Source organism: Collinsella aerofaciens (assembly GCF_032584215.1).
Lineage (GTDB): Bacteria > Actinomycetota > Coriobacteriia > Coriobacteriales > Coriobacteriaceae > Collinsella.
Map to the genome: position 1 here is coordinate 1 of NZ_JAWHPN010000007.1, position 82,504 is coordinate 82,504.

Annotated in this window: 81 protein-coding genes and 1 tRNA gene; 65 read left to right on the top strand and 17 right to left on the bottom strand. The window is 61.2% G+C overall.

Features of this window, described 5'->3' with window-relative positions; all coding sequences use genetic code 11:
- The first annotated feature begins 200 nt into the window (after nt 1-200).
- The 10 genes from RX395_RS03080 (at nt 201) to hisE (ending at nt 9,369) form a co-directional block, all read left to right on the top strand.
- Complete coding sequence (locus RX395_RS03080) at nt 201-1,037, top strand: sugar phosphate isomerase/epimerase family protein (RefSeq protein ID WP_316365372.1); 837 nt, start codon at nt 201-203, stop codon at nt 1,035-1,037.
- 169 nt (nt 1,038-1,206) lie between these two features.
- Entirely contained in the window at nt 1,207-2,922 is a 1,716-nt protein-coding gene (hisG, locus tag RX395_RS03085; RefSeq protein WP_316365374.1) for an ATP phosphoribosyltransferase, read from the top strand.
- A gap of 105 nt (nt 2,923-3,027) precedes the next feature.
- Nucleotides 3,028-4,464: a histidinol dehydrogenase gene (gene hisD / locus RX395_RS03090; protein ID WP_316365375.1), complete on the top strand. Its 1,437-nt coding sequence runs from the start codon at nt 3,028-3,030 to the stop codon at nt 4,462-4,464.
- A gap of 1 nt (nt 4,465) precedes the next feature.
- A complete protein-coding gene (gene hisC / locus RX395_RS03095; protein WP_316365377.1) occupies nt 4,466-5,581 on the top strand; it encodes a histidinol-phosphate transaminase in 1,116 nt (371 codons plus the stop codon).
- Nucleotides 5,582-6,169 (top strand): imidazoleglycerol-phosphate dehydratase HisB, encoded by a 588-nt coding sequence (gene hisB, locus RX395_RS03100; RefSeq protein ID WP_316365379.1) that lies wholly within the window; start codon nt 5,582-5,584, stop codon nt 6,167-6,169. It begins immediately after the preceding gene.
- 137 nt (nt 6,170-6,306) lie between these two features.
- A complete protein-coding gene (locus RX395_RS03105; RefSeq protein ID WP_316365380.1) occupies nt 6,307-7,008 on the top strand; it encodes an imidazole glycerol phosphate synthase subunit HisH in 702 nt (233 codons plus the stop codon).
- Entirely contained in the window at nt 7,005-7,748 is a 744-nt protein-coding gene (locus tag RX395_RS03110) for a 1-(5-phosphoribosyl)-5-[(5-phosphoribosylamino)methylideneamino]imidazole-4-carboxamide isomerase (protein WP_316365382.1), read from the top strand. Before RX395_RS03105 ends, RX395_RS03110 begins: the two co-directional genes overlap by 4 nt.
- 3 nt (nt 7,749-7,751) lie before the next feature.
- Nucleotides 7,752-8,534 (top strand): imidazole glycerol phosphate synthase subunit HisF, encoded by a 783-nt coding sequence (gene hisF, locus RX395_RS03115; RefSeq protein WP_316365384.1) that lies wholly within the window; start codon nt 7,752-7,754, stop codon nt 8,532-8,534.
- Between the two features lie 142 nt (nt 8,535-8,676).
- Complete coding sequence (gene hisI, locus RX395_RS03120) at nt 8,677-9,006, top strand: phosphoribosyl-AMP cyclohydrolase (protein ID WP_316365386.1); 330 nt, start codon at nt 8,677-8,679, stop codon at nt 9,004-9,006.
- Between the two features lie 45 nt (nt 9,007-9,051).
- Nucleotides 9,052-9,369: a phosphoribosyl-ATP diphosphatase gene (gene hisE / locus RX395_RS03125; protein ID WP_006235893.1), complete on the top strand. Its 318-nt coding sequence runs from the start codon at nt 9,052-9,054 to the stop codon at nt 9,367-9,369.
- 120 nt (nt 9,370-9,489) lie between these two features.
- On the opposite strand, the gene RX395_RS03130 is transcribed toward hisE, so the two are convergent.
- Nucleotides 9,490-10,401, bottom strand: a complete 912-nt coding sequence (locus tag RX395_RS03130; protein WP_316365389.1) for a PHP domain-containing protein — start codon at nt 10,399-10,401, stop codon at nt 9,490-9,492.
- 296 nt (nt 10,402-10,697) lie between these two features.
- Between RX395_RS03130 and larC2 the strand changes: the two genes are divergently transcribed.
- The 6 genes from larC2 to RX395_RS03160 all read left to right on the top strand — a co-directional run bounded on the left by larC2 (nt 10,698) and on the right by RX395_RS03160 (nt 16,102).
- Nucleotides 10,698-11,183 carry a nickel pincer cofactor biosynthesis protein LarC2 gene (gene larC2 / locus RX395_RS03135; protein WP_316365391.1) on the top strand — a complete coding sequence of 162 codons (486 nt, stop codon included), beginning with the start codon at nt 10,698-10,700 and terminating at the stop codon, nt 11,181-11,183.
- A gap of 55 nt (nt 11,184-11,238) precedes the next feature.
- Nucleotides 11,239-11,787, top strand: coding sequence for a phosphodiesterase (yfcE, locus tag RX395_RS03140; protein ID WP_316365392.1), 549 nt, complete (start codon nt 11,239-11,241; stop codon nt 11,785-11,787).
- A 2-nt stretch (nt 11,788-11,789) separates the two neighbouring features.
- A complete protein-coding gene (gene mazG / locus RX395_RS03145) occupies nt 11,790-12,650 on the top strand; it encodes a nucleoside triphosphate pyrophosphohydrolase (RefSeq protein ID WP_316365394.1) in 861 nt (286 codons plus the stop codon).
- A gap of 189 nt (nt 12,651-12,839) precedes the next feature.
- On the top strand, nt 12,840-14,129 hold the full coding sequence (gene eno, locus RX395_RS03150) for a phosphopyruvate hydratase (RefSeq protein WP_316365396.1): 1,290 nt from the start codon (nt 12,840-12,842) through the stop codon (nt 14,127-14,129).
- Between the two features lie 186 nt (nt 14,130-14,315).
- Nucleotides 14,316-15,080, top strand: coding sequence for a hypothetical protein (locus RX395_RS03155; protein ID WP_316365397.1), 765 nt, complete (start codon nt 14,316-14,318; stop codon nt 15,078-15,080).
- Nucleotides 15,081-15,100: 20 nt separating this feature from the next.
- On the top strand, nt 15,101-16,102 hold the full coding sequence (locus RX395_RS03160) for a Ppx/GppA phosphatase family protein (RefSeq protein WP_316365398.1): 1,002 nt from the start codon (nt 15,101-15,103) through the stop codon (nt 16,100-16,102).
- A gap of 145 nt (nt 16,103-16,247) precedes the next feature.
- Here the strand turns inward: RX395_RS03160 and RX395_RS03165 are convergent, their stop codons facing one another.
- From RX395_RS03165 to RX395_RS03175, 3 genes are all read right to left on the bottom strand, one after another.
- Entirely contained in the window at nt 16,248-17,549 is a 1,302-nt protein-coding gene (locus RX395_RS03165; protein ID WP_316365399.1) for an ATP-binding protein, read from the bottom strand.
- Nucleotides 17,550-18,023: 474 nt separating this feature from the next.
- Nucleotides 18,024-18,108: transfer RNA gene (locus RX395_RS03170), tRNA-Leu, on the bottom strand.
- Between the two features lie 31 nt (nt 18,109-18,139).
- Nucleotides 18,140-18,763 carry a hypothetical protein gene (locus RX395_RS03175; protein WP_316365401.1) on the bottom strand — a complete coding sequence of 208 codons (624 nt, stop codon included), beginning with the start codon at nt 18,761-18,763 and terminating at the stop codon, nt 18,140-18,142.
- Nucleotides 18,764-18,926: 163 nt separating this feature from the next.
- Here RX395_RS03175 and RX395_RS03180 point away from each other — a divergent pair, with 163 nt between their 5' ends.
- Both RX395_RS03180 and RX395_RS03185 read left to right on the top strand, forming a co-directional pair.
- Entirely contained in the window at nt 18,927-19,214 is a 288-nt protein-coding gene (locus RX395_RS03180) for a PTS sugar transporter subunit IIB (protein ID WP_006235903.1), read from the top strand.
- A gap of 11 nt (nt 19,215-19,225) precedes the next feature.
- Nucleotides 19,226-19,600: a VOC family protein gene (locus tag RX395_RS03185; RefSeq protein WP_055310391.1), complete on the top strand. Its 375-nt coding sequence runs from the start codon at nt 19,226-19,228 to the stop codon at nt 19,598-19,600.
- Nucleotides 19,601-19,676: 76 nt separating this feature from the next.
- Here the strand turns inward: RX395_RS03185 and RX395_RS03190 are convergent, their stop codons facing one another.
- Genes RX395_RS03190 through RX395_RS03200 form a run of 3 tightly spaced genes read right to left on the bottom strand, consistent with a single transcriptional unit; the run spans nt 19,677 to nt 22,300 of the window.
- The gene (locus RX395_RS03190) at nt 19,677-20,972 is read right to left on the bottom strand and encodes a sensor histidine kinase (protein WP_316365404.1); all 1,296 of its coding nucleotides are present in this window, start codon (nt 20,970-20,972) and stop codon (nt 19,677-19,679) included.
- On the bottom strand, nt 20,956-21,735 hold the full coding sequence (locus tag RX395_RS03195; protein ID WP_316365405.1) for a response regulator transcription factor: 780 nt from the start codon (nt 21,733-21,735) through the stop codon (nt 20,956-20,958). Before RX395_RS03195 ends, RX395_RS03190 begins: the two co-directional genes overlap by 17 nt.
- 22 nt (nt 21,736-21,757) lie before the next feature.
- Nucleotides 21,758-22,300 carry a UBA domain-containing protein gene (locus RX395_RS03200; RefSeq protein WP_117847868.1) on the bottom strand — a complete coding sequence of 181 codons (543 nt, stop codon included), beginning with the start codon at nt 22,298-22,300 and terminating at the stop codon, nt 21,758-21,760.
- 334 nt (nt 22,301-22,634) lie between these two features.
- Here RX395_RS03200 and RX395_RS03205 point away from each other — a divergent pair, with 334 nt between their 5' ends.
- Nucleotides 22,635-22,874, top strand: coding sequence for a hypothetical protein (locus tag RX395_RS03205; protein ID WP_196033640.1), 240 nt, complete (start codon nt 22,635-22,637; stop codon nt 22,872-22,874).
- A gap of 85 nt (nt 22,875-22,959) precedes the next feature.
- A complete protein-coding gene (locus RX395_RS03210; protein WP_055310396.1) occupies nt 22,960-23,685 on the top strand; it encodes a metallophosphoesterase family protein in 726 nt (241 codons plus the stop codon).
- A gap of 15 nt (nt 23,686-23,700) precedes the next feature.
- Here the strand turns inward: RX395_RS03210 and gluQRS are convergent, their stop codons facing one another.
- Nucleotides 23,701-24,702: a tRNA glutamyl-Q(34) synthetase GluQRS gene (gene gluQRS / locus RX395_RS03215; protein ID WP_316365409.1), complete on the bottom strand. Its 1,002-nt coding sequence runs from the start codon at nt 24,700-24,702 to the stop codon at nt 23,701-23,703.
- 515 nt (nt 24,703-25,217) lie between these two features.
- On the opposite strand from gluQRS, the gene RX395_RS03220 reads away from it, so the two are divergent.
- A complete protein-coding gene (locus tag RX395_RS03220) occupies nt 25,218-27,161 on the top strand; it encodes a DUF2207 domain-containing protein (RefSeq protein WP_316365411.1) in 1,944 nt (647 codons plus the stop codon).
- A gap of 138 nt (nt 27,162-27,299) precedes the next feature.
- Here RX395_RS03220 and RX395_RS03225 read toward each other — a convergent pair whose 3' ends face one another.
- The gene (locus RX395_RS03225; RefSeq protein ID WP_055310399.1) at nt 27,300-27,941 is read right to left on the bottom strand and encodes a GNAT family N-acetyltransferase; all 642 of its coding nucleotides are present in this window, start codon (nt 27,939-27,941) and stop codon (nt 27,300-27,302) included.
- Nucleotides 27,942-28,218: 277 nt separating this feature from the next.
- On the opposite strand from RX395_RS03225, the gene purH reads away from it, so the two are divergent.
- From purH to RX395_RS03245, 4 genes are all read left to right on the top strand, one after another.
- The gene (gene purH, locus RX395_RS03230) at nt 28,219-29,826 is read left to right on the top strand and encodes a bifunctional phosphoribosylaminoimidazolecarboxamide formyltransferase/IMP cyclohydrolase (RefSeq protein WP_316365413.1); all 1,608 of its coding nucleotides are present in this window, start codon (nt 28,219-28,221) and stop codon (nt 29,824-29,826) included.
- 105 nt (nt 29,827-29,931) lie between these two features.
- Nucleotides 29,932-30,639 (top strand): hypothetical protein, encoded by a 708-nt coding sequence (locus RX395_RS03235; protein WP_316365415.1) that lies wholly within the window; start codon nt 29,932-29,934, stop codon nt 30,637-30,639.
- Between the two features lie 173 nt (nt 30,640-30,812).
- Entirely contained in the window at nt 30,813-31,484 is a 672-nt protein-coding gene (locus RX395_RS03240) for a response regulator transcription factor (protein WP_316365416.1), read from the top strand.
- Between the two features lie 9 nt (nt 31,485-31,493).
- Nucleotides 31,494-32,537, top strand: a complete 1,044-nt coding sequence (locus RX395_RS03245; protein ID WP_148332664.1) for a sensor histidine kinase — start codon at nt 31,494-31,496, stop codon at nt 32,535-32,537.
- Nucleotides 32,538-32,737: 200 nt separating this feature from the next.
- Here the strand turns inward: RX395_RS03245 and RX395_RS03250 are convergent, their stop codons facing one another.
- Nucleotides 32,738-33,175, bottom strand: coding sequence for a universal stress protein (locus RX395_RS03250; RefSeq protein WP_006235921.1), 438 nt, complete (start codon nt 33,173-33,175; stop codon nt 32,738-32,740).
- Nucleotides 33,176-33,422: 247 nt separating this feature from the next.
- On the opposite strand from RX395_RS03250, the gene RX395_RS03255 reads away from it, so the two are divergent.
- Both RX395_RS03255 and RX395_RS03260 read left to right on the top strand, forming a co-directional pair.
- Nucleotides 33,423-34,403: an undecaprenyl-diphosphate phosphatase gene (locus RX395_RS03255; RefSeq protein ID WP_316365420.1), complete on the top strand. Its 981-nt coding sequence runs from the start codon at nt 33,423-33,425 to the stop codon at nt 34,401-34,403.
- Between the two features lie 335 nt (nt 34,404-34,738).
- Nucleotides 34,739-37,639 (top strand): ATP-dependent helicase, encoded by a 2,901-nt coding sequence (locus tag RX395_RS03260; protein ID WP_316365421.1) that lies wholly within the window; start codon nt 34,739-34,741, stop codon nt 37,637-37,639.
- 285 nt (nt 37,640-37,924) lie between these two features.
- Here the strand turns inward: RX395_RS03260 and RX395_RS03265 are convergent, their stop codons facing one another.
- Together RX395_RS03265 and RX395_RS03270 are read right to left on the bottom strand one after the other, a co-directional pair.
- Nucleotides 37,925-38,863 (bottom strand): type I phosphomannose isomerase catalytic subunit, encoded by a 939-nt coding sequence (locus RX395_RS03265; RefSeq protein WP_316365423.1) that lies wholly within the window; start codon nt 38,861-38,863, stop codon nt 37,925-37,927.
- Nucleotides 38,864-38,931: 68 nt separating this feature from the next.
- On the bottom strand, nt 38,932-39,651 hold the full coding sequence (locus RX395_RS03270) for a GntR family transcriptional regulator (RefSeq protein WP_316365425.1): 720 nt from the start codon (nt 39,649-39,651) through the stop codon (nt 38,932-38,934).
- A 303-nt stretch (nt 39,652-39,954) separates the two neighbouring features.
- Between RX395_RS03270 and RX395_RS03275 the strand changes: the two genes are divergently transcribed.
- The 7 genes from RX395_RS03275 to nhaA all read left to right on the top strand — a co-directional run bounded on the left by RX395_RS03275 (nt 39,955) and on the right by nhaA (nt 47,535).
- Nucleotides 39,955-41,355 (top strand): glycoside hydrolase family 1 protein, encoded by a 1,401-nt coding sequence (locus RX395_RS03275; RefSeq protein ID WP_316365427.1) that lies wholly within the window; start codon nt 39,955-39,957, stop codon nt 41,353-41,355.
- A 120-nt stretch (nt 41,356-41,475) separates the two neighbouring features.
- The gene (locus tag RX395_RS03280; RefSeq protein WP_118226878.1) at nt 41,476-42,819 is read left to right on the top strand and encodes a PTS sugar transporter subunit IIC; all 1,344 of its coding nucleotides are present in this window, start codon (nt 41,476-41,478) and stop codon (nt 42,817-42,819) included.
- Between the two features lie 161 nt (nt 42,820-42,980).
- Nucleotides 42,981-43,283, top strand: a complete 303-nt coding sequence (locus RX395_RS03285) for a PTS sugar transporter subunit IIB (protein ID WP_035137700.1) — start codon at nt 42,981-42,983, stop codon at nt 43,281-43,283.
- Between the two features lie 9 nt (nt 43,284-43,292).
- Nucleotides 43,293-43,625, top strand: coding sequence for a PTS lactose/cellobiose transporter subunit IIA (locus RX395_RS03290; RefSeq protein WP_199576444.1), 333 nt, complete (start codon nt 43,293-43,295; stop codon nt 43,623-43,625).
- Nucleotides 43,626-43,866: 241 nt separating this feature from the next.
- Nucleotides 43,867-44,820 (top strand): ROK family protein, encoded by a 954-nt coding sequence (locus tag RX395_RS03295; protein ID WP_316365432.1) that lies wholly within the window; start codon nt 43,867-43,869, stop codon nt 44,818-44,820.
- A 166-nt stretch (nt 44,821-44,986) separates the two neighbouring features.
- The gene (locus RX395_RS03300; protein ID WP_316365434.1) at nt 44,987-45,910 is read left to right on the top strand and encodes a manganese-dependent inorganic pyrophosphatase; all 924 of its coding nucleotides are present in this window, start codon (nt 44,987-44,989) and stop codon (nt 45,908-45,910) included.
- Between the two features lie 266 nt (nt 45,911-46,176).
- Nucleotides 46,177-47,535: a Na+/H+ antiporter NhaA gene (nhaA, locus tag RX395_RS03305; protein WP_316365435.1), complete on the top strand. Its 1,359-nt coding sequence runs from the start codon at nt 46,177-46,179 to the stop codon at nt 47,533-47,535.
- 332 nt (nt 47,536-47,867) lie between these two features.
- Here nhaA and RX395_RS03310 read toward each other — a convergent pair whose 3' ends face one another.
- Nucleotides 47,868-48,122: a hypothetical protein gene (locus RX395_RS03310; protein WP_055285533.1), complete on the bottom strand. Its 255-nt coding sequence runs from the start codon at nt 48,120-48,122 to the stop codon at nt 47,868-47,870.
- Nucleotides 48,123-48,271: 149 nt separating this feature from the next.
- On the opposite strand from RX395_RS03310, the gene RX395_RS03315 reads away from it, so the two are divergent.
- From RX395_RS03315 to RX395_RS03345, 7 genes are all read left to right on the top strand, one after another.
- A complete protein-coding gene (locus RX395_RS03315) occupies nt 48,272-49,576 on the top strand; it encodes an aminotransferase class I/II-fold pyridoxal phosphate-dependent enzyme (protein WP_022093863.1) in 1,305 nt (434 codons plus the stop codon).
- 66 nt (nt 49,577-49,642) lie between these two features.
- Nucleotides 49,643-49,957 carry an STAS domain-containing protein gene (locus tag RX395_RS03320; RefSeq protein WP_117769921.1) on the top strand — a complete coding sequence of 105 codons (315 nt, stop codon included), beginning with the start codon at nt 49,643-49,645 and terminating at the stop codon, nt 49,955-49,957.
- Nucleotides 49,958-50,110: 153 nt separating this feature from the next.
- Nucleotides 50,111-50,698 carry a twin-arginine translocase TatA/TatE family subunit gene (locus tag RX395_RS03325; RefSeq protein WP_316365439.1) on the top strand — a complete coding sequence of 196 codons (588 nt, stop codon included), beginning with the start codon at nt 50,111-50,113 and terminating at the stop codon, nt 50,696-50,698.
- Nucleotides 50,698-51,489 carry a twin-arginine translocase subunit TatC gene (gene tatC, locus RX395_RS03330; RefSeq protein WP_055285525.1) on the top strand — a complete coding sequence of 264 codons (792 nt, stop codon included), beginning with the start codon at nt 50,698-50,700 and terminating at the stop codon, nt 51,487-51,489. Before RX395_RS03325 ends, tatC begins: the two co-directional genes overlap by 1 nt.
- A 6-nt stretch (nt 51,490-51,495) precedes the next feature.
- On the top strand, nt 51,496-51,852 hold the full coding sequence (hypA, locus tag RX395_RS03335) for a hydrogenase maturation nickel metallochaperone HypA (protein WP_117565013.1): 357 nt from the start codon (nt 51,496-51,498) through the stop codon (nt 51,850-51,852).
- A 55-nt stretch (nt 51,853-51,907) separates the two neighbouring features.
- On the top strand, nt 51,908-52,591 hold the full coding sequence (hypB, locus tag RX395_RS03340; RefSeq protein WP_117802800.1) for a hydrogenase nickel incorporation protein HypB: 684 nt from the start codon (nt 51,908-51,910) through the stop codon (nt 52,589-52,591).
- 54 nt (nt 52,592-52,645) lie between these two features.
- Complete coding sequence (locus tag RX395_RS03345) at nt 52,646-55,240, top strand: DNA topoisomerase I (RefSeq protein WP_316365445.1); 2,595 nt, start codon at nt 52,646-52,648, stop codon at nt 55,238-55,240.
- 143 nt (nt 55,241-55,383) lie between these two features.
- Here RX395_RS03345 and RX395_RS03350 read toward each other — a convergent pair whose 3' ends face one another.
- Nucleotides 55,384-56,367 (bottom strand): zinc ribbon domain-containing protein, encoded by a 984-nt coding sequence (locus RX395_RS03350; protein WP_316365448.1) that lies wholly within the window; start codon nt 56,365-56,367, stop codon nt 55,384-55,386.
- Between the two features lie 310 nt (nt 56,368-56,677).
- On the opposite strand from RX395_RS03350, the gene tmk reads away from it, so the two are divergent.
- The 13 genes from tmk (at nt 56,678) to RX395_RS03415 (ending at nt 70,552) form a co-directional block, all read left to right on the top strand.
- Entirely contained in the window at nt 56,678-57,361 is a 684-nt protein-coding gene (gene tmk, locus RX395_RS03355; protein ID WP_215693301.1) for a dTMP kinase, read from the top strand.
- 1 nt (nt 57,362) lies between these two features.
- Nucleotides 57,363-58,490 (top strand): DNA polymerase III subunit, encoded by a 1,128-nt coding sequence (locus RX395_RS03360; RefSeq protein WP_195240967.1) that lies wholly within the window; start codon nt 57,363-57,365, stop codon nt 58,488-58,490.
- Entirely contained in the window at nt 58,481-60,181 is a 1,701-nt protein-coding gene (locus RX395_RS03365; RefSeq protein WP_316365454.1) for a PSP1 domain-containing protein, read from the top strand. Before RX395_RS03360 ends, RX395_RS03365 begins: the two co-directional genes overlap by 10 nt.
- Before the next feature lie 102 nt (nt 60,182-60,283).
- Nucleotides 60,284-61,090 (top strand): ComF family protein, encoded by an 807-nt coding sequence (locus RX395_RS03370; protein WP_316365456.1) that lies wholly within the window; start codon nt 60,284-60,286, stop codon nt 61,088-61,090.
- Nucleotides 61,091-61,101: 11 nt separating this feature from the next.
- A complete protein-coding gene (locus tag RX395_RS03375; protein WP_316365458.1) occupies nt 61,102-62,211 on the top strand; it encodes a hypothetical protein in 1,110 nt (369 codons plus the stop codon).
- A gap of 750 nt (nt 62,212-62,961) precedes the next feature.
- The gene (locus RX395_RS03380) at nt 62,962-63,969 is read left to right on the top strand and encodes a substrate-binding periplasmic protein (RefSeq protein ID WP_316365459.1); all 1,008 of its coding nucleotides are present in this window, start codon (nt 62,962-62,964) and stop codon (nt 63,967-63,969) included.
- 317 nt (nt 63,970-64,286) lie between these two features.
- A complete protein-coding gene (gene hpf, locus RX395_RS03385) occupies nt 64,287-64,871 on the top strand; it encodes a ribosome hibernation-promoting factor, HPF/YfiA family (RefSeq protein WP_035137685.1) in 585 nt (194 codons plus the stop codon).
- A 79-nt stretch (nt 64,872-64,950) separates the two neighbouring features.
- The gene (locus RX395_RS03390; RefSeq protein ID WP_271744024.1) at nt 64,951-65,904 is read left to right on the top strand and encodes a DegV family protein; all 954 of its coding nucleotides are present in this window, start codon (nt 64,951-64,953) and stop codon (nt 65,902-65,904) included.
- Nucleotides 65,905-66,002: 98 nt separating this feature from the next.
- Nucleotides 66,003-67,082 (top strand): NAD(P)-dependent oxidoreductase, encoded by a 1,080-nt coding sequence (locus RX395_RS03395; RefSeq protein ID WP_316365463.1) that lies wholly within the window; start codon nt 66,003-66,005, stop codon nt 67,080-67,082.
- A 5-nt stretch (nt 67,083-67,087) separates the two neighbouring features.
- Nucleotides 67,088-67,516: a hypothetical protein gene (locus RX395_RS03400; RefSeq protein WP_117817241.1), complete on the top strand. Its 429-nt coding sequence runs from the start codon at nt 67,088-67,090 to the stop codon at nt 67,514-67,516.
- A 15-nt stretch (nt 67,517-67,531) separates the two neighbouring features.
- On the top strand, nt 67,532-68,230 hold the full coding sequence (locus tag RX395_RS03405) for a hypothetical protein (RefSeq protein WP_022094616.1): 699 nt from the start codon (nt 67,532-67,534) through the stop codon (nt 68,228-68,230).
- A gap of 6 nt (nt 68,231-68,236) precedes the next feature.
- A complete protein-coding gene (locus tag RX395_RS03410) occupies nt 68,237-69,322 on the top strand; it encodes an isocitrate/isopropylmalate dehydrogenase family protein (protein WP_316365466.1) in 1,086 nt (361 codons plus the stop codon).
- Nucleotides 69,323-69,448: 126 nt separating this feature from the next.
- Nucleotides 69,449-70,552 (top strand): hypothetical protein, encoded by a 1,104-nt coding sequence (locus RX395_RS03415; protein ID WP_316365468.1) that lies wholly within the window; start codon nt 69,449-69,451, stop codon nt 70,550-70,552.
- A 113-nt stretch (nt 70,553-70,665) separates the two neighbouring features.
- Here the strand turns inward: RX395_RS03415 and RX395_RS03420 are convergent, their stop codons facing one another.
- Both RX395_RS03420 and RX395_RS03425 read right to left on the bottom strand, forming a co-directional pair.
- Nucleotides 70,666-70,902, bottom strand: coding sequence for a helix-turn-helix domain-containing protein (locus tag RX395_RS03420; protein ID WP_316365469.1), 237 nt, complete (start codon nt 70,900-70,902; stop codon nt 70,666-70,668).
- Between the two features lie 9 nt (nt 70,903-70,911).
- A complete protein-coding gene (locus RX395_RS03425; protein ID WP_316365471.1) occupies nt 70,912-71,550 on the bottom strand; it encodes a DUF2975 domain-containing protein in 639 nt (212 codons plus the stop codon).
- 633 nt (nt 71,551-72,183) lie between these two features.
- On the opposite strand from RX395_RS03425, the gene RX395_RS03430 reads away from it, so the two are divergent.
- The 8 genes from RX395_RS03430 (at nt 72,184) to nagA (ending at nt 78,875) form a co-directional block, all read left to right on the top strand.
- On the top strand, nt 72,184-72,627 hold the full coding sequence (locus tag RX395_RS03430; protein WP_195621885.1) for a PTS sugar transporter subunit IIA: 444 nt from the start codon (nt 72,184-72,186) through the stop codon (nt 72,625-72,627).
- Nucleotides 72,627-72,908: a preprotein translocase subunit YajC gene (gene yajC / locus RX395_RS03435; protein ID WP_022094612.1), complete on the top strand. Its 282-nt coding sequence runs from the start codon at nt 72,627-72,629 to the stop codon at nt 72,906-72,908. The genes RX395_RS03430 and yajC overlap by 1 nt, the downstream gene beginning before the upstream one ends.
- Nucleotides 72,909-72,944: 36 nt before the next feature.
- Nucleotides 72,945-73,427 (top strand): PTS N-acetylgalactosamine transporter subunit IIB, encoded by a 483-nt coding sequence (gene agaV, locus RX395_RS03440; RefSeq protein ID WP_022094611.1) that lies wholly within the window; start codon nt 72,945-72,947, stop codon nt 73,425-73,427.
- Nucleotides 73,428-73,517: 90 nt separating this feature from the next.
- Nucleotides 73,518-74,318, top strand: coding sequence for a PTS mannose/fructose/sorbose/N-acetylgalactosamine transporter subunit IIC (locus RX395_RS03445; protein ID WP_022094610.1), 801 nt, complete (start codon nt 73,518-73,520; stop codon nt 74,316-74,318).
- Nucleotides 74,308-75,390, top strand: coding sequence for a PTS system mannose/fructose/sorbose family transporter subunit IID (locus RX395_RS03450; RefSeq protein ID WP_138374505.1), 1,083 nt, complete (start codon nt 74,308-74,310; stop codon nt 75,388-75,390). The genes RX395_RS03445 and RX395_RS03450 overlap by 11 nt, the downstream gene beginning before the upstream one ends.
- 185 nt (nt 75,391-75,575) lie before the next feature.
- Nucleotides 75,576-76,307 (top strand): GntR family transcriptional regulator, encoded by a 732-nt coding sequence (locus tag RX395_RS03455; protein ID WP_117806791.1) that lies wholly within the window; start codon nt 75,576-75,578, stop codon nt 76,305-76,307.
- A 114-nt stretch (nt 76,308-76,421) separates the two neighbouring features.
- Nucleotides 76,422-77,588 (top strand): SIS domain-containing protein, encoded by a 1,167-nt coding sequence (gene agaS / locus RX395_RS03460; RefSeq protein WP_316365479.1) that lies wholly within the window; start codon nt 76,422-76,424, stop codon nt 77,586-77,588.
- A 117-nt stretch (nt 77,589-77,705) separates the two neighbouring features.
- Nucleotides 77,706-78,875 (top strand): N-acetylglucosamine-6-phosphate deacetylase, encoded by a 1,170-nt coding sequence (gene nagA, locus RX395_RS03465; protein WP_022094606.1) that lies wholly within the window; start codon nt 77,706-77,708, stop codon nt 78,873-78,875.
- 75 nt (nt 78,876-78,950) lie between these two features.
- On the opposite strand, the gene RX395_RS03470 is transcribed toward nagA, so the two are convergent.
- Nucleotides 78,951-79,535, bottom strand: coding sequence for an NADPH-dependent FMN reductase family protein (locus RX395_RS03470; RefSeq protein WP_316365481.1), 585 nt, complete (start codon nt 79,533-79,535; stop codon nt 78,951-78,953).
- A gap of 157 nt (nt 79,536-79,692) precedes the next feature.
- On the opposite strand from RX395_RS03470, the gene RX395_RS03475 reads away from it, so the two are divergent.
- From RX395_RS03475 to RX395_RS03485, 3 genes are all read left to right on the top strand, one after another.
- Nucleotides 79,693-80,574: an aldose 1-epimerase family protein gene (locus RX395_RS03475; protein WP_316365483.1), complete on the top strand. Its 882-nt coding sequence runs from the start codon at nt 79,693-79,695 to the stop codon at nt 80,572-80,574.
- 59 nt (nt 80,575-80,633) lie between these two features.
- The gene (locus tag RX395_RS03480) at nt 80,634-81,569 is read left to right on the top strand and encodes a hexose kinase (protein WP_117564754.1); all 936 of its coding nucleotides are present in this window, start codon (nt 80,634-80,636) and stop codon (nt 81,567-81,569) included.
- 197 nt (nt 81,570-81,766) lie between these two features.
- Nucleotides 81,767-82,240, top strand: coding sequence for a YhcH/YjgK/YiaL family protein (locus RX395_RS03485; RefSeq protein WP_195919821.1), 474 nt, complete (start codon nt 81,767-81,769; stop codon nt 82,238-82,240).
- Nucleotides 82,241-82,504: the final 264 nt, after the last annotated feature.

Genomic DNA, 82,504 nt, shown 5'->3' on the forward strand with positions numbered 1-82,504 from the left:
GTTCCGCGTCATCGTCTCCCCGTGGATTCTGACGGTGCTCGTGACCGACCGCCTGGCTCGCTACTACGAGACGGTCACCAAGCACAACCTCAAGTATCGTCGCTACTATCACCAGTTCGACTACTAAGAGCAAATAACGTTTGTGTAATTGGGCCCCGCTCCTATATGGAACGGGGCCTCGTTTAGGTTGGAGAGTAATTATGAGCTACCCCCTGCTTGCCGTCATGAATATCAGCCATCGTTATTTTGACCTTGAGGAATTCTTTTCTTCGGCAGCGGCCTCGGGCTATACGTGTTGCGAGCTTTGGACCGGGGCGATGCATCTGTATGTCGATTGCCATGGATACGATTCGCTCGAGCAGGTGCGGGAGCTGTCACAGCGGTATGGGATTCGGATTGTGGGGCTTTGTCCCGAACAGAACAACCCCAAGCCGTGGAATATCGCGGCGCGCGGGAATGAGGCGCGTGCCCGCACACTCGCGTACTTTAAGAACGTTGTAGATATTGCGGAGGAACTTGGAGCCGAGCAGGTCATGGTTTCGAGCGGCTGGGCATTTTTGAACGAGCCGATCGAGGACGCGTGGGGTCGCAGCTCCTCGATGCTGCGTGCGATTGCCGAGCATGCGGGAGAGCGCGGCGTGCGGCTGGTGCTCGAGGCCCTACAGCCGGTTGAGTCGATAATCGTGAACTCGGCGACCGACACGAAGCGCATGATCGAGGCAGTTGATCATCCGGCACTTAAGGCGTGTCTGGATATGGGCGCTATGGCGGTGGCGGGGGATACCATCGACGATTATTTCGATCTACTTGGCGATGATGTCGCCCATGTGCATTTTGTCGATGTTGCGGCAGATGGCACGACGCATCTTGCCTGGGGTGACGGCGACCGCGATATGCGCGCCGACCTAGATAGGCTGGTGGCGCGCGGCTATCGCGGAGTTGTTTCGGCCGAGACCTATGACTGGCGCTATTTCGCCGACCCCGCAGCTGCCGATGCGCAGGTAATGGCAGAGTATCGTCGTGCGATTGGCGCCTAGGTGGGGTTGGGCTGCGGCAATCTGCCCTATGTTTCCAAATGAATACGGTGTGAGCGGCTGCGACGGATTTTCCCCGCAAACACTCTAGTATGCTAAAGTACCCAGAAGACCGGCGGAGCTATGCCGGTCTTCTGTTCTATATGAAACACAGCATGAGGAGGCTCACCAGATGACGGCCACACCGTGGGGATTCCGGGACATATTGCCCGAGGAGGCTCAGGCGCGCGAGGAGATTGCACTGACGGTGAAGGGCTGCTTCAGGGAGCATCATTACCTGCCGGTCGAGACGCCGCTGCTCGAGGACAAGGGGTCGCTTGAGGAGGGCGGTCGCATTGCGGACACGCCGTTTAAGCTCTTTGATGACGACGGTCGCCTGCTGGTGGTCCGTCCCGACAACACGCTGCCGATCGTTCGTCTGGTTTCGACTCGCATGCGCGCGGCCGATCTGCCGCTGCGCCTGCGCTATGAGGCGCCGGTGGTTCGCGAGTGTCAGCGCAATGCCGGTGGCTCGCGTCAGTTTACGCAACTGGGTTTTGAGCTCATCGGCGCGGGCGACACCGCGGGCGATGTCGAGATTGTCTCACTGGTCGCCGAGGCCGTGCGCAAGCTGGCACTTCCCGGTGCGCGCATTATCGCGGGCAGTGTGCGTCCGTTTAAGGAACTGCTTGCGGCGTGTGAAGATCGCGAGCTGGCTGCCGAGGTATTGCGTTGTGTGCACGCCAACGACTTCGTGGGCCTCGATGCCCGCGTGGCGAAAAGCACCGAGCCCGAGGCCGTCAAGGCCGCCATTAGCGAGCTGCCGCGCCTGCACGGTGGTGCCGAGGTGCTCGACCGCGTCGACGCGCTGCTGGCGGCGGCGGGCATTGTTGCGCCGCTCACGCGCGAGCTGCGTGCCCTGGTCGAGGGCCTGGCTCCCGAGGACGCCCAGGTGCTGTCCTTCGACTTCTCCATCATGAACTCTTTCGATTACTACACGGGTCTGGTCTTTAAGGCCTATGCCGGCGGCCTGCCCGATCCGGTGGGCTCGGGCGGTCGCTACGACTCCATCTTTACCGGCGCGTTCGGCGACGGCGTCGAGGTGCCGGCGGCGGGCTTCGCCTTTTCGCTCGAGCGCCTGGAGGCCGCGCGCACCTCGGCCGAGGATGCCGCTTCCGATGGTGACCATGCCGTGGGCCGTGGCGCCGAGGGTCCGCTGTGCATTGCCGTGCCCAAGGGCTCGCTTAAGGCCGACACGCTCGACGTGCTCGAGGCCGCGGGCCTGGACGTCTCCGAGCTGCGCGACCCCGGTCGTCACCTGATTGTGCGCGGCCGCGACACGCGTGCCGGCGAGGGCGCGGTTGGAGATATCGAGTTTGTCATTGTGCGCCCCAGCGACGCGCCTGCCTTTGTGGGCTGCGGCGGCGCCGACTGCGGCATCTGCGGCTGGGACTCGCTTATCGAGGCAGACCTCAACCTACTGCAGCTGGTCGATCTGGGCTACGGCCTGTGCACTTTCATTGAGGCGGAGCCCGCATGGCGCGCCGGTCAGGCCGAGCGCAACTACGTCCGTCGCGGGTCGCTTCGCGTGGCCACCAAATACCCGCGCATCGCGAGCGCCTGGTATGCCGAGCGCGGCGTGAATGCCGACATCGTTTCGCTGCACGGCAATATTGAGCTGGGCCCCATCGTCGGCATGACCGACCGCATCGTGGACATTACCGCCACGGGTGCCACGTTGCGCGACAACGACCTGGTCATCACCGGCCGCATTATGGACTGCACGGCCCGCTTCTTCGTCAACCCAGGTGCCGCGCGCTTGGATCCGCGCGTTCGCAACTTGGCCGATCGCTTGGCAGCTGCTGTTAAGGACAAGCATTTTGAGCCCGTCGCGGGCTCGGCACAATAGCGCGAGCACGCACGGGCACCCCCATATCCGGGCTGCGGACCGATTGGCGCCGCTGCCCGGCACCTCGTTTTTCAAACGCAACCTCGACCGATAGGGGATACCGATATGAAGACCATCAAGCTTGCTCCCGGTGAGCGTCTCGTTGCCAACCAGCTCAGCCGCAAGGGCGTGCTGCCGCAAAACATCGTCGACGCTGCCCGCGATATCGTGGCCAACGTGCGCGCCAACGGCGATGCCGCGGTGCGCGATTACTGTCAGCGTTTTGACGGTGTTGAGCTGCAGAGTTTTCGCCTACCGCAGGAGCAGATCGATGCCGCGCTCGAAGGCCTCGATCCGGCCTTTGTCGCGGCGCTCGAAAAGGCTGCACGCCAGATTCGCGAATTCCACCAGCGTGAGGTCGAGCAGAGCTGGTTTACCACGCGCCCGGACGGCACGATGCTCGGCGTTAAGGTGACCCCGCTTGCCGCCGCCGGCATCTACGTGCCGGGCGGCCGTGCGCAGTATCCCTCCACCGTGCTCATGAATGCCATTCCCGCCAAGGTCGCCGGCGTTGAGCGCGTGGTCATGGTGACCCCGCCGCAAAAAGATGGCCTAATCAGCCCCTATACGCTCGCGGCTGCCAAGCTCGGCGGCGTGGACGAGGTCTATATGGTGGGTGGCGCCCAGGCCGTGGCCGCGCTGGCGTACGGTACCGAGACCATTCCGCGTGTCGACAAGATTACCGGCCCGGGTAACGCCTTTGTCGCCGCTGCCAAGCAGATTGTCTCGGGTGACGTGGGTATCGATATGGTTGCTGGTCCCTCCGAGGTCTGCGTGCTGGCCGACGCCACGGCCAAGCCCATGGTGGTCGCGGCCGACCTGATGGCCCAGGCCGAGCACGATCCGCTGGCGGCCTGCTATCTGGTGACCTGCGACGAGCAGTTTGCGTGTGAGGTCGAGGCGGGTATCGACATCCTGGTGGCGCAGTCCCCGCGTGCCGAGATTACGCGCGCTTCGCTCGACAATGAGGGCACCATCGTGGTGGCCGCCGACATGGCCGCCGCCGTCGAGGCCGTGAACACGGTGGCGCCTGAGCACCTTGAGCTGCACTGCAAGGACGCGATGGGCCTGCTCGGCGGCATTCGCAACGCCGGCGCTATCTTTGTGGGCGCTTGGAGCTCGGAGCCGCTCGGCGATTACGTTGCCGGCCCCAATCACACGCTACCGACCGGCGGCACGGCCATGTTCTCCAACCCGCTTTCGGTGGAGGAGTTCGTCAAGCGCTCGAGTGTCATTTGCTATACACCCGAGGGCCTGCTCTCCGATGCTCCTGCCACGCAGCGCCTCGCCGAGGCCGAGGGTCTGTGGGCACACGCGCTTTCCGCCGCGCTGCGCCGCCGCGTGTTGGAGCAGGGCGAGGATGCCGTGAGCGCCGAGTCGCTCGCCGCGGCCGACCTGACCAAGGTTGCCTGGCCGGGCGACGCCGTGGCGACGGTTGCCGAGGGCGTGGACCTGGCGGCTGCAGGCGCGGATGGCGCTGGCGCGACCGGCGAGGAGGCCTAATATGGCCGAACTCACGCCGCGCATGAAGGAGCTCGTCCAGCCCTACTTGGCCGGTATTGAGCCCTACGATCCTAACTTTACGCCCACGCGCATCAACCTTTCGGCCAACGAGAACACCTATCCCGTGCCCGCCGGCGTGCGCGAGGCGGTCGACGCCGCCCTGGCTGCCACGCCGCTCAACCGCTATCCCGATCCCATGTCCAACGACCTGCGCGACGAGCTTGCTGCCTGGCATGGCGTGACGCGCGAGAACATCTGCGTGGGAAACGGCGGCGACGAGCTGCTCTATAACTATCTGCTGGCGTTTGGCGGCGCGGGGAGGACTTTGCTCAACTGCCCACCGTGCTTTAGCGAGTACGCGTTCTTTGCGTCGCTCTGTCAGACCGAGGTGCGCGACGTGTGGCGCGATCCGGCGACCTTTGAGCTCGACCAGGCAGCCGTGCTCGCCGCGGCGCCCGAGTGCAGCCTGGCCATCGTGACCTCACCCAACAATCCCACGGGCGATGTGGCGCCGCTCGACTTTGTCGCGGCCCTGTGCGATGCATGCCCCGGCATGGTCATGGTCGACGAGGCTTACGTTGAGTTTGCCGACGATTCGTTTGGCGCGGCCACCACGGCGCAGGGACTTATCGCCGAGCATCCCAACCTGGTGATTTTGCATACGCTGTCCAAGGCGTTTGGCGCCGCTGGCACGCGCCTGGGCTACGTGATCGCGGCGCCCGAGGTCATCGAGGTGTTCGCGGCGATTCGCCAGATCTATTCGGTCAACGTGCTGAGCCAGGCCGCCGCGCTTGCCTGCGTGCGTGCCCGTGATGCCTACGCGCCCGTGGTGGCACAGGTCGCATCCGAGCGCGAGCGCGAGCTGGCCGCTCTGCGCGCGATGGCTGCCGAGGGCTTGCCCGTGGAGGCATGGCCGAGTGCGGCGAACTTTGTGCTCGTACGCACGCCGCATGCCACGCGCGTGCGCGAGCGTCTGCGCGATGAGTGTTCGATTTTGGTGCGCGATTTTAGCTATGCGCCGGGCCTTGTGGACTGTCTGCGCATCACCGTGGGTACCCCGCAGGAAAATGATGAGGTGCTGGCTGCGTTTGCCGCGCTGGTGAAGGAGGAGATGTAGATGGGCCGCTATGCCGAGGTAACCCGTAAGACGGGGGAGACCGATATTGTCGTCAAGCTCGACCTGGATGGAACCGGTACGTGTGATATCTCGACCGGCGTGCCGTTTTTCGACCACATGCTCAACGCCTTTGGCCGCCATGGTTTGTTCGATCTGACGGTGCACGCGGTGGGCGACGTGGAAGTCGACGCGCACCATACCGTCGAGGATACGGGCATCGTGCTGGGCGAGGCGTTTTGTCAGGCGCTGGGCGACAAGGCGGGCATTACGCGCTTTGCCGACGCGGCGATCGCCATGGACGAGACGCTTGTGATGGCTGCCGTTGACATCTCGGGTCGCGGGCAGGCCTACTGCGAGCTGCCTGTGCCGACCGAGCGCGTGGGCAGCTTCGATACCGAGCTGGCCGTCGAGTTCTTCTACGCCTTTGCGCGCGACGCCAAGCTCACGCTGCACGTGCGCGAGCTGGCGGGCGGCAACTCGCACCACATTATCGAGGCCGCCTTTAAGGCTGTGGGCCGCACGATGCGCCGCGCCTGCGAGCTCGATCCCCGCGTGCAAGGCATCCCCAGCACCAAGGGCTCGCTGTAACCTGCCAAAAAGGGACAGGTTTATTTTGGCAGGTTTTATCTGCGGAAATGCTGTCTCATGTGGTGGGTGAACGTTTAACCGACCAAAATAAACCTGTCCCTTTTTGGCAGGTTTTGAATGGGAAAAGGGAGGGTCGCGTGGGCGAACCGAAGATCGTGGTGGTCGACTACCACAAGGGCAACTTGTCGAGCGTCGTGCGCGGGCTTGCGCGCGCTGGTGCCGCTGCCTGCACGTCGGACGATCCGGAGCAGATCCGCAACGCCGACGGCCTGGTCATCCCGGGCGTGGGCGCGTTCTATGACGCGATCGCCTTTATGCGCCAGAGCGGCGAGGCGGACGCGGCGCTCGACGCCGTTGCCGCCGGAGCTCCGCTGCTCGGCATCTGCCTGGGCCTTCAGCTGTTTTTTGAGCGCGGCAACGAGGGCGTGCCAGCGGACGAGGGTGCGGACGCGGACGACAGCGCTTCCGAGCAGGCTGGTGGTCCCTGGGTCGATGGCCTGGGCATTATGCGCGGCTCGTGCACGCGCTTGGAGTCGAGCCGCCTGAAGGTGCCGCACGTGGGCTGGGACCAGGTGCACATGACGCCCGCCGGTGCGGCCGATCCGCTGCTTGCCGGTTTTGCCGAGGGCGCCAACATGTATTTCACCCACAGCTACGCGGTGGCCGACGACGCCGATGCCGCCGATGTGCTGGCGCGCACGCACTATACGCGGAGCTTCCCGTGCATCGTGCGCCATGGCAACGTGTGGGGCTGCCAGTTCCATCCCGAGAAATCCTCCGCGCTGGGCCAGCGCATCCTTAAGAACTTCGTTAACATCGTCGAGGAGGGTGGCCGATGATCCTATTTCCCGCAATCGATCTGATCGGCGGCAAGGTCGTGCGCCTGGAGCGCGGCGACCGCAGCCGCTGCAAGGTATATTCCGACGACCCCGTGGCCGTCGCCCGCTCGTTTGCCGAGCAGGGCGCGAGCTGGGTGCACGTCGTCGACCTGTCCGCTGCCTTTGGCGAGGACGAGAACACATGCGCTGCCAACTCGGCGGCGATTAAGGCCATCTGCGGCGTCGACGGTCTGTCCGTGGACGTGGGCGGCGGCGTCCGCTCGCTCGCGCGCATCGACGAGCTGGCCGGCTACGGTGCGCGCCGCATCGCGCTGGGCACCGTGCTGGTGACCGAGCCGGGATTTGCCGAGGTGGCGGCCCAAGGCTTTGGCGAGCTGCTGGTGGCTGACATTGCCGCGCGCGACGGCCAGGTCAGGGTGAACGGCTGGCGCGACGGCGCGGGCGTGGCGCTCGACGATGCCGTGGCGCAGCTTTCCGAGCTGGGCTTTAAGCATCTGGTGTATACCGACATCGCGCGCGATGGCATGCAGACGGGCATCGATGTGGCGGCGTATCGCCATGTGGCCGAGGTCGCGGGCTTTCCCGTCGTGGCTTCGGGCGGCATCTCGACGCTCGACGACATCCGTGCGCTTGCCGCGGTGGGCGAGGGCGCGATTGAAGGTGCCATTACTGGTCGCGCGCTCTACGAGGGCAACTTTACGCTGGCCCAGCCGCTGGCCGCCGCCCGAGGGGAGGAGTAGCCCATGCTTACCAAACGCGTGATTCCCTGCCTGGACGTCAAGGACGGCCGTGTGGTCAAGGGCGTCAACTTTGTGAGTCTGCGCGATGCGGGCGATCCGGTGGAGCTGGCGCGCGCCTACGACCGCGAGGGTGCGGACGAGGTCGTCTTCCTGGACATTACCGCCACGAGCGACAACCGTGCGACGACTATCGAGATGGCGGCGCATGCGGCCGAGGAGCTGGCCATTCCCTATACCGTGGGCGGCGGCTTTCGCGACCTGGCGGGCATGCGGACCATGGTTGCCGCCGGCGCCGACAAGGTGTCGCTTAACTCTGCCGCCGTGCGCGATCCGTCGCTGATTAGCCAGGCCGCCGCGGCGTTTGGCAGCCAGGCCGTGGTCGTGGCAATCGATGCCAAGCGCGTTGGCCTGCCTGGGCAGCCGGGTGCCGACAAGTGGGAGGTTTTTACCGCGGGAGGTCGCAACGCCACGGGTATCGATGCAGTGGCGTGGGCCGAGGAGGCGGCTCGTCGCGGCGCCGGCGAGATCTTGCTGACCAGTATGGACCGCGACGGCACCAAGGCTGGCTTCGACCTGGCGCTCACCCGTGCCGTGGCGCGCGCGGTGCCGATCCCGGTGATTGCGAGCGGCGGCGTGGGTACGCTCGAGCATTTTGCCGAGGGTGTGATTGAGGGCGAGGCCGATGCCGTGCTGGCAGCCAGCGTCTTTCACTTTGGGACGTTCAGCATTCGCCAGGTGAAGGAGTATATGGCCTCTCAAGGTATTCCTGTGAGGCTGGACTTCTAATGCTGCGGCTTGCCCAGGCACCCGACCTTCCGGCTCCAACCCTCCTCGCGTACTTAAGTACGCGTCGTCGGGCTTGTCGCTCGGAATCTCGGGCACCTGGACAACCCTCGCCGACCGGCGATGTTTAAATTGGGGAATTGAAATGAGAGAAATTACTACTCCAGTGGATCTTAAATACGACGCCAAAGGATTGATTCCTTGTGTGGTTCAGCAATATGACACTGGTGAGGTGCTTATGGTTGCTTGGATGAACGAGGAATCGGTGGGGCTGACGCTCAAGACCGGCACCACGTGGTTTTGGAGCCGCAGCCGTCAGGAGCTCTGGAACAAGGGTGCGACGAGCGGCAACATGCAAGAGGTCAAGGAACTCTGGGCCGACTGCGATAGCGATACGCTGTTGGTCAAGGTTGACTCGCCGGGTCCGGCCTGCCATACCGGCAACCGTACCTGCTTCTTTAAGAAACTCGCGTAGGGCGGGCGCTCGATTAGACGCTCGGCCACCAGAAAGGATTGAACCATGGGTGTGCGCACCGCAAACGTTCAGGATGGAAATATCGGTGAGACGCTGACAGGTCTGGCCGAGGTGATTCACGGTCGTCGTGATGCATCGCCGCAGGAGAGCTATACCGCGCGTCTGCTGACCGACGTCGAGGACGAGCTGCTCAAGAAGCTTGCCGAGGAGGCAAGCGAGGTGATCATGGCCTGCAAGGATAACGATCACGATCATATCCGCTACGAGGCCGGCGACCTGGTCTACCACCTGCTCGTGACGCTCGAGCGCTACGGTATCACCCTCGACGAGTTGGCCGGCGAACTCAACGCCCGCCGCCACTAGTCGTTTGGGACAGTCTTTGTTGGTGTAACGGGGTCATGGAAGTTGCGGTGAAATAGGGACTGTTTAAGCGCTTCATCAGGCAAAACAATTCCTATTCCACCGCAACTTATGAAGGGATGGCTAGTCGAGGGGTGTGGGTTCCCATTCGCCGTTGGGGTGGGGGATGTCGAAGGTTCGGTAGCCGCAGTCGTAAGCGTGGGCCTGGGCCTCGCGGATGTTCCAGCAGATGTCGCAGGCGCGGTGTGCGTCCGAGCCAAAGGTGATGGGTACCTCGGCGTGGGCGAAGCAACGCAATAGCCCGGTCGCGGGATAGTAATCGTCGAGCCCCTTGCGCGGCGCGGCGGTCGAGACCTCAACGCGGCGGCCCGTGTCGTGAGCGCACTCGGCCATCTGCCCCCAGAACGGCGTCGGGTCAAAGTCGGGCGCAAAGCCTTCCTTCGAAAAGCGCATGACCAGGTCGGGATGGGCCATTACGTCAAAGTTGAGTGAGCTTTCGCAGGCGCGGCACCAGTCGTCGACGTAGCGCTCCCACACGCCGTGTACCCCCAGGTTTTCCCAAACATGCAGGTTGGTGTCATCATCGATCCAGCCGCAGCGCGAATCGGGTGTATCGGGGCGAGCGACGTTTTCCGTTCCCGCCGTACCCGCGGCGCCGGCCATGATATCGCCTGGGTTGCCAATCCAATGCACGCTGCCCAGGCGCACGACGGCGCCCCGGGACCAGCGCTCAACCAAAGGCTCGCAGCCCTCGTACCAATCGCATTCAAAGCCATAGATAAGCTCGAGCTCCGACGCGATCTGCGCGGCAAGCTTGCGGGCATCCTCAAAAGCCAGACGATGTGCCGGCAGGTCGCCCTCGACAACCTGCACCTCGCAGTTGGCATCCATGCTGGCGGGTAAGGTGAGGTGGTCGGTCGAGACCATGACGCGGCAGCCGGCGGCCGCGGCAGCGCGGACGTTTTCCTCAAACGAGGCATGTCCGTCCGAAAACGAGGTGTGGGTGTGGCAATCGACCAGCGGGCAAGCAGACATGGCGACTCCTTTTCATTTGGCGAAACCGCTCCATTGTAATGGCGCGGCCCCCCGATGCGACGAGCGCACCGGGGGGCCGAAATCGACTGGAAAGGGTGCGCGGTGCGGCCTCGCTTGCGCTCTCAAAACATGTACATCAGCCTCCAAAAGCTGCAGAAAATGACATGTTTGGAGGCTGATGTACATGTTTGGATAGGAGCGAGGGCGGCGACGGACGAAAGTCACGCCTGTGCCACGTCCGATGTGCTAGCGTTTGGATGAACAAAACGAGCCCGCGCGGAAAGGATCCGGACCGTATGCAATGCGATAGCACATCCCCGCTGTCCCGCGAGACCGATGCGCCCGAGACCATCGTCAAGCTGGAATGCGACATCGACGACGCGTCGCCCGAGGTGCTCGCCTACGCTGCCGACCGCCTGCGCGAGGCGGGTGCGCGCGAGGTGCATTGGCTGCCCCTCTATTGCAAGAAAGGCCGTCCCAGTTGGCAGCTACAGGTAATCTGTGCTCACGAGGATATCGAGCGCCTGCAGACGATTATCTTTTTGGAAACCACGACCAACGGCATTCGTCGCCAGGTCATGGAGCGCGTTTGCCTGCCACGCCGCTTTGAGCGCGTAACGACGCCATGGGGCGAGGTATCCGTCAAGGTGGCCACCCTACCCGACGGCAGTGAGCGCGCGGCGCCCGAGTACGAGGACTGCGCCCGCCTTGCCCGCGAGCACAATGTGCCGCTCCAACGCGTGATGCAGGCGGCCCAGAGCGCGGCACTGCGATTTGAGTAACGCGGCCGGCGGCACGCCACGCCCAGCTCCATCAACCCCACCCGAAAGGACCACCATGAAATACCTCATCGCTTCTGACATCCACGGCTCGGCATACTGGACCGAGCGCCTCTGCGCCGCCATTGAGTCCGAGCAGCCCGATCGCATTGTGCTGCTGGGCGACCTGCTCTACCACGGCCCGCGTAACGACCTGCCGCGCGACTACGCTCCCAAGCGCGTGATTCCGCTGCTCAACGCCCTGGCCGACCGCATCATCGCGGTGCGCGGCAACTGCGACGCCGAGGTCGACCAGATGGTGCTCGACTTTCCCATCATGGCCGACTATGCCACGTTATTCGACGAGAACGGCCGCGAGCTGTTCCTGACGCACGGCCACGTTTTTGGCGCCGGTATGCACAACAGCGTCGACCACGCGCCCGCGCTGCCCGAGGGCTCCGCGCTCGTCTACGGTCACACGCACATCAAGGTCAACGAAGCGAGCGAGGAGCATCCTGGTCTGTGGCTCTTCAACCCCGGCAGCGTGAGCATCCCCAAGGACGGTACGCACAGCTACGGCATCTACGAGGGCGGCGCGTTCCGCCACGTGATCATGGAGGAGGACTAGCCATGGCCGAGCATATGGCTCAGCAAAATGCCGAGGGTTCGCGTGACCTGTCCACGCTGGTAGATGCATCGGCCGAGCTGCAGCATCTGGTGCAGACCATCTGGCGTCTGCGTCAGCCCGACGGCTGCCCGTGGGACCGCGAGCAGACGCACCGCAGCATTGGCAAGAACATGATCGAGGAGGCCTACGAGGCGCTTGACTGCATCGAGGCCGACGACGCGGCGCACCTGCGCGAGGAGCTGGGCGACGTGCTCATGCAGGTAGTGTTGCATGCGCAGATCGCGGCGGACGCCGGCGAGTTTACGCTGGCCGACGTGGCGCACGATATCGACGCCAAGCTCATTCGCCGTCATCCGCACGTGTTTGGCGATGCGGATGCCGACAGCTCCGACGAGGTACTCAAGATTTGGGACGAGGTCAAGCTTGCCGAGAAAGCCGCCAAGGACAAGGCCGTGGCGGCGGGCGAGGCCGCGCCCGAGGGTCTGCTCGATGGCGTGCCCACGCATCTGCCGGCGTTGATGCAGGCTCAGAAGGTGTCGCGCAAGGCGGCTGCCGTGGGCTTTGAGTGGGAGACGGTCCAGGACGTGTGGGACGAGGTCGCCGAGGAACGTGCCGAGTTTGAGGCCGAGGCCCCTGGCTCGCCCGAGCGCGAGATGGAGTTTGGCGACCTGCTCTTTGCCCTGGTCAACGTCGCGCGCAAGGAGGGGATTGACGCCGAGAGCGCCCTGCGTGCCAGCACAGCAAAGTTCCGCCGCCGCTGGGCCGCGATGGAGCAGATGGCGGCCGATGCTCACGTGGATCTTGCCGAGCTTTCGACCCACGGCCTCAACGACCTGTGGGACGCAGCAAAGGCAGGGGAGTAAGACTGCGGGAACGACGGGCTGACACGCCTCATCGTTCCCGCTAATTTTTTCGAAAATCAAGTGTATCCCTCGGCTAACTTAGGGCATAATGCAAAAAGTGCGACATGGCTAACTTACGGAGGCGCACCGACGGTGCACGGTCAGCCGGTCGCTTGCATCCACTACGTTTCCAAGTGAGAGGGAGACAACATGAGTGACATTTTGGACGTCTACGGTCGTGAGGTGCTCGACAGCCGCGGCAACCCCACCGTCGAGGTGGAGGTCGTGCTCGAGGATGGCAGCTTCGGTCGCGCGATGGTGCCTTCGGGCGCTTCGACCGGCGCCTTTGAGGCATGTGAACTGCGCGACGGCGACAAGGGTCGCTACCTGGGCAAGGGCGTTTCGCAGGCCGTCGAGCACGTCAACAACGAGTGCGCCAACGCCGTCGTGGGCCTCGATGCCTTCGATCAGCGTGCCATTGACGCCGCACTGATTGCCGCCGACGGTACGCCCAACAAGACCAAGCTCGGTGCCAACGCCATTCTGGGCGTGTCGCTGGCCGTCGCCCGCGCCGCTGCCGAGTCGGCGGGCCTGTCGCTGTACCAGTACCTGGGCGGCGTCAACGCCCGCCTGTTGCCCACGCCCATGATGAACATTCTCAACGGCGGCGTGCATGCCGACAACAACGTTGACTTCCAGGAGTTCATGATCATGCCGGTGGGCGCTCCGAGCTTTGCAGAGGGCCTGCGTTGGTGCGCCGAGGTCTACCACACCCTCAAGGGCGTGCTGCACGAGGCCGGCCTGGGCGGCGGCGTGGGCGACGAGGGCGGCTTTGCCCCCAACCTTAAGACCAATGCCGAGCCGTTCGAGTACATCACCAAGGCCGTGGAGAAGGCCGGCTTTAAGCCCGGCGTCGACTTCATGTACGCCATGGACCCGGCCTCGACCGAGTTCTACAACGCTGAGACCGGTATGTACGAGCTCAAGGGCGAGGGTGTTGAGTACACGAGTGCCCAGATGGTCGATTACTGGGAGAAGCTCGTCGACACCTATCCCATCATCTCCATCGAGGACGGCATGGCCGAGGAGGACTGGGACGGCTGGGTTGAGCTCACCCGTCGCATTGGCAACAAGGTGCAGCTGGTGGGCGACGACCTGTTCGTCACCAACACCGAGCGCCTTAAGAAGGGCATCGAGCTGGGCGCCGCCAACGCGATCCTGGTCAAGGTCAACCAGATCGGCACGCTCACCGAGTCGTTGGAGGCTATCGAAACCGCCAAGGAGGCCGGCTACGCTTGCATCGTGAGCCACCGTTCCGGCGAGACCGAGGACTCCACGATCGCCGACCTGGTCGTGGGCGTTAACGCCGGCCAGATCAAGTCGGGCGCCCCGTGCCGCAGCGACCGTATCGCCAAGTACAACCAGCTCATCCGCATCGAGGACGAGCTCGAGGGCAGCGCGCGCTACGCCGGCAAGGCCGCGTTCTACAACATTCGCTAAACAAGTGGCGTACGCGGGGGCGGGGTTGACTCGGCTCCGTTCCACTTCTGATGGCCGCCATTGGGCGCTGGGCCATATGGCTCAGCGCCTTTTTTATGTCGAGCAAAGGCTGGCGAAGGCGGTGCGCACGCTCGTGCTATAACTAGAATACTTAGCGCAAACAAACCTCAACCGCACAAGGCGCACATGGATCAGATTTACGACAACAGGTACTATTCCGCCGGTTCGCGTGAGCCGTCGCCTCGCCGTGCGCGCACGGTGCAGCTCGGTGGGTCCGCCTACGCCGGCGCCGACCGCTCCATGCAACGCCCGACAAGTACCTCGCGCCCCAATGCTCAAGTGAATACTTCGACAGATGGACCAGTGCGCCCGGCACGTTCGTCGCATGCTCAGCGCTCGTCGGCTCAAACGCACGATAGGTCGAGCAGGCCCTCGAACCGTTTTTCGGGCTCGGACTTTATGCACTACGCCAACGACAACGCGGTGGTCAAGGCAATCTACGACTTTACCCACGGTCCTCAGCGAGGGCTGTTTGTTGGCATTGTCGTTGCCCTGGCGCTCGTGAGCCTGTATTTCCCCGTGCGCGACCTGTATGCGGCAAAACGCTCGAGCGACATCTTGGCCAAGCAGGTTGAGATTCGCGAGCAATATAACGACGACCTGCAAAAAAGCGTCGACAAGCTGCTCTCGGAGGAGGGTATCAAGGATGCGGCATCCGAGGACTTGGGCCTGGTGATGCCAGGCGAGAAGAGGATTGAAGTGCAGGGCTTGGACGGCGATTCGGACTCGTCGTCGGCTGAAAAGAAGTCGTCGAACGCCAAGAAGGCCAGCGAGGTGGCCAAGGAGATCGAAGAAGTCGGCAAGGACGCGCCATGGTACATCCGGACGCTTGACATGCTGTTTGGATTTAACGGCGTCGAGGGCCAGACGGTCGTGTCCAACGGCAAATAGCGCCCGGAGGGGAGCCCGCAATGACAAATTGCAAACGATATAAGGTGGCCGCGATCGACCTGGGAACGGTGTCGTCGCGACTAGTGCTAGCGCAGGTCGAGGGCGGGGCGATCGTGGAATCGTCCAAGCATACCGAGATTACCGATCTGGGCGAGGGCGTGGACGCGACGGGCCGCTTTTGCGAGGCGGCGGTCGAGCGCGTGCTCGCCGCATGCCGCATGTTTGTGGACGAGGCGCGTGCCTTTGGGGCCGCGTGCGTCTGCGCCACGTGCACGAGTGCCGCGCGCGATGCGTCCAACGCCGCGCTGCTGCTGGACGGTCTGCGCGATCTGGGGCTCGAACCGCAGGTGATTCCGGGCGAGGTCGAGGCGCGCCTGACGTTTTTTGGCGTGGCACATGACTTTGCTGGCGAGCGCATTATTGTCGCGGATTCGGGCGGCGGGTCCACGGAACTCGCGACGGGTGTCTACGCGCCGGAGCGCGGGGTCTTTGCGCTGGAGGGAACGCGCTCGCTGGACATTGGCTGCCGCCGCGTGACCGAGCGGTTTTTCTCTGCGCTGCCGCCGTCGACGAACGAGCTTGCGGCTGCCGCCGCGTGGGCAGGCGAGCAGTTTGCGGGCTACTTTAAGAGCTTGCCTGTCGATTTTGAGCGTGCCGAGCGCCTGGTCGCGGTGGGTGGCACGGTGACTACGCTGGTGGCTCTGGTCCACGAGCTGGAACCGTACGATTCGAGTTTTGTTCACCTACGCGAGCTTTCGATGGAGCAGATCTCGGCCGCCATCGATCGTATGTCTACGCTGGATGTGGAGGGTATCGCTGCGCTGCCGGGCGTGCAGCCCAAGCGCGCGGGCGTGATTCTGGCCGGCGCCGTGGTGATTCGCGAGCTCATGCGTGCCGGCGGCTACGATGCGCTCACCGTAAGCGAGAACAGCCTCCTTGCCGGCATGGCCGCCACCATCAACGAGGTTCTCGACGGCGCGACTCCCACCATCGCCTGGACCCCGAGCCTCAGCGCCCTCTAAATAAGTTGCGGTGAAATACGGACTAAAATCGCCCTTTCGGGCACCAAACAGTCCCTATTCCACCGCAACTCAACAGCCGGCACCTGGGGACGTTCCTTTTCTGCCGGCACCTGGGGACAGTCCCTGCGGGGCGTCCCCACGGCGCCTATGCCAGCTTGTCGATTTGCCCAATCTCCCAAAGCGGAATATTGACGAGCATGCCTTCGTCTCTATATGCCGCCAGGGAGCTCCTCACGCAACGCTCGAGCTTGAATTTTTCGCAGGCTATTTTCAGGCTCTTCGCTTTAAGGTTCTCTGCCGCCTTGACCTCAAGCGGAAGCACGGTTCCCGCATGGTCGATGGCAAAGTCGGTTTCGGCATTGCCGGAGGTAGAGGACCAATACGCGGGAGTTTTGTCCTGGAGCAAAAGCTCCTGCGCGACGTATTGTTCGGTCAGCGAACCTTTGAACTCGGTAAAAACAGCGGATCCGTTAAGAACGATGACCGGAGAGAGACCGGAGAGCGCTCCGAGGATGCCGGTGTCGATGCAGAACAGTTTGAAGCCCGAGAGGTCTTCGTAGCTCGAGAGCGGCGCCTTTAGAGCGGAAACACGTGGCACCTTATGAACGATTCCGTAGTCCGTGAGCCACTGGAGGCTTTCCTCGAAATCGCGTGCGCGCGCTCCGGGACGAAGGGTGCCATAGACAAACTTCTTGTTCTCCTTTGCAAGCTGGCCGGGAAGGGATTTCCAAACCAACCTCATGCGCTCGACGATGCGGGCGGGTGCATGTTTGCCAAAATCGGATTCGTAAGCCTCGATGATTTGCTGTTGAAGCCTTCGGGCTTCGATGAAGTCGCGTGTCTCGGCGAAAGTGGAGACAACTTCGGGCATACCGCCGACAACAAGGTATTCCTTGAGCAAGTGCTCGAGCTTTTCGGTAACGTTTGCCAGAAGGTTCATGTCTGCGGCAAGGATGGCGTCGGCGAGCGGGTTGCCGTCGACGGCACGAACGAACTCAGCAAACCCCATGGGACGCATGGTGAGCTGGTCGATTTTGCCGACGGGAAATGACTCGTTTTCGCGTCGGAGCGCGAGGCCCATATAGGAACCGGCTGCTACGATGTGGTATTCGGGTGCAAGCTCGTTGAAGTACTTGAGCGAGGTGATCCCGCGTGGCGCCTCTTGGATCTCGTCGAAGATGATGAGCGTGTCTTCCGGCGTTACGGTTTGGCCACGTAGGAGTTCTATCTGGGAGATGATGCGCTTGGGGTCGAGGTTCCCATCGAACAGCGAGCGCGTGCTCGGCTCGAGCATAAAGTCAAAACGAATGACGTTTCGATACTGCTGGCTTGCGAATTCGTTAAGAAGCCAAGTCTTTCCTGTCTGGCGGGCTCCCTTAAGCAAGAGAGGTTTGCGATTCGCCCTTGATTTCCAAGCGATAAGTTCACTCATAAGCTGTCGCTGCATATTGCCTCCCAACCCTCTCGGCTAGTATAAGGCCATTTGGGAGTTTCCATCGGAAAATGTGGGAGACAACCACGTTTTTCCATCGGAAAATGTGGGAGACAACCACGTTTTTCCATCGGAAAATGTGGGAACACCAACCTAAGTCGCGGTGGAATAATTCCTAAATGGGCTGGTAAACTGCCAAAACAGGAACTATTTCACCGCAACTTAGAGCCCCGCCGGCGTGTAAAAGAAACGAGCCCGCATCCCTTGGGGACACGGGCTCGAAAGCTCCATATGGTAGGGGCGGTGGGACATCCGCGCATTTGCTGCGCAAATACGCACCGGCTTCGGCCGCCTGTCGGCGCCCTCGCCGGCTCGCTACGGACGCTGCGCGTCCGCTTAACGCTCGCCCCCTCGCGGGTTCGAGTCCCACCGGCATCTAAAAGAAGCGAGCCCGCATCCCTGGAGAACACGGGCTCGCAAGCAATCACATGGTAGGGGCGGTGGGACTCGAACCCACAATCCTTGCGGCGAGAGATTTTAAGTCTCCTGCGTATGCCAATTCCGCCACGCCCCCGTGAGACTAGAAGTCTAGCACAAGCCGTCCGTTACGCGTTGACGGCCATCGAGTGTTGGCCCGACTTCTCCAGGAACTCTTGGAACTTTGCCTCGTCGCCCTTGTTTTGATACTGCAGGGCCAGCAGGTACTCCAGTCGGCAGCGCTTGACCGGGTCGTCGCCGACATCCTCGAGCATGCGCTCCAGCTCGGGAATGTCGTTGTGGCGCTTGAGGATCATCGTGTCGTACATCAGCTGGCATTCGTGTGCGACTGTCTCGGCCTGACCGCCCTCAAAGCCCTTGATCTCGTGCAGCAACTCCTTGGCCTTTTTGCGGTCCTCCTGGCCAACGTAGTAGTTAAAAGCTTTGATCACCAGGTCGACGCGCTGCATCTTGGGCAGGTTGAGTCCCAGTAGCAGGTCGAACATCTCGTCGGCGCGCTTATGGTCCTCGCGCAGCAGATAGGAGTTCAGGCGCAGGTAGTCGCGGTTGTAGCGCGGGTACAGCATGCTGGTGAGTTTGCCGTCGAGCAAACGATCGAACTCGTCCCACTGCTTGGCGGCCATCAATTGCTGCAGGCGTTTAAACGTGGTGCGTTTTTTGACGCTAAAGAACACCGACACGGCGATGCAGATGATAACGACGGCGGTCCAGAGTGTGCGGGAATCGGGCATATTAGGGTCCTTAGTCGCTCATAAAGCGAGCGGTATGACAACACGTACTAGATGTATTATACGCAGCGCGCAAGCAAACTGGCATAAAAGCTCATCGAGGCCGAGTGCCATCGCTCGCTGCGGTACACTTACCTAAAGTAAACCATGAAGGGAGACATTACCTATGAAGAAGATCGTTTTGGCTTGCGGTGCTGGCGCTGCTACTTCCACGCTCGTTGCCCAGAAGGTCGCTACTCTGCTCGACGCCAACGGTTATGCCGACAAGTACGAGATCGTGCAGTGCGCCATCTCCGAGGCCAAGGATTACTGCGACGAGGGCGCTGACCTGCTGATCGCCACCACCGTTGCCCCCGAGGGCCTCACCTGCCCGTACGTGAGTGGCGTGCCCTTCATGACCGGCATGAACCGCGTTGCCGCCGAGAAGGCCGTTCTCGACGTCATGGCTCAGTAGGCGCTGACTGCATGAGTGAGCAGAACGCCAACCCGGTAGAGCTCTTTGGTATGCGCGTTGCCCATGTGGGCATTAACGCCACCGACCCGGCAGACGCCCTGGAGATCGCGGAGCTGTTCTCGACGATGATGGGCCTGCCCGTCATCGAGACCCCGGTTTCGTACTTCAACGATTCGCTGGTCGAGATCATGAAGCAGAACGGTCGTGGCACCAAGGGCCACATCGGCTTTGCCGTTAACGACATCGATGCAGCTGAGAAGTGGTTTGCCGAGCGCGGGCTCGAGGTCAACGAAGAGTCGCGCGCGCTGCTGCCCGACGGTGGTACCAAGCTCGTGTACTTTAAGCGCGAGTTCGCCGGTTTCGCCGTGCACCTGTGCCGCGAGTAGCGCACAAGCTGCCATAGCTGGCAAAAAGGGATAGGGTCGCGTGGCCCTATCCCTTTATTTATGCCGAGGGGGCTTCCTATCGTGGCAGGCGAATCGTAAAGCGGCTGCCGACCCCTTCGACCGAGGTCACACCGATGACGCCGCCGTGGCTGTCGACGATCCACTTGGCGATCGCAAGCCCCAGACCCGAACCCTGTGCGCCGGCATCGCGCGCGTTGTCGGCGCGGTAGAACCGTTCAAACGCGTGAGCTGCGGATTCCTGGTTCATGCCGATGCCCTCGTCCTCAACACTTATGTCGATCGTGCCCATGCCCGCATCGGGCGTTATGCCAAATGTGACGGTCGTTCCCGCATCCGAGTACTTGGCGGCGTTTTGCACGATCACGCGCAGAGCCTGCTTCACGAGCGCCACGTCGACGGGCGCGTCGCAGCGCGGGTCGCTGACAAGCGCAGCGTCAAAGGCCAGCCGATACGTGTGTGCGGCATCGATCATCTGCGATTCCTCGCATACCTCGCCGACCAGTGCGGCCAGGTTGGTATCGGCACGCCGCAGGACCGTGCGCCCGGCATCGCCGCGTGCCAAAAACAGCAGCTGCTCCACGAGCTCTTGCATGTGCTCGCTTTCGGCTTTAAGGGACGCGATGGATTCCGCCAGCACGTCCGGGTCGTCCTTACCCCAGCGGTCGAGCATGTTCACGTAGCCCTGAATCACCGCGATGGGCGTGCGTAGCTCGTGGCTTGCATCGTTGACAAAGCGCATCTGCTGCAGCTTTGCCTCTTGCATCTGGCGCAGCAGGCGGTTGAGCGCGACCTCGATGCTTGACAGGTCGGCGTCGCCGGTGGTGACGCTCGGCGAGTCGACGCTTGCGCGCTCGATGGCCTGCTCCAGTGTCTCCATTTTGCCGCCGGCGAGTTGCATGCGGCCGAGTTCGTCCACGCGCAGTGCCAAGTCGTTGAGCGGTGCCATGGTACGGCGCACACGGCGGGCACCGCCGAGCATGTTGAGCACGCTGATGACCTGCCAACCCACAACGACAAGGTAGAGAGGCCATAGCGCGACGAGGTCCTGCGCGAGGGGGAAAGTCTTGGTGGTGCGCGCAAGCTCGACGGTATAGGTGAGCGTTGCCAGGTCCCAGCCGCGCGCGGGCGTCAGCGACATGCCGTGAACGGTGGCGCTGGGGATCCATCCTGCGGTAAACGCGCCGTCGGGCAGCGTCTGGTTGTATCCATAGACGAGGATCGCCGTCGCAATCACCATCAGCAGCAGATCGAGCCAGACGTAGCTTATCAGGCGGCGCCACATATAGCCCCAGTTGATGGCGCGGGCGATGGAGGTGACGCGCTTGGCCTCGGCGTTACGCGCGGCAGACATAGCCCACCCCGCGCACGGTCTGGATGATGCGGGCGCTGCCGGCGTCTTCGATCTTGGCGCGCAGGTGCGCGATGTGCACGTCGACGTTGTTGGTGTCGCCTACATATTCGTAGCCCAGCGCCTCGTGCGCGATGCGTTCGCGCGTGAGCACGCTGCCGGCATGCGCCATAAGCAGGGCGAGGACATCGAACTCGCGGGCCGTGAGCGCGATGGGCGAGCCGCCGACCGTGACTTCGCGGCGGTCGGGATCGAGCGCAACCGAGCCCACGGCGAGCGTGGCGGGGGAGAGCGAGGCGGAAACCTGGGTCGAGTCACTGACCGGGGGCATCGCAGTGGCGCCGACACCCGTGCCGCCTGCCGCGCCCGTCCCGATGCCGCCAACGCCCGAAGCCGCCCGCACGGCCTCCGAGCGCTTCAACGCCACGCGGATCCGTGCGAACAGCTCCTCAATCGCAAACGGCTTGGTCAGGTAATCGTCGGCGCCGGCATCGAGCCCGGCCACCTTGTCCATCACGGCATCGCGCGCGGTGACCATTATCACCGGCACATCCTTGTGCTTGCGGACGCGCCGCAGGACCTCCATGCCGTTGAGCTGCGGCAACAACACATCGAGCAGAATAAGATCGTAGTTGCGCTCCAGCGCCAGGTCCACGGCGGTGCGGCCATCGGCGGCGTGTTCCACCTGGTAGCCCTCGTGCTCCAGCTCGAGCGTCACAAAGCGGGCGATTTTCTCCTCGTCCTCTACGATCAGGATCCGTGCCATACGTGCCCCCCCCCGTCTGCGATTACTTGTCGTCGTTGAGATTTTGCTTGATGTCGTCCGCGGCGTCGGCGGCGTGATTCATAAGATTGTTGATGCTGCCGGGCACGTCTCCGTCGCTGTCGATACGGTAACGCATGCCAAAGAACAGGCCAATCAGCATCAGCCATATCGTGGCGCCCCAGGCAAACAGGGCGATGATGGGGATCAGGATGGGAATGTTGAGGATGATCGCATCGCGGCGCGTGGCGATAAACTTGGTGTCCAGGCTCAGGCGGAAGAGCTTTTTGAGGTACTCCCACACGCTGTCCATCTTCTTGGAGAAGTCGGTCTTTTCGCTCGACTTCTCGTAGGCTGCCTGCGCGGCGACCATCTCGGCCGAGGGCTCATCGACCGGCGCGGACTCGGTGGCGGCGTGCGCCGATGTGGTCTGCGTCTTGCCCTGCGACTCGAGCCAAATGATGGCGTCCAAAACGTTGCCGTCGGCGGCGTCGAGCGCGGCCTTGGCATCGGTGTAGCTCACGTTGCACTTGGTGCGGATGGTTTCAACTTTTTCGAGGTCGTCCATGACCTGTCCTTTCGTTCGATGGGCGCGAGCGTTGCGTTCGGCGGCCTGCGTTGCGCGGCGCCGCCCCGCCCCTTGTTCGAACTCTATAGTGCAGGTTATAGATTAAGCGATTCTTGAGCCAAGATTAATGTTGGATGAGTTTTTGGGTAGCGGTGGGAAAAGTATTAGACCTCGATAGCGGGGGATGTGGTGCCGGTGCAAAACGGCGGCAAAGGTTGGTCGAGCAGGCGGTTTCTCCATTGATGTCCGCACGGCATGGGACACTTACCCTGCCGCCCTGCTCTGCCGCGGCGGCATGTACCCAAACAACGACCCTCTAAGGAGTTCGATACCAATGAGCGATAACACCAAGCATCTCGCAAAGAAGTGCGTCAAGGACGCGGGGCCGTGCCTCGCGTTGTGCCTTGCCGGCGCAGCGGTCGCGCTGCTGGCTGTTCTGGGGCCATTCGACGTGCTCCGAAGTGCCAGTTCTCTGCACGTTTGCATGGCCCTTGCCGGCGCCATGATGACCGGCGGCGTGCTCGATCTGGTTTTTTGGGTGCTTGACCCGTTTGGATGGAAGAACGAAGGGTAAGCCCTAAGGGATGGAAGGGCTGGAACGGTTGGCTTAGTGATCGTGCAGAATGTGGGCTAGCGACTTACAGGGAAGTGGTAATCCGATGACGGTCTATGTAACAGGCGATATTCATGGCGGCGCTGACATGCAAAAGCTCCGCGATTGGGAGCTTGGGGATAGCCTGGCGAGCGACGACTATCTCATCATCGCGGGCGACTTTGGCTTTCCCTGGGACTTTTCTACCGAGGAATGTGCCGATATTGCTTGGCTGGAGTCGCGCCCCTACACCGTGCTGTTTGTCGACGGCAACCACGAGCGTTTCGATCACTGGGCGGAACGCCCCATGGAGTTGTGGCACGGTGGGCTGACGCAGCGCCTGTCGGATACCTCGCCCATACGGCGCCTGACGCGCGGCGAGGTTTTTGAGCTCGACGGCTCAACGGTCTTTACCATGGGCGGCGCCACGAGCGTGGACAAGGAATACCGCATTCCGTATTCCAGCTGGTGGCCGCAGGAGCTGCCGGACGAGCGCAACTTTGAGGAGGCGCGGGCAAAGCTCGACAGCGTGGGCTGGACGGTCGACTACGTGATCACTCACACCTGCTCTACGCGCATGCTTTCGTCCACGCTTTATCCAGCGTCCGGCTGGAATTGCCCCTCCGTTGATCGGCTTACGGCATTTTTCGATGAGCTGGAAGACCGCTTGGACTACAAGCGCTGGTACTACGGGCATTTTCATCGGGATACCAACCCGGCCGAGCGTCACACCGTGCTCTACGACTGCATCGTTCGCTTGGGCGACGAACTCCAGCCCTGGGATGTTGCGTAGAGGCGGGGTGGCTGGCTACTCGACCGTTACAGTGATGTTCTCCCGATGCGCGCGGATGACGTCCCAGCTAAAGTGCTCGACCAGCTGCTCGGCGGTACGCGGCGTGGTGTCCGGCGCGATGCCTGTTTGCCCGGCGAGCCATCCCAACAGTGCCTCGGGTGTGCCAAAGCGGGTGCGGAGCTCGCCCAGGTCCAGATCGCGATCGCGCTTGGAAAGGCGGCGGCCGTCCGGTGACATGAGCAGCGGAATGTGCGCGTAGTGCGGCGTGGGCAGTCCCAGCAGATGTTGCAGATAGATCTGGCGCGGCGTGGAACCAAGCAGGTCGCATCCGCGTACGATCTCGGTGACGCCCATGGCAGCGTCGTCGACCACCACGGCCAGCTGATAGGCAAACACGCCGTCGCTGCGGCGCACCAAAAAGTCGCCGCACTCGGTGGCGAGTGCTTCGCATTGGGCTCCGTACGTGCGGTCCACGAATTCGATCACGTCGCTGGCGAGGTCGTCGACGGTGGGCACGCGCAGGCGCGTGGCCGGAGCACGCAGGGCACTGCGGCGGGTGATTTCATCAGCAGAAAGACCTCTGCAGGCGCCGCGGTAGATGGGCGTGCCGTCGCTGGCGTGCGGCGCGCTCGCGGCGTGGAGTTCGGCACGCGTGCAAAAACAGGGATAGGTGAGGCCGGCGTCTTGCAGCTGGCGCAGGGCGTCCTCGTACAGATCCAGGCGATCGTGCTGGTAGTAGGGGCCTTCGTCCCACTCCAGTCCCAGCCAGGCCAGGTCGTCAATCAATTGAGTGGCAAGTTCCGGGCGCTTGCAGCGATCGTCCAGGTCCTCGATGCGCAGCACGATGCTGCCGCCTTGGCTGCGGGCCGAAAGCCACGAGCACAGGCAGCTGAACACGTTGCCCAAGTGCATGCGGCCCGAGGGCGACGGGGCAAAGCGGCCCACGACGGGGGTGGGCGCTGCTGTTGCTGGTGCGTCCGCGGCGTGTGTTGCTATGTTGCGTGCGTTGATATCCATGCGGACGAGTATAGCGCGGGGCTTGGCAGGGAAGGCGTTGCTGCGCTCACAAGTTGGCGGCGGTGCGCATTGCGCACGGTGGGTTTGCGGCTCAAGGTCTCGATCGCTGCGTACCGACTTAGCCTCACAAACGACAGAAACCCCGGCAGCTCTTCGCAACTGCCGGGGTTTCCGCGGAAAAGGGGGACATGATCCTCGAGCGAACGGCAAAGGGGCAAACCGTTTTCGCTCAACTGCTTTATGCCCCTCGGCTGGCGGCTCAATCAGCGCGTGCCGCGCCCACACAAAGCCGCTACACCTGTGACGGAGCTGTGAAGTGGTATCTATTGCCGGGGCGGGCTATGCCAAGGGTGTCCCTAATGACTAGTCATTTAAGAACGTCCCCAATGACTAGCTGCCGGGGTGCTGGTGTGACTTTCATCCCGTTTGGCGCTCCGGTCGCCTAGATGTTCGCCATGCGTACCCGCAAACGTGGGACAATGGCGCTGTTGGTTTTACAGACAAAGGATGTGCCTATGAACACCCTCGCCGCCAAAGTCAGCCGGCAGCGCCACCTGTTTGCGCGATTCGCTTCCGTCTGCGTGCTCGTCACGCTTGCGTTGTTGCTGCTGCCTGTCGCCGCGCACGCCGACGGCTACTCCATGACCCAAACTTATATCAGTGCCACGGTTGAGGCCGATGGATCGCTGACCGTTGTCGAGGGACGCCAGTTTGATTTCGACGACGACATCAACGGCGTGTTTTGGGAGATCAATACGGGCACCAACCAGCAGGGCGGCACGGCGGGCGTTGACGTGTTGAGTGTCGAGGAAGAGGACACCGCGTTTAACAAAGTCGATAGCGCGAACAAGGGCGATTCTGGCGTCTACACGGTCGAGCAGACCGGTGACGGCGTAAGGATTAAGGTGTTCAGCCCCCACGAGAGCGGCGACAGCGCGATCTATTACGTGAGCTACACCATGACCGGTGCGGTCATGAACTGGGCCGATACCGCCGAGCTCTACTGGAAGTTTGTGGGCGACGGCTGGTCCGCGGACTCCGATGACGTTGAGATGGAAGTGTACTTCGCAAATGCCGCTGCCGGTACGGCGGCCGTCAAGGGCGATAACTTCCGCGCATGGGGCCACGGCCCGCTGACGGGCGATGTATCGCTCGATGCGGACGAACCCATGGTCACCTATACCATTCCCTGCGTGCATCAGGGCGAATTCGCCGAGGCACGCATCGCCTTCCCTAGCGACTGGGTGCCGCAGCTTGCCGCTTCGGGCGAAGAGCGCATGTCAACGATCCTGAGCGAAGAGAAGGAATGGGCCGACGAAGCTAACGCCCGCCGCGCTCACGCTCGCATGATTGCCAATGCACTTGCCGTGCTAAGTGTTGTTGCGGCGGTGGTCTTTACCGGCACAATCGTTATGCTCAAGCTGCGCAAGCGCAAGCCCAAGCCGCTTTTCCAGGACGAATATTTCCGCGATGTGCCTTCGGCCGACCATCCCGCCGTGCTTTCGGCCCTCATGAGCTGGAACGAGGTGCCCGACCAGGCATATATCGCCACGCTCATGAAGCTCACTGACGACCGTGTGATCAAGCTGGAGCAGGCGACCGTGACCAAGGCCAAGAAGGGTCTGTTGGGGCGTGAAAAAGAAGAGCAGATGTATCGCGTGACGGTGAGTGATGCGGGCTGGAAGTCGGCCAAGGGCATTGACCACATGGTGCTCAAGGTCTTCTTTGCCGGTGCTAAGCCTGACGAGAACGGCGATCGCTCGCGCACGTTCGACGAGCTGCAGCACTACGTCAAGCAGCACGCTACACCCGTGGGTGATAAGCTCGAGGACTATCAGAATACCGTTAAGGGCAAGCTGGCCGATAGCGAGTACGTTGCCTCGGACGGCATTGTTGCAATGGTGTTTTGCCTGGTTCTTGGTATCCTGATTGCCTTTGTTCCCGTGGGATCCATCTTCTTTACCGATGGCGCACAGGCGAACATTACCGCCGCGGTTATCTCGGTGCCGATTGTGCTGGTGGGTATCGGCGTGGGCCTTACGTTCCGCCGCTTTACGCCGGAGGGCGCCGAGGTGGCGGCTCGCTGCAAGGCACTTAAGCATTGGCTCGAGGACTTCACGCGTCTAAAGGAAGGCGTCCCCGGCGATCTGGTGCTGTGGAACAAGCTGCTGGTGATGGGCGTGGCGCTGGGTGTTTCCAAGGAAGTGCTGCGTCAGCTTGCCGAGGCCGTGCCGCCCGAGGTGCGCGAGGCCGACGGCTTCTATGACAATTATCCCTGCTACTGGTGGTACTACCATCATTACGGCAACGAGTCTCCGCTCGATTCGTTCGATGACGTGTATCACGAGAGCATCCGTGAGCTGGCGTCGAGCTCCGACAGCTCGGGCGGCGGCGGAGGCGGCGGCTTCTCTGGCGGCGGAGGCGGCGGCGTCGGCGGAGGCGGCGGCGGAACGTTCTAGCGCGCTCTGATTTTTGGGATGGATCTTCTCCGGCGACTGCCGACGGATCCATCCCATTTTTATGCGCTACCTACGAAGACTGTCCCCAACGACTAGTCACTGGGGACGTTCCTAAATGACTAGGTATGGCTGCCAGGTTTAGGCTGTTAGGTCGAGTTCGTAGAGGAAGCTTTCGCGCGGCATGTCGTGACGGCGCTCTTCGCGGTTGGCGCGGTGCGTGGCCGTGCGCTTAAAGCCGTGCAGCTCGTAGAACTTCCACGAGCAGTTGGAGTCGGTGTACAGGTGCGCCCTCGTCGCTCCAAGCGAGGACAGGTGCGAGACGGCGGCATCGAGCAGAACCGTGCCAACGCCCAGGCCATGGACATCGCGATCCACGGCAAGCAGCGTGACCTCGTTGTCGTGCGGCAACGGGCTGCTCTCGAGCAGGCGGTTGTTGGTTCGGATGGTTGCGCGCACAAACGAGAGATACTCGGCGCACGCATCGGGCTCTAGCTCACGCATCTGCGATAGCAGCGCGCGTTCGGTATCCATCCAATGCTCGTTGATAGTGGCGCCGGAGCTCTGTCCCGCACGCGCGAGCGAAATGCCACGCGCCTGACCGTCGATTACGGCAACCTGTGAAAACGTCGACGACGAAAGGCAATAGGCGAGGTCGCACGCGGCCTCAAGGCGGTTGTACTCATCGTTATCCGAATTGTTATGCCAAAGCTGCTGCAGAATCAGCGCGATGGCGTCGAAGTCTTCGGTATCAAACGGTCGGTAGAGAACCCGCGAGACCATGGTGCCTCTTTCTTTTGCGGATGCATATCGAGCACAGTTCTACCACGCCATTGGCATCTAATTATGGTGCCCCTGTGTTCCATGAACTCACCGTGCCCGGTGCCATGCCCATCCCCTCCGCTCGCAAACTTTTTCTGCACATGCGCCCGTTGCGGGGTGCATCGATGCGCTCGATGCGCTACATTAAATCAGTATTTTCAATGCCGCTGCGCGAGCGCTGCAGATCGACGTATCACCGACTCACAGAGCACGGCGGCGTACCAGACAGGAGGACTGCATGGGATCTGATGTGAAGATCGCACGCGCGTTGATCTCGGTTACCGATAAGACGGGCGTCGTCGATTTCGCACGGACGCTGGTTGACGACTTTGGCGTCGAGATCATCTCTACGGGCGGCACGGCTCGTGCCATCGAGGACGCGGGCATTCCCGTAACCCCCATCGAGGAGTTCACGGGCTATCCCGAGATGATGGACGGCCGCGTCAAGACGCTGCACCCCAAGGTTCACGGCGCGCTGCTGGCCCGCCGCGATTCCGAGCAGCACATGCAGGAGGCCGCTGAGCACGGCATTAAGTTGATCGACCTGGTCGTCGTCAACCTGTACGAGTTCGAGAAGACCGTTGCCAACCCCGAGGTCACCTTCGCGGACGCTATCGAGCACATCGACATCGGTGGCCCCTCTATGCTGCGCTCTGCTGCCAAGAACGCCGCGAGCGTTACCGTCATCTCCGACCCGGCCGACTATGATACCGTCCTGGCCGAGATGCACGAGACCGGTGGCTGCACCACGCTTTCCACCCGTCGTCGCCTGCAGGTGAAGGTCTACCAGACCACCGCCGCCTACGACACGGCTATCTCCCGTTGGCTTGCCGCCCAGGCAAGCGACGTGGCGGACACCTCTGCCAAGCTCGAGATCTCGCTGGAGAAGGTCGACGACCTGCGCTATGGCGAGAATCCTCAGCAGAAGGCTACGGTCTACCGCTTTGCCGAGGGCTGCGAGAACACCGCGAGCTCGCAGTTCCCGCTCGTGGGCTCCGAGCAGATCCAGGGCAAGCCGCTCAGCTACAACAACTATCTGGATGCCGACGCCGCCTGGAACCTGGTTCGCGAGTTCGACGAGCCGGCCTGCGTAATCCTCAAGCACCAGAACCCCTGCGGTTCCGCCGTTGCCGAGGACATCACGGCTGCCTACGACCGCGCTTTTGCCTGCGATCCCAAGAGCGCCTTCGGCGGCATCATCGCCTGCAACCGCGAGGTTCCCTATGAGCTGGTCGAGCACTTTGCCGATCAGAACAAGCAGTTCGTCGAGGTCATCATCGCCCCGAGCTACACTGCCGAGGCGCTCGAGCGCATGGCCAAGCGCCCCAACCTGCGCGTGTTGGCGACCGGCGGCGTGGACCACGGCGCCCAGGTGGAGCTGCGCTCCGTCGACGGCGGCATGCTGGTGCAGGAGGTCGACCACGTGACCGAGGATCCCGCGACCTTTACGTTCCCCACCGACCGCAAGCCCACCGACGCCGAGATGGCCGAGCTTGAGTTTGCCTGGAAGGTCTGCAAGGGCGTTAAGTCCAACGCCATCCTGGTTTCCAAGGGCAAGGCCGGCATTGGCATGGGCCCGGGTCAGCCCAACCGCGTGGATTCTGCGCTGCTGGCCTGCGAGCGTGCCGAGGACTTCTGCGAGCGCGAGGGCGTGGAGAAGGGCGGCTTTGCCTGTGCAAGCGACGCGTTCTTCCCGTTCCGCGACAACGTCGACGTGCTTGCTGCACACGGCGTGACCTGCATCATCCAGCCCGGCGGCTCCAAGCGCGACGACGAAAGCATCCAGGCCTGCAACGAGCATGGTATTGCGATGGTGTTTACGGGCGCTCGCCACTTCCGCCACTAAGTTCCGCTTTGGGACAAAATAATCTCCGCAAAAGACGGCTGCTCCGTTTGGAGGGCCGTCTTTTTGGTATAAGAGGACGGAATGACTAACACGAAAGGTACAACCATGCCCCAGATTGATGAAGCCGAGCTGTTTGGCAATGCCGAGGATCAGCGTGCGTACGAGGACTTTTGCGCCAATCAGGAGGCGGTCGAGAAGTTTACGCTCGACAAGCCCGCGCTTGTCTGCCGTTGGCGCATGTCCAATAAAAAGGTGCCCATGCTCAACCGCCACATTCGCGCACTGTCCGAGCGCTTGGTGCAGGGCGAGCCGCTTACCCATAACATGCTCAGCTGGGCCAAGCAGCACGTTGAGTGGTCGCTTGCCGAGGGCGATTACACCGCACGCGACGGCGTGCTCATGCTGGTGATCGACGTTAACGGCAACGCCGCCATGACGGTGGGGGAGTACGAGCCGCTCGCCGATACGTCGGCCAAGGCGCTGCGTGCCCGCTCCGCCGAGGCCCGCTCCGAGGCCGACGAAACCGGCGTGGCGCCCGAGCTGCTCGCCGCTGTCAACAACGGCGAGCTCGCCTTTGTGGCGCCGACGGACGAGTTTCTGTGCGGCACGGCGACGCTCATCGAGCAGTTGGCCCAGACCAAGGGCATCCCAGTCACGCGCGTAGACATTCCCGCGCAGCTTAAGGGCGCGCTGTTCCTAGTGAGCGACGAACACGGCGTGATCCCCGCGACCGAGACGAACGCCGCCGAGGCCGACGCCGCCACGGTCGCCTTCTTCGCCGAAGGCTACGAAAAGCTCCGTGCCCGCCGCTAAATGATGTTTCTGGGACGGGGATTAAAAACTCATTTAATTCCCGTGCTCGTCGCGAGCGAGAGGCAAGCCTCTGCCACTCGCGAACAGTTCTGTCACTTTGGTGCCGCGTGAGGCGCGTATCTGCGGATCCGCGGTCATAATGGGGCAAGACAACCAAGAGGGGGGCGGAATCCATGGCGCTAATCTATATCGTTGAGGACGACGAGCCCATTCGTCGTGAACTTATCGACATCCTTGCCCGCGCCGGGTTTGAAATCGAGGCCTGCGAATCGTTTGAGCATGTCTCGCGCGATATTCTCGCCGCCGTGCCCGACCTGGTGCTGCTCGACCTCACGCTTCCCGTCAAGGACGGCCAGCATATCTGCCACGAGGTTCGCCGCGAATCCGAGGTTCCCATCATCGTCCTCACGTCGCGCACGACCGAGATCGACGAGGTCATGGCCATGACGCTCGGCGCGGACGACTTTGTTCCCAAGCCCTACAGCGCCCGTGTGCTCGTGGCGCGCATCAATGCCTTGCTGCGTCGCACCGCGGCGGCGGGCGAGCGCAGCACGCTCGTCCACAAGGGACTGGAGCTCGACCTCGCACGCTCCATGGTCACCAACACGCAAACGGGCACCAGCACCGAGCTCACAAAAAACGAACTGCGTATTCTCTCGCTGCTTCTGAGCCGCGCGGGCAAGATTGTTTCGCGCTCGGCCATCATGCAGGATCTGTGGGACTCCGACGCCTTCGTGGACGACAATACGCTTACCGTCAACATCAACCGCCTGCGCACCACGCTCGAAAAAATCGGCATCAAGGGGTATTTGACGACGCACCGCGGCCAAGGCTATTCGGTCTAGAGGTCGGCTATGTCGTTTGCCAAGTTCTTTAAAGACGCGCTGCTTCCCGTCGCCGTGTGGACGTGCGGCGTGCTGCTGAGCTGCTTTGTGCTGACGGTCGCCGGTGCACCCGTTTCTATCGTGGTCGTGGCGGTTGGCGTGTCCTTTATCTTTGGTATGCTCGGCATCGTGATCGAGTACGCTCGCCGTCGCCGTTTTCTGCGTCAGTTGGAGCGCGCGGCAGAGGAGCTCGAGAGTCCCGCATGGGTGCAAGAGATGGTGCAATGCCCGACCTATGCCGAGGGCGAGCTCGAATACGAGGTCTTGCGCCGGGTGGGCAAAGCCGCCTGCGACGAGGTTGCCGAAGGCAGGCGTCAGACCGATGACTATCGCGACTATATCGAGAGCTGGGTCCACGAGGCCAAGCTGCCCCTGGCGGCGGCTCACCTGATTTTGGAAAACCTGGACAGCAGCGAAGACGACCTGTCGCGCGTGGACGACCTGGCACGCGAACTTGCTCGCGTGGAGCGCTATATCGACCAGGCGCTGTACTACGCGCGCTCGGAAGTCGTGGAGCGCGACTACCTGATTCGCCGCTGGGATCTCAAAACCTTGGTGACGGGCGCGATTAAAGCCAACGCGCGCGAGCTCATTGCGGCGCATGTGGCCCCGGTGTGCGAGAACCTCGACTTCGAGGTCTTTACCGACGAGAAGTGGCTCGAGTTTATTCTGGGCCAGCTCATTCAGAACAGCATTAAATATGCGCGTGAGGACGGCGCAAAGATCGTGTTTTCGGGTGCGTTGCTGGACGAGGGCCTGGCAAGCGAGCGCATCGAGCTTACCGTCGCGGACAACGGCTGCGGCGTGTGTGCGGCAGACCTACCGCGCGTGTTCGAGAAGGGCTTTACCGGCGACAACGGCCGCACCACCAAGCGCGCAACGGGCATCGGTCTCTATCTGGTGGCACGCCTGTGTTCCAAGATGGGCATCGACGTCACCGCAGCATCCGAGCCCGGCGAAGGCTTTGTCGTCACGTTCGCCTTCTCGACGAACAAGTTCCAATACTTTGAGTAACGCACACGGCAAACGGCCGCCCAAACAAAACGTGCCGCCCCAAACGGGGCGGCACGCCATCTTTTATCAGCCAACTCGTTGAAGTACGGTGACGAAGGCGCAAGGCCGGGAGGGGTTATCTAAGCCGACATCCCGCAGCCGCGAAGCGGCGAGGACGTCGGCGTGATAACCCCGCAGGCCTTGCGCCGGCGGGAAGGAACCTACTTCACGACCAAGATGTCGCAGTCCGTATTGCGCAGCAGGAACGTCGAAATCGAGCCCAGCAGCGCATACTTGATCGAGGACAGGCCGCGTGCGCCGCAGAGCACCAGGTCGGGCTTGACTACGTCGAGCATCTCGTCCTTGAGCGTCTCGCGAATACGGCCGGCGCGAATCATGACCTCGACCTCGGGAATGTCGGGATTGGCCTTGGCCTCCTCGAGCTGCTTGGCGATGGAGTTCTTAAATGCCTCCTCTAGGCCGTTGACCAGGTCGACCGGATAGGAGCCGGCGCTCTCGAGTGCCGTGGAATCGATAACGTGGCCGATAATCAGCTTGGCGCCGTTGTTCGCGGCGACCTTGATGGCGCGTGCGAGCACAAAATCCTGCTGCTCAGTACCGTCGAGTGAAACAAATACCTTGGTGTAGCCCTCGTTCATGGTTTCCTCCTTGGTCTATCGCACGGGCGCGGGGCTCGTGCGTCGGGCGGGCGCGGGCGCGTTGGCCGCCGGACACTTTATCTTGTTGCAGTTATACCCAAGGATTTCGGTTTGACCGCTCGCAATTCTGTGAACGGACGAGTTTTTTGGTAAGGGTAGGCGCAGACACGCCCGAACGGTTGATAATGGGACATCGCCCGCACCGTCCGCAGAACAATATCGGCGGGTGTCTAACGAGGGGGTCCCTTTGGATATCATCGAGCTTCTAAAATCTGCCTTCATGGGCCTGGTCGAGGGCATCACCGAATGGCTGCCCGTCTCGTCGACCGGTCACATGATCTTGGTGGACGAGTTCGTCAAGATGAACGTGAGCGAGACGTTCTGGAACATGTTCCTGGTCGTGATTCAGCTCGGCGCCATTCTGGCCGTCTGCGTGCTGTTCTTCCATGAGCTCAATCCGTTCTCGCCCAGCAAGGGCAAGGAGGGCCGCCGCGACACCTGGGTGCTGTGGGGCAAGATTGTGCTCGGTTGCATTCCTGCGGCGGCGATCGGTCTGCCGCTCAACGACTGGATGGAGGAGCATTTCTACAATGCTCCCGTCGTGGCGCTGGCGCTTATTGTGTACGGCGTGCTGTTTATCGTGATCGAGAACTGGCGCGCGAGCAAGCGCGAGGAAATGGCCGTTGCCGGTTCGTTTGGTTCGCGTGCTGTGGTGTCGGGTGGACGTCCCGCCGGTGCGCACTTTGCGGCGCCCGCCGCGGCTACCGCTGAGGATGAGGACGATGACGAGAATCTGGACTTTGGTTCCATCGCCACGCTCGAGGACCTGAGCTGGAAGACCGCCCTGGGTATCGGCTGCTTCCAGGTGCTTTCGCTGGTGCCTGGAACGTCTCGCTCCGGTTCTACTATCATCGGCGGCCTGCTTTTGGGCTGCACGCGTTCGGTGGCCTCCAAGTTTACGTTCTTCCTAGCCATCCCTGTCATGTTTGGCGCGAGTGCGCTCAAGCTGGTCAAGTATTTCATCAAGGGCGGTACGTTCGGCGCCAACGAGGTCGCTATCTTGGGCGTGGGCTGCGTTGTGGCCTTTGTGGTTTCGCTCATCGCCATCAAGTGGCTCATGGGCTTCGTCCGCCGTCACGACTTCAAGTGCTTCGGTGTTTACCGCATCATCCTGGGCATCGTAGTGCTCGCATATTTCTTCGTTCTGGAGCCGATACTCGGCCTCTAACTTAGTCGACGCTGCGCGGCGGCCGGGGCGACAACTTGTCATTCAAAGGGGGTGGCATGACCAAAAGGTCTATGCTGCCCCCCTTTTTCATGCCAATTTGTTCGCCCTGGCCGCCGCTCGCTGCTGCTGCCATGACATCGGCGGTTTCGTGATTGTCAATAGATTGGTGCAGACTAACCTGACCCCATTGCGCCAAATCCGCTGGGGCGGGCCTGACGGTGGCGCACGGAGTCGTGGTGTGATTTGCGTCGGTGTCCGCGCGGCTCGGTATACTGGTACGGCTCAAACTATGGCGCTGCCCGCAGGCGCGCCGTCCGTCAGATGAGGAGTCGCCCATGACCCAGCCCTTGCCCTGGGAAAAGAACACCGCGGTACCCGTGCCGCCCGCGCCGGAACCCGTGCCGCTCGATGCGTACACCGCCCCCGCCGCGCCGGAGCCCGAGCTCGTTCCGCTTGACATCTACGACGCTCCCGCGCCGGCACCCAAGCCTGCCAAGCCGCTCGTCGACATCGACAGCCTTAATCCCGCTCAGCGCGAGGCGGTCCTGACCACCGAGGGCCCGCTGCTGGTGCTCGCCGGCGCCGGCTCGGGCAAGACCCGCGTCTTGACCTTCCGCATCGCCCATATGCTCGGCGACCTGGGCGTTAAGCCCTGGCAGATTCTTGCCATCACGTTTACCAACAAGGCCGCGGCCGAGATGCGTGAGCGTCTGGCGGCACTCATCCCCAGCGGTACCCGCGGCATGTGGGTGTGCACCTTCCATGCCATGTGCGTTCGCATGCTGCGCGAGGACGCCGACCTGCTGGGCTACACCGGTCAGTTCACCATCTACGATGACGATGACTCAAAGCGCATGGTGCGTGACATTATGCAGGCGCTCGGTATCGAGCAAAAGCAGTTCCCCATCAACATGATCCGCAGCAAGATCAGCTCGGCCAAAAACGCCATGATCGGCCCCGAGGACATGCTCAAATCCGCCGATAGCCCCAACGACAAAAAGGCCGCGCAGGTCTACCTGGAGCTGGAACGCCGCCTGCGCGCCGCCAACGCGATGGACTTCGACGACCTGCTCGTGCGCACGCTCGAGCTGCTGCGCACCCGCCCTGAGGTGCTCGATAAGTACCAAGAGCGTTTCCGCTACATTAGCGTCGACGAGTATCAGGACACCAACCACGTCCAGTACGAGATCGCCAATCTATTGGCCGCCAAGTACCAAAATCTCATGGTCGTAGGCGACGATGATCAGTCCATTTATAGCTGGCGCGGCGCCGACATCACCAACATCCTGGACTTTGAGAAGGACTTTAAAAACTGCAAGACCGTCAAGCTGGAGCAGAACTACCGCTCCACGGGCCATATCCTGAGCGCCGCCAACGCCGTGGTTCGCCATAACTCGCAGCGCAAGGATAAGCGCCTGTTTACGGCCGAGGGCGATGGCGAGAAGATCCAGGCCTTCCAGGCGAGCGACGAGCGCGACGAGGGCCGCTGGATTGCCGGCGAGATCGAGAAACTGCATGCCAAAGGCACGAGCTACGACGACATCGCCGTGTTCTATCGCACCAACGCCCAGTCGCGTATTCTCGAAGATATGTTCCTGCGTGCGGGCGTGCCCTACAAAATCGTGGGTGGCACGCGATTCTTCGACCGTGCCGAGATCCGCGATGTCATGGCCTACCTCAAGATGATCGTGAACCCGGCCGACGAGATGAGCGTCAAGCGCGTCATCAACACGCCGCGCCGCGGCATCGGCTCCACCTCGATTCAAAAGATTGAGCAGCTGGCACGCGACAACCGCTGCTCGTTCTTTCAGGCCTGCGAGATCGCAACAGCCGAGACAGGCATGTTTAGCGCCAAGGTGCGTAACGGCCTGTCGAGCTTTGTGTCGCTGGTGCGCGAGGGCCGTCGCATGGACGGCGAGCTCAAGGACGTCGTCGAGATGATTGTCGACAAGACGGGCCTGCTGCAGGCCTTCCGCGCCGAGGGCACCATGGAGTCCGAGAGCCGCGCCGAGAACATCCAGGAATTCCTGGGCGTCGCCGCCGAATTTGAGGAGACGCACGAGGATATCGAGGGTACGCTCGAGAGCCTAGAAGAGCTGCGCGCTGCCGGTGTTGCCGATGTGCCTGTCAGCGCCGAGCCCGAGCCCGTCGTGGTGAGTGCGCCCGCGCCCGAGCCGGGACCGTCCGCCCCGGCATCCTCGTTTGAGGCGCTGGTCGGCGCTCGCGACGCCGCTGGTTCCAACCCGCTCGATAGCCTAGCCGCTCCGGCGCTGTCTCCGCAGGATGCCCTGGCCGCCGCCATCGCGGGTAACGCCTATGCCGCGCCGACGGAGATGCCGGCGGGTGCCGTGCATGCCGACGAGATCGAGCGCACCTACGGTCCGCTTACCTGTAAGGCACTGCCGGCTCTCATGGAGTGGCTTGCCCTGCGCTCCGACTTGGATTCTTTGGCAGGCGAGACGCATGCCATCACCATGATGACCATCCACTCCGCCAAGGGCCTGGAGTTCCCGGCGGTGTTCGTGGCCGGCATGGAGGAGGGCATCTTCCCGCACGTGCACGACTTTGGCGGTAGTGACGATCCGGGCAAGCTCGAGGAGGAGCGTCGCTTGGCCTATGTCGCCATCACGCGTGCTCGCAAGCGCCTGTTCTTGACGTATGCCGCCACGCGTCGCACCTACGGCTCGACCTCTGCCAATCCGCGCTCGCGCTTTCTCAACGAGATTCCGTTTGAGGACATCGAGTTTAGCGGTATCGGTTCTGCCGGTTTTGAGGGGACGGGCTGGGAGAAGCGCGGCGACCGTCACGGCACCTTTGGCTCGGGCATGGGCTCGGATATGTATGGCGGCAAGGTGTTCGGTTCGCATACGCGCTCGACCGGCGGTTCCGGTTCGCGTGGCGGATCGAGCTTTGACGACTTCTTTGGCGGCAGCAGTTACGGGACCGAACGCCATCGTGGGGTCTCGCCAGACGCCGGCCGTGTTGCCTCGACCTTTGGCTCGGGCGCGCCGCGAGCCAAAAAGCCGTCGTCTAAGGTGTCCCCGACGGTGGAGCGCAAGGTCGATCGCGCCAGTGCATCACAGGACTTTGCCGCGGGCGATACCGTGAGCCATAAGACCTTTGGCACGGGTACCGTGATCTCGGTCGCCGGAGACATGATCGAGGTTCAATTCGAAAAGACCGGCCAGACCAAAAAGCTGATGAAGGGCTTTGCACCGATCGTCAAGCTGTCATAATCCCGGCGGACCTGGACGGGCGTATGGGGCAACATCGCCTGCTCGGGCAGTCCTGCTCGCACGGAGAGCACATTAAGTGCTCTCCGGCTCGTGCGGAACTCGCGATCGATGTTGCCCCATACGCCCGCCCAGGTTCTTAGATAACGTTGTTGCGCAATCGTCGCTTTGCTCGTCCGCTTTTTGATCTGGAGAGCCGGGTGGGCTGATAGATAAATAGATGTGAGTAGGGGCTCCCCCGTACATGGACGGGGGAGCCCCTTGTTGCGTTTTGGTTGTTGGTGCGACCTAGAGGTGCGAGACGATCAGTTCCATCTTGCCTTCGAGTTCGATCTGGTTCACGGTGCTGGGTGCCAGCAGGTGGCTTCCCTTGTGGACGGGGTCGCCGCAGACGGTGCCTTCGCCGTCGATGACCGACAGGCACATGAAGGGCCAGCGCTGGTCGAGGGTTTTGCTGCCGTCGACGCGCACACGATCGACGGTGTAGCAGGAGTTAGACTCGAGCTCGGTCACGCCGTTTACCTCGGGCGCGGTCACCGTGCCGTCGGTCGGAGCCTGGGCATCAAAGTCGATGCAGTCGAGGCTCTGCTCAATGTGCAGTGGGCGCAGCTTGCCGTCGGTGCCGGGACGGTCGTAGTCGTACAGGCGATACGTCACGTCGCTCGACTGCTGCGTCTCCAAAATGAGCGTGCCGGTCTTGATGGCGTGCACGGTACCGGAATCAATCTGGAAAAAGTCGCCCTTGTGGATCGGCAGCACGTTGAGCATGTCGTCCCAGCGGCCGTCCTCGATCATCTGTGCGGCCTCGGCGCGGTCATGCGCGCGCTGGCCGACGATAATCGTGGAGCCGGGCTCGCAGTCCAGCACATACCAGCACTCGGTTTTGCCCAGGCTACCGTTCTCGTGCTCGGCAGCGTACTCGTCGTTGGGATGAATCTGGATCGAAAGGTCGTCCTTGGCGTCCAGAATCTTAATGAGCAGCGGGAACTCCTTGCCCTCGCAGTTGCCAAAGAGCTCGCGATGCTCGGCCCACAGCCACGACAGCGTGTGGCCGGCATACGGGCCCTCCGCAATCTGGCAGTCGCCGTTGGGGTGGGCCGAGATGGCCCAGCACTCACCGATGGGGCCATCGGGAATGTCGTAGCCAAATACGGTTTCGAGCTGGCGACCGCCCCAGATCTTCTCGTGGAAGATCGGCGTCAGCTTAATCAAATCGGACATGTTCATACCCCCATTGTGTTGCGCGGGCGCTGCACAAAACAGCTCAAAGCGAGCGCCCGGATGACTACAAAAACCTATGCCAACGTTACGTTGTGCAACTCAAAGCGGTCGCCAACGTTGCGCGAGACCGAATACTCAAAGGCGGCGCCGCTGTCCAAAAAGCCAATCTGGGTGAGCTCGAGCAGGGGAGAGCCAGGCTTGGTGTCCAAGCGCTCGGCTTCTTCCTCGGTTGCTGCCACGGCGCGAATGGTACGGTGGAAGCTCGAAATCTTCAGCCCACATTGCTCGCGGATGAAGTGGTAGACCGATCCGTACAGGTCCTTCTTTTTAAGGCCTGGAATCAGCTCGAGGGGCATGTAGGTGTACTCGATAACGATGGGCTTCTCATCGGCCTGACGCACGCGCACGATGTGATAGGCAAAGTCATCCTCGGCAATTCCCAGCTGGGCTGCGATGTCCGCTGGTGGATTAACAATCGAGAAATCGTAGACCACCGAGGTCACCTTCTCCCCGCGGTGCTCATACGAAAAGCCCTGGGCACGGTCGTTTTTGCCCTGGAAAAACGCCTGACCGGGAAGTCCCGTCGTGTCCTTAACGTAGGTACCCGATCCGCGTCGGCTGGTAATAAGACCTTCCTCGGTGATTTGCTCGATAGCTCGTTTGACGGTGATTTTGGAAACGCTATAGAGCTCGCAGAACTCAACGACGGTGGGAAGCTTGTCGCCCGGTTTAAGAGTGCCATCCTCGATGCTTCGACGAATATCTGCAGCTATCGCCTCGTATTTGGGAATCATTGAACCTCCTTTCCGACATATATCAATACGCAAGTAAGTATAACCCTTAACAAGGCACCCATATAACCTTTATCTAAGAAGCTCGAGAAAGAAAAAAGAAAAAGACGCTTTACTTTTAGAATTAGAGCGCTATAGTTTAAGCAACGAACGGAATCTTTCCGCAGAACAGGATCGACCGTTTGGGGACGGTTTTGTTTTGGCGGGTTGGATATCGGTATGACCGGTGCGCGCCCGCGCCGGATAACCTGCCAAAGCAAACCCGTCTCCAACCGGAAGCTCTAGAACACGAAAGCGAGGACTTTGATGGCACAGTATCAGCTGCCCAACGACTTCTTCTTTGGCGCTGCTATGTCCGGCCCGCAGACTGAGGGTCAGTGGAACCAGGGCGGCAAGCTCGAGAACCTGTGGGACACCTGGTCCATCCAGGATCTGGGCTCGTTCTACAACTGCGTTGGCTCTTACGCCGGCAATGACTTTATGGCCAAGTACCAGGAAGACCTTCGCATTTTGAAGGACTTGGGCCTGGATACCTATCGCACTTCCATCCAGTGGAGCCGTCTGCTCGATGCCGACGGCAACCTCAACGAGGAAGGCGCCGCGTGGTATCACGAGTTGTTCCGCGCCTCTCGCGAAGCCGGCCTGGAGCCGTTTGTCAACTTGTACCACTTTGACATGCCCACCTACCTTTTTAACCGTGGCGGCTGGGAGAGCCGTGAGGTTGTCGAGGCTTACGCACATTACGCCGACGTCGCCTTCCACGAGTTTGGCCAGGAGATCAAGTACTGGTTCACCTTTAACGAGCCCATCGTCGAGCCCGAGCAGCGCTATCAGGAGGGCGTGTGGTTCCCGCAGCTCCACGACTTTAGCCGCGCTCGCACCGTGCAGTATCACATCTCGCTGGCACATGCGCTGGCCGTGGCCAACTACCGTCGCGCCTATGACGAGGGCGCCGTTCGCAGCGATGCCAAGATCGGCATGATCAACTGCTTTACCCCGGTCTACACCAAGGAGAACCCCAGCGAGGCGGACCTCGAGGCCGTGCGTATGACCAGCGGCATCAACAACCGCTGGTGGCTCGACCTCATTACCAAGGGCGAGCTTCCCGCCGACGTGCTCGACAGCCTGACCGAGGGCGGCGTTAAGCTTCCGTTCCGTGCCGGCGACCAAGAGATTCTTAAGCAGGGTGTTGTCGACTGGCTCGGTTGCAACTACTACCACCCCACGCGCGTTCAGGCGCCGGCGAGCAAGATCGACCAGTACGGTCTGCCGCACTTTGCCGACGAGTACGTGTGGCCCGACGCCGTTATGAACGAGAGCCGCGGCTGGGAGATCTACCCGCAGGGCCTCTACGACTTTGGCATGGACTGCGCTAAGAACTACCCCGATCTTGAGTGGTTCGTTTCCGAGAACGGCATCGGCATCATGGACGAATACAAGAACCGAGACGCCGAAGGAACCATCCAGGATGACTACCGCGTCGACTTTGTACGCCAGCACCTGGAGTGGGTTGCCAAGGCAATTGCCGAGGGCGCCAAGTGCCGTGGATACCATTATTGGGCCGTCATCGATAACTGGTCTTGGGCGAATGCCTTTAAGAACCGTTACGGTTTTGTCGAGGTCGACCTTATGGACGGCTACAAGCGCCGCCTTAAGAAGTCGGCAGCTTGGCTCAAGCAGGTCGCCACGACTCACGTGGTTGATTAGCGAACGGGCGAACGCCCAGACCGCGCGCCGCTGCGCGCAACGCATGGCACATCTGGTGGCAGAGGGCGACAGACCACCGTGCGCATAGGAAAAGGCCGGATTTGAAAGTTAGGAGCAATCATGGCCAGTGACAACGGAAAGAGCTTCCTCGACAAGTTTGCCGAGGTCTCTGCGAAGGTGGGAAACCAGGTTCACCTGCGTTCCCTGCGTGACGCCTTCGCGACCATCACGCCGCTCTATATCCTTGCGGGTATCGCGGTTCTTATTAACAACGTCGTGTTCCCTCTGTTCCCGCTCGATGCGGCGGGCCTTGCCAACCTTCAGACGTGGGGTTCGGCAATTACGCTGGGCACCCTCAACGTCTCTGCCATTATCTTGGCCGGATTGATTGGCTACAGCCTCGCTAAGAACAAGCGTTTCGATAACCCGCTCGCTTGCGTGGTCGTCGCTATCTCTGCTTTCGTCATCATGATGCCGCAGCAGATCACCGCCTCGCTTGCCGCCACGAGCCCGCTGCTCACCGACAAGATCACCTCCGCCGAGGTCACGGGCGCCCTTTCGACTGCCAACACCGGCACCAACGGTCTGTTCTCGGCTATTATCATCGCCCTGCTTTCCGTCTCGCTCTTCATCAAGATTTCTGGCGTCGAGAAGCTCAAGGTTAAGCTGGGCGAGGGCGTGCCTCCCGCGGTCTCCAACTCCTTCAACGTCATGATCCCGATGCTGCTCAACCTCGCGATCTTCGCTCTTGCCGCAGCCCTGCTCGCCGTGTGCGCCGGCACCGATCTGTGCACCATCATCTCCACGTGCATCTCCAACCCGCTCAAGAGCATCATGAACGCCGGTCCGTGGGCTGTTATCCTCATCTACACCCTTGCTAACCTGCTGTTCTGCGTCGGTATTCACCAGTCCACCATCTCTGGCGCTACCGTCGAGCCGATCCTGACCATGCTCATCGTCGACAACATGGCTACCTTTGCCGCCGGTGGCACCATCCAGCCCGATCACTACATGAACATGCAGATCGTTAACAGCTTCGCCCTCATCGGCGGCTCGGGCTGCACCCTCATGCTTCTGCTCGACACGCTCCTGTTCTCCAAGAACAAGGCTTCCGAGACCGTTTCCAAGATGGCTATCCTGCCTGGTCTGTTCAACATCAACGAGCCGGTTATCTACGGTTACCCCATCGTGTACAACCTGCCGCTCATGATCCCGTTCGTCCTTCTTCCCGATCTGTTCATCGGCATCACCTATGGCCTTACCTGCGCAGGCATCATCAGCCCCTGCATCGCCCAGGTGCCCTGGACCATGCCTCCCGTCATCAATGCCCTGCTCGCTACGGGCTTTGACTGGCGCGCCGGCGTGTGGCAGGCTCTCGAGATTGTCATTGGCATGGCCGTCTACCTGCCCTTTATGAAGATTTCCGAGAAGGCAATCGCCAAGCAGGAGGCTCTCGCCGAGTAGAACGCCTAACGTTCGTCCCTTTCACCTTTGCGGGCGCCGGTACGCGGTGCCGGTGCCCGCGGCTCTCTCCCTTGCTTAAAGATACAGGGGAGTGGGCACAATAGCCGCAAGGAATACAACCAGTTGTCGTCTGCGCGCCGCGCAGTTATAAGGAGGAAACCATGAAGAAGATCATGCTCTGCTGCAATGCCGGCATGTCCACGAGCCTGCTGGTCCAGAAGATGCAGGCCGAGGTTGCAAACCGTGGTCTGGATATTGAGGTCGAGGCTCGTCCCATGAACGAGGCCCACGATCACCTGGACGAGTGCGACATGTTGCTGCTTGGTCCGCAGATCGGCTACACCAAGGGCGATTTTGAGAAGGAGGCCGCCGGTCGTTTTCCGGTCGAGGTCATCAACATGGTCGACTACGGCCGCATGAACGCTGCCGGCATCATCGACCACTGTGTCAGCGTGATGGGCTAGGTGCTCCGCATGGAGGATATGAACGAACTGCAGATGACCTGCTTCGAGATCATCAGCTACGTCGGTACCGCCAAGAGCATGTACATCAATGCCGTGCAAAAGGCCAAGGAGGGCGATTTTGACGCCGCCGAGGAGCTTATCAAGCAGGGCGACGAGGCCTATAACGGTGGCCACGATGTTCACATGGGGCTTCTGAAGAAGGAGGCCAACGGCGAGCGTAACGGCGAGGCCCCGTTGATTCTGCTGCATGCCGAGGACCAGATGGCCGGTACCGAGACCATGCGCGTCATGGCGACGGAGCTCATCGAGATTCACAAGCAGCTGCAGGTACTTCAGGCCTAGTCGGCGTTATCGCCGCGATGGGCCGTGCGGTCCAACAGACAACACAGTCCCTTTGACGGGCGCCGGGAGTCTCCGCCTCCCGGCGCCTTTATATTTGGGGAAGGTCTTGCGCGACCTATTAAGCGGCCATTTGCGTTTCCCCAGATAAAACCTGCCAAAACAAACCTGTCCCTTTTTGGTAGGTTTTTGCCTTGGGAGCGGTACCATACAGGCAATGTTTAAACGAGAAAGGTGGGCTCCCATGGAACCTAAGCAGTACTACATCGGCATCGACGTCGGCGGCACTTCGGTTAAGGAGGGCCTGTTCGACGAGGACGGCAACCTGCTTGCCAAAGCCAGCGTGCCCACGCCTCCTATCGTTGACGCCGCGGGCTTTGCCGCGGTGACCGAGGCTATCGACCAGGTGGTCGCCAAGGCACAGATTCCGCGTGCCTTTGTGGCGGGCATTGGCCTGGCCGTTCCGTGCCCCATCCCGGCATCGGGCGATGCCAAGGTCAAGGCCAACATTGCCATTAACCTGCCCGAACTCAAGATCGCCATTCAGGAGCACTGCCCCGATGCGGTCGTTAAGTATGAGAACGATGCCAACGCCGCTGCCATGGGCGAGGCCTGGCTCGGTTCTGCCAAGGGCGTGCAGAACGTGGTGATGGTCACCATTGGTACCGGCGTGGGCGGCGGCGTTATCGTTAACGGCGACGTGGTATCGGGCGTTGTGGGTGCCGGCGGCGAGATTGGCCACATGTGCCTGAACCCGGCTGAGGAGCGCACCTGCGGCTGCGGCGGCCATGGCCACCTGGAGCAGTATTCCAGCGCCACCGGCGTGGTGAGCAACTACCTTGCCGAGTGCAAGAAGGCGGGCGTCGACCCCATCGAGCTCACCGGTCCCTCCGATTCCAAGGACGTGTTCCAGGCCTGCCGCGAGGGCGACAAGCTCGCGCTGGCCGCGGCCGATACCATGGCCGACTACCTTGGCCGCGCCCTGGCGCTTATCGCCAACGTGGTCGACCCCGAGATGTTCCTGATCGGTGGCGGCGCGTCCGCTTCGGCCGATGTCTACCTCGACAAGGTCCGCGAGCACTTCCAGCGCTATGCGCTCTCCGCCTCGCGCGAGACGCCCATTAAGGTCGCTTCGCTCGGAAACGACGCCGGTATCATCGGTGCCGCCTACGTAGCCCTGCGCGCCGCCGGTAAATAGTCGGTGCAAGGGGGACAGGTTACTTTGCACCAACATGGTGCAAAAGGGACAGCCTTGGCCCCCGTGCCTGCCCCAAAATATGCCGTGGCCCTTCCGTCTGCGAAGGCTCGGCATCGGCGTGCTACCATAGCTACGTCCAAGTACACATATCAAGTGGAGGATATCCATGGCAAACGTTCTTGTCTTTGGTCACCAGAACCCCGATAACGACGCCATCATGAGCGCCGTCGTCCTGTCCCAGCTGCTCAACCAGGTTGAGTATGCTGGCAACACCTACGAGGCTTGCGCTCTGGGTCAGCTTCCGGCCGAGTCCGCCAAGCTGCTCGCCGACGCCGGCATTGCCGAGCCCCGCGTGATCGAGTCCGTCGAGGCCGGCCAGCTCGTCGTTCTCACCGACCACAACGAGTCCGCCCAGTCCGTCGCCGGCCTTAAGGACGCCACGGTCTTTGGCGTTGTCGATCATCACCGCATCGGCGACTTCGAGACCGCCGGCCCGCTGCACTACATCTGCCTGCCCTGGGGTTCCAGCTGCACCATCGTCACCAAGCTCGCCGGCGTGCTCGGCGTTGAGCTTTCCGACGTCCAGGCCAAGCTGCTGCTCTCGGCCATGATGACCGACACGCTCATGCTCAAGAGCCCCACCACCACCGATGTCGACCGCGCCGTCGCCGCCAAGCTCGGCGAGCAGGTGGGCGTCGACCCGGTTAAGTTTGGCATGGAGGTCTTCCTCACCCGTCCGTCCGGCTCCTTCACCGCAGCCGAGATGGTCGGCAACGACATCAAAATGTTCGAGCCCGCCGGCAAGAAGCTACTCATCGGCCAGTACGAGACTGTCGACAAGACCCGCGCACTCGGCATGATCGACGAGATTCGCGAGGCCATGCGCGCCTGCGCCGCCGAGAAGGGCGCTGACGGCATTGTCCTGTGCATCACCGACATCATGGAGGAGGGCTCGCAGGTCCTGCTCGAGGGCGAGACCGAGGCTGCTCAGAAGGGCCTGGGCATTGCCGACGAGCACGACGGCGTCTGGATGCCGGGCGTCCTCTCCCGTAAGAAGCAGGTCGCTGCCCCCATCATGGCCGCCTGCTAGGTTTAGTTGACCAAACGCCACGACCGGATCGCGGACGCCCCGCGCTCCGGTCGTTTTTTGTGCATGCGCCGCGTCGTCTCTTGGACAGGCGTGCCCGTGCCGTTGAGCAAATAATGTTCAACCTGTGGTTCCGCTTTTCGGCCACGCCTGCGTGCTTGTCGTGCAGGGTAGGCTAGATGCAAGCGTAATACGTTAGAGCGCGGCGCCGCCACTTGGGCGGGCCGTGCTTTTTTAAGACGGGAGCTTTCCCGTGAAAGGAGCCGCCCATGGCAGCAACCGAGCAGCTGTTCAACGTCCGTGAGCGCAAGCGCTTTGAACGCCACGACATTTGGGAGCGCATCGCCGAGAACGGCACGATTTCCGCCGCGGTTATGGTCATCGCCGCCATCGCCGCCGTCATTTGCGCCAATACCGATGCCTACGAGGCCATCCATCACTTTTTGGAGACCCCGCTGTATGTGGGTCTGGGCAACCTTACGGTCGGTCTTACCGTTGAACTTTTCGTCAACGACTTCCTCATGGCGATTTTCTTTTTGTTGGTGGGCATTGAGCTTAAGTACGAGATGACGGTCGGCGAGCTCAAGAATCCGCGTCAGGCCATGCTTCCCATGCTGGCGGCCGTGGGCGGCGTCGTCGTTCCCGCCTGCATCTACCTGATCTTTAACCATGCCGGCGCCCGCAACGGTTGGGCCATCCCCATGGCAACCGATATTGCCTTTGCGCTGGGCGTGCTGTCGCTTTTGGGCAACCGCGTGCCCAACGGCGTGCGCGTGTTCTTCTCGACGCTCGCCATCGCCGACGACCTTATCTCCATCGCCGCCATCGCCATCTTCTACGGTCAGAGCCCCAATCCGTTTTGGTTGGGCGCCGCTGCGCTTGTGACCTGCGCGCTCGTGTGGCTCAACAAGACGCAGCATTACCGCCTTGCCCCGTATTCGGTACTGGGTCTGCTGTTGTGGTTCTGCATGTTCAAGAGCGGCGTACATGCCACGCTCGCCGGCGTCATCTTGGCCTTTACCATCCCGGCCAAGTGCGGCGTCAAGCTCGATAGCCTCACCGATTGGTTGGGCGAGTGCCTGCCGCTGCTTGATGACCGCTACGACGACGAGGCGCACATCCTGGGCCAGCATGACTTTACCGTCTCGACCACCAGGGTCGAGCGCGTCATGCACCGCGTGACCCCGCCGCTCATCCGTATGGAGCGTCTGATCTCCACGCCGGTCAACTTTGTGATTCTGCCGATCTTTGCGTTCGTGAACGCACAGGTTCGCCTGGTGGGTGTGGATATGAGCACGTTGCTCACCGACCCGGTGACGCTCGGCGTGTACTTTGGCATGCTGCTGGGCAAGCCGATCGGTATCTTTGGCATGACGTTCGCCTTGGTCAAGTTCAAGGCCTGCGAGCTGCCGCGCAACGTCAACTGGCACATGATTGCCGGCGTGGGTATTCTGGGCGGTATCGGCTTTACGATGTCGATCCTCATCAGCGGCCTTGCCTTCCCGACGGCCCAGTTTGAGGTCCTGGCCGCCAAGGCCGCCATCCTTGCCGGTTCGGTCACCGCTGCCGTACTTGGCATGATCTACATGAGTGTGATCTGCAAGCACCCCGCGCCCAAGAACGAGTAGGCGCGTAGAAACAGACGCCAGAGTCTGCTCGAGCGCGTGTAAAACGCGGTTTTGAGTGGTACTTGCCACCTGCCGGACACCCCAGTGGCCAAAAAACGCCGTTTGTGAGTACTGTCACAAACGGCGTTTCATTTTAGGCGCGAAAAATAATGTACAAATCTATTCTGTCTGTGCATTAACGATTGCGTGGCTGGACGAAAAATGCCGATGCATCCTTCCAAAACCGGACACAAAAGGCCAAGACTGGCCTTTTTAATTCAAAATCGCTGTTACTAAAAAAGTAACAGTACTCATATTTGCTATTTTTTGACCACAGGCCCCAATGACTAGGTTTATTCCACGGTGCCGTAGATGGCGCCCCAGCCGTGGGCGGCCAAGGCGGAGTTGAGCTGGTCGCAAAGTGACTGGCGGTCGTAATAGCCGGGCGGTAGCAGGTTCACGATTTCCATGAGATCGGGCGCCAGGTCCAAGATTTCGGCCTGTACGATCAGATCCAGGCGGTCGATGGCGTGGCGGTCGTAAAACAGTCCGTCGACCAGGCGCTGCAGGTCGCCGAATTCCTCGGCCTGGAACGATCCATACTCCATAGTGCCTCCTTGGGCGTCCCACGCCGGCATGCGCGGCGATTCGTAATTTATTGCGATGGACTTAATCTATCACGGCTTCATAACGTTGCGGCGGTGGCGGTCTATACTTAGACGAACTGCAACGTACCGCTTCGCGAAAGGTCGCACCCATGCAGACGATCTACCAGAAGATGGAAACCACCGAACTCGATGCTGCCATCGAGGCACTCAAAGCCGAGGTCGCCGAGGTCAAGGCCAAGGGTCTGGCGCTCGACATGGCCCGCGGCAAGCCGTCGCCCTCCCAGGTGGACATCTCGCGCCCCATGCTCGATATCCTCAATGCCGATGCCGATCTGCACGACGGCAATGTCGACTGCTCCAACTACGGCTGCTTTGAGGGCATTCCCTCGGCACGCAAGCTGGCGGGGGAGTTCCTGGGTTGCCCCGCCGAGCAGACGCTCGTGCTGGGTTCGTCGAGCTTGCTGATCGAGCACGATATTGCCGGTATGTTCTGGCGTTGCGGCTCGTGCGGCAGCGAGCCCTGGGAGGCTTATGAGGCCGCGCACGACGGCAAGAAGGTCAAGTTCCTGTGCCCCGTTCCCGGCTACGACCGCCACTTTGGCATCACCGCCGATCTGGGTATCGAGAACGTCCCCGTCGCGATGACCGACAACGGTCCCGACATGGACGAGGTCGAGCGCTTGGTTGCCGCCGACGATTCCATCAAGGGCATCTGGTGCGTGCCCAAGTATTCCAACCCCACGGGCATCACCTTTAGCGAGGACACCGTGCGCCGCCTGGTCGAGATGCCCACGGCTGCACCCGATTTCCGCATCTTCTGGGACAACGCCTACTGCGTGCACGACCTGTACGACGAGACCGACGAGCTCGCCAACATCTTCGACCTCGCTCGCGCGGCGGGCACCGAGGACCGCGTGGTGGCTTTTGCCTCGACGTCCAAGATTACCTTCCCGGGCGCCGGCATCGGCTTCATCGGTGCGAGCCCCGCGGTCATCGCCGAGTTCTCCAAGCGCCTGAAGGCCGGCCTCATCAGCGCCGACAAGCTCAACCAGCTGCGCCACGTGCGCTTCCTTCCCACCATCGAGGCGGTCAAGGAGCACATGAAAAAGCATGCCGAGTTCCTGCGTCCGCGCTTTGAGGCCGTTGAGCGCAAGCTCACCGAGGGCCTGGGCGATACGGGCTGTGCCACCTGGACGCACCCCCGCGGCGGCTACTTTGTAAGCTTCGATGGTCCCGAGGGCTCGGCCCAGAAGGTCGCCGCGCTTTGCGCCGACCTGGGCGTCAAGCTCACGCCGGCCGGTGCCACCTGGCCCTATGGCAAGGATCCGCGCGATACCAACATCCGTATTGCGCCGAGCTATCCCACGGTCGAGGACCTGGAGGCCGCGCTCGACGTGCTGGTGCTGGCCGTTAAGCTTGTCGCTGCCGAGCTTGCTCGTGCCGAGCGCGCCTAACGCCTAGGGCCCCGCAAGTCCGCGCCCAGTACTATCCGCACTTTCGATACGTAAAGGAGCGTATACATGGATTTGGGTATTTCCACCAACCCCACGCCGGAGATCTACACCATTAAGGTAACCGGCGAGATCGATATCTCTAACGCCGATAGCCTGCGCAATGCTATCGACCTGGCGCTCGAGCAGCCCACTGAGGCCGTTGAGCTCGATTTTGCCCAGGTGAGCTACATCGATTCGACGGGCATTGGCGTGCTCGTGGGCGCCGCGCACCACGCGGTCGACCACGGTAAGCGCTTTAGCTGCACTAATGTGCAGCCCCAGGTGATGCGCGTGGTTCAGCTGCTGGGCGTCGACCAGGAGATTTCGATCACGGCGGCATAATCTTTGCCCCCAAAAGGGCGTGCCGTTTGGCATATGTTTGTGATGCGCTCGGACGTTTTGGCGTCCGGGCGCTATACTTGACCGAATGAATAGACGAGTTCCGGCCGAATGGCGCGGTGCGGGCTCGACTCACATCGAGCCTTGGAGGTATGTGTGTTTGGTATTGGAGAGGGTGAGCTCGCGATCATCGTGGTCTTCGGCTTTTTGCTGTTTGGCCCGGATAAGCTCCCACAGATGGGCCGCACGATCGGCCGTGCCATCCGTCAGTTCCGCGAGACGCAGGAAAAGATGACGGCCGTTGTTCAGTCCGAGATTATCGATCCGGTAAGCGAGGCCGCTTCGGCACCGGTCAAGCCCAAGAAGACTGCCGTCGATGACGATTCCGATGCGGACGAGGATGCCGTCGAGGCGGCAGCGCCCGCCAAGAAGGAGACCTTTGCCGAGCGTCGCGCCCGTCTTGCTGCCGAGAAGGCCGCGAGCGAGGCTGCCGCCGAGGGCGAGGGTGCTGCTGAGGAGTCCGAGGCCGAGGGTGCCGAGCCTGCCGCTGCCGCCGAGCCTGTCGTCGAGCCCGAGCCTGCTGCAGAGCCGGAGTCCGAGCCCGAGCCGGCAGAGCCCACGACGGCTGACCTCTACGCCCGTCGTCCCCGCAAGCGCAAGGCCGTCGTCGACCAGCTCGCTCGCGAGCTCGAGGCCGAGGACGACGCCGCTGCCGCCGATGCCCCGAAGGGAGGCGATGAGTAATGCCTATCGGACCCGCGCGCATGCCGCTCTTCGATCACCTGGGAGAGCTTCGTCGCCGCCTGACCATCGTGGTCGTGTCGGTGTTTGCCGCCGCCATCGTGCTGTATTTCGCCACGCCCGTGGTGCTCGACATCTTGGAAGACCCCATCCGCTCCTTTGTGCCGGACGGTAAGTTCTACATCACCACCACGCTCGGCGGTTTTGGTCTGCGCTTTTCGCTGGCCATCAAGATGGCCGTTGTCATGTGCACGCCCATGATCATCTGGCAGATTCTGGCGTTTTTCCTGCCGGCGCTTCGCCCCAACGAGCGCAAGTGGGTCGTGCCCACGGTGCTCGCCTCGACGGTGCTGTTCTTCCTGGGTGCCATCTTCTGCTACTTCATCATCATCCCCGCGGGCTTTGAGTGGCTCATCGGCGAGACCTCGGCCGTTGCAACCGCGCTGCCCGATCTGGAGAACTACGTCAACATGGAGCTGCTCTTTATGATCGGCTTTGGTGTGGCGTTTGAGCTGCCGCTCATCATCTTCTACCTGTCCGTCTTCCACATCGTGTCCTACGCGGCTTTCCGCAGCGCCTGGCGCTACGTGTACGTGGGCCTGCTCGTGGGCTCGGCTGTGATCACGCCCGACGGCTCGCCCGTTACGCTGGGCCTCATGTACGGCGCCCTGCTCTCGCTCTACGAGATCTCGCTCGCCATCGCCCGCGTGGTCATTACCGCGCGCGAGGGCAAGGAGGGCCTGTTTGTGAGCCGTCTGGACCTGTTCTCGGACGATGAGGACGACGAGGAGTAAATCGGTATGCACGAGGTTGGCATTGTCAACGGCATACTCGATACAGTGATTCGCGCGGCGCGTGGGGCGGGGGCCTCGCGCGCCGTTTTGGTAACGCTGCGTATCGGGGATATGACCGAGGTTGTGCGCGAGGCGCTCGACTTTGCGTGGGAGACATTTCGTGACGAGGACCCGCTCACGCGAGGCTGCGAGCTTGCCGTGGAGGAAGTCCATCCACAAAGCGAGTGTCTGGACTGCGGGGAGGTCTTTGAGCACGATCGCTTCCATTGCCGCTGTCCCCAATGTGGCGGCGCCAACGTGCGTCTGCTGCACGGCCGCGAGCTCGACATCGCAAGTATCGAAATCGAAACCCCCGACGATTAGCCCGCTAGCCATCTGGTGATGGTGTATAAAGGGGCCAAAGTAAGGAGTGCCGAGTATGGCTGAGAAAACGATTGATATCGCGTCGCCGATTCTGTCGCGCAACGAGCGCCTGGCAGATCAGCTGCGACAGCGATTTAAAGAGACAAACACCTATGTGATCAATGTGCTGTCGAGCCCCGGTTCGGGCAAGACCACCACGATCCTGGGCACCAACGAGCGCCTGCGCGACAAGGCTGGCCTGCGCTGTGCCGTCATCGAGGGCGATATTGCCTCGGATGTCGACGCCATCACCATGAAGGAAGCCGGCATGCCCGCCATCCAGATCAACACGGGTGGCCTGTGCCACCTCGAGGGCAACATGATCATGGAGGCCGTTGACGCGTTCGACCAGGCCGTCGGTCTGGAGAGCATCGACGTCATCTTTATCGAAAACGTGGGCAACTTGGTCTGCCCGGTCGACTTTGACCTGGGTGAGAACCTGTCCATCATGATTCTCTCGGTGCCCGAGGGCGACGACAAGCCCATCAAGTACCCGGGCATCTTCCAGCACGCTGGCGCGCAGCTGCTCAATAAGGTCGACGTGGCCCCGGCTTTCGATTTTGACATGGATAGGTATACTAAGACACTCGATGACCTCAATCCGCAGGCGCCGCGGTTTGCCGTGAGCGCGCGCAAGGGCGAGGGCATGGATGCCTGGTGCGATTGGCTCATCGGGCAGATCGAGCAAGCAAGGGCGTAAATCGGCCGCCATACGGGCGGGCGTAGCCGCAGAGACACGAGATAGGAGCCTCTTTTGAAGCTCATCATCGCCGAGAAAAATGACGCCGCGCGTCAGATCGCCGAGCGGCTGTCCACGGGTAAGCCCAAAAAGGACAAGGTGTACAACACCGCCATCTACCGTTTTGAGTGGAAGGGCGAGGAGTGCGTGACGATCGGTCTTGCCGGTCACATCCTTGCACCCGATTTTTGCGACAGCGTGCTGTTCGATGAAAAGCTGGGTTGGTATTCGGTCACCGAGGACGGTGAGATGCTGCCGGCCGACATGCCCGATGGCCTGGCGCGTCCGCCCTATGACACCAAGCGCAAGCCGTTCCTTGCCGATGGCATCTCCATCAAGGGCTGGAAGCTCGAGAGTCTGCCGTATCTCACCTGGGCACCCGTCATTAAGCTGCCGGCCGAGAAGGAACTCATCCGCTCGCTTAAGAACCTCGCCAAAAAGTCCGACAGCGTCATCATCGCCACGGACTTCGATCGCGAGGGCGAGCTGATCGGTTCGGACGCCCTCAACAAGGTGCGCGAGGTGGCGCCCGACTTGCCGGTCGCCCGCGCCCAGTATTCTTCGTTTACCAAGGCCGAGATCACGCAGGCCTTCGATAACCTTGTCTCGCTCGACCAGAACCTGGCCGACGCCGGCGAGAGCCGTCAGCACATCGACCTCATTTGGGGTGCGGTGCTCACGCGCTACCTGACGCTCGCCAAGTTTGGCGGCTTTGGCAACGTGCGTTCCGCCGGCCGCGTGCAGACGCCGACGCTTGCCCTGGTGGTCGAGCGCGAACGCGAGCGCATGGCGTTTGTGCCCGAGGACTATTGGCAGATTCGCGGCATGGGCGCCGCGCAAGGCGCTGCCGAGGACGATCGCTTTAAGATCGCGCACAAGACGGCGCGCTTTACCGACAAGGATGCTGCTGAGACGGCGTACGGTCACGTTGACGGTGCCAAGACGGCAACCGTCGCCGCGGTGACCAAGCGCTCGCGCAAGCAGCAGCCGCCCACGCCGTTTGCGACCACCTCGCTGCAGGCTGCCGCCGCAGCCGAGGGTATCTCGCCTGCGCGTACCATGCGCATCGCCGAGTCCCTCTACATGGCGGGCCTCATCAGCTACCCGCGTGTCGACAATACCGTATACCCCGCGACGCTTGATCTGGGCGCTGTGGTGAGTGACCTTGCAAAGATCAACCCGGCGCTGGCGCCCGTGTGCAAAAAGGTCCTCGCCGGCCCCATGAAGCCCACGCGCGGCAAGGTCGAGACCACCGACCACCCGCCTATCTATCCCACGGGCGAGGGCGATCCGTCCACGCTCGACGGCGGCCAGCGCAAGCTCTACGACCTCATCGCCCGCCGCTTCCTAGCGACGCTTATGGGTCCCGCGACCATCGAAAACACTAAGCTCGAGCTCGACGTGAACGGTGAGCCGTTCGTGGCTTCGGGCGATGTGCTCGTGACCCCGGGTTTCCGCGAGGCGTACCCGTACGGACTCAAGCGCGACGAGCAGATGCCGCCGCTGGAGCAGGGCGATACGGTCGACGTGTTCGACATTAAGCTCGAGGCCAAGCAGACCGAGCCGCCCGCGCGCTACAGCCAGGGCAAGCTCGTGCAGGAGATGGAAAAGCGCGGCCTGGGCACCAAGTCCACGCGCGCGAGCATCATCGAGCGCCTGTACGCCGTGCGCTATCTCAAAAACGATCCCGTGGAGCCGAGCCAGCTGGGCATCGCCATCATCGACGCACTGACGCAGTTTGCCCCGCGCATCACGAGCCCCGATATGACCAGCGAGCTCGATGGCGACATGACCCGTGTGGAGCGCGGCGAGGATACCGAAGAGCATGTCGTGACGCACTCGCGCGCGCTGCTGGCTGGCGTGCTCGACGAGCTGCTCAAGCATACGCAGGAGCTGGGCGACGCCATCAGCGACGCCGTCACGGCCGATGCGCGCGTGGGCGCCTGCCCCAAGTGCGGCAAGGACCTGGTTATGAAGACGAGCGCCAAGACCCGTGGCAGCTTCATTGGCTGCATGGGCTGGCCCGACTGCGACGTGACCTATCCGGTGCCGAGCGGCGTCAAGGTGAGCCCGCTCGAGGGCGAGGCCGCCGTGTGTCCCGAGTGCGGTGCGCCGCGCATTAAGTGTCAGCCGTTCCGCCAGAAGGCCTTCGAGATTTGCGTGAACCCCACATGCCCCACCAACTACGAGCCCGACCTTAAGGTGGGCGAGTGCAAGGTGTGTGCCGAGGCCGGACGCCATGGCGACCTGATCGCGCACAAGAGCGAGAAGAGCGGCAAGCGTTTTATCCGCTGCACCAACTATGACGATTGCGGCGTGAGCTATCCTCTACCGGCGCGCGGTAAGCTCGAGGCGACGGGTGAGACCTGCCCCGAGTGCGGCGCCCCCATCGTGGTGGTCAACACGGCGCGCGGCCCGTGGCGCATCTGCGTGAACATGGACTGCCCGACCAAGGAGAAGAAGCCCGCCCGCGGCCGCAAGACCACGACTAAGGCGAGCACGGCCAAGAAGACGACGGCGGCCAAGAAGACGACGGCTAAGAAAGCAACTGCCGCCAAGAAGACGACCGCGAAGAAGTCGACTACCAAGAAAGCAGCCGCCGACAAGTAACGGCGCAGTCGAAACATTGCCCAAAAAAACGAGCGAGGACCCCGCGATCCTCGCTCGTTTTTTTTGACCGGCAGTTAGGGACGTTCCTTTTCTGCCGGCAGTTTAGGAACGTCCCTTACTGCCGGCTCGGGAACGACAGAGCGCTAGTTCACCTCGACAGGCTTGGCGCCGGGATAGCGCTCCTCAAAGTCTAGGCGGTACTTATTGTCATTGGTGCCCGCCACGTTGTCGCGCGACAGCGGCGCCACGATCTCATTCTTGTGGTCCGCAGGCTTGGCGTATTTCAGGCTGATCTCCCAGGCATCACAGATTGCGTCAATGCGGTGATCCAGGTCGTCGTACAGGGCGATGATGTCCTTCCAGGAGCTGTAGTTCTTGGAGCTCGTCGGAACGTCTAGGTCCTCGACGATGTCGTAATACTGCTCGATGGTGTCCTCCGTGCGCTCGGCGACGTCGGCGAGATTTTGACGGGTGGTTCGATCCTCTTCCAGATAGCTGCCGTTGAAGTTCTGCGCGCAGCCACGGACGTAGCTGTCGAGGTCTTCGAGCAAGTCGTAGTATTCGCTCAGTCGGCGGTAGAGATTCTGCTCGGAGAGCGTTGCTTCGCCGCCATCCTCGTCGTCATCGTCATCATCGTCGTACAGGCTGTTGGGATCGCCGAGAGGCTTTAGGTCATCGTCGTCGACGTCATGGTGCAGCTTAGCTACCTCGGCAGACGTCTGCGTGGCGGCGTTGTCGAAAGGCTTGATCACAAAGAAAACGACCAGGGCGATGATGATCGCCACCAGCACAACGATAACGGCGATAAGCGGCCCGGTGCCGCTCTTTTTGGGAGCGGGGGTCTGTGGCGAAGCGGGCGCGTATGCGGGAGCCGGCTGCTGTTGGGGCGAGTCGCTCGCGACGAGTATGCGCTGCGTGGTCTCGACGGCCGCGGGGCCTGCGGCGGGGTCGGGGCGATAGGCGAGGGGGTCGTCCGCCTTGACTTGCGGCGTATCAAGGGAGCCGGTCTGCTCAAAAGCGGGCTGGCTATCGCTCGCGGTTGTTTGCTCAACAGGTGCACCGCACGAGGTGCAGAACTTGGCATTATCTGCAAGAAGCTTGCCGCACGAGGCGCAATACCGAGACATTGCCACTCCTTTCGCCACATTTCAATGCAATACGACGATTATACCCAGCGTCCAAAATTCCCCATCATAAGTTGCGGTGAAATAGGGACTGTTTGGCGGTCTCAGAGCTTCAATCAGTCCCTATTTCACCGCAACTTCGGGGATGCCTCGATGGCTAGGTTGTGGGGGTCATTGGGGACGTTCTTAAACGACTAGTCATTCAAGAACGTCCCCAATGACTAGGTGGGGTTTGGGACGCGCCTGCCCCTGGGGTATCATGGCTTGGTTGATATATCTGCATTTACGCGCCTTGTAGGAAGGGGCTGCGCCCATGGCTTTTGTGCCCGCTCAACATAGCTTCATTACGCTCGAGGGTGTCGATGGCGCCGGTAAATCTACGCAGGCGCGCCTGCTTGCCCGTGCGCTCGAGCTCGCTGGCTACCAGGTTGTGAGCCTGCGCGAGCCGGGCGGTACCGCCATCAGCGAAAAGATCCGTGCTCTGCTGCTCGACCCCGCCAATACGGCGATGGGCGACACTTGCGAGCTGCTGCTGTATGAGGCCGCCCGTGCCCAGCTAGTGCATGAGGTTATCGCGCCCGCCCTCGCGGCCGGCAAGGTGGTCCTGTGCGACCGCTTCTACGATTCCACGACCTGCTATCAGGCGTTTGCCGACGGCCTCGATCGTCAGATGGTGCGCGATGCCAACAACCTGGCCGTCGCGGGTACGCACCCGGCGCTCACACTCGTCTACCACATCACGCCCGAGCAGGCGGCGCTGCGCATGGCAGCCCGTGGTGCGGCAGATCGCATGGAGGCTAAGGGCATGGCCTTCCAAGAGCGCGTCTACCAGGGATTTTGCGCCATTGCCGCCGAGGAGCCAAACCGCGTAAAGCTCATCGACGCGACCGCGTCCATCGAGGAAGTCTTCGCGCAGACGGTCGAGCGGGTTCGCGCCTACGGCCTCGACATTTCCCAGGACGCCGTCACCGCTGCGCTTGCCCAGGAGGCCGAGTAGCATGGCCCCCGCTCAGGCAAGTCTGCTGGCCAAGCTCGACACCCAAGAGCGCGTGCGCGACTTTTTGACCAATGCCGTCGCCAGCGGTCGCGCATCGCACGCCTACCTGTTTTTGGGCGCGCCCGGCGCGGGCAAGCTCGACGCCGCGTGGGCGCTCGCCCAAGCCTTCCTGTGCGAGCAGGATGGCTGCGGCTCATGCGACAGTTGTGTGCGCGTTGCTCGCCATACGCACCCCGACGTGCACTATTACACGCCCGAGAGCGCCACGGGCTACCTCATTGCCCAGACCCGCGAGCTGCTCGACGACGTGCCGCTGGCACCCATCCGCGCCAAGGCCAAGGTCTACATCATCGACCGTGCCGAGCAGCTGCGCGCCAACACCGCCAACGCGCTGCTCAAGACACTCGAGGAGCCGCCCGAGGGCGTTATGTTTATCTTGTTGGGCACCTCGGCAGACGTGATGTTGCCCACCATCGTGAGCCGCTGCCAGTGCGTGCCGTTTCGGCTGGTATCGCCCGCCGTCGCCGCGCAGGCCGTGAGCCGCGCCACCGGTCAGGACCCCGCGCGTTGCCGCATGGCCGTCGCCGTGGCGGGAAGCCCCACGCGTGGCATCGAGTTCCTCAAGAGCGCCGAGCGCCAGGACGCCCGCCGTCAGATGGTTCGCGCCATCGATTCGCTCATCGCCGCCGACGAGGCCGACGTGCTCAGCCGTGCCAAGTCACTCATCGTCGCCGTTAAGGCGCCGCTCGCCGAGGTCAAGTCCACGCAGGAAAAGGTGCTCGAGCAAAACGCCGACTACCTGTCGCGTGGAGCATTGAAGCAGCTTGAGGACCGCAACAAGCGCGAACTCAACGCGCGCGAGCGTTCGGGTATTATGGAAGCGCTGGCGAGCGCGCGGACGCTCATGCGCGACGTGCTGCTGACGCTTCAGGACGAGGCGGCAGACGTTGTGAATGAGGACGTGCGCGACACGATCGGGCGGCTTGCCGCCGCGACGAATGTTGCGGGTGCCACGCGGGCGCTCGAGGCGGTCGCAACCGCCGAGCGCAACATCGCCAGAAACGTTACTCCCCAGCTGGCCATCGAGGTCATGCTGTTCGATATCAGGAAGGCACTGAAATGCCGTTAGTCGTACCCGTTAAGTTTACCTACGCCTCGCGCGACCTGTGGTTCGATCCGCAGGATCTGGATATCCTCGAGGCCGATTATGCCATTTGCTCCACCGAGCGCGGAACCGAGATTGGCCTGGTCACGGCCGATCCCTTTGAGGTGCCGCAAGACGAGATCGGTCAGCCGCTCAAGCCCGTGCTGCGCGTGGCGAGCGACATCGACCTCCAGCTTGCCGACGACCTGGCCATCCAGGGCGACGAGGCCATGGTCGACTTCCGCCGCCTGGTCAAGGAGCTCGACCTCGAGATGAAGCCGGTGGGCGTCGAGTACCTGTTTGGCGGCGAGAAGGCCGTGTTCTACTTTGCGGCCGAGGAGCGCGTCGATTTTCGCCAGCTCGTCAAGGATCTGTCCTCGACGCTGCACATTCGCGTCGACATGCGCCAGATCGGCGTGCGCGACGAGACCCGCCTGGTGGGCGGCTATGCCCAGTGCGGACAGGAGCTCTGCTGCACGCGCTTTGGCGGACAGTTTGAGCCCGTCTCGATTCGCATGGCAAAAGAGCAAGACCTGCCGCTCAATTCCTCCAAGATCAGCGGCGTGTGCGGTCGTCTGATGTGCTGCCTGCGCTACGAGTTCGAGGCCTACAAGGACTTTAAGAGCCGTGCGCCCAAAAAGAAGACGCTCATCGATACGCCGCTTGGCAAGGCGCGTATCCAGGAGTATGACACGCCGCGTGAGCAGCTGGTGCTGCGCCTGGAGAACGGCAAAGTCTTTAAGGTCAACCTAGCCGATATGACGTGCTCGGAGGGCTGCAAAAAGAAGGCCGCCGAGCAGGGCTGCAACTGCCGCCCCGACTGCGTGACACGCGACGTGCTCGAGCGCATCGAGTCGCCCGAGATGCGCCTGGCGCTCATGGAGCTCGATCGCGAAAACGGCGTCGATGTGGGCGATGGCCTGTCGAGTGCCGACCGTCTGGCCGGCACGTCGATGCCCAAGCGCCGTCGTCGCGATGCTGAATCCGATGCTCGCGCCGGTCAGGGTCAGGGCGAGGGCCGTGGCCGCGGAAAAGGCCGCGGTAAGGCCGAGACACCCGAGGCCGAGGGGGCGGCCGATGGCCGTCGCCGTCGCAAGCGCGCGGGCTCGGGCGATGCTACCGAGGTTGCAGCCGCGGGCAAGAACGCCTCTCGCGAGCGCGAGGTTCAGCAGCCCCAGCAGCAGAATCGCGGCGGCGGCATGAACCCCACACGTCGCCGCCGCCGTCATCTGTCGAGCGAGGAGCGCGAGGACGCCTTCCGCGCCGCAGCTGCTCGCGAGGCCGGTGCCGCTTCCAAGGGCGCCTCGGCCTCCGATGCGCCTGTCGACAAGAGCGGCAAGTCACGTGGCGAGGAGGAGCGCGCGCCGCGTCCGCGCCGTCGCCATTCCTCGGGCGCGCAACAGAAGCCCTCAGTGCCCTCCGTGGCCGATCAGGTCTCGGATGGCGAGGTCAAGGTCACGCGCCGTCGTCCCGGGGATGGCGGGGGAGCGGCTGCCAAGGCTTCGCGTGGCGCCGCTCGCGACGAGCGCGAGCCGCGCGAGAATCGCGGTGGCGAGGGCTCGGCCGACCAGGGTCAAAAGCGCCGTCGCCGTCGTCGTTCCCGCAAGCCGCGCCAGGATGGTGGCGAGGGCTCGACCCCGTCTTCGTCCGCACCACAACCGCCCGCCGGCGAATAACGCCCGCGAGCGGATTTAGCCCGCCTTGCCCCGAGCGCATCGGGGTATCATAGCGCCGAATCAACAACCCTCCCCGCGACCGAACGTAGGGAGGGTTGTGTCTTGAAGAGCCATCTGAACATATTGAGCCGTCTGCAGGGAGCCGGTGCCCTACCGTTTGCGGACGAATTGCTACCGTTTGCCGAGCACGCGACGTACGAGGCGCTCGAGGCATTGTCGCCAACACGATGTACCGGCTGCGAGCGCGCCGGTGCGCTTATTTGCCAAGACTGCCTGGCCGCGCTCACGCTCATCGACCCACGTCATAGCTGCACCCGATGCGGCGCCCCGTTTGGGGATTTGCTGTGCACTGAGTGTTCGGTCGAGGGCACGTCCTCGGCAATGGCGGAGGCGCTCGACCGCTGCCTGGCGTGCGCCGTCTATGCGCATCCGCTGCCGCGCATCATTAAAGCGTACAAGGACGCGGGCGAGCGACGTCTGGCTCCGTATCTGGCGGAGCTGCTCTACGACACCGCCCTGCATGCCCAGGTCGTAGCGCCCGATCGCTATGGAGGTGTGCTGTCCGGCGCGGATGCGGTGGTGTTTGTGCCTGCGACGGCGGCAGCGTTTCGGCGGCGTGGTTTTGATCATATGGAGGCCATTGCGCGCCCATTTTGCGAGCTGTCGGGTGTTCCCCTGCTCGATGCTCTCGTCAAGTACGGGCATGGCGACCAGCGCGAACTCGGTCGTGAGGAGCGCCGCGAGCGTGCCCGAGGTATGTACGAGACGGTTGAGGACGTGCACGGCCGCCGCCTGCTGCTTATCGACGACGTTATCACCACGGGTGCGACGATGGCAGCGGCTTCGGCGGAACTCAAGCGCGCCGGTGCCACGGCCGTTGATGGCCTCGCTATCGCACGCGTTTGGTAGGGGTGGTTCAGATGGCAATAAAGATCGGGCAGCGTGGCAAGCCTGCAAGCGAGCAGCTGGCTGCTTCCGTAATTCTGACGGGCGCCTCGGCGCTACGCATGATGCGCGCCGAGCGCCGACAAATGGGTTACATCAGCTGGAGGGACCTCAGTCCCGATGAAGAGTGCCGTGTGCTGAGCGCGTCGTCGCCCTCGATCGAGGACATCTATCTTCTCGACTTGGTGCGGATTGGGGCCGCAAGCGGCGAGGTGCAAGAAGATCTTTGCTTGCTGGTGGGATCTGCGGCGCAGCGCCGCCGCATCCCTGGCGTGAGCTGGTCCGTGTGTTCCGGGTTGCCCGCCGGCTCGATTCTAGAGGTGGAACCGGGGGTGTACAGTCTATCTCCCGAGGCCCTTTGTGTTGCCATCGCGCGCGAGGTCGGCTGCATCCAGGCGTTTGCCCTGGCCCAGGAACTGTGCTCTAAGATTTCACTGAGCGACCGCGGGAAGCATCTGCCTCCCTACACCTCGCCTGTCGTGAACAAATTGGCAAAGGACAAAGACCAGCCGCCAGATGTCGGTTACTTTGAGGTCGAGTCCGTGCTGACACCCGATCGCCTGGTAGATTACCTCGCGGCATGCAAGGGGAACGCGGCCAAGCAGCTGCGGCGTCTGTGCCCCTATCTTTCGGAAAACCTGCGCTCGCCCATGGAGTGCATCATGCTCGCTCTGTTTTCGCTTCCGTTTTCCTATGGCGGATTTGCCTGCGGTCCCTTTAAGACCGACTACAAGATCGAGTTCGATGACCGTGCGCAGGCAATCTCGGGGATGCCGCATGCAGTTTGCGATGCGTATCAGGAAGCAGCCCAGTTTGACCTGGAATACAACGGTGAGCTGGGCCATTCCTCCCGGAGGGGACGTATCCATGATGAAAAACGCAACACGGGCTTGATTACTATGGGAATCGAGGTCGCGACGGTCAACAACGAAATGCTCTGCGACATGGAAGCGATGGAAGCGCTCGCATGGCGCATCCACCAGCGCATGAGTAAGCGATATCGCAACCGTGTTGACGCTCGCAGAAAGAAGCAAGAGGCGCTATTTAACACGCTGCGGGCGTGTTTTGGGCTTAAGCCGGTCTAATTCACGTCGAAAATAGGGGGTTAATCACATGCCCTGGCCAAAATATGGCAAATATGAGTACTGTCACTAAATCAGTAACAGCAAAATCAAGGAATTTTGAACTCGGAGGCGGCGTAAAGTAAGAAGATAATAAACAAATGTAGAATAACTAAGCATCAGGTTGGCGACTCTGAGCGCAAAATCTGTCCGAGAGGCCAAAATTACCTGTTACTAAATTGGTAACAGTACTCATATTTGCTATTTTTTGGCCACGGCGCCCTAAGACGGGTGTGTTGGGGCTTTCCATAGGGGAGCGACGGGCTCAATCAGAGCACGTGCGGCCCGTCCTGACCTGCGAAATCTGTACTCGCGATGCGAATGACGCCCCTAACCTTAAACTTTAGCTTGAACTTAGCTATAATGCGCTACGTTCCTGCCAGGCTGTGGTTGCGGACGGACGAAATGCCCGTCCTAGTCCAAGACAGACGCGGTCAAAGGGATCCACGTAAGCGACCGCGTGCGCGCGGCGCGATCATGGCGCGTCCTAGATGTAAGCCGCACCGTCCGTTCTACTTTCTTTGGGGCAATACCGCCTCGCGGGCGAGCGGGTCAGTCGTGAAGGTGGCTGCGGCCTCCCGAGCAAACACCCCGGTGCGCAAGTGTGGGGTCAAATACCAGGTCAGCTGGTGGGAACAACCCGATATTCCGCGCAACGCACGGATCGTATACGACACAGAAGGCAGGGTAGTGGACATGGTGAGGGGCAGCTTGATGCACGCGGCTCGGTTAGGTGCTGGGGCCGCAGCGGTCATCGCCGTTTTGGGCCTGAGCGGATGCGCGTTCAACCCGCTGTCTACGTTCACGACTCCTACGATCGACCAGATCGAGTACGAGACCGTCACGCCGGCGGTGTCGGACGATGCCCTGGTCACTCCCGGAACCCTGACGGTCGCCCTCGATACTTCCGATGCGCCGCAGGCAATGCAGGGCGCCGACGGCGAGCTCACGGGATATGCGGTCGACGCCGCCCGCGCCCTCGCAAGCCGCATGGGCCTTAAGGTTGCCTTTGTCGATGCGTCCTCGGCAGGTTCCGCGCTCGGCGACAAAAAGGCCGATATCTTTATCGGCGAGATTAACTCCACGGACGGGGACATTAGCTCGCTCGGCACCTGCCTGTACGATGCCACTTCCGTGTTCGGTAAAACTAGCGATGGTGGGTCGCTAAGCGTTTCCACCGATACCCTTAACACGTCCACCCTGGGCGTTCAGGCGTCCTCGGCCTCGCAGGAGGCGCTTGCCAAGCAGAGCATCACCGCCAACCAAAAGACCTACTCCAACATCAACGAGTGCTTTGAGGCGCTTGAGTCCGGCGAGGTCGACTATGTGATCTGCGACTCCACGGCCGGCGGCTACCTTGCACGCCTGATGAGCGAGGTCTCCTATGTCGGTTCGCTCGAGGCGCCCTCGACGCTTGGTGTTGCGGGCCTCTCATCCAATGACGAACTGTGTCGTGCTGTGAGCGATGCCCTCGACGACATCACGGTCAACGGTACACTCGAGGCAGTCCACTGCGTCTGGTATGGCAGGATGCCCTACGACCTCACCACTAAGACGGTTTCGGGCGCTAACGTGCAGCCGGGCGACTCTGAGTCCGGTGAGACCACGTCCTCCGGCAGCGAGTCCTCCGATTCCAACAATGAGACCGCATCCTCCGAGGACAAATCGTCCAGCCAGGAAGGTGCCATCACCGACGACGACATTAACAAACTCAATAGCTAGTTATTGCTAGGGGTGGTGTCTCCTATACGTTGGAAAGGACACCTCTTCACGGTTTCAACACGCACTGCCGGGCTTCCCCGATGGGGGAGCCCGGCTTTTTCATCCCTATAAAACCAGCAGGTCAAAGCCAATTTTCGAGACCAAATACAAATCTGTGGGCTCCCTCCTATAGCGCACTTTGCCACAGAAAAGTGCGAGACTTCGGTATGCGGTATCAAGCAATCGTTATTCGGGTCTTTAGGAATCCGCGTGATTAAATACACGGCAATGGGTACATAGCCAGTACGGTAAGTCCCCGAGGCAGATTGGAGCCACGTATGGATATCAAGGTTTCTGGACGCAAGACGACGGTAACCGATGCTCTGCGTGCGCATGTGGATGAGAAGATCGGCGAGGCGCTCAAGGTTTTCGATATCGAGCCCATGACGGTCGACGTTGTACTTCGCTATGAGAAGAACCCCTCGAACCCCAACCCGGCAATCGTCGAGGTCACGGTTCGTGCCCGCGGTTCGGTGATTCGCGTTGCCGAGCACGGTGCAGATATGTACGCCGCCATCGACCTCTCCGCCGATAAGGTCACCCGCCAGCTGCGCAAGTTCAAGACCAAGGTCGTGGACAACCGCCAGGGCGGTGCCAGCGCCGCGGATGTCGCGCCGGTCGAGCGCGTCGAGGATCTGGCCGACCTGCTGCTGCCCGAGGAGGAGGACGACCTGCTCGTCCGCGAGAAGGTTATCGACGTCACCCCGATGACTGAGGAGCAGGCGCTGGTGCAGACCGATCTGCTCGGCCACGACTTCTACGTGTTCGAGAACGCGACGACCGGCCTTATCAATGTGGTGTATCACCGTAAGAATGGTGGATATGGCATCATCAAGCCCCGCATCGAAACACTTGACGAGTAAAATACGTTAACTTGCATGAGTTAACGGTTGGCGGCCATCCCATGCGGGTGGCCGCCTTTTTACGTAAGGAGTCGCTTTGATGGACAAGGCCGCATCTACCGGTCATTCGGACCGTTGCCGCATCGTCGTCGATACCTGCTGCGACTTTAGCCCCGAGGTCGCCGCGAACCTCGATGTCGATATCCTGGGTTTCCCCTTCATTATCGATGGCGAGGAGCGCACGGATGACATCTGGTCGAGCATCACGCCCAAGGAGTTTTACGACCGCATGCGCGCTGGTGCCCGCGTGTCCACCTCGGCTGTGTCGCTCGGTCGCTATATCGAGTTCTTTACCGAGTGCGCCAAAGAGGGCACGCCCACGGTCTACCTGTGCTTTACCTCGGCGCTGTCGTCGAGCTACAACTCCGCGTGCCAGGCGGCAGATGCCGTGCGCGCCGAGTATCCCGATTTTGAGCTGTACGTGGTCGACAACGCTCTGCCCTGCGCGACCGGCGCGCTCTTGGCGCTCGAGGCCGTGCGCCAGCGTTCGGCGGGACTGACCGCCAAGCAGCTGGTCGATTGGGCAAACGAGGCAAAGACCTACGTCCACGGCTACTTTACGCTCGAGAGCTTCGACGCACTGGCTGCCGGCGGCCGCATTCCGCCCGCGGCGGCGCAGCTCACGGCAAAGCTCGACGTCAAGCCCGAGCTCTCCTACGACCTGGCCGGCTCGCTGTCGCTGATCGGCGTCAACCGCGGCCGCAAGAAGGCGCTCAAGTCCATCCTCAAGTCGTTCCGCGAGAACTACGTGCCCGATCGCACCATGCCCATCGCCATCATGACGGCCGATGCCGAAAAGGATGGTGACTGGCTCGAAGCCGCCATCCGCAAGGAGGAGGGTTGCGCCGACGTCACGATCATTCGCGGCTCCGTGGGTCCCACCATCGGCTCGCACGTGGGCCCCGGCATGGTGGGCTGCGCGTTTTGGGGTAAGAACCGCGCCGACAAGGCGTCGCTTTCCGACCGTATCGCCCGCCGCGTGCGCGGTCAGTAGGCAAGCGCTGCGTCCGTAATCGCCCTCGACTCACAGCCCAAACGCTGGCACCGAGTATTCAACCTGGTAACAACACCCAACCCAAAAGGAAAGGTTTCATGGCAAACAAGCTCTCCGTCGCATTTATCGGCACCGGAATCATGGGTGCCCCCATCGCCGGCCACATTCTGGACGCCGGCTATTCCGTCACGGTCAACAACCGCACCAAGTCCAAGGCGGCGGCGCTTATCGAGCGCGGCGCCGTCTGGGCAGATACGCCGGCCGATGCCGCGGCGAACGCCGATGTCGTCTTTACCATGGTGGGCTATCCCTCCGAGGTCGAGGAACTCTACCTGGCGGGCGACGGCCTGCTCTCGTGCACTAAGCCCGGCGCGGTCTTGATCGACCTCACCACGAGCTCGCCCGAGCTTGCCCGTGACATTGCCGAGGCCGCCCAGGTTTCTGGTCGCATGGCGTTTGACTGCCCCGTCACCGGCGGCGAGTCGGGCGCTATCGCCGGTACGCTCACGGCTATCGTGGGCGCTACCGAGAGCGACATCGCGCCGGTCCGCGACATCCTTGCCACCTTTGCGGCCAACATCTGCTGCTTCGACGGCGCCGGCAAGGGCCAGGCTGCCAAGCTCGCCAACCAGGTGTCGCTGGGCGCCTGCATGGTCGGCATGGCAGACGCCATGGCATTTGCCGAGTTGAGCGGCCTTGACCTGGAGAAGACCCGCCAGATGATCCTGGGCGGCACCGGCAAGTCCGGCGCCATGGAGAGCCTGGCTCCCAAGGCGCTCGACGGCGACTACAAGCCCGGCTTTATGGTCGAGCACTTTATCAAGGACCTGCGCTTGGCGCTCGCCTATGCCGACGACCGCGAGCTTGCGCTGCCCGGTGCCGACGTGGCCTTTACGCTCTACGACATGCTCGACGCCATCGGTGGTGCCAAGCTGGGTACCCAGGCCGTCACGGTCCTCTATAAGGAGGAGGCCGACGCCATCGCCGCCGGTCTGGACTGGTCGCAGTATCGTCCCGAGGAGCATGGCGCTCACGAGGAAGGCTGCGGTTGCGGCGAGCATGGCGACGATCACGAGTGCGGTTGTGGCCACCACCACGACGAGGGCCACGAGTGCTGCGGCGGCCACGGCCATGATGACGGCCACGAGTGCTGCTGCGGCCACCATCACGGGGAGTAGCGCCCATGAGCTGGACGTTCGTGGTGCTTGCGCTGGTGCTCTTTCTCTTTGCGATCTACATTGGCTTTTTGTGCGGCCAGTGGGCGTGCGAAAAGCGCGTCATCACCAAGCGCGACTACTGGATTGCCAACTTTGCGGGAGCGGCGGCAGTCGTCCTGCTGACCTGGGTGTTCTCACTGTTCCCGCTGGTGCAGTTTGCGCCGATCGGCTGGCTCGGCGGCTTTATCGCCGGCCTTAAGATGAGCTTTGGCGAGTCCGTCGGTCCGTGGCGCAAGCACGACGAGGTCTTTAACGTCAACAAGGCTCACCGTGCCGCCGCCGACGCGGGCGACGCCGAGGAACGCCGCCGTGCGCGTCGCAATGGCGCGGCCGATCGACAGCTCATCTCGGTCACCGATGACAGCAAGGGTGCTGACAAGCACGCTAAGAAATAGTAAAAAGAGGTAACTATGGCAGAAAACAAAGACGAACAGCTCACCGACGAGGAGCTGGCACAGCTCCAGCTGGCAGAGGAGAACGAGAACGCCGTCGACCGCCTGGTCCAGGAGCTCGGCTGCCCCACGCGCCGCATCCGTCAGTTTGCCGCCCGCGTGCTGCACCTGCTTGCCGAGCGCGATCCGCAGCGCGTCGTGCCCTGCGTGCCCGCGCTGATCGAGGCGCTCGACCGCCCCGAGGCTCAGACCCGCTGGGAGGCTCTCGATGCCCTGGCGGCGCTCGCCACCACCTGCCCCGAGCAGCTGGGCGATGCCTTTGAGGGCGCCGAGACCGCGCTGTTCGATGAGATTTCGTCCACGCTGCGCTATGCCGCCTTCCGCCTGCTGTGCGTGTGGGGCGCCACGAGCGTCGAGCGTTCGCGCGAGGCTTGGCCCATCCTGGACGAGGCCATCCAGTGCTACCACGGCGACCTCGAGTATCGCGACATGCTCGGTTGCCTGTACGAGTTTGGCCGGGGCGAGATTGACGCCGAGGTCGCCGAGAAGCTCGCGCTGCGCCTTAAGTTCGATGCCGAGAACGGCAAGGGTAGCTATCTCAAGGCCCGTTCGAGCGAGATTTGCGAAATGCTTGTTAAACGTTTTGGCCTGGATCTCTCCAAAAAGAAGAAGCGTGCTAGCGTAAAAAAATCTGACGACGCCGAAGACGAGGAGTAACAGATTATGGCGCACGATGTAGTCCTGATTCCTGGTGACGGTATCGGTCCCGAGATTGCGCAGGCTATGCGCCGCGTGGTCGAGGCCACTGGTGTCCAGATCAACTGGAACGTCCAGGAGGCCGGTGCCGGCGTCATGGACGAGTTTGGCACGCCGCTGCCCCAACATGTGCTCGATGCGGTCGCCGAGACCAAGGTTGCTATCAAGGGCCCCATCACCACGCCGGTCGGCACGGGTTTCCGCAGCGTTAACGTCGCCCTGCGCAAGCATTTTGACCTGTACGCCTGCGTGCGCCCCTGCCTGTCGCAGCCGGGCGACGGCTCGCGCTTCCGCGACGTCGACCTGGTTATCGTGCGCGAGAACACCGAGGACCTCTATGCCGGCATCGAGTTCGATGAGGGCGCTGCCGAGGTCGAGGAGCTCTCGCAGCTCGTCGAGCGCTCGGGCCAGAAGACCTTCGCCGCGGATTCCGCCATCTCAATCAAGCCGATTTCCATCGCCAAGAGCCGCCGCATTGTGGAGTACGCTTTTGAGTACGCCCGCCGCTGCGGCCGCAAAAAGGTGACGGCCGTGCATAAGGCCAACATCATGAAGGCGACCGACGGCCTGTTCCTGCGCGTGGCGCGCGAGGTGGCCGCCAACTATCCCGATATCGAGTTCAACGACAAGATTGTCGACGCCACCTGCATGGGCCTGGTCCAGAACCCCAACGACTTCGATGTCCTGGTGCTGCCCAACCTGTACGGCGACATCGTGAGCGACCTGTGCGCCGGCCTCGTGGGCGGCTTAGGGATGGCCCCCGGCTCCAACATCGGTGCCGACTGCGCCATCTTCGAGGCAACGCACGGCTCCGCGCCCGATATCGCGGGCAAGGATATCGCCAACCCCACGGCCGAGATTCTGTCTGCGGCTATGATGCTCGATCATCTGGGCGAGAACGATGCTGCCAATCGCATTCGTGCCGCCGTATCTGCCACGCTCGACGAGGGCGAGCAGGTTACCGGTGACGTGCGTCGTGCCCAGACCGGCTCCGTTGAGGGCGCTGTCGGTACGCAGGCCTTTGCCGATGCCGTTATTGCGCACCTGGCCTAAGGTATGCACGCTGCAAATGCCTAAATAGTACTTAAGTGTTTGCGTATAACCTAAGAATCAATACGCCCGGCGCCTCGTCGGGCGTATTCTATTGCGGACTATGTTTCCTAACAAGGAGTAACTGATATGGGTCTGATTCAAAAGAAGGACGAGAAGGACGAGAAGGACGAGATCGACGGCATCCAGATCATCGAGCGCGGCGAAGGCCCCGACGGTGACGAGGACGAGAAGATCGACCTGGTCGCCGGTACGTCTGCCGAGCACATTGCTGCCGGTACGACGGCCGAGGAGGAGGACGCCCGTCTGGAGGCTCAGATTGCCGCGGATGCCGCTGACGAGAATCTGATGCCCGAGGCCCAGGATGAGGACGACGATATCCTGGGTTCCGATGAAGACGATCGCGTATCCAAGCACAAGAAGACGATGATTGCCGCCTTTGTGGTTGCCGTCGTGATCGCTGCGGTGGTCGGCTTCTTTATCGGCAATGGCGGCTTTGGCGGCAAGGGTGTCGGCTCGGCGACCCTGACCGAGGACCAGCTCGATTCGACCGTGGCAAGCTATAGCTACAACGGCAAGAAGAGTGATATCACCGCGCGCGAGGCCATCGAGAGCCAGTACAGCCTCGATACCGTCAAGGATAGTGATGGCAACTACACCGCTCCTTCTGCCGACGTCATCCTGTCCTACGTGCGCAACAAGATCCTGCTCGATGCCGCCGAGGACGAGGGCATTACCGTCTCTTCCAAGGAGATGAAGAAGTACGCCGAGGATTCCATCGGCACTTCTGACTACAAGACCATGGCCACGCAGTATGGCGTGTCCAAGGACCAGGCCAAGCAGATCGTCCGCCAGTCCGCGACGCTGCAGAAGCTCTACAAGAAGAAGGTGGGCGATAGCTCCGCAAGCATGCCGACCGCTCCGACCGAGCCTTCTGACGGCAATGAGGACACCGCGAGCAAGGATTACGCCGACTACATCATCAACCTTGCCGGCGACGAGTGGGATAGCGAGAAGGGCACTTGGAAGGACGCCGACAGCACCTACGCTAAGGCCTTTGCCGACGATGCCTTTACGGCCGATAGCGCTACCTATAAGCAGGCCATGACCGCCTACTACACTGCTTACCAGCAGTACTCTTCGCAGGCTTCGAGCGCCAGCTCCAAGTGGACCGAGTATGCTAACGGCCTGTATGCCAAGGCCAACATCAGCATCTATGGTCTGTTTGCATAAAGATCTGTCTGAGCCGCCGAGCGCGTAACCGAAATATCTGAATAAGCCCGCTAGAACGGATGTTGTTCTAGCGGGCTATTTGCGTTTAGGCGCTGGTGGCTAAATTATGCCTATCAATCTTTAAGTCCAAAAAGGTTATCGGCTTCATCGTCAGGCATATATTCCAGTACATCGCCCGGTTGGCAGTCGAGTGCCCGACATATCGCGTCAAGAGTTGAAAAACGTATGGCAGAAACCTTGCCCGTCTTAATGCGTGACATATTGACCTGGGAGATGCCCACGCGTTCCGCAAGCTCTTTGGATGAGATCTTGCGTTCGGCGAGCATGCGGTCAAGCCGCAGAATAATCATGGATTCCCCCTAGAGCAGCTCGTCATCTTGTTTTTGCAGGATATACCCGTAGCGGAAGATACTGGCAATCAGGCAAATTATCAGGCCTGCAAAGAGCATGGAGGGCTCGAATAGCTGGCCGACGAACGCATCCGTAAAGCTGCCACCAAATCCTGAGAGTATCATTCCCGTGATTACGGCACTAAGAAGCCTCACGGCAACGCCGCCGATAAGAAATAAGTGTCCTACTCGACGAAGTGTGTGGTTACATTCAAGGTCAAAGGGCCTGCCTTCCTTTTCAATGTTGAAGAAAAGCCTGCGCACGCTTATCGCGATGGTGAGCGCGAGGCATGTCATCAAGAGGCTCCCTATGGCAGTGTGACCATCGTGTGCGACGAGCATAAGTGGGGTCTGCGCATCGGTGCCGACGATAGCAAGGCACGGCCCTTCGCCGCCTTGAAGTTCTACGGATTGGAGACACGACCCTTGGGAGAGGCCAGGCAATATGAGTAGAAGGTCAATCGCAATGACTGCGAGAAGTCCCAGAGCGAGCGCGGTGGTAATGCAGATTGTGGCCCATTTGCAGATGCGAGCGAGCTTCCTCAGTTTGGCTATCGTCTGTTCGCGGCTGATGGTTTCATTCGATATAGATGCGTTTCGATGGACCATAACCCCTCCAACCGGTATTTTGGATGATACTTGTATCATATCAGAATTAACGACAAACGATAAATAATTACGGAAACTGAGTTAGTAATGATTGAAAAAGATTAACGTGACCTATTAGCTCATTTTGGATGCCGGAGTTTGGCGCACGGGGGATGGGGACAAATGCCAAAACTTCCCGTGATCGCGCAAATGCTTCATCGGGTTTTCCCGATAATCTCAAAACTGGTTCTAACTGGTATTAAGACAAAAAGACCAATTCACATATCTTCACAATGACCTGCAATTTTTCTTTACGCTATTTTTAGCCGCCCTGCGTTGTTTAGACACAATAAAAGTTCTGATCTTTTTCCAAAGCATTTCGAAACGGTTTCAAAACCGCAGGTAGAAGTATTAACGAGCGGTAAACGGTCGATTTATCACCGTGAGCGGTGCAAAAACGTTTTACCGTATGAATCAACGAAAGCGACCTCTTCTGGGGTGATATAGTGACAACAACACGTCACGTGATTACTACCAGTTTAGAAACCACTGGTCTTCAAAGAACGCTTTCCAAGAAGCTTTAAGGGCGAGCGCCCGCTGGCTTCCGAAAATCATCGGACTCAGATCGTACACACCTTCGGAAGGGAAATTTGAATGGTTGGCTTTATTCTTACCGGTCATGGACAGTTCGCACCCGGCCTTGCAAGCGCTATCGCTATGGTTGCCGGCGACCAGCCTGCTTTTACCGTCGTTCCTTTTGAGGGCGACCAGGCTGCATCCTACGGTGAGGATCTCCGCGCCGCTATTACCGCTATGCGCGAGGAGTGCGATGGCGTGCTCGTCTTTACCGACCTGCTTGGCGGCACCCCGTTCAACCAGTCGATGATGATTGCCCAGGATGTCGATAACGTCGAGGTTCTGACTGGCACCAACCTTCCCATGGTTATTGAGCTTCTGTTCCTCCGCGGCAATGCCACGCTCGCCGAGCTTGGCGAGCAGGCCGTGACCGTTGGCCAGACGGGCGTCACCGCCCAGACGGTCGCATCCGTTGCCGACTCCGAGGAAGAGGATATCTTCGGCGACGAGGACGGCATCTAATGGCCGATTTCGGAGCCAACGTCCTGAGCTCCTCGGTCGCTCTTTTAGGCCTGCTTGTCATCATGGGCTTGATTTACACCATCTGGTCGCAAATCAACATGAAGAAGAAGCAGAAGTACTTCAAGGAGCTGCACACCGAGCTCAAGCCGGGTCAGGAGGTTCTTTTCGCCGGCGGTATCTACGGAACCGTCAAAGGCATCGAAGGCGAGAAGGTCCAGATCAAAGTCCGATCCGGAGCCGTCGTAGATGTTTCGCGTTACGCGATTCAGGAGATTAAGTAACTGTCGTCAGCAAATATCGAAAGGAAGCTGATCAACATGGCAGAACCCAACATTCTTCTTACCCGCATCGATAACCGACTGGTTCATGGTCAGGTTGCCACCCAGTGGAACTCCACTCTGGGCTCCAACCTCATCCTCGTCGCCAACGACGACGTGGCGTCCAACACCATGCGCCAGAACCTCATGAAGATGGCCGCTCCCGCCGGCGTCGCTACGCGTTTCTTCTCCCTGCAGAAGACCATCGACGTCATTGGCAAGGCGAGCCCGCGCCAGAAGATCTTCATCGTGGCCGAAACACCGGAAGACGTGCTTACGCTCGTCAAGGGCGGTGTGCCTATAAAGAAGGTAAACATCGGCAACATGCACATGTCGGAAGGAAAGCGCCAAGTCGCCACCTCCGTCGCAGTTAACGACGAGGATGTCGCTGCGTTTAAAGAGCTGCAGGAATTGGGGGTGGAGTTGGAGATCAGGCGCGTTCCGAGCACGCCTGTTGAGGACACGAGCAAGCTCTTCTCGTAATCCTCGTGATCCACGTTGTCAGGAGTGAAACCCTGACGTTCTGTACGTGATATCCAAAGTGCGTACATTCATTTTGAAAGGAGGAGCAAGATGGAATACTCGATCATCCAGATCGCTCTGGTCTTCGTTGTTACGTTCATCGCGGCAATCGACCAGTTTGATTTCCTCGAGTCTCTCTATCAGCCCATCGTCACCGGCGCCGTCATCGGTCTTATCCTTGGCGACCTCAACACCGGTCTTCTCGTGGGTGGTACCTATCAGCTCATGACGATCGGCAACATGCCGATCGGAGGCGCTCAGCCGCCTAACGCCGTCATCGGCGGCATCATGGCAGCCATTCTCGCTATCGCCACGGGCCTCGAGCCCAACGCGGCAGTCGGCCTCGCTATTCCGTTCGCTCTGCTTGGCCAGCTTGGCGTTACCCTGGTCTTCACGCTTATGTCCCCGCTTATGTCCACGGCCGATAACATGGCTCACAACGCGGACACCAAGGGCATCGAGCGCCTGAACTACTTCGCCATGGCTCTGCTCGGCCTGATCTTCGCTGTCGTCGTCACCCTGTTCTTCATCGCTGGCGCTACCATTGGTCAGACCATCGCTTCCGCCATCCCGACTTGGCTGCAGACCGGTCTGTCCGCTGCAGGCGGCATGATGCGCTTCGTCGGCTTCGCCGTCCTGCTCAAGGTTATGATGAACCGCGATATGTGGGGCTTCTTCCTCATGGGCTTTGGCCTCGCGCTCATCACCGTTGCCAACGATTCGCTGGCAACCCCTGCTCTGCTCATCCTCGCTCTCATCGGCTTCGGCATCGCTTTCTGGGACTTCCAGCAGCAGACCGAGCTGAAGGGTGCAGCTGTTTCTGACGGAGGTGACTTCGAAGATGGCATCTAATGAGTATGTGATCCCGGAGCACTACGAGGATCTCACTCCTGCTCCGCAGCTCGACCAGAAGACCCTCAACAAGATGGCTTGGCGCTCCTGCTTCCTGCAGGCCTCGTTCAACTACGAGCGTATGCAGGCCGCTGGCTGGCTCTACTCCATCATCCCCGGTCTGGAGAAGATCCACACCAACAAGAACGACCTCGCGGCTTCCATGAGCCACAACCTGGAGTTCTTCAACACCCACCCGTTCCTCGTCACCTTTGTTATGGGCATCGTGCTTTCGCTCGAGCAGAACAAGGTTGACATCCCCACGATTCGCGCCGTCCGCGTCGCCGCAATGGGCCCGCTCGGTGGTATCGGTGACGCCCTGTTCTGGCTGACGCTCGTGCCTATCACGGCCGGCATCACCTCCAACATGGCCATCAACGGCAACGCCGCTGCGCCGATCATCTTCCTGGTGATCTTCAACGCCGTTCAGTTCGCTCTGCGCTTCTGGCTCATGAACTGGTCCTACAAGCTTGGCACCAGCGCTATTGACGCTCTGACCGCCAACATGCAGGCCTTCACGCGTGCCGCTTCCATCATGGGCGTCTTCGTCGTCGGTTGCCTGGTCGTCACCATGGGTGGCACCCAGATCAACCTCCAGATCCCCAACGGCACCACCCGCGGCCTCTCCGCTACTACCGTGATTGTCTCCGAGAAGGAGGCCGAGAACTTTACCGGTATGGAGGGCATCGATACCGAGACCGCTGAGGCCGGTACCATCGCCATGACCGATAAGGACGGCAACGCCCTTACCGCTTCCGATGCCGACGGCAACGCTGTCGAGTGCGGCGTCACCGATCTGGGCAACGGCATGGAGTCCGTGACCTACGGCACCGTTACCGAGGATCCGGTCAACTTCTCTGTTGCCGACACCCTCAACACCATCGTCCCGAAGCTCGTCCCGCTTATGCTTACGCTGCTGCTTTACTACATGTTCGCTAAGCACAGCTGGACCCCGACCAAGGGCATTCTCCTGCTCTTCGTCCTTGGCATCCTGGGCGCTGGCCCGCTTGGTCTCTGGCCGAGCATCTGGTAAGGCTCTAGCTTGAGGGGTGTGTCCCTACGCGGCTCACACCCCGACCCCTTAAGCCATGTGTATGTTAAAAGCCGCGCGCTCTTTCGAGCACGCGGCTTTTGTTTTCTTGATGATTCGGGTGTTGCAGACTGATAATGCTTAACACCCTAGGTAGTTAGCCGAATTCGAGCAAAAGGGAGGATAGGATGGCGATCGGAGCGCGTAAGCAACCGCTGTACGATCAGCTGGTCGATATTCTGACCGAAAAGATCGACCATGAATATCGCGCCGGTGACATGATTCCTTCCGAGCGCGAACTTTCGGAGCGCTATGGTCTCTCGCGCACTACGGTACGCCTGGCTCTGCAGGAACTGGAGCGTTTAGGACTGGTGGTTCGGCAGCACGGTCGCGGTACCTTTGTGACCGACCGTTCGGCAAAAGCAACCAATCTTATGCAGTCCTACAGCTTTACCGAGCAGATGCGCGCGATGGGTCGCGACCCCGAGACCACGATTCTCGAGTTTTGCGAGATGGAGGCCGATAAGAATCTGGCCGAGCATATGGGATTGCGTATCGGTGATCGCATTTTTAAGCTTAAGCGCCTTCGTTCTGCCGATAACATGCCCATGATGGTCGAACGCAGCTATCTACCGGTTCGTCAATTTCTGTCCCTAAAGCGACCACTGCTGGAGCGTAAGCCGCTTTACGATGTGATTGAGCAAGACTTTCAGCAAAAGATTCGCGTGGCCGAAGAGGAGTTCTATGCGAGCATAGCCCGTCCCACCGACGCCCACCTTTTGGGAATTGTCGAGGGCTCGCCTGTGCTCGATTTGGTCAGGACTACGTATAACGAGTCAAACGAGGTTGTGGAGTATACACTCTCGGTTGCTCGTGCCGATCAGTTTAAATACAAGGTTTACCACCAGCGTAGCAACTAGTGTCCGCATCGTTTCCATATGATGATTCTTTGCATTTAACTGGTTACTACCAGATAACCAACCGAAGTGTATAATTGCACGTCAAAGGATTACTTCTAGAGAGAGGTATTAGAAATGTTCGAGAAGAGTGTCGAGGAGCTCACCGAGCTCGGCGCCCAGATCACCACGGCCGAGATTGCTCAGCAGCCCGAGCTTTGGCGTGATACGCTCAACATCTATCGCGAGAACAAGGAGGCCATCGAGGCCTTCCTGGCCGAGGCTCGCGCTATGGGCGAGGGTCGTCTGTCCGTTGTCTTCACCGGTGCCGGTACGTCCGACTACGTTGGCGATACCTGCGCCCCGTACCTGCGTCACGCTGGCAACACTGATCTCTACGACTTTAAGCCCATCGCCACGACCGACATCGTGAGCGCTCCGCGCGACTTCCTGCGCGCCGAGGATCCCACGCTCGTGGTTTCCTTTGCCCGCTCTGGCAACAGCCCCGAGAGCCTTGCCGCCGTTGCCGTTGCCAAGGAGCTCGTCCACAACGTCAAGTTCCTCAACATCACCTGCGCTCCCGAGGGCAAGCTCGCCGTCGAGTCTGCCGATGATCCCAATGCGCTGACGCTGCTCATTCCGCGCGCCAACGACAAGGGCTTCGCCATGACCGGTTCTTATTCCTGCATGACCCTGCTCTCCACCCTTATTTTCGACACTGCCTCTGACGAGCAGAAGGCCGAGTGGGTCGAGACCATCGCCAAGATGGGCGAGGAGGTTATCGCTCGCGAGTCCGAGGTCGCCGATTACCTCGCTGGCGACTTCAACCGCGTGACCTACCTGGGCTCCGGCTCCTTTGGCGGCCTTGCTCAGGAGAGCCAGCTTAAGATTCTCGAGCTTGCTCACGGCCTGGTTGCCACTTCTTACGACACTTCCATGGGCTATCGTCACGGACCCAAGTCCTTCGTCGACGATAAGACGCTCGTCTTCGTGTTCGTCAACAACGACGCCTACACCCGTCAGTACGACATCGACATCCTCAACGAGATCGGTGGCGACAAGATCGCTCAGCACACCGTCGCCGTTCAGCAGGAAGGTGCCACCGTCTATGAGGGTGAGTCCTTCACCTTTAAGGGCTACGAGGCACTTCCCGAGGGCTACCTTGCTCTGCCGTTCGTGATGTTTGCCCAGGCTATCAGCCTGCTCAACTCCGTGCGCGTGGGCAACACGCCCGATACGCCGAGCCCCACCGGCACGGTCAACCGCGTGGTTAAGGGCGTGACGATTCACCCCTTCACCGCTTAATCGCGTCCCCCTGTAAGGGCGCCCGTCCGCTCATAACGGCGGGCGGGCGCTTTTTGTTTTACGTGTGCTGGGTATAAGCATCACCACAGTCAACTGCTTTAGAAGCAAGGAGTGCATATGAGCACGTACGCAATTAAGGCTGACAAGTTCTTCTTGCCGGCAGGCCCGCAACTGGGCGGCTATCTTATGGTCGAGGATGGCGTCTTTGGCGCCTGGCAGGCCGACGAGCCCTCTTGCGAGATTAAGGACTACACGGGATCGTGGATCGCGCCGGGTATGGTCGATACTCACATCCATGGCTTCTACAACCACTCAACTACCGATAACGATCCCGAGGGCATCGATATCAGCTCGACCGAGCTCGCCCGTCGCGGTACCACCAGCTGGCTGCCCACGACGTTCACTGATGGCGTCGAGCAGATCAAGGACGCCTGCGCCGCTATCGCCCAGGCGGACGAGGGTCGCGGCCCCGACTTCTGCGGTGCTCGCATTCAGGGCATCTACCTGGAGGGCCCTTTCTTTACCATGAAGCATGTGGGCGCGCAGAACCCCGCTTACCTGATCGATCCCTCCGAGGAGGTCTTCGACCAGTGGCAGGAGGCTGCGGGTGGTCGCATCGTTAAGAGCGCCATGGCGGCCGAGCGCGACGGTGCCGCTGCTTATGCGGCTGCTCTGAACGCCAAGGGCGTCGTGACCAGCATCGGTCACTCCGACGCCACCTACGATGAGTGCATCGCCGCCATCAACGCCGGTGCCAGCTGCTTTACGCATACCTATAACGGCCAGCGCGGGCTGCATCACCGTGAGCCCGGTGTCGTGGGTGCTGCCATGTCCACGCCCGAGACCTACGCCGAGATCATCTGTGATGGCAAACACGTAAACCCCGCTGCCATCAAGGCGCTGCTGCAGGCAAAGGGCTGGCAGCATACGGTGCTCATCACCGACTGCCTGGGCTGCGGCGGCATGCCCGAGGGCAGCTACACCAGTGGTGGCATGGACGTCATCATGAAGGACAACCTGTGCTGGCTCGCCGACGGCAAAAGCATTGCCGGCTCGGTGCTCACGCTTGCCCAGGGCGTCAAGAACATTGTCGATTGGGGCATCGCCAGCGCTGATATCGCCATTCGCATGGCAACCGAGGTGCCGGCTCGCTCTGCGCACATCGAGGATAAGTGCGGCAGCATCATGCCGGGTCGCGACGCCGACTTTGTCGTGTTCGACCATGAGCTCACCCTCGTCGAGACGTATGTTGGCGGCCAGAGCGTCGGCAACGCCTTTACCGAGTAACGATAGAAAAAGACGGCGGGCCCGAATCTGCTCGGACCCGCCGTATGGGTTAAACGCTCAAAAGCACCTTTACAGTTACAGCTTGTTAGCGATCTTCTTTGCCGTGCGCTTGACGCCGGCCACCAAGCCTCCTGCAGGATGCTCCTTCTCGTATGCTAGGCGCTTTTCGCGCTTGGCGTACTCTTCGACGATGATGTCGCCATACTCGTCTTCGATCTTGTCGAAGAAGTCGACGGCGCCCTGAATTTCCTCAGCGGTCGGGTGTCCCTTTTGGACACCGCCGGCGAGCTTGAACGGTCCCCACGTATCAAAGCCGGGGCAGCCGTAGACACCCATAAAGATGGCCTGCCTCATGCGGCAGATGCCATCGATATCCTTGCCGTACCACTTGTTTTTGCCACCGTAGGTCATAAGGCCAAACACCTTGTCCTGCGGCTGCAGCACGTTAGTGAGCACGCGTGCCATGTCCTTGTCGATCTCGGAGTAATAGATGCCCGTGGCGACACCGATCAGATGATATTCGTGCAGGTTGGGGTACTCGTTTTTGCCAAGCGCCTTGACGTCGAGGGTATCGATTTCGGGGTGTGCCTCGACGATGGCGTCCACGAGCTTTTTCGTATTGCCGTGATGGCGCGAGGCATAAAGGATGATGGTTCGCATAAGAAGGCCTTTCAGCTGTAATTGCATCAATGTCTGTATGGTACCCCGTTGCATGGCTGGGATACCGGACGCATCGATGAACGTGCGGGTTTGTCCTTTGGTCAGGGCCGAGACGGGTTCTTGCGAGCAAAAAAGTAATTGTTCGAAAGGATGGGCAATGGAATACGCTCTCTCCAACGATTCGATTTCTATTAAGGTGTCCACGGCTGGTGGTTCGTTTACCTCGATTGAGGCCGGAGGTCGCGAGTATCTGTGGCAGGGCGATCCCGCCGTGTGGTCCGGCCGGGCACCGATTTGCTTCCCGATTTGCGGAGGCTTGCGCGATAACAGCGCCATGACGTTCGCCGGGCATCATGTAAAGCTCGCTCGCCACGGATTTGCGCGCAAACAGGAGTGGAAGCTGCTGAGCCAAGGCGAGAACGAGCTGGCGATGTGCCTGGCTTCCGAGGATAACGCCGCGCTGCTGAGCGATTATCCGTATCCGTTTAAGCTTGTCGCTCGTTATACGCTTGAGGGAGATGCCGTTCGCGTCTCCTATGAGGTGACCAACGAGGGAACCGAGGACATGCCGTTCTTTATCGGCGGTCATCACGGCTTTAGGTGTCCGCTCGATGAGGGCGAGGCCTATACGGACTACGAGTTGCGCTTTGAGAAGGACGAGGCTGCTGAGCTTTGCACTGCCGTCCCCTCGACTGGCTTGATTGACGTGACCAATCGCTCCAAGAACCCCATGGTGGGAAAGACGCTGCCTCTGTCACATGAGCTCTTCGATTTTGCGGAGACCATCTTTGACGTGCTCGAGAGCTGTCAGGTCACGCTTTCCAAAAAGGGCGAGGACAAGGGCGTCCGCCTGAGCTTTGAGGGCTTCCCATATCTCATTGTGTGGAGCAAGCCCGAGGGCGATTTTGTGGCAGTTGAACCCTGGGGTGGCCTTTCGACCTGCTCCGATGAGGACGACGTGCTTGAGCACAAGCGCGGCTGCCTTATCGCCAAGCCCAAGGAGACCGTCGTTCGCTCGTTCACGATTGAGATTCTGTAATTCCGTTTTGTCGACTCGTATCGCGAGGCACAAGGAGCCTGCGAGATAAGGAGCTAAAAATGATCCTCACCGTTACGATGAACCCGTCTGTCGATACGCGCTATCAGCTCGATGAGCTCGTCATCGACGACGTCAACCGTGTGACGCCCGAAAAGACCGCCGGCGGCAAGGGCCTTAACGTAGCCCGCGTCCTTGGTCAGTTGGGCGACGATGTTGTGGCAACCGGCCTGCTTGGTGGCCATATGGGCGCCTATATGGCCGAGCTCATGGACGCTAACGGCATTAAGAATGATTTTGTGCCCATCAAGGGCGAGACTCGCATTTGCCTCAACATCCTCCACGCCGGCAACCAGACCGAGCTGCTCGAGAGCGGCCCGACGATTGCCCCCGAGGAGCTCGATGCCTTTACCGCAAAGTTCGCCGAGCTTGCGAGCAAGGCCGACGTCGTCACCATCTCGGGTTCGTTGCCCCGCGGTGTCGAGGCAGACTACTATGCCAAGATCACGGGCATTGCCGAGAACGCCGGCGCCAAGGTGCTGCTCGATACCTCGGGTGCTTCGCTCGAGGCCGCCCTTAAGTCCGAAATTAAGCCCGAGCTGGTCAAGCCTAACCTGACCGAGATCAACGGCCTTTTGGGTACGAGCTTTACCACCGACGATGTGGACGAGCTCCGCGCCGCGCTCGCCTCTGATGCCCGCTTCTCCGATATCCCCTGGGTCGTCGTGTCCATGGGCGCTGCCGGCTCCGTTGGCTTCCACAATGGCCGTGCGTTCCGCGCAAAGACGCCCGATATCCCTGCCGTTAACGCCACGGGCTCTGGTGACTCCACTATCGCTGGCTTCGCGCATGCCATTGCTGCTGGCGCGGACGACGAGACGGTGCTGCGTACCGCCAACACCTGCGGCAAGCTCAATGCCATGGATCCTATGACTGGCCACTTGGTCATGGATCGTTGGGACGAGGTCTACAACGGCGTTGTCGTGACCGAGCTGTAGGAGCTTGTGCTGCGGCCCCGGCATCGCTTGCTAGCTCATGTCGACGACAAGTGCAGTAGCATTATGCCGGGGCACGACTCCGACTTTGTCGTGTTCAGTCCCGACCTTACCCTGGTCGAGACGTATGTGGGCGGCAACAGCTTTGGTAATGCGTTTGCCGAGTAGCCGCCAAGGAAACGATCCGAGAGGGGATTTAGATGATTTACGGTGCATTGGGCGATATCGAGGAGTATCGCGGAATGCTCAAGGGCCTCGACGTGCTGATCGACTGGCTCGAGGAGAACGACCCGGCGCAGCTCGAGGTCGGCAGCCATCCGATTCTGGGCGACAAGGTCTATGCGAACGTCATGGCTCCCACGACGCGTCCCGAGGCCGAGGCTCACTATGAGACGCATCAGCGCTATCACGACCTGCAGATCGATGTCGAGGGTCGCGAGGCCTTTAAGGTTGCCACGGGCAGCCTGACGTTGGTTCAGGAGTTTGACGAGAAGGACGACTACGATCTGGTCGATTCCGACGCCTCGATCGCCGGCGATCTTGCTGACGATAAGTTTGCACTGTTCGTTGCCGGCGAGCCTCATATGCCCACGCTCGAGTTCCCGGACGATGGCGCGCAGCCGGTCAAGAAGATCTGCTTTAAGCTGCTTGCAGATGCTTACTGGGAAGAGTAACGAACTGCTCGTGAGCTAGCGTGATTTCCCTTGGGGAACGCGTTTGAGCCCCGCTGATCGCGGTCCCCTTGGGGATTGCGGTTGGCGGGGCTTGTTGTTGAGTAGGGGAGTTGCCGACGGCGTTGTGCTTGGATTGGGGCTTATAGGACAAAATGTGTGTCCACGTTGGGGGCATCGGCGCAGGTCGATGCCCCTTTTTCAGCCGTTTAAATTCCGTGCCCGCTTTTAACCGCTCGGACAGAATGTGTGTCCGGTTGCCTATCG

Bases quoted from the DNA above. Each gene is read 5' to 3' on its own strand.
- RX395_RS03265 (WP_316365423.1), bottom strand. From the start codon at position 38,863: ATGAACATGTCCGATTTGATTAAGCTGACGCCGATCTTCCACGAGAAG.
- RX395_RS03080 (WP_316365372.1), top strand. From the start codon at position 201: ATGAGCTACCCCCTGCTTGCCGTCATGAATATCAGCCATCGTTATTTT.
- RX395_RS03220 (WP_316365411.1), top strand. From the start codon at position 25,218: ATGAACACCCTCGCCGCCAAAGTCAGCCGGCAGCGCCACCTGTTTGCG.
- hisE (WP_006235893.1), top strand. From the start codon at position 9,052: ATGGGTGTGCGCACCGCAAACGTTCAGGATGGAAATATCGGTGAGACG.
- RX395_RS03320 (WP_117769921.1), top strand. From the start codon at position 49,643: ATGGATTTGGGTATTTCCACCAACCCCACGCCGGAGATCTACACCATT.
- RX395_RS03420 (WP_316365469.1), bottom strand. From the start codon at position 70,902: ATGATTATTCTGCGGCTTGACCGCATGCTCGCCGAACGCAAGATCTCA.
- RX395_RS03365 (WP_316365454.1), top strand. From the start codon at position 58,481: ATGCCGTTAGTCGTACCCGTTAAGTTTACCTACGCCTCGCGCGACCTG.
- agaV (WP_022094611.1), top strand. From the start codon at position 72,945: ATGGCAGAACCCAACATTCTTCTTACCCGCATCGATAACCGACTGGTT.
- hisI (WP_316365386.1), top strand. From the start codon at position 8,677: ATGAGAGAAATTACTACTCCAGTGGATCTTAAATACGACGCCAAAGGA.
- RX395_RS03290 (WP_199576444.1), top strand. From the start codon at position 43,293: ATGGAGGATATGAACGAACTGCAGATGACCTGCTTCGAGATCATCAGC.
- hisG (WP_316365374.1), top strand. From the start codon at position 1,207: ATGACGGCCACACCGTGGGGATTCCGGGACATATTGCCCGAGGAGGCT.
- RX395_RS03430 (WP_195621885.1), top strand. From the start codon at position 72,184: ATGGTTGGCTTTATTCTTACCGGTCATGGACAGTTCGCACCCGGCCTT.
- RX395_RS03395 (WP_316365463.1), top strand. From the start codon at position 66,003: ATGGCAAACAAGCTCTCCGTCGCATTTATCGGCACCGGAATCATGGGT.
- hisB (WP_316365379.1), top strand. From the start codon at position 5,582: ATGGGCCGCTATGCCGAGGTAACCCGTAAGACGGGGGAGACCGATATT.
- yfcE (WP_316365392.1), top strand. From the start codon at position 11,239: ATGAAATACCTCATCGCTTCTGACATCCACGGCTCGGCATACTGGACC.
- RX395_RS03475 (WP_316365483.1), top strand. From the start codon at position 79,693: ATGGAATACGCTCTCTCCAACGATTCGATTTCTATTAAGGTGTCCACG.
- RX395_RS03195 (WP_316365405.1), bottom strand. From the start codon at position 21,735: ATGGCACGGATCCTGATCGTAGAGGACGAGGAGAAAATCGCCCGCTTT.
- RX395_RS03480 (WP_117564754.1), top strand. From the start codon at position 80,634: ATGATCCTCACCGTTACGATGAACCCGTCTGTCGATACGCGCTATCAG.
- RX395_RS03450 (WP_138374505.1), top strand. From the start codon at position 74,308: ATGGCATCTAATGAGTATGTGATCCCGGAGCACTACGAGGATCTCACT.
- RX395_RS03410 (WP_316365466.1), top strand. From the start codon at position 68,237: ATGGCGCACGATGTAGTCCTGATTCCTGGTGACGGTATCGGTCCCGAG.
- RX395_RS03445 (WP_022094610.1), top strand. From the start codon at position 73,518: ATGGAATACTCGATCATCCAGATCGCTCTGGTCTTCGTTGTTACGTTC.
- eno (WP_316365396.1), top strand. From the start codon at position 12,840: ATGAGTGACATTTTGGACGTCTACGGTCGTGAGGTGCTCGACAGCCGC.
- RX395_RS03295 (WP_316365432.1), top strand. From the start codon at position 43,867: ATGGAACCTAAGCAGTACTACATCGGCATCGACGTCGGCGGCACTTCG.
- RX395_RS03200 (WP_117847868.1), bottom strand. From the start codon at position 22,300: ATGGACGACCTCGAAAAAGTTGAAACCATCCGCACCAAGTGCAACGTG.
- RX395_RS03455 (WP_117806791.1), top strand. From the start codon at position 75,576: ATGGCGATCGGAGCGCGTAAGCAACCGCTGTACGATCAGCTGGTCGAT.
- hypB (WP_117802800.1), top strand. From the start codon at position 51,908: ATGGCTGAGAAAACGATTGATATCGCGTCGCCGATTCTGTCGCGCAAC.
- hypA (WP_117565013.1), top strand. From the start codon at position 51,496: ATGCACGAGGTTGGCATTGTCAACGGCATACTCGATACAGTGATTCGC.
- RX395_RS03315 (WP_022093863.1), top strand. From the start codon at position 48,272: ATGCAGACGATCTACCAGAAGATGGAAACCACCGAACTCGATGCTGCC.
- RX395_RS03375 (WP_316365458.1), top strand. From the start codon at position 61,102: ATGGCAATAAAGATCGGGCAGCGTGGCAAGCCTGCAAGCGAGCAGCTG.
- RX395_RS03185 (WP_055310391.1), top strand. From the start codon at position 19,226: ATGAGTGAGCAGAACGCCAACCCGGTAGAGCTCTTTGGTATGCGCGTT.
- larC2 (WP_316365391.1), top strand. From the start codon at position 10,698: ATGCAATGCGATAGCACATCCCCGCTGTCCCGCGAGACCGATGCGCCC.
- gluQRS (WP_316365409.1), bottom strand. From the start codon at position 24,702: ATGGATATCAACGCACGCAACATAGCAACACACGCCGCGGACGCACCA.
- RX395_RS03240 (WP_316365416.1), top strand. From the start codon at position 30,813: ATGGCGCTAATCTATATCGTTGAGGACGACGAGCCCATTCGTCGTGAA.
- RX395_RS03210 (WP_055310396.1), top strand. From the start codon at position 22,960: ATGACGGTCTATGTAACAGGCGATATTCATGGCGGCGCTGACATGCAA.
- RX395_RS03235 (WP_316365415.1), top strand. From the start codon at position 29,932: ATGCCCCAGATTGATGAAGCCGAGCTGTTTGGCAATGCCGAGGATCAG.
- RX395_RS03165 (WP_316365399.1), bottom strand. From the start codon at position 17,549: ATGCAGCGACAGCTTATGAGTGAACTTATCGCTTGGAAATCAAGGGCG.
- purH (WP_316365413.1), top strand. From the start codon at position 28,219: ATGGGATCTGATGTGAAGATCGCACGCGCGTTGATCTCGGTTACCGAT.
- RX395_RS03425 (WP_316365471.1), bottom strand. From the start codon at position 71,550: ATGGTCCATCGAAACGCATCTATATCGAATGAAACCATCAGCCGCGAA.
- mazG (WP_316365394.1), top strand. From the start codon at position 11,790: ATGGCCGAGCATATGGCTCAGCAAAATGCCGAGGGTTCGCGTGACCTG.
- hisC (WP_316365377.1), top strand. From the start codon at position 4,466: ATGGCCGAACTCACGCCGCGCATGAAGGAGCTCGTCCAGCCCTACTTG.
- RX395_RS03110 (WP_316365382.1), top strand. From the start codon at position 7,005: ATGATCCTATTTCCCGCAATCGATCTGATCGGCGGCAAGGTCGTGCGC.
- RX395_RS03190 (WP_316365404.1), bottom strand. From the start codon at position 20,972: ATGTCTGCCGCGCGTAACGCCGAGGCCAAGCGCGTCACCTCCATCGCC.
- RX395_RS03160 (WP_316365398.1), top strand. From the start codon at position 15,101: ATGACAAATTGCAAACGATATAAGGTGGCCGCGATCGACCTGGGAACG.
- RX395_RS03400 (WP_117817241.1), top strand. From the start codon at position 67,088: ATGAGCTGGACGTTCGTGGTGCTTGCGCTGGTGCTCTTTCTCTTTGCG.
- RX395_RS03310 (WP_055285533.1), bottom strand. From the start codon at position 48,122: ATGGAGTATGGATCGTTCCAGGCCGAGGAATTCGGCGACCTGCAGCGC.
- RX395_RS03285 (WP_035137700.1), top strand. From the start codon at position 42,981: ATGAAGAAGATCATGCTCTGCTGCAATGCCGGCATGTCCACGAGCCTG.
- agaS (WP_316365479.1), top strand. From the start codon at position 76,422: ATGTTCGAGAAGAGTGTCGAGGAGCTCACCGAGCTCGGCGCCCAGATC.
- RX395_RS03415 (WP_316365468.1), top strand. From the start codon at position 69,449: ATGGGTCTGATTCAAAAGAAGGACGAGAAGGACGAGAAGGACGAGATC.
- RX395_RS03205 (WP_196033640.1), top strand. From the start codon at position 22,635: ATGAGCGATAACACCAAGCATCTCGCAAAGAAGTGCGTCAAGGACGCG.
- hpf (WP_035137685.1), top strand. From the start codon at position 64,287: ATGGATATCAAGGTTTCTGGACGCAAGACGACGGTAACCGATGCTCTG.
- RX395_RS03350 (WP_316365448.1), bottom strand. From the start codon at position 56,367: ATGTCTCGGTATTGCGCCTCGTGCGGCAAGCTTCTTGCAGATAATGCC.
- hisD (WP_316365375.1), top strand. From the start codon at position 3,028: ATGAAGACCATCAAGCTTGCTCCCGGTGAGCGTCTCGTTGCCAACCAG.
- yajC (WP_022094612.1), top strand. From the start codon at position 72,627: ATGGCCGATTTCGGAGCCAACGTCCTGAGCTCCTCGGTCGCTCTTTTA.
- RX395_RS03175 (WP_316365401.1), bottom strand. From the start codon at position 18,763: ATGCCCGATTCCCGCACACTCTGGACCGCCGTCGTTATCATCTGCATC.
- RX395_RS03485 (WP_195919821.1), top strand. From the start codon at position 81,767: ATGATTTACGGTGCATTGGGCGATATCGAGGAGTATCGCGGAATGCTC.
- tmk (WP_215693301.1), top strand. From the start codon at position 56,678: ATGGCTTTTGTGCCCGCTCAACATAGCTTCATTACGCTCGAGGGTGTC.
- RX395_RS03155 (WP_316365397.1), top strand. From the start codon at position 14,316: ATGGATCAGATTTACGACAACAGGTACTATTCCGCCGGTTCGCGTGAG.
- RX395_RS03180 (WP_006235903.1), top strand. From the start codon at position 18,927: ATGAAGAAGATCGTTTTGGCTTGCGGTGCTGGCGCTGCTACTTCCACG.
- RX395_RS03260 (WP_316365421.1), top strand. From the start codon at position 34,739: ATGACCCAGCCCTTGCCCTGGGAAAAGAACACCGCGGTACCCGTGCCG.
- tatC (WP_055285525.1), top strand. From the start codon at position 50,698: ATGCCTATCGGACCCGCGCGCATGCCGCTCTTCGATCACCTGGGAGAG.
- RX395_RS03275 (WP_316365427.1), top strand. From the start codon at position 39,955: ATGGCACAGTATCAGCTGCCCAACGACTTCTTCTTTGGCGCTGCTATG.
- RX395_RS03225 (WP_055310399.1), bottom strand. From the start codon at position 27,941: ATGGTCTCGCGGGTTCTCTACCGACCGTTTGATACCGAAGACTTCGAC.
- RX395_RS03390 (WP_271744024.1), top strand. From the start codon at position 64,951: ATGGACAAGGCCGCATCTACCGGTCATTCGGACCGTTGCCGCATCGTC.
- RX395_RS03405 (WP_022094616.1), top strand. From the start codon at position 67,532: ATGGCAGAAAACAAAGACGAACAGCTCACCGACGAGGAGCTGGCACAG.
- RX395_RS03360 (WP_195240967.1), top strand. From the start codon at position 57,363: ATGGCCCCCGCTCAGGCAAGTCTGCTGGCCAAGCTCGACACCCAAGAG.
- nhaA (WP_316365435.1), top strand. From the start codon at position 46,177: ATGGCAGCAACCGAGCAGCTGTTCAACGTCCGTGAGCGCAAGCGCTTT.
- hisF (WP_316365384.1), top strand. From the start codon at position 7,752: ATGCTTACCAAACGCGTGATTCCCTGCCTGGACGTCAAGGACGGCCGT.
- RX395_RS03245 (WP_148332664.1), top strand. From the start codon at position 31,494: ATGTCGTTTGCCAAGTTCTTTAAAGACGCGCTGCTTCCCGTCGCCGTG.
- RX395_RS03300 (WP_316365434.1), top strand. From the start codon at position 44,987: ATGGCAAACGTTCTTGTCTTTGGTCACCAGAACCCCGATAACGACGCC.
- RX395_RS03280 (WP_118226878.1), top strand. From the start codon at position 41,476: ATGGCCAGTGACAACGGAAAGAGCTTCCTCGACAAGTTTGCCGAGGTC.
- RX395_RS03470 (WP_316365481.1), bottom strand. From the start codon at position 79,535: ATGCGAACCATCATCCTTTATGCCTCGCGCCATCACGGCAATACGAAA.
- nagA (WP_022094606.1), top strand. From the start codon at position 77,706: ATGAGCACGTACGCAATTAAGGCTGACAAGTTCTTCTTGCCGGCAGGC.
- RX395_RS03380 (WP_316365459.1), top strand. From the start codon at position 62,962: ATGCACGCGGCTCGGTTAGGTGCTGGGGCCGCAGCGGTCATCGCCGTT.
- RX395_RS03270 (WP_316365425.1), bottom strand. From the start codon at position 39,651: ATGATTCCCAAATACGAGGCGATAGCTGCAGATATTCGTCGAAGCATC.
- RX395_RS03250 (WP_006235921.1), bottom strand. From the start codon at position 33,175: ATGAACGAGGGCTACACCAAGGTATTTGTTTCACTCGACGGTACTGAG.
- RX395_RS03130 (WP_316365389.1), bottom strand. From the start codon at position 10,401: ATGTCTGCTTGCCCGCTGGTCGATTGCCACACCCACACCTCGTTTTCG.